Raw genomic sequence first — 115,343 nt, forward strand, 5'->3', positions numbered from 1 at the left:
CTCAGTTGGCAGCGGGATCGGCCCGGATACACCAGCACCCGAACGTTTTGCTGTTTCAACGATCTTCTCTGCGGATTGATCAAGAATTCTGTGGTCGTATGCTTTCAAGCGAATACGAATTTTTTGCTTTGCCATTTTAGTCCCTCCTTCTATCGCCCAATTTGGTATCGGACATACTCCGCGAAAATTTTCTGACCTCGCCTCCATGGCAAAGGAGCCGGGTGTGTCAGTAACCTCTCACATCATCGCAACGTCTCAGAACAACATTTATTATTATATATAATATTGGGCACTATTGCAAGTCATAAATAAAACAACGCATGATTTTTTCATACGCTGCTTTTTACTAACCTATTTGTCTTATAAACTAGCTGAAGCAGATCGAAAATACTCCGCTGATGCTGCTGTTTGAGCTGTCGTCGAACCAATTCCTTCTATAGTATGGATCAGCGATTTGATCTCTTCCTCAACCGTAACAATTTCCTGCGTACTGCTCTGCATGGAGTTCACTATATCAGAGAATAACCGGCTTGTTTCAACAGATTGGAATTTCCCGCTCTTTGTAAGCTCCTGAACCGTACGGATCTCATTTACAACCTGCGTTGTAAGTTTACCTGATTTATCAGTTAATTCACCAATAAGTACTACGGTATTCTTGGTATCTTCAGCAAGCCTGCTGACCTCTTGAGCCACAACACTGAAGCCTCTGCCATGTTCTCCTGCTCTTGCCGCTTCTATCGCAGCATTGAGTGACAGGATCTTGGTCTGATTGGCGATATCTTGCACAGCACTCACTATTTTAAGAATTTGGCTTGACGATCTGCTTAGTTCTTTCACGGACTGCTCCATCTCATTCGTGCTCTCATAAATACGGCTGATCTGCCCGCTCAGTTCGCTAAGCTGATCTCGTCCCTCTCTGGCCAAACCTTGTGACTCCAGTGCGGAGGAGGCTGTGCGCTGAAAGGTGTGATTTACCTCATTACTGCTGGCCACCAACTGCTCAACAGCAGCATTTGTGTCGATGCTCAGATCCACTAGTTCTCCGCTGAACTCCGCTATTTTTTGTTTCAGTTCATTTTTTACGATTTCGTATTGTTCTTCCTTTTCACGGATGTTTTCTTTCTCATAAGCTTCCAGGACAAGTTGTTGTTCCAAATTAAGGAGCTTCGTTACTGTCTGAACCACTCCAAGACGTTCTACGTCATTATTCGTCTCATTGTAGATCACTCTAATGAAAACATTCTGCAGGTTCTGAAAAGCTGATAAATACCATTTAGGTTCGAGTCCGACCTTCTTATGGATCCTTGCAATAACAAGCCGTTTCGCTACGTATTTCTCATCTACATTACCATCAAAAATTTCAATGAGATGATCACGAAGAGTTTTTTTCAATCTATCTATAGTACTGTGTTCAATAATTATGGCTTCCAGCTTACCAACACCAAGAACCGTATTGTAGAATTGATCAGTGATGTAGTCGATGTTGCGTTCTATCGCCGGCTTCATCTTACGCAGTAAATTTAAGTCCTCTTCGGTAAGATCAATCATTTTCATTTGCTCATTAAGCTCACTATGACCTTCTAGAGTGTGATAGGACGCATCCCCTAAACTGGAAGTACCGTTGGTGCTGAAGATATGAGCGGCGGAAGAATCCACGTTTTTTTTCTGTGGTGCTAAAGCATGCATAAAAGCAAAAGGACATTTCCCCATAATACCACTCCTTAGTAATTAAGATTTATGTTGAATAATGTAGAAATTTAATGAAGAACTTAATGATTGTCAGATGATGTCGAACCTTAGCGAATTTTTTATCTTATTTATATCATCGGTTGATTTGTCCACTCTATGTATATATAAAACCACAAATTTAAAATATTTTTAATAGGTTTGCATCAGCAAAAATACCGCTTCACTCCAAATTGGAATCAGGCGGTATTGAGAACAATGCATATCCAGTTAGACAACTCCACCATTACTTGCACCAGCCATATGCAGCAGAGATGGAAGGTCCATTATACGGACCACTCTTTTACTTACCGAGATGAGTTTCTGTTCCTCCAATTGGCTGAGCTTCCGGCTGAGCGTTTCCGCAGTAGTACCGATCATGGCGGCAATCTCTTTTTTGGAGGCTGGCAGAGTCACACCTCTCTTCGAGGGATTCTTGTCATAAAAATAGAGGAGTATCTTAGCCAGCCGCTTGTCCACTTCCAGCATGTGCAGGGCTGCCGCCCAATCTTCCGCATGGTGCAATTGTTCACTCAACGACATCAAAAAGTTATATGCCAGTGCAGCATTGCTTTCAAGCAAAGGTATAAAGTGTTTGCGGTGCAACCGGCATATCGTACCGCTCTCGATCATCTCCGCATTCACTTCATTCCGCTTATTTTGCAACAAAGCGAACTGTCCAAAATAATCCCCAGGGAATAAAAAACGTATTACATGCTCTTTCCCTTCCTGATTGCATTGTGTCAGCTTTATCAGTCCATTATTCAATACAAATAGAGAATCGCCCTTCTCTCCTTCCCTAAATACGAAATTCCCTTTAATGTACTCACTGGACTCTACAATACTCTCGATTCGGGTTATTTCTGCATCAGAGAGCCCATTGAATACAGGTACACGGCGCACACAAGAGTCTGAATGACAGCATTTGGAGCACTCCATCCCCATCCCCCTTCCTTTCAGGCTGCTTTCCTTTACCTTATCAACGATAGCTGCTTAGCCTCGTGATTGCAGTCACAGCTATTTATATTAAATTGATTTAAATCAAGGATTTCTCCTTGACGTTCTGACACAATACAGCTAAAGGTAATTAAGCAAATAGGAGGGATAAATCATATGTTGCCTTATTCGTTTGAAGATATGAAGAAAATCGAGAGGAGTGTTCTGGGTGATACGGTTCCGCTTGAATTATTCCGGACGATCCGCTTAATTGGCATGAGCCAGGGATTGCCCTTGGGCGGCAAAGGTACGACTGTTACCATTGGCCGGAAAATTGGTGCCAGCTTGCCTGCAGCGTCTGTGGAGGAACTACTTCACTTGTTTGTGGATCTGAAAATCGGCATTCCGCGTATAATCCATCAGGATGAGCAAAGAATTAATATTGCAGTGGATGATTGCTTCTGCAAAGGCCTGCCGCTTTTGGAAGATGAGAAAATGATCTGTGATCTGGAAGGGGCGATCATGGAAGGAGCGTTATGCAAAATTATGAACCGTAAAATCTCTGTGAAGGAGATTAAATGCAATGCTACAGGCCATGAGTATTGTGAATATGAAGTAAGACTGTAATCTTCCACCTAAGGAGGGAATAAGACGTTGAATGTACAATATAACGGCGCAGTCGCCATCATTGATTTGCGGGACAGGATTTCACGCGGCGAGCATCCCAGGCAGGAAATATTGCAATTCGTCAGCCAAGCCGAAACTGGAACGGTTATCGAAATCCACTTGCCCCAACGGGCCGAGCGTCTTGTAGCTGAGCTTGAGTCTATCGGAATCTCATCGGTGACAAACCCGCTTGGGGATAATCACTTCCGGCTCATGTGCGTAAGAATGTAATTCAATAACTATAATAATTAGGAGGAAACATATCATGGAAAAGAAGCATTTATATGAAGCTATTCAACACCAGGATGACCGGTTTACCAAAAAGGTGTTATTTCAAAAAGGGGAAAGTGTCGTTTTTGTTCTAAATTTTATGCCTGGACAGCAGTTGCCTGCTCATAAGCATCCCGGAACAGATGTATATATCCTGGCTCTGGAGGGAAACGGAACAATGACCGTGGATGGAGAAGATACCCCGCTGTTCAAGGGAGAAATCATCCACATCTCTGGAGAGGAATCGTTTTCTTACGACAACAGCGGAGACGCTCCGGCAAGCCTGCATGTGGTTTTGTGCAAAGTTCCAAGCCCTCTATATGCTCAGGAAGTTTAACACTATATAAAAAAACAGGAGATCTTCGTTAGAAGATCCCCTGCCCCTATGTTTCAGTATCTATCCTTGAAGGATAGACTGAAATTATTTTTGGATGGATGCTACAGTACCGGCTCCAACTGTACGGCCGCCTTCGCGAATGGAGAAACGAGTTCCTTCTTCAATAGCGATAGGGGAGATCAGTGAAACAGTTACAGTGATGTTGTCACCTGGCATAACCATTTCAGTACCTTCTGGGAGGTTGATGATGCCAGTTACGTCAGTTGTACGGAAGTAGAACTGTGGACGGTAACCAGTGAAAAATGGCTTGTGACGTCCGCCCTCTTCTTTAGTCAGAACGTAGATTTGAGCTGTGAACTCAGTGTGTGGCTTAACGGAGTTCGGCTTAGCCAATACTTGGCCACGCTCGATCATAGTACGGTCAACACCACGCAGCAATGCGCCGATGTTGTCGCCAGCTTGAGCGGAATCCAGCAATTTACGGAACATTTCAACGCCCGTAACTACAGATTTCTTAGTTTCTTCGTGAATACCTACGATTTCGATTTCTTCTCCGACTTTAACTGTTCCGCGTTCTACGCGACCAGTTGCCACAGTACCGCGGCCAGTGATGGAGAATACATCCTCGACAGGCATCAAGAAAGGTTTTGCAGTGTCGCGTTCTGGAAGCGGAATGTACTCATCAATCGTTTCGAACATCTCAACGATTTTTTGTGCATATTCGCCTTCAGGGTTTTGCAGAGCTTCACGAGCGGAACCACGGATGATTGGAGTATCGTCACCTGGGAATTCATATTCGTTCAGCAAATCGCGAACTTCCATTTCAACCAATTCCAAGAGCTCTTCGTCTTCAACCATGTCGCATTTGTTCAAGAATACGACGATGTAAGGAACACCTACTTGGCGGGACAACAGGATGTGCTCGCGAGTTTGCGGCATAGGGCCGTCAGCTGCGGATACAACCAGGATTGCTCCGTCCATTTGCGCTGCGCCGGTGATCATGTTTTTAACATAGTCGGCGTGACCAGGGCAGTCTACGTGTGCGTAGTGACGGTTAGGAGTTTCATATTCAACGTGAGCTGTGGAAATAGTGATACCGCGCTCGCGCTCTTCTGGAGCTTTATCGATTTGGTCGAATGCTACAGCAGCACCGCCGTATTTTTTGGACAATACAGTTGTGATTGCAGCAGTCAGAGTCGTTTTACCATGGTCGACGTGACCAATAGTACCGATGTTAACGTGCGGTTTGTTACGTTCAAACTTTGCCTTTGCCATTTGAACAGTTCCTCCTTAATTTGGGGTTCCTTATATTGGAGCCGTCCGTTGTATGCATAACCTAGGATGACTGAACGTTTATACCCGGACGGCAAATCAAAACAATTATTATTCTCCGCCTTTATTCTTGGCAACGATCTCATCCGAGATGGATTTAGGAACTTCTTCATAGTGGGAGAGTTCCATTGAGAATACGCCGCGTCCTTGAGTACCGGAACGGAGTGTTGTGGAGTATCCGAACATTTCGGAAAGAGGTACCTTAGCACGAATAATTTGCGCTCCACCACGGGAATCCATACCTTCGATTCTACCGCGACGGGAACTCAACATACCCATTACATCGCCCATATATTCCTCGGGTACAGTTACTTCCACTTTCATGATTGGCTCAAGCAGGACAGGCTTACACTTGTCTTTAGCTGCTTTGAGTGCCATCGAGCCGGCAATTTTGAACGCCATTTCGTTGGAGTCAACATCATGATAAGAACCATCTACGATGGTGGCTTTAACGTCAACAAGCGGGAAGCCTGCGATGACACCATTTTTCATAGATTCTTCAATACCCGCAAGTGCTGGAGCGATGTACTCTCTAGGAACCGAGCCACCGACAACTTTACTTTCGAAGATGCTGCCTGTACCTGCCTCGAGGGGCTCGAATTCAACCCATACGTGACCATACTGACCGCGTCCGCCCGATTGACGAACGAATTTACCTTCGACGCGAGCTGGAGCCTTGAACGTTTCACGATATGCAACCTGTGGTTTACCAACGTTAGTCTCAACGTGGAATTCACGACGCATACGATCAACGATAATCTCAAGGTGAAGTTCACCCATACCTGCCAAGATGGTTTGGCCAGTTTCCTCATCAGTGTGAGCACGAAGAGTTGGATCCTCTTCAGTCAACTTTCCGAGAGCAATACCCATTTTATCTTGGTCGGCTTTTGTTTTTGGTTCAACGGCAACTTCGATAACCGGATCAGGGAAGTTCATAGACTCCAGAATAACCGGATGCTTCTCATCACACAGTGTATCACCAGTACTCGTATCTTTCAAACCAACAGCTGCAGCAATGTCACCGGAGTACACAATGGAGATCTCCTGGCGGCTGTTCGCGTGCATTTGCAGGATACGACCGATTCGTTCCCGTTTGTTCTTAGTAGCGTTCAATACGTAAGATCCGGATTCCAGTATACCAGAATATACACGGAAGAACGTAAGTTTGCCTACATAAGGGTCAGTCATGATTTTGAATGCCAATGATGAGAACGGTTCTTCATCCGAAGATTGACGAATCGCTTCAGTTCCATCATCAAGGTGTCCAGTGATAGCCGGAACATCGATAGGAGCTGGCAAGTAATCGATAACTGCGTCCAGCATAAGCTGAACCCCTTTGTTTCGGTAAGAGGATCCAACAATTACAGGGAAAATCTTAACTTCAACTACGCCTTTGCGCAGTGCTGCTTTGATTTCCGCAACTGAAATTTCTTCACCTTCCAGATATTTCATCGTCAACTCTTCGTCAAGCTCTGCTACTTTCTCGATTAACTCGAGACGCAGTTCAGCAACTTGCTCCAGATAGTCAGCCGGAATATCCGTTTCTTCAACATCGCGGCCCAGATCATCTTTGAAAATGTGTGCTCTTTGTTCTACCAAGTCGATGATTCCTACGAAATCGTTCTCTGCACCGATTGGAAGTTGAATAGCTACAGCATTTGCCATAAGACGTTCACGCATAGCCTGCACAACGTTTAAGAAGTCAGCACCGATGATATCCATCTTGTTAACATATGCGATACGAGGAACGCCATAACGGTCAGCCTGTCTCCATACAGTTTCAGACTGGGGCTCAACGCCTTCTTTCGCACTGAATACGCCTACTGCTCCATCCAATACACGAAGGGAACGTTCAACTTCAACAGTGAAGTCAACGTGTCCCGGGGTATCAATGATATTGATGCGGTGGCCTTTCCACGCAGCAGTCGTAGCAGCGGAAGTAATCGTAATTCCGCGCTCCTGCTCTTGTTCCATCCAGTCCATTGTAGCTGCACCCTCGTGAACTTCACCGATTTTGTGCGTACGGCCTGTGTAGAAAAGAATCCGCTCTGTGGTTGTAGTTTTACCAGCATCAATATGCGCCATGATCCCGATGTTACGTGTATTTTTTAAGGAGAACTCTCTTGCCATGAAATGGGTCTCCTTTCAAAATATATTATTTAAATGACTATAAATCCTACCAGCGGTAGTGAGCAAACGCTTTGTTCGCTTCAGCCATTTTGTGTGTGTCTTCACGTTTCTTAACGGAAGCGCCTGTGTTGTTGGAAGCGTCGATGATCTCAGCCGCCAAACGCTCTTCCATAGTCTTCTCACCGCGGTTGCGTGAGTAGTTTACAAGCCAACGTAATCCCAAAGCAGTACGTCTTTCAGGTTTAACCTCGATTGGCACTTGGTAGTTAGCACCGCCGACACGGCGAGCCTTGACTTCCAAAACCGGCATGATGTTCTTGATGGCAGCTTCGAAAACTTCCATCGGATCTTTACCTGTGCGATCTTGAATTAACTTGAACGAATTGTACAAAATGCTTTGAGCGACACCTCTTTTACCACCCAGCATAATGCGGTTGATCAAACGAGTAACCAACTTGCTATTATACAATGGATCTGGCAATACGTCTCTCTTAGTAACTGGACCTTTGCGTGGCATGGATATCCCCCTTTCTTAAATGGTTATTATTCGTATTTGTCTTACTTCTTCACTTTAGGACGTTTCGCACCATATTTGGAGCGAGCTTGCATACGGTTAGCTACACCTGCTGTATCCAGAGCGCCACGAACGATATGGTAACGAACCCCTGCAAGGTCCTTTACTTTACCTCCGCGAAGTAATACAACACTGTGCTCTTGTAGATTATGTCCGATTCCCGGGATGTAAGCTGTTACCTCGAGACGGTTCGTCAGACGAACACGGGCATATTTACGAAGCGCTGAGTTTGGTTTACGTGGAGTCATTGTGCCTACACGAGTGCACACACCGCGTTTTTGCGGAGCGCTCAAATTTGTAGTCTCACGCTTCAGGGCGTTGTACCCTTTTTGAAGAGCGGGAGATTTAGATTTGTCGATTTTGGCTTGACGGCCTTTACGAACCAATTGATTAATAGTTGGCATGTTGTTGCCACCCCCTTCCTGAAATGATTATCTAGTTATAAACCTCATTTTTAAGTCCACAGACCCAGGTGGTTCATAAAAAGACAAATGAAAAGTCCTTGCCTCCGAAGTGAACCCCGGTACAAAAACATTTCTGTAGCTATTGTTTTAAGACGGCTGCCATTGCAGCACCCACTTCAATTCCGCAGGCTTTGCCCAAATTCAGCATCGTATCCACATAAGTGACTTTGACGCCTTGTTTGTTACAAAGCATAACAATCTTGGAAGTAAGCCGTTGATCTCCGTCCTCTGCCACATAGACTTCTGCGGCTAGGCCCAACTCCACCGCCTTAACGGTTTGCTTGGTCCCGATCTTGACTTGAGCATCCTGTAGTCCTCTATCATCAGTCATTATCAATTCCTCCAATGAACAAGGATAACATGGCTACTCACGCACCTTAGATATTTTAGCATCATCATAAGCTGATGTCAAGAAATTAAGAACAATATTTATTTCATTCACAACAGGCAGCCACGCCACGCCCTCAAATGGGACGTGACGCGGATACACTGAATGTGATTGTTACATTTATTCAGCAGGAACGGTCTCTAAAGACTCTTTCGTGCTTTCTTCATTCGGATTGCTTAGATTTACATTACGGTAACGATTCATGCCTGTACCTGCAGGAATCAACTTACCGATAATAACATTTTCTTTCAGACCAAGCAACTTATCTACTTTACCTTTGATTGCAGCGTCAGTCAAGACACGAGTTGTCTCTTGGAATGATGCGGCAGACAGGAAGGAATCCGTCTCAAGCGATGCTTTGGTAATACCGAGCAGCACTGGTTTGGCGACTGCTGGCTCTTTTCCGGATAGAATAGCTTCCTTATTAGCAGATTCATATTCATGAATATCTGCAAAAGCACCTGGCAGCAAGGTAGTATCCCCAGCATCGATGATACGAATCTTACGAAGCATTTGCTTGATCATAACTTCAATGTGCTTATCATTGATTTCAACGCCCTGGTTACGGTAAACACGCTGCACTTCTTGCAGAATGTAGTTCTGTACCCCGCGAATACCTTTGATACGCAGCATTTCTTTAGGATCGATTGAACCGTCCGTAAGCTCGTCTCCAGCCTCAATCTCCTGTCCAACGGTGACACGCAGACGTGAGCCGTAAGTGATGGAATAAGTCTTGGATTCCGCTTCGCCTTGAACCTCGATTTCACGACGGTCCTTCGTTTCACGGATTTCCTTGATTACGCCGTCAACCTCACTGATTGTCGCCTGTCCTTTCGGATTCCGGGCTTCAAACAACTCTTGAATACGCGGCAAACCTTGGGTAATATCATCTCCCGCAACACCACCGGTATGGAACGTACGCATGGTAAGCTGGGTCCCTGGTTCACCGATAGACTGAGCAGCGATAATACCAACCGCCTCGCCGATCTCAACGTGTTTACCCGTTGCAAGGTTTCGTCCATAGCACTTCTTACATACACCATGACGGGCACGGCAGCTAAGCACGGAACGAATCTGCAATTTGGTAATTCCAGCATTGATTATTTCCTCCGCTTTGTCGGAGTCGATCAGATCGTTGCGGTGTACGATAATTTTGCCAGATTCTGGGTGACGTATGGTTTCGAAACAGTAGCGTCCTTCAATCCGGTCGTAGAGATCTTCAATGATCTCTTTACCATCTTGAATACGGCTAACTGTAAAGCCTTTATCAGTTCCGCAATCTTCCTCACGAACGATAACATCCTGCGCCACGTCAACGAGACGGCGTGTCAAGTAACCGGAGTCAGCTGTACGTAGAGCTGTATCGGCAAGACCTTTACGCGCTCCGTGCGTGGAGATAAAGTACTCCAAGACGGTAAGGCCTTCACGGAAGTTCGCTTTAATTGGCAGTTCAAAGATTCGGCCTGAAGGTGTTGCCATGAGTCCCCGCATACCGCCCAGCTGAGTGATCTGCGATTTGTTACCCCGTGCTTTGGAATCAACCATGAGCATAATGGAATTGAAGCGGTCCATTGATTTCAAGAGTACATTCGTCAGATCATCCTTCGTTTTGGACCAGATCTCAATGACACGGTCGTACCGTTCCTCATTGGTGATCAGACCCCGGCGGTATTGGTTGGCAACCACATCAACCTTCTCTTCGGACTCTTTCAGGATTGTGGCTTTTTCCTCCGGCACGATAACGTCCGATACTGCAACCGTCACACCGGACCGTGTGGAGTAGGTAAAGCCGAGTTGTTTTATCTTATCCAAAATAACGGATGTTTTAGTAGTATGGTAGGTCTCAAAGCAGCGGGCGATAATCAATCCCAAATATTCCTTACCTACAGCGCTGGCTTCCGGAAGATTCATAATCAGCTCACGGATGTCTGCGCCTTTTTCATAGATAAAGTAATGGTTTGGTGTGCCATGCAGCAGGTTTGTTTTGGTTGCTTCGTTGATATACGGGAAGCTGCTCGGATAGATTTCGTTAAAGATAATCTTACCGATCGTCGTAATCAGCATTGCGCCTTGCTGCTCTTCCGTAAAGCAGGTTTTGCCGAGCGCTTTAACCGGAATAGCTACACGTGCATGCAGACCTGCAGTTCCCCGTTGATAAGCGGAAACCGCTTCGTTCACGGTACGCAGAATCATTCCTGTACCCTTTTCTCCCTTGTTATCCATGGTCAGATAGAACGTACCAAGGACCATATCCTGGGAAGGAGTAACAACCGGCTTACCATCTTTAGGGTTCAAAATGTTACCGGATGCCAGCATGAGGATACGAGCTTCTGCTTGTGCTTCTGCTGACAGAGGTACGTGCACCGCCATTTGGTCACCGTCAAAGTCGGCATTGTAAGCCGTACATACGAGCGGATGCAGACGAATAGCATGGCCTTCAACCAGAATCGGCTCAAATGCTTGAATACCGAGACGGTGAAGTGTTGGTGCGCGGTTAAGCAGTACTGGATGCTCTCTGATAACTTCCTCAAGCACATCCCATACTTCAGGACTTACACGCTCTACTTTACGTTTAGCGCTCTTTATGTTGTGGGCAAGCCCTTTGTTAACCAATTCCTTCATAACAAACGGTTTGAACAATTCCAGAGCCATCTTCTTAGGCAGTCCGCACTGGTACATCTTCAGGTACGGTCCAACCACGATAACAGAACGTCCGGAGTAGTCTACACGTTTACCGAGCAAGTTCTGACGGAAACGTCCTTGTTTACCTTTCAGCATATGGCTGAGAGATTTGAGCGGACGGTTGCCAGGACCCGTTACCGGACGGCCGCGACGGCCGTTGTCGATCAATGCGTCGACAGCTTCTTGAAGCATCCGTTTCTCATTTTGCACGATAATATCAGGAGCACCGAGGTCAAGCAGTCTTTTCAGACGGTTGTTCCGGTTAATAACACGACGGTACAAGTCGTTCAGGTCAGATGTGGCAAAACGACCGCCATCCAGCTGAACCATTGGACGAAGCTCCGGAGGAATAACCGGCAGAACATCCATGATCATCCAATCCGGCTTGTTACCGGAGTTACGGAATGCTTCAATGACTTCCAGACGTTTAATTGCCCGGTTACGGCGTTGGCCTTGGGCCGTACGCAATTCTTCTTTGAGGAATTCCAGCTCTTTCTCAATGTCGATATCCTGAAGCAGCTTCTTGACCGCTTCCGCACCCATGCCGGCCTGGAATCCGTAGCCATATTTCTCACGGTAGCTGCGGTATTCTTTCTCGGACAGCAGTTGCTTCTTCTCAAGCGGTGTTTCGCCCGGATCAGTTACAACATAAGAAGCGAAGTAGATGATCTCTTCCAGTGATCTTGGAGACATGTCCAGTGCCAGACCCATACGGCTCGGAATACCTTTGAAATACCAGATATGAGATACAGGAGCAGCCAGTTCAATGTGACCCATACGTTCACGACGCACTTTAGCGCGGGTAACTTCAACGCCGCAGCGATCGCAGACAACGCCCTTATAACGGACGCGTTTGTATTTACCGCAATGACATTCCCAGTCCTTTTGCGGTCCGAAGATGCGTTCGCAGAAAAGACCCTCTTTTTCCGGTTTCAACGTACGATAGTTAATGGTTTCCGGTTTTTTAACTTCTCCGCGGGACCAAGAACGAATTTTTTCCGGAGATGCGAGTCCGATTTTCATAAATTCAAAATTGTTAACGTCCAACAAGGAGCAACCCTCCTTAACCTAATCCTGATTTAGTACCGCTTAGCCCTCCCTTGATCCTGGGATCAAGGGAGGGCACGGTTCTTTTTAAATGCGATTTATATGTTGCGTGTATTATTCTACTCCGACTTCCGCGCCTTCCAAATTGAGGCTTAGCTTGTCGCCTGACGCCTCATCCTCATCGTCCAGTTCTTTCATCTCAATCTCCTGCTCGTCACCGCTGAGGATTTTGACATCCATACCGAGCGACTGCAGTTCCTTGATCAATACCTTGAACGATTCCGGAACACCCGGTTCTGGTACATTTTCACCTTTGACGATAGATTCGTATGTTTTCACACGGCCCACCACGTCATCGGATTTCACAGTCAGAATTTCCTGCAGGGTGTAGGCTGCACCGTAAGCCTCAAGTGCCCAAACCTCCATTTCCCCGAAGCGCTGTCCACCGAACTGCGCTTTACCACCCAGCGGCTGCTGGGTAACCAGGGAGTAAGGACCTGTAGAACGGGCATGAATTTTATCATCAACCATGTGCGCCAGCTTGATCATGTGCATGACGCCGACAGTAACTTCACGCTCAAAGCGCTCGCCTGTCCGACCATCGTAGAGCACAGTCTTACCATTACGCTGCATGCCGGCTTCTTCCATCGTGTCGAACACGTCATACTCACGTGCTCCGTCAAATACCGGTGTGGCTACATGAATACCGAGACGCATTGCCGCAAAACCGAGATGGACCTCAAGCACCTGTCCGATGTTCATCCGTGAAGGTACGCCGAGCGGGTTAAGAACAACCTGTACAGGAGTACCATCAGGCAAGAACGGCATATCTTCTTCAGGGAGAATACGGGCAACGACACCTTTGTTACCGTGCCGTCCTGCCATCTTGTCACCTTCGGAAATTTTACGCTTCTGAGCGATGTAGACACGAACCAGTTGATTAACACCCGGAGGCAGCTCATCACCGTTTTCGCGTGTGAATACTTTTACGTCGACGATGATACCGTCACTACCATGGGGAACACGCAAGGACGTATCACGAACTTCACGCGCCTTCTCACCGAAGATTGCATGCAGCAAGCGTTCTTCTGCTGTGAGTTCGGTTACGCCTTTCGGTGTAACTTTACCCACGAGAATGTCGCCGGCACTAATCTCCGCACCGATGCGGATGATACCGCGCTCGTCAAGATTACGGAGAGCCTCTTCACCTACGTTCGGAATATCACGCGTAATCTCTTCAGGTCCCAGCTTGGTGTCACGGGCCTCCGACTCGTATTCCTCGATATGAATCGAAGTGTATACATCCTCTTTGACCAGCTTCTCACTCAGCAGGATCGCATCCTCGTAGTTGTAACCTTCCCAAGTCATGAACGCCACGACAACGTTGCGGCCAAGGGCCAACTCGCCCATTTCTGTGGAAGGTCCATCCGCAAGGATATCCCCCTTCTTAACCATGTCCCCTCTTTTTGCAAGCGGACGCTGATTAATACAGGTGCCTTGGTTCGAACGCATAAATTTGTGTAATTTATATTTAACGATATCGCCTTTGACTTCCTTGCCCTCGACAGCTTCTACGCGGCGCAGCCAAATTTCGTTAGCCGATGAGCGTTCGATAATACCGTCATATTTGGAAACAATACATACACCCGAGTCTTTAGCCGACTTATGCTCCATCCCTGTGCCGACAAGCGGCGCCTTTGGAATAAGCAATGGTACTGCCTGACGCTGCATGTTTGATCCCATCAGTGCGCGGTTGGAGTCATCATTCTCAAGGAACGGAATGAGCGCTGTAGCGACCGAAACAACCTGCTTCGGTGATACGTCCATGTAATCAACCCGATTACTTGGCATCGTTGTGATGTTATCCGAGTCTTTGTTGTAACGAACGATAACCATGTCTTCCTTGAAGGAACCATCTTCCTCAAGCTGCACATTTGCCTGGGCAATTACATAGTTATCTTCCTCATCCGCGGTCAGGTAATCGATTTGCTCGGTTACTTTTCCAGTCTTCGGATCCACCCAACGGTATGGCGCTTCAATAAAGCCGTATTCGTTGATGCGGGCGAAAGTAGACAAAGAGTTGATCAGACCGATATTCGGACCTTCCGGCGTCTCAATTGGACACATGCGGCCATAGTGACTGTGATGGACGTCGCGAACTTCAAAGCCTGCGCGTTCCCGAGTCAAACCGCCGGGGCCCAGTGCAGACAGACGGCGTTTATGCGTCAATTCCGCAAGAGGGTTCGTCTGGTCCATAAACTGGGACAGCTGCGAGCTACCGAAGAACTCCTTAATGGATGCAATAACCGGACGAATGTTGATCAATGCTTGCGGAGTAATCGCGTTAGCATCCTGAATAGACATTCTCTCGCGCACTACGCGCTCCATACGGGATAAGCCGATACGGAACTGGTTCTGCAGGAGTTCACCAACGGAACGCAGACGACGGTTACCAAGATGGTCAATATCATCGGTATTTCCAACACCATGCAGCAAATTAATAAAGTAGCTGATCGAGGATATAATATCAGCCTGTGTAATATGCTTAATTGACTTATCGATGTTGCCATTGGCAATCAGCTTAAGCACACGTCCTTCTTCAATAGGCGAATGAACGTCAATTGTCTGAAGCGAAATGTCTTCACCGTCAAGAACGCCGCTTACACGGTAGTTCTTGAAGCCAACCTGCTTCTCGAAATAAGGCAACAATTCATCAAGCAAGCGGCGGTCAACCATTTGTCCGGCTTCCGCAAGGATTTCCCCTGTAGATTCATCAACCAAAGGCTGAGCCAGACGCTGATTGAACAGACGATTCTTGATGTGCAGCTTTTTATTGATCTTATAGCGGCCTACATTGGCCAGATCATAACGCTTCGGATCAAAGAAACGCGCGACAAGCAAGCTCTTGGCATTGTCTAATGTCGGCGGCTCTCCTGGACGCAGACGCTCATAGATTTCGATAAGCGCCTTCTCCGTAGAGTCGGTGTTATCCTTATCCAGCGTATTTCGAATATATTCATCATTGCCGAGCAGTTCCAGAATCTCAGCATCACTGCCGAAACCGAGTGCACGAAGCAATACAGTAACCGGAATTTTGCGAGTCCGGTCAATACGGACATACATGATGTCCTTCGCGTCGGTCTCAAGCTCCAGCCACGCTCCGCGGTTCGGGATTACTGTGGCGGTATAGGTTTTTTTGCCGTTCTTATCCACTTTCGTGCTGAAATAGACGCTTGGAGAGCGAACCAACTGGCTGACAATAACCCGTTCCGCACCATTGATAATAAAAGTGCCGGTCTCCGTCATCAGCGGGAAATCTCCCATGAACACTTCCTGCTCTTTGACCTCTCCGGTCTCTTTGTTGATGAGCCGCACCTTTACCCGAAGAGGCGCTGCATACGTAACGTCCCGCTCTTTCGCGTCGTCAACCGTATATTTCGGCTCACCCAGGCTGTAATCGATGAACTCTAGTACCAAATTACCTGTGAAATCCTGGATCGGCGAGATGTCCTGAAACATTTCCCGCAAACCTTCCTCCAAAAACCAATCATAAGATTTTTGTTGGATCTCGATCAGGTTCGGGACCTCGAGTACCTCGTTAATTCTCGCATAGCTTCGCCGAGTGCGTCGACCATACTGAACAAGATGTCCTGCCAACTTTACTCACCCCTCATGTCTACTCACTTAAAAATTGATTGCGAACCCCTGTTTGGACCATTATAATGGAACCAAGAACCAAGGATTCTTCCATAAATAAAGAAAAGCCCTTATCGAAATCTTCGAAAAAAGAGCGCATTTATCCATGGTCAAAATACCCCATATCCAGTAGATTTGCCCAAAACGTACATATTATACGTCACCAAGCAACAGTTTATGCGGCATAAAGCACTGAATTCGCAAAAACATGCCGTACGGCATGCGCTTGCCGGGCGACAATATACTACTTGACATTTCAGAAAACTAAAGAAATGGAGCCTATCTTAATACTGACATTTTATAATAATAACACTATCGATGATAGGTGTCAATAGCCCGTCACTATTTATTTTGCTTTTTTGCTTTAATAATTCGATAGCCTTTGTCTCTTCCTACTTCTTCCACACTTCCGAACAAGCTTTCCAACTTGACTGCCGCTGATGGAGCCCCTTGTTTCTTCTGAATAACAATCCACAGAGTTCCGCCTTCATTCAGGTGATCATAGGCCTGCTCAAATATCCCATGCACTACTGCCTTTCCAGCACGGATCGGAGGATTAGTCAGGATCACATCGAACTTCTTTCCATTCAATGCTCCCAGCATGTCGCTTTGCATCACCGTAACATTCCGGATTCCATTTTGAAGCGAATTTTCTCTTGCCAGTTCAACGGCCCGGTTATTAATATCAATCATCGTCACATGCCCTTTTGGTGCAAGGTGAGCCGCTGTAATTCCGATCGGACCATATCCACAACCCACATCCAGCACAGCAGAACCTTCCGGTATATCCATTGCCTCTATTAGAACCCGGCTGCCGTAATCAATATCTCCTTTGGAGAAAACCCCTGCGTCACTTGTGAAGCGAAGACTCTTTCCTCTAAGAACTGTACTAATGGTTCGTCTGTTGTGACTAGCTTCCGGCTGCTGCGAGTAATAATGCTGCGACATGCCCATCCTCCCTTTCCAAGGTTTATATCAATTTACTATCTCATAAAAACAAACCCCTTGAACAAGTTCAAGGGGTTTGTCGTAATAGAAGGGAATTACTTCACTTCTACAGCTGCGCCTGCTTCTTCCAATTTTGCTTTGGTAGCATCTGCTTCTTCTTTGCTTACTTTTTCTTTGATTGCTTTTGGTGCGTTGTCAACTACGTCTTTAGCTTCTTTCAAGCCAAGACCAGTGATTTCGCGAACGATTTTGATAACGTTAATTTTGGAAGCGCCAGCGCCTGTCAAAATTACATCAAATTCGGTTTGTTCTTCTTCAACAGCTGCTACTGCGCCGCCAGCTGCTACTGGAGCTGCTGCAGTTACGCCGAATTCTTCTTCAATTGCTTTAACCAGGTCGTTCAGTTCCAATACGCTCATGCCTTTAATTGCTTCCAAGATTGCTTCTTTACTCATGATTGAACCTCCATTTTTTATATTAAAATTTTTGGGTTTGTGTTGATTTATACTGCACAGAGCAAAGGCTTACGCGCTTTGTTCTTCTTTCTCAGCCACTGCTTTAACCGCAAGCGCGAAGTTGCGCATTGGAGCTTGCAGAACGCTAAGCAACATGGAGAGCAAACCATCGCGGGACGGAAGTTCCGCCAATGCTTTGATTTGGTCCGCGTCGATCACACGGCCTTCCACAACGCCGCCCTTCAATTTCAAAGCGTCGTTCTTTTTGGCGAAGTCATTCAAAATTCTAGCTGGTGCTGTTACGTCTTCATTACTGAATGCGATCGCAGTCGGGCCAGTCAGAACTTCATCCAGATCAGTCAACTCAGCCGCAGCAGTTGCGCGGCGAAGCAATGTGTTCTTCAGGACTTGAAAGTCAACGCCAGCTTCACGAAGCTGCTTACGCAGTTCAGTTACTTGGGCAACGTTCAATCCACGGTAGTCCGCAACAACAGTAGTAATACTGTTTTGCAGTTTGCTAACAACCACATCCACCGCATCCTGTTTAGCTTGGATTACTTTTGCATTTGCCAATGTATACACCTCCTGAAAATTTATGTCACGGCATTCTCTTCCGAAGAATTTCTGCCGTTCCTACGCAGGCATTAGAAAAGCCTCCGCAGAATCACGAAGGCTTGATAAAACGTTAGTTGCACGGGCGAACCCGGCAGCATCTTGTTTCTATCACAACACCTCGGTAGGAAATTAAGCCTTTCGGCACCTACTGTCTACGGTAAGCATATTCAACTTAAAGAATGATAACCGTTAATCTTCACAACTGTTATAGATTATCAAAGATGACCCGAAGAGTCAACCCTTAATTATCTGAAGACGGTTGTGTTTACGCGAGCGCTCGGTCCCATAGTCGAGGAAATCGAAATGCCTTTAAGGTATACACCTTTAGCAGCAGCCGGTTTCGCACGGTTAAGAGCGTCGATAAGGGATTTAAGGTTCTCGTTCAATTTATCAGCATCAAAAGACACTTTGCCGATCGGCGCGTGAATTTGACCTGCTTTGTCGAGACGGTATTCGATTTTACCGGCTTTGATTTCTTGCACAGCCTTGGAAACATCGAATGTAACTGTACCCGCTTTAGGGTTAGGCATAAGGCCTTTACCACCGAGCAAGCGACCCAGTTTACCGACTTCACTCATCATATCAGGTGTAGCTACGCAGACGTCGAAATCGAACCAGCCTTGTTGAATTTTGTTGATCATGTCTTGATCGCCTACAAAATCCGCGCCAGCAGCTTCCGCTTCTTTCGCTTTCTCACCTTTTGCAAATACAAGCACGCGTTGGGTTTTGCCTGTACCGTGAGGCAAGACAACTACACCGCGAACGGCTTGATCTTGTTTACGGGGATCTACGCCCAAACGAACTGCCGCTTCAACGGTTTCGTCGAATTTCGCAGTCGCTGCCTTTTTAACAAGCTCTACAGCTTCAGAAGGCTCGTAAGTTGCTTCACTGTTAATCAGTTTAGCCGCTTCTTGGTATTTCTTACCATGTTTAGCCATGAAAATGTTCCTCCTTTGTGGTGTTAGCGGAATGTCCTCCCACATATTACGGTCACGCATGACCGGTCATCGAAAACAAATTAGTCTTCGATTGTGATGCCCATACTGCGAGCAGTACCTTCGATCATAAGCATAGCAGCTTCTACAGATGCAGCGTTCAGATCGGGCATTTTTTGCTCAGCGATTTCACGAACCGCTGCGCGGCCGAGCTTCGCTACTTTTTTCTTGTTTGGTTCACCGGAGCCTTTTTCTACTTTCGCAGCGATGCGAAGCAAAACAGCAGCCGGAGGAGTTTTGGTGATGAAGGTAAACGAACGGTCTTCAAATACTGTAATTTCAACCGGGATGATCAGGCCAGCCTGGTCAGCAGTACGAGCATTGAATTCCTTACAGAATGCCATGATGTTGACACCCGCTTGTCCTAACGCCGGACCTACTGGAGGCGCTGGGTTCGCTTTCCCTGCAGGAATCTGCAGTTTCACCATTTTAATAACTTTTTTAGCCATGAGTGACACCTCCTTGCGTAAATAGTGGTCTTCGGTACGCTTATCGCGCCCTCCCACAAGAAACCCTTAAGCTTAGTTATATTTTCTCCACTTGAGTGAAATCCAACTCCAGCGGGGTTTCCCGTCCAAACATGTTAACGTGTACCTTGATCTTGCTCTTGTCAGCCAAAATTTCTTCCACGGAGCCCACAAAATTCGCAAAGGGACCAACCATAATGCGTACCGATTCCTTGATTTCGAAATCAATCTTAGCTTTAGGTTCAACCATACCCATATGCTTCAGAATTTGTTCTACTTCTTCTGGAAGCAGAGCCGTAGGCTTCGAACCTGAGCCTGTCGAACCAACAAATCCGGTAACGCCCGGCGTATTGCGGACAACATACCAGGAATCATCAGTCTGGACCATTTCAACCAAAACATATCCGGGGTAAACTTTACGCATGACCGTTTTTTTCTTGCCATCCTTGTTTACGATTTCTTCTTCCATAGGAACAAGAACGCGGAATATCTTGTCTTCCATGCCCATAGACTCAACGCGTTTTTCTAAATTGGCTTTGACCTTGTTCTCATACCCAGAATAAGTATGAACGACATACCATCTTTTTTCCATATCAAGCCACCTGGGACCTCTCTAAATAATCGCTTCAATCACAGCGGAAATACCGATGTCCAGAACCCAGAAGTAAACAGCGACAACTACAATTGTACCGAGAACGATCAATGTATAGTTTGTCAGTTCCTTACGGCTAGGCCAGCGAACTTTTTTGAGTTCACTCCAGCTCTCAGTGAAAAAGGAAAACAATGACTTGAAACTACGTTTCACGCCGACTACACCTCCAAAGACTATCTGGTTTCGCGATGAGGAGTTTGCTCGTTACAGAACTTGCAAAATTTCTTCATCTCCATGCGGTCGGGGTGATTTCGCTTGTTTTTGGTTGTTGCATAGTTTCTTTGTTTGCAACTTGTACAAGCCAAAGTGATAATTACCCGCATGATGTGCACCTCCCGAAGACGTCCTTCTAACGGTAAAATTAGAAGACGCAAATATTGATCCTAAAAAAAGCCGCGAATTTAGGCCTACCTAAAACACTTTAGCATAATGTCAAGGTCTGTGTCAACGAAAGAATTCCCTTGTGCACTGAGTAATTACGGCTCGGCCGTAACCTGCCGCCCCAATCTGAGCTCTAGTCTTTGTGTCAGTCTTTTCCTCTGTATTCCGCTGTCATTCTTACATTATGGACATTCCCGCTGTGAATAAACATAGGGTCAACTATATCAAACTAAAAAAAGACTCGATGTCCGAGCCTTTCCCTGTCATTATATCATTAATTGTCACGCACTTCCAGATATCTTTCCAACTTCCGCTTCACCCGCTGCAGTGCATTGTCAATCGACTTCACATGCCGCTTCAAATCCTCCGCAATTTCCTGATAAGATCGCCCGTCCAGATACAGCATCAGAACCTTTCGTTCCAAATCGCTCAGTATTTCCGCCATCTTATCTTCCAGCCCAATGAATTCCTCCTGATTAATAATCAGCTCTTCCGGGTCCAGCACCTGGGTGCCGCAAATGACATCCATAAGTGTTCGGTCGGAATCTTCATCATAAATGGGCTTGTCCAATGAAACATATGAATTAAGAGGGATGTGCTTCTGACGGGTCGCTGTCTTGATCGCGGTTATGATTTGCCGGGTAATGCATAACTCAGCAAATGCCTTGAATGAAGAAAGCTTATCCCCTTTAAAATCACGAATGGCCTTATAAAGGCCAATCATACCTTCTTGCACAATATCTTCACGGTCGGCACCAATCAAAAAGTAAGAGCGGGCTTTGGCGCGAACGAAATTGCGGTATTTGTTAATCAAGTACTCCAATGCGCCACTGTCGCCGCCACGGAAAACCTCGACAATATCTTCATCGCTTACGCAATCATACTCGGACAGCATTAATTCCTTGAGGTCGACACTCACCAAGAATCCCCCCGGCTGCAACGCAAGACACATCGTTACTTCGTGAAATATACGAACAGTATATATTATGTTACCTTACACCGTCAACCGCAGTTTGACCAAAAACAATCATCAATAGCATATTATTACAGTTGTCGATTTTCCCGGTAACTTCCATTTCGTTCATGACTGTCTGCGCCAGTCCTCCAGCTTGTTCCGCACTTCCGGCGGAAGTTTATCTTCCAGAGCATGGCGTGAGGAGCGTGCTCCGGGCGGCTTGATGACCTTCTTGACTTCCTTTTGATTCTCTTCTATTTCCAATCGCAGTTCTCTCGCAGAAAGACGCAGTGCACCTTGGGCAAAAATAACATGCTGCTCCACGGAATCACTGGTTGCCACGTAAATCTGCCTCCGGCGATGACTGAGTTCTACTACTAGCCGCTCAATGCACTCATCTGCAATTTCTTTTTCTTTGGTAAAATAGACCTGAACCTTCCCCTGAACAAAGGCTCGTCCAAGTCCCGGTACACGGTAAGCATCAAACACGGCAATTACGCGACGGCCAGAGTAGGCCTGATAATCAGCCAGCATATCCAGAAGCCGGTCCCGCGCTTCGTTCATGCTGGTATGTGATAATTCCGCCAGGTCCGGCCAACCGCCGATCATGTTGTATCCATCCACAAGCAGCACGTCGCGCCAATCGGCCATAGCTATCCCTGACGCCGGCGGCGCAGGACTTCATACATAATTACACCTGCTGCTACAGAAGCATTAAGTGAATTGATTTGTCCGGCCATCGGCAGTTTGAGCAACAGATCGCATTTTTCCCGAATCAACCGGCCCATTCCTTTGTTCTCATTTCCGATAACTACAGCCACCGGTCCTGTAAAAATATCAGATCCAAACAGATCCTGATTGGTATCCACATCTGTTCCGACTACCCAAATCCCCATTTCTTTGAGACGGTCTATTGTCTGCCCGAGGTTTGTAACCCTCGCCACAGGTACATACTCTACAGCACCCGCTGACGTTTTGGATACGGTGGCAGTAATTTGTGCGGAGCGCCGTTTGGGCACGATTACCCCATGCACACCGGTGCAATCTGCAGTACGCAGGATGGAACCCAGATTATGAGGATCCTCAATCTCATCCAACAGCATAAGAAACGGGGGCTCGCCTTTGGCAGCCGCAGCAGCCAGTATGTCCTCGATCTCGGCATATTTATACGGCGCAGCCTGTGCGACTACCCCTTGATGCTGCACCCCCGGTGCAAGCTGATCAAGTTTCCGCTTATCTACATGCTGAATAACAACACCCGCTTTTCTTGCTTCGGCAACGATTGGTGCTGTTAGATGCTTCTGCGCCGTTTCGGCGACCCATATTTTATTAAGTGTACGTCCGGCACGCAGCGCTTCAAGCACAGAATGCTTGCCGGCCAGTATCTCCTCTTCCGTCTTCAGGTCTTCTTCCATCTTTCATTCCTCCAGTTGTATATGTTCACGCCGTTAAATTACCGGCCCTTCATAAATTCAATTCCGTTATGCACAAGCTCCTTAATTCTTTCCTGCTGTCCGGTGTAATACAAATACCCAATCAAGCATTCAAAAGCAGTCGCATGGCGGTATTCCAGCACATCGGCATTTTTGGGGACGGTGCCTGATTTAGCATTCCGCCCCTGGCGTGCGACCTCCCGTTCCTCTTCGGTAAGCGAAGGGTCCAGAAATTGCAGAATCGCACATTGAGCCTTTGCGGATACAAGACCCGTAGCCGAGCGGTGCAGATGATTAGGACGCAGATTGGGAAGCGAGAGCAAGTACTGTCTCACCGCCACCTCATAAATTGCGTCGCCTATATAAGCTAGCACAATGGGTGAAATCTGTTTCACAGGTTTCGATAGTTCGTAGGGAAACCATTGCTTGGAATCTTCTTCACTCATTTGCGCCGCCACCGCATTCCTTGCGGTGTATCCTCGAGCAATATGCCCATTGCGCTGAGTTCATCCCGAATTTCATCGGACCGGCTCCAGTTCTTATTCTTACGGGCCTCCGTCCGCTCGGCAATAAGCCGTTCTACCTCTTCCCCCGCGTCTTCCTCTTTAAGCTCCTGAGTTAAACGCAGTACAGCATTCATCTCTGCAAAAGCTTCAAGTAATGCTGCCAGGTCCGCCGGAGCCGCATGTTCACCCGCAAGCAGCACATTAGCTAAGTTTACCCATTCGAACAGGGCGGTAATTGCATCCGGTGTGTTGAAATCGTCCTGCATTTTTTCATGGAAATTAAGCAGAATAACGGACAGCTTATCTTTGATCTCCCCGCTTATTGCAGCTTCAGCACTCTCTGTGTGCAAATCAAGGCGATGTTTAACATTGGCTGCTGCCATAGAAATACGCTCAACACTTTTCTCTGCGGAAAGCATGGTTTCTTCACTGAAATTCAATGGGTTACGGTAGTGTGTGGACAACATGAAATAACGGATTACCCCTGCCTTGAAGCGATCACGGATATCTTTAACGAGAAAGCCATTGCCGAGCGATTTCGACATTTTTTCATCCCCGATATTGATAAAACCGTTATGCATCCAGTAGTTCGCCAGTGGCTTGCCGGTCAGCACCTCGCTCTGTGCGCATTCGCATTCATGATGGGGGAACTGAAGATCCTGTCCGCCGCCATGGATATCGATCGTATCGCCCAAAAATTCGCGTGCCATAGCAGAGCATTCGATATGCCAGCCTGGGCGTCCATCCCCCCAAGGGCTGTGCCAATGAACCTCACCCGGCTTTGCCGCTTTCCAAAGCACAAAATCCTCCGGGTTCTCTTTACGTGAATCTACATCCACACGAATACCGAATTGCAGTTCCTCCAGATTTTGGCGGGACAGCTTTCCGTAGCCTTCAAATTTGGAGGTCCGGAAAAAGACATCCCCGCCCTTCTCATAAGCATAGCCTTTCTCCTCAAGCTCCTTAATAAACCCAATAATAAGCTCCATACTATGCGTTACCCGCGGGTTCATCGTAGCCGGTTTTACGCCAAGCCCCTCGATATCCTCATAATAAGCAGCAATAAATGTCTCGGCGACCTCCGCCACAGTGATGTTCATTTCTTCGGCTTTGCGGATCAGTTTATCATCCACATCCGTGAAATTGGTGATGTACCGCACCTCATTGCCGATTTGCTCCAAGTACGTACGGACCAAGTCAAAGACAATAATGGGTCTGGCATTCCCAATATGCATATACCCGTAAACGGTCGGACCGCATACGTACATTTTTACTTTACCCGGATCTTGAGGTTCAAACGGCTCCTTGCTTCGGGTCATTGTGTTATATATTTGTAAAGCCATGCTGTTTCCCATTCCTTTCTGTGTCCCCGGAAATCATCTGATAACGGGTATCTATATTAAATCTCATAATCTCCAATATACTGTTGACTTTCAATCCGCCGCTGCTCGGCTTTTTGCTTATCTTCCGAACCCAACTGCTCTCGAAGCTCTTCGATTTCTTTCTGCAAAAAACGGAGAGAATCGACAAGCGGATCAGGCATCTTCGCATGGTCCAGCCGGTCGGACACCCGCTCTCCATTGCGTTTCACCACACGGCCCGGGTTACCTACTACTGTACTATTATTGGGCACTTCACGCAGTACGACCGCATTGGAGCCGATATTGGAATTGTCGCCGATTCGGAAAGACCCCAGCACCTTCGCACCGGAACCGATAACCACATTGTTGCCAATCGTAGGATGGCGTTTACCCTTTTCTTTACCCGTTCCCCCGAGTGTGACTCCCTGATAAATGATAACGTCGTCCCCAATTTCACAGGTTTCCCCGATAACAATCCCCATACCATGGTCAATGAACAGCCTTCTGCCGATGACGGCACCGGGATGGATTTCAATACCGGTCATGAATCTGCTCAGCTGCGATACCATCCGCGCTAGCGTATACCATCTGTGCTTAAAAAGAAAGTGGGCAATCCGGTGGTTCCAAATCGCGTGCAGCCCGGCATAGGTGAATACAACCTCGAACCAGCTTCGGGCTGCAGGATCGTTGTCAAATACGGCCCGAATGTCCGACTTGATATTCTTTAACATCACAGTTCCCCTTCTCCCTGACTCCTTCGCCTCCTGTTTACAGGTACGCAAAGAAGGTAATCTCCAGCCCATCTTTCTTCTCATACATATGCCGCATTATAAGAAGAAACGGCTTTGCCGTCCTTAAAGGGACGGCACCCGTTTCTCGTAAAAATATAAGGAAAAAGTATGGAGTGAAACTTATACTTTCTTATATTTCGACAAAAAACGCCCCTGCAGCATATAGCTGCAGAGACGTTTAACCGCGGTTCCACTCTGCTTGGACGATTCACACCATCTGCCGCTATTACTAGCAAGCAGACAAGCTTCGCCCCACTTGGCGTCCTTTAACGGCGACGATCCCGGCGCAGTCTAACGGTCTTTCAAAAAGACCGGCTCAACCGCGCAGCTCACAGGTGCATGTTCCGCGGCGGACAAATGAATAACTCCCAGCCTGGAAAGGAAGACCCTTTCGTGGTTATTCTCTCTGGCATTTGTCTTTATGCACGTACTTTTCCTGATCATAGCTCTTATAGATATTCTTCTATCTTAGCGAAAACCCAGCGGACTGACAAGAGGGTTACGTTGCAGGATACAGAGACTTATGCCCCTTTAATCTGCGACTTCAAACGCTCAATGACCCGATTTCGGCCCAGAAGGGCAATGGTTATATTAAGATCACGCCCATGAGTTTGTCCCGTTAAAGCGACACGTATCGGCATAAACAGTGCCTTGCCCTTATGCCCTGTCTCTTTCTGTACTTCCTTGATCAGAACAGCTATGTTAGCTGCACTGAACTCCTGGCTGTCTTCAATCTTAGCAAGGAAAGCGGAAAGAACTTCGGATACCTGGCTCTCGGCCAGAATCTGAGCCCCTTCGGTCTCCAGTTCCAGGTGACTGCGGAAGAACAGCTCGGACAGCTCCACTATATCGGATGCTGCTGTCATCTGTTCTTGATACAGCGCGACTAGGCTTTCCGCCCATGCCTGTTCTTCTTCATTCAACTCCGCCGGCAATCGGCCTGCCCGCTGCAAATGCGGAATCGCCAGTGCTGCAATTCGTTTAGGATCGGCATGCTTAATATAATGGTTATTTAAATGCGCAAGCTTATTCGTATCAAACACAGCCGGACTCTTGGACAGACGGTCAGAATTAAAGATAGAGATAAGCTCTTCTTGGCTGAATATTTCTTCTTCTCCCTCCGGCGACCAACCGAGAAGCGAGATGAAATTGAACATGGCTTCCGGCAAATAACCGAGTCCGTCATATTGCTCGATAAATTGAATAACCGACTCATCACGCTTGCTCAGTTTCTTGTGATTCTCACCGACAATTAGCGTCATGTGGCCAAATAGAGGCGGTTCCCAGCCCAGTGCCTCATATATCATAAGCTGGCGCGGAGTATTGGAAATATGATCTTCTCCGCGCAGCACATGTGTAATTTCCATAAGATGATCATCCACAGCAACCGCGTAATTATAGGTTGGAATCCCATCCTTCTTCACGATAACAAAATCGCCCATTTCTTTCGTATTGAAAGAAATAGTGCCTTTTACGATATCATTGAAAGTATAAGTGCGGTCTTCCGGTACACGGAATCGGATGCTGGCCACGCGGCCTTCCTGTTCGTAAGCCAGACGCTGCTCCTCGGTCAAATCACGGTGCTTGCCTGAATAACGCGGGGTTTCTCCGCGTGCAGTCTGTTCTTCCCGTTCGGCCTCCAGCTCTTCTTCGGTACAATAACAGCGGTAGGCTAAACCGCGGTCCAGCAAATCCTGCCAATATACACGATACAGGTCAAGCCGCTCTGTCTGCCGGTAAGGCCCGTATTCCCCGCCTACATCAATACTCTCATCCCAGTTAATGCCCAGCCACTTCAGATATTTCAGCTGGCTTTCTTCACCGCCTGCGACATTGCGCTTTACGTCGGTGTCTTCGATCCGAATAATAAACTTGCCGCCCTTATTGCGGGCAAACAGATAATTAAACAGCGCCGTTCTGGCATTTCCGATATGTAAATGTCCCGTAGGGCTTGGTGCGTAGCGCACCCGGACTTCATCCGCCATTTCATTCCCTCCGCATCATGTGGTTCATATTAAAAATTCCCATAACCCATCTCAAGATGATATCACATCTTGAAGCAGACAGACAATAGACTGTGCAGCAATCCCTTCGCCGCGTCCTGCAAACCCAAGCTGCTCCGTGGTGGTCGCTTTAACGTTTACTTTGGACAGCTCCGCTCCGAGTGCCCTGGCGATAATTTCCGTCATTTCCGGAATGTAAGGCGCCATTTTGGGTCTTTGGGCGATGATGGTTGAATCAATATTCCCCAGCCGGTATCCCCGCTCCCGGGCCAATTTCCATACATACTCCAGCAGTTTCAAACTGTCTGCATCTTTAAATGCAGGATCCGTATCGGGAAAATGCCTGCCGATATCACCCAGCCCAAGTGCGCCAAGAATGGCATCACTCACTGCATGCAGCAGCACATCTGCATCGGAATGGCCGAGCAGCCCCTTTTCATAAGGAATCGTAACACCCCCAATAATACACGGACGCCCTTCTACAAGCTGATGTACGTCAAAGCCTTGTCCCACTGCAATCATTATAGTCCCTCTCCCCTGGTTCTTCCTGTAAATTCAGCAAAATCCAAATCCTCTGGCGTGGTTATTTTAATGTTACTGTAGCTTCCCTCTACCACAGACACTGTAATGCCGGCGCGTTCCGCCAAGCTGGAATCATCCGTGCCGACATAGCCGTCCCGCTCCGCCCGTTCATATGCCCCTTTTAATTCAGAAAGACGAAAAGTCTGCGGGGTCTGAATCGCCCACAGACTTCGCCGGTCCGGCGTGGACACCACAGTGCCCGCACCGTCTACCTGCTTAATAGTATCCTTCACCGGCACAGCCAGTACGGAAGCGCCGATCTGCCGGGCCCGCTGATAACAGGCTGCGATATCTTCAGGGCGTACAAACGGTCGAACCCCGTCATGAACCATCACCCATGTAGTCCTTAGCTTCTGCAGCCCTTTATACACAGAATGCTGCCTTTCCGAGCCTCCGGGTACCACAGCCGTTACTTTGTCCAGCTTATAGACAGCGATCCATTCCCGGCAGCGGTCCACATCCTCTTCACCGGTAACCAGCACAATTTCGGAGATAAGCTCATGCTGCTGAAACACTTCAAGCGTATGAACCACAATCGGCTTGTCCTGCAGCAGTAAATATTGCTTACTCTCCGCGGTTCCCATTCGTGTTCCTCTGCCTGCCGCCACAATGACGACGCCAACACTGTTTGACATGATTCAAGGCTCCTGTCTTTCACATATGACCTTATCATAACGTGTTTAGCAGGCATTTCCAACCCTTAACCCGAACGCCTTATTGGGCTTTTTCCAAAAGCTTCGGCTTGGCAAAAATCATCCGTCCCGCAGAGGTCTGCAAAACACTTGTTACCAGTACCTCCATTGTCGTTCCAATGTACTCACGCCCGCCTTCTACTACAATCATGGTTCCATCATCAAGATAAGCGACACCTTGTCCATGTTCCTTGCCGTCTTTAATCACCTGAACAATTATTTCTTCTCCAGGCAGCACAACCGGTTTTACTGCATTTGCCAGATCATTAATATTAAGCACAGACACGCCTTGAAGCTCACATACTTTGTTGAGATTAAAGTCATTGGTCACTACTTTACCGCGCAGCACTTTGGCCAGTTTCACCAGCTTGCTGTCCACCTCGGAGATTTCCTCGAAATCACCTTCATAGATCAATACTTTTACATCCAGCTCTTTCTGAATCTTGTTGAGGATATCCAAACCGCGCCGTCCACGGTTGCGCTTGAGAAGGTCCGAAGAATCGGCAATATGCTGCAGTTCCTCCAGTACAAACTCCGGAATGACAATCGTGCCTTCAATAAAGCCCGTCTTGCAGATATCGGCAATCCGCCCGTCTATAATGACACTCGTATCCAATATTTTGTGCTCTTCCAAGCCGCGTCCTTCCGGTTCTGCCGAGGATCCCCAGCGTCCGGTCGTCCACAATTGCGCCAGTTCCTCTTTTTTCTCCAATCCTACACGCAGCCCCATATAACCAAAAGCTACAGTAATCGCCACCTGAAGCAGCTGTCCGGCTTTCCCCATCCAAATCATACTAGGATAGAGAAGGAGCGACAATAACAGTCCTCCAGTAAGCCCCGCAGCTCCCGCAGCCAATTCGTTCATCGGTATACGCGAAGCAAGCAATACCGCCTCCCGGAGCTTTGTTCCTCCCCATTCCGCGCACAAAGTCCCCGCAAACAGAAAAATAATGGCACCCAGCACCGCAAACACAATGCTTCCTTCCACTGGCAGACCGGCTGACAATCGTTCCATTCCTGCAGGAAATCCCTTTTCTGCAACCTGGTATAACGAATAACCGGACCAGCCCCCACAAACAAAAGCAAAAGACAAGATTATTTTTTTCCACATTACGTACGCACCTCCTTTTATCGCAAACCAAAATGATCTACTCCTCACCAGTATGTTCCAATTTTCAGTACGATAATCGCCGATTCCTTATTTTTTCTGACATAAAGGTTCCCGGCGAAGATAAAGTCTTTCTTATGTCTCTTTGCCTGTTGAAAAGGGGAGCGGTAGTGGCATATAATGAACTCAATTATGAACCCAGGGGTGAATGGATAATGAGCGCACCAAGTTTACAGGCCTTCCAGGATCAAGTTTCTGAACTGCTGCTCCGTCACCGTAGTCTTCTGGATGTACTGTCCAAGAATGGACAAAGCAGCGCTTCTGTCAACCGTGCCGTCGTCAAAGCCGTTACGGAATGCGGTTGTATCGAACTGCATGCATCCAAGCAGGTCTTCGAGCCTGGTGTAACGATGGAAGAGGCAAAGGAAACCACAGGCACTCACGTGAAAGGCCATCTGTGCGAGAACTGCCGGGAAGTTATCGGTTCCGAGCTTGGCCGTGAGCTGTTCTATATGTCTGCCCTATGCAATCTACTTGATATCAACATGGACGAAGTTGTGGTAAAGGAATCGCAAAAATGTGCCACACTTGGATTATTCAACCTTTCCTAAGAACCAATTTGCCCATAATCTTCAACAAGCAAAAAGGCTTTGCCATCCTCACGGATAGCAAAGCCTTTTAATTTCATTTAATCCATACGGTGTTAACGGTACTAGCATTTAATACTCTGGACTTATCCGTTCTTGGAGTGGTAAACCTCTTCTTCCGAACGTCTTCTGCGGCGGTGACGGCGTCTAGCAGTCAGTCTGTCGACATTTTGCTTTAAACCATATAATGCATACAGAGCCAGCAGAACAAAAATCAGCTTAGCAATTTGCTCAGGAAAAACAACAGCAACGGCTACAGCAACTACAATGACCAAAGGTGCTCCTACGACTGCCTTCTTAGGCAGACCTATTTTCTTGAAATTCGGATATTTAACAGTGCTAACCATCAGATAAGATAAGAGCAGCGTAGCGATGATCATAAATGGGGCCGAGACATCGTTATGAAAAAGCGCCAATGTCGCCAAAACGCCACCAGCAGCCGGAATTGGCAGACCGATAAAATAGCCCGGGATCCCTGGACGAACATTAAAACGGGCCAGACGAAGTGCTCCGAACACCGGGAAAATAGCTGTTACTGACCAGGCAAGTGCTGAATTCAAATCCTGCAGGCTAGTAACATACATGATAAGAGCAGGTGCGACTCCAAAAGAAACGACATCTGAAAGAGAGTCCAATTCCTTGCCAAATTCACTTTCTACGCCAAGCGCGCGGGCGACACGTCCATCCAGCCCGTCAAGCAGCATTGCAACAATAACCATAATAGCGGCCATGCTGACCTTACCTTCAAACGCCATCATTATTCCAAACATTCCAAGCATCAGGTTACCTAAGGTAAACAGACTCGGAAGTGATTTTGTTATCATTTCGTCACCTCTATACTTTCATTGGGCCTTTAACGTCTCCAACATTACGTGATTGTATGATATTTACATTTGTCTGTCAATAAGAACTTGCTTTTGCAGCCGTTTAAGTCCGTCCTGAATATTACGGGCCCGCACTTCTCCGATTCCATCGACTTCGTCCAATTCCGAAATACTCGCACGCATCAAATTAGGAAGCATTTCGAAACGCTCCACCAGGTTGTGAATGATAACATTCGGCAGCCGTGGAATTTTATTAAGAAGACGATACCCTCGCGGTGTTACCGCTTCCTCAGAAGTAACAGCAGTAGGGGAATAGCCCAGAAGACGCGCAATATGATTGTCATCCATCAGTTCATCATCGCTTGCCCGTTTCAATCCAGAGATGATTTCGCGGATCCCGTCCTCTTCTTCTTCTCTTGCATAGTCTCTGTATAGAAGCCATGCTTCTTCCTCTGTATTTCCAACCAGTTCTTCCATTTGCATGCTGATTAGCCGGCCTTCGTTCCCCAGCTCATTGATGTAGCGCTTGATTTCCATCTTGATCCTCAGCACCATCTCCACCCGCTGGATTACACCAACTACCTCCGGTACAGTTACAGCTCCCTCATATTCAGAAGCCGACAGGTTAGTCAGCCCCTGTGTCAACACGGCCTTGTATTTTTCGAGCGTCTGGATGGCCTGATTCGCTTTGGCAAGAATGGCCCCAATTTCCTTCAGCGCGTAGCGGATGGACCCTTGGTAAAGGGTGATGATGTTCCTCCGCTGCGAAATCGAAACCACAAGCTTCCCGGTCTGCTTCGCAACACGCTCCGCTGTGCGGTGGCGGATACCCGTCTCGATCGAGGAGATCGAGGAGTCCGGTATCAGCTGTGTATTGGCGTACAGTATCCGCTTCAAATCCTCGCTAAGGATAATAGCACCGTCCATCTTGGCCAGCTCATATAAATAATTGGGAGAAAAATCGCAGTTAATGGAAAATCCGCCATCGACAACTTCCATCACCTCAGGACTATACCCGACAACAATCAACGCTCCTGTCTTTGCTCGAAGCACATTCTCCAACCCTTCACGAAAGGGTGTTCCAGGCGCTGCCAGCCTTAGCAGGTCATTCATATTATCTAATTGGTTAAATTCTTTCATTGTTTGTATGCCCCCTAATCTAACGCGATCGATAGTGCATCTGCTACAGTGCTGACACCGATAATCTGTATATCCTGAGGGTGCTTCCAGCCTTTCAAGCTTTTCTCCGGCATAATTACCCGGCGGAAGCCAAGCTTTGCAGCCTCCTTCACACGCATTTCCGCACGCGAGACCCCCCGAACCTCTCCGGTAAGCCCGACTTCTCCGAAAAAAACGTCGAATGGCTTTGTCGGAATATCTCTAAAGCTTGAAGCAATGCTAATCGCTACAGCCAGATCAATCGCAGGCTCATCAAGCTTCACTCCACCAGCTACATTAACGTATGCATCCTGGTTTTGGAGGAACATTCCCATCCTTTTCTCCAGTACAGCAATAATGAGAGCCATACGCTGATGATCCATGCCCGTACACATCCGCCGCGGGGAGGGAAAATGCGTGGAAGCTACCAATGCCTGCAGCTCAACGAGAACGGGCCGGGTACCTTCCATACTGGCAACAACCGTGGACCCGGCAACACCGAGAGGGCGTTCCGACAAAAAGAGCTCCGAGGGATTCTCCACTTCTGTCAGTCCAATCTCGCCCATTTCAAATATTCCGATCTCATTGGTGGAGCCAAAACGGTTCTTCACCGCCCGGAGCAGCCGATACGTATGATGCCGCTCTCCCTCAAAATAGAGTACACAGTCAACCATATGTTCAAGCAGCCGTGGTCCGGCAATCGCTCCCTCTTTAGTGACATGCCCGACGAGCACCGTGGCAATACCGCGAATTTTGGCGATACGCATAAATCTGGTCGTACATTCCCTCACCTGCGTCACGCTGCCCGGGGCACTCGTTACTTCCGGCATATAAACCGTCTGGATGGAATCAATAACGAGAAACTGCGGCTGAATCTGCTCAATCGCTTCCTCGATACTTTCCATATTGGTCTCACACAGAACATACAGCTCTGCTGAAAGTGAACCCAAACGATCCGCACGAAGCTTGGTTTGCCGTACCGATTCTTCCCCGGAGATATACAGGACACGCAAACCTTGCGTTGTCAGCGCATGCGAGGTCTGCAGCAGCAGTGTGGATTTTCCAATGCCGGGGTCTCCCCCCACCAGTACCAATGAGCCTGGAACAATGCCTCCTCCGAGCACACGATTCAGTTCACCGATACCCGTCAGAATGCGTGGCTCCTTGTCGCTTTCTATATTTATGATCGATTGCGCTTTTTCTTTACTATGAAATATTGGCGCACTCATACCCTGGGTTTTGACTACGGCGCTTTCTATTTCCTCCACCATGGAATTCCAGGCCTGGCAACCCGGACACTTTCCAAACCATTTCGGTGACTCGTAACCACATTCAGTGCATTGAAATTTAGTTTTTGCTTTGGCCATGGATTCTCCTTCGGTTGGAGGCGGAGTGGGTCTCCTTCCTCCAGCTCACTTCATTATTTCTCAAATTCGGCTGCTATATGTTGTTCAAGCTTTAAATTGCAGATAACTTTCTCTTCCTTAAAAGTTTACCATTTCTGCCCTTACAGCGAAAGGCTATTTGCAATTGGATTTATATCCAATGCAAAAGCCCCCGAACCTAATCGGTCGGGGGGCTTGCTAAACTGATTTATTTTATTCCTTTTCCGATTGTACTTCAGCTTCATGGGATACAGCCTCAACCTTGACCACTGTAAGTTCACCATTTACCTCATCAATGATCAGCGAGTCACCTTTTTGAATATTTCCTCTAAGCAGCTCCTCAGAGAGTCTGTCCTCAATATGCTTTTGGATTGCCCGGCGCAGCGGTCTTGCACCAAAGGCTGGATCATAACCCTCTTTAGCCAGGAAGGCCTTCGCTTGATCAGTGAGTATAAAGTCAACATCATACTCACGCAGCCGCTTGCGCAGCTCCTCAGACATCAGCGTGACGATTTCGGCAATATGCTTTTCTTCCAGTGAATGGAATACAATGATTTCGTCAATACGATTGAGGAACTCGGGACGGAAGCTCTTTTTCAGCTCTTCCATCACTTTGCCCTTCATGTTGTTGTAATCTGCACCAGCGTCTTGCACAGCTGTGAAGCCAAGCGTGGAGTTTTTCCTGATGGCCTGCGCTCCAACGTTTGAGGTCAGAATAATCAATGTATTACGGAAATCGACTACCCGTCCTTTAGAATCCGTCAGGCGTCCATCCTCCAGCACCTGCAGCAGAATGTTAAACACTTCCGGATGCGCCTTCTCGATTTCATCCAGCAGAACTACAGAGTATGGCTTACGGCGAACCTTCTCCGTTAATTGTCCACCTTCCTCATATCCTACATATCCCGGAGGCGCTCCAACCAGTCTGGATGTGGAATGCTTCTCCATATACTCCGACATATCAATACGGATAACGGCATTCTCGTCACCGAACATCCCCTCAGCGAGTGCGCGGGCCAATTCCGTCTTACCGACACCTGTCGGTCCGAGGAAAATAAATGAGCCCATTGGACGTTTTGGATCCTTCAGACCCGCACGTGCCCGGCGCAGTGCCCGGCTGACGGCTTTGACAGCTTCATCCTGGCCAATTACCCGCTGATGCAGCAGGGATTCCATATTAAGGAGGCGTTCCGTCTCCTCTTCCTTCAGCTGGCTGACCGGGATTCCGGTCCAGATGGCCACGACCTGTGCGATATCCTCCGGTGTAACTTCGGAATCCGTACGGCCTTGCTTTTCTTTCCACTGGTTTTTGGTGGAATCCAGTTCTTCACGGATTTTTTGCTCCGTATCCCGCAAGGCAGCCGCTTTCTCGAACTCCTGGCTTTGTACAGCAGAGTCCTTCTCCTTGCGGATATCATCCAGACGCATTTCCAGTTCCTTCAGATTCGGCGGTATGGTGTAAGAGTTAAGTCTTACCTTAGAGCCTGCTTCATCGATCAAGTCAATCGCTTTGTCCGGCAGGAAACGGTCCGGGATATAACGATCGGACAGCTTCACAGCTTGTTCAATAGCTTCGTCCGTAATCTTCACACGGTGATGAGCTTCATAACGGTCACGCAATCCGTAGAGAATTTGTACGGCTTCCTCTGGTGAAGGCTGCTCCACACGAATCGGCTGGAAACGACGTTCCAATGCGGCATCCTTCTCGATATATTTGCGGTATTCATCCAATGTAGTAGCGCCTATGCATTGCAATTCTCCACGGGCCAAAGCCGGTTTAAGGATATTGGAGGCGTCAATCGCACCTTCTGCGCCGCCTGCCCCGATTAAGGTGTGCAGCTCGTCGATGAAGAGTACAATGTTACCTGCCTGGCGGATTTCATCCATAATTTTTTTCAGACGGTCCTCAAATTCACCGCGGTATTTCGTACCGGCAACTACAGAGCCCATATCCAGTGTCATTACCCGTTTGTCACGCAGGGTCTCCGGAATTTCGTTATTAATAATTTTTTGGGCCAATCCTTCGGCAATAGCTGTTTTACCAACCCCCGGTTCACCAATCAGCACCGGGTTATTCTTGGTCCGGCGGCTAAGCACCTGAATGACACGCTCGATTTCCTTACTGCGGCCGATGACAGGATCCAGATTACCATCCTTGGCATAAGCCGTCAGGTCACGTGCCAGACCATCCAGTGTTGGGGTGCTGACGTTAACCGGCGAGCCGCTATGGCTGGATACCGAATCGCTGCTTCCCAGAAGCTGTAAAACCTGTTGACGAGCTTTATTCAAGCTGATACCAAGGTTGTTCAGCACACGGGCAGCTACGCCTTCTCCTTCACGGATCAGTCCGAGCAGAATATGCTCTGTCCCGACGTAGGTATGTCCCAGCTTGCGGGCTTCATCCATCGAGAGCTCGATGACTTTTTTGGCGCGTGGAGTATAGGCAATGTTCGTAGGCTGCTCCTGGCCTCTGCCGATTAATTGTTCCACTTCATCTTGAATTTTCTCAAGACCAAGACCGAGACCGATTAAAGCTTTCGCAGCAATGCCGTCTCCTTCACGAATTAAACCGAGCAAAATATGTTCTGTGCCGATATTGTTATGTCCCAAACGTACGGCTTCTTCCTGCGCCAGCGCCAGCACTTTTTGTGCGCGTTCCGTAAATCTCCCAAACATCATATCTCCTGCACCTCCATGAATAATTAATATCTATAATTAATATTTGGTTCCCAAAGTTTCCCTGAGCAGCTTCGCCCGGTACATATCCCTCTCGGTATTGCTCATCTCGTCACCGAACATCTTCTGCAGGAATCCCGGTTGTGTCTTGACGTTCAGTTCGTTCATTATAGAAACTGAAGGACCCTTCAGAATGCCGAGGTCAACCCCCAGCCGGATATCTGACAATCGTTGGGCCGATTCCTTAAGCTCCAGTACTGCTGCATATGATAAAATACCGTACGAGCGCATGACCCGATCGGTTATCCGCAGCGCGGAATCGGCAAGCAGGCGTTCACGGGCATTTCGTTCATGTTCAATGATCTGCATAACCACACTTTGAAGGTTGTCGATAATTTCCGTTTCGGTCTGACCTAGTGTGATCTGGTTGGAAATTTGAAAAATATTCCCAACCGCTTCGCTGCCCTCACCATAAATCCCTCTTACGGTTAATCCTACCTGATTCACAGCCGACAGGATACGATTAATCTGATGGCTCATTACCAATGCGGGCAAATGCATCATGACCGAGGCTCTTAGTCCTGTTCCCACATTGGTGGGACAGCTGGTCAGATAACCTCTTTTATCATCAAAGGCGTAATCCACTGAAGCTTCAAAAATATCGTCGATAGTTGTAGCACGTTCCCATGCCTCCTGAACCTGAAAGCCGGGGAACAAACATTGTATGCGAAGATGATCTTCTTCGTTAATCATGATACTGACGGACTCATCCTCATTCATCATCACAGCTCCGCCTTTTGAATCACTGACCAGACTGGGACTGATGAGATGCTTCTCAACCAATACCTTTTTGTCCAGATCCTCTAATTCATCAAGCCTAACCAGCTGGAAAGAACCGTATTCCGTCGCCTCTTCTCCTTTAAATACGGGAGTAAGCTGCTCCAGTACCTCTTCCGATTGCTCAATTGAAGCCAGCAGCGGAAAAGGAATGTGCTGCAAATTACGGGCGATCCGAACACGGCTGCTGATGACAATCTCGGAATGGCTGCCGCCACTGCGCATAAAGTCGCTTAGTGCTTGTTCGGTAAACCGGAGATTTGGCATGTCGTGTCCTCCCTATATATCAAAGACTTTACTCTTGTGCAATTTCTTTTTCAAGTCGGCGAATCTGGTCCCGCAGCTCTGCGGCCCTTTCGAACTCTTCCTGCAGAATACTTATGCCTAATTCCTGCTTCATTTCCTCAATTTGCCGTCTGTACGCTATTTGTGCCCCGGCTCGTTTTGGAATTTTCCCGACATGTAATGTACTGCCGTGAACCCTCTTAAAGAGGGGATCCAGACCACTGTTAAAATATTTATAACAGGAACTGCAGCCGAACCGTCCCAGTTTGCTGAATTGTGAGTAGGTCATGCCGCATTCCTCGCAGGTCTGCGTTTGCGCTATTTTGGCGGCAGCAGATTTTTCTTTACCCGGTCCTTCCAGATCGAGCAAGCCTGACAAAAGGCTATGAATGGAAAACCCTCCGGATGTTCCTGGAATGAGTTCACCTTTTTCCCGGGCACAGCTCTCACAAATATGAAATTCTGTCTTCTCCCCATTCACAATTTTGGTGAAGTGGAGTGTTGCCTGTTTGACACCGCATTCCTGACAGAGCATAACGGCGGAGTCCCTCCCTCAGATTGACAATTATTTGCCTAATAATGAAATTATCATCGCCTTCATAAGCTTGGCACGAATCTCATCCCGATACGGAAGCTTGATGGTCAGGCATTCCCGCGAAACGGCGGCGCGTATGAGACACGCTTCTCGCTCGCTCAGAAAACAGGCTTCTTCCAACTGATAAATCAGTCCCTCGGCAGCGCTTTGGTCAATTTCATTCCCAATAGTGTGATTAAGGTGAGCATACAGCGCTACATTCTGAGGCAACTCAAAGCGTTGAATGCGAATATAACCGCCACCGCCGCGTTTACTCTGCACCAGATAGCCTTTTTCCAATGTGAAGCGTGTACTGATAACATAATTAATCTGTGACGGTACGCAGGAGAACTGGTCCGCCAGATCATTACGCTGAATTTCCACCGTAGCTTCAGGACTTTCATGCAAAATATTCTTCAGATATTGTTCGATAATATCGGAGATATTACGCATCACTCATCCTCCAGTGTTTGAAGCTTATAGTCCAGCTGGCTAATACCGCCTGTCCCGCGACAACCTATAAAGGAAGCTTAACCAAAGAGCAAAAATCCGAATCCAGGCTGCATTAGCACAGCTTATGTACGGAGCTCTTCGATATTTGGACAATCGACCTTCTTAGTGTGACCACATCCCTGTACTTCACATACTTAGTGGTTATGAATTAGGGGATTCCGTTTCCTTTATAGTCCAGCGGCAAGCTTCGTTGACTTTGACTTTCTTTGACTTATTCATATTATAACATATTCTCAGACAATTCCAAGTGTACTCCTCTTATTTTCTAAAAGAAGTCTAATAAAGCCGTTTGTGCACGCGGAACCGCCTTTTCCAACCATGCGACGGCAGAAGGGTTCCCGGTCAGGCTACCAAAACGGTGTAACTCCTCCGGACGTTTATAGCCAAGCAGAAGTACGGTTAACGCTCCAATGTCACAAGTCAGATCCACTTGCTGTGGATCTCCCTCATTATGCACGAAAGACGCCTGACCCTCTCCATCAAGAGTCCACTCCCACAAACCTTCATTCCACGGGGCATAGTTATCCTTGACGTAAATAGTGACTTTATTCTGAACCCCCCTCGTAAAAGAAAGGCCTTCTATAAAGGCTTTGGCATTAACAATCCGTGCCATAAAATAAGGAAAGTTTTCTTGGGGGATACGCGGATCAGGCAGCAAATAGGGAAGAATATCATCGGCCGGAACCAGCTTCAGGGAGGCCTGAGTAATCATGGAATCATGATTGCAGAGGAAGCTCCACAATCCCCGGAAGGCTTGCTGGGTTAAATAGACGAACTCGTCGATGATCAGCTCTTTTTTTTCTATTTTATAAAGAACATAACCTTCGGGCGCCCCGAGCGGCGAATAAAAGACCGCATTATGTCCATCCTCATCCACAACCAATTGTTCCCACCAGTCCCGGCTCCGATCCAGTGTTCCGTTATATTTGGAAGCAAAAGCACTATATAAAGAGTTCATGAGTTCAATATCCTTCACATTGCGTTTAACGATTCCTTCCACGTCAGTTTTCTGCGGTAATTTAGCGACGGGTATAGTGTATTTCTTATATTCACAGTAGATCTCCCAGCCGAACTTGCGATAAAAAGGAATTAAAAATGGATGCAAGAAAGACAGGACTTGTCCGGATTCATTCATCTTTTCCAGCGCATGGGTCAGGAGCTTGGCCACCAGTCCTTGTCTGCGGTTTTCAGGCCATGTAGCTACACCCGCAATGCCACCCATCGGAAGGGAGCGACCTTGTATGTATACCTGCAGCGGAAGCAAAGTCAATTGGGCACTGAGTTTCCCCTCATCAAAAATACCCCATACCCGCTCAGGTTTGAACCGTTTTTGGGCCTTTTCTCGATCATTACCGGAAAGCGTGTATTGAAATGCATATTCGGACAAGCTTAAACTGGTTTCAAATTCATTGGAATGCAATTGCCTGATCTCCATAAACGTCACCCCATGAGTGTTCATTTTATTCTTATTGTAGGGATGCTTGTTTAGATTCGCAAGCTGCGCATTTAGGGTTAATAATGAAAAACTTATCAACAGCCTTGTTACGGCAGCCTCAAACCAGCCGCATTAGTGGCCTTTGACTCTAATCAACACATGCATTTTCGATGCAAGTATCCACATATACCGAACCTATTCACAGGAACCGGTGGATTACTTATTGAGTTATAGTATACGTCCCCTAAAAACCTTGCTGTATCCACAGGTTATGACGATTGATGGTGCTTTATTGACTGTACACATGTTAGTAAGTTTTCTGTACGTTTCTGCAAATTATCCACAGCATTTCCACAGGTTGAAACGCAAAAAAACCACTGTTGAATGATTATCAACAGTGGCTTTCATGTGCTTGGCAACGTCCTACTCTCCCAGGACCCTTCGGTCCAAGTACCATCGGCGCTGGAGGTCTTAACGGTCGTGTTCGGGATGGGTACGCGTGGAACCCCTCCGCTATCGCCACCAAACAGGTTTTTTCCGGTCGTATCACTCCCCGAATTTCTCCAGGAAAATAACCAACACTAGAAAAGACATGCAGCTTATAGCTACTTCAGGAATTTGACTCCCTGAAAACTGAATCCGAAACAAATCTACGCTTTTAGATATTGGATAAGCCCTCGACCGATTAGTATTGGTCAGCTCCATGCATTGCTGCACTTCCACCTCCAACCTATCTACCTCGTCGTCTTCAAGGGGTCTTACTGACTTGGGAAATCTCATCTTGAGGGGGGCTTCACGCTTAGATGCTTTCAGCGCTTATCCCGTCCGTACGTAGCTACTCAGCCATGCTCCTGGCGGAACAACTGATGCACCAGCGGTACGTCCATCCCGGTCCTCTCGTACTAAGGACAGCTCCTCTCAAATTTCCTGCGCCCACGACAGATAGGGACCGAACTGTCTCACGACGTTCTGAACCCAGCTCGCGTACCGCTTTAATGGGCGAACAGCCCAACCCTTGGGACCTACTTCAGCCCCAGGATGCGATGAGCCGACATCGAGGTGCCAAACCTCCCCGTCGATGTGGACTCTTGGGGGAGATAAGCCTGTTATCCCCAGGGTAGCTTTTATCCGTTGAGCGATGGCCCTTCCATGCGGTACCACCGGATCACTAAGTCCGACTTTCGTCCCTGCTCGACTTGTAGGTCTCGCAGTCAAGCTCCCTTATGCCTTTGCACTCTTCGAATGATTTCCAACCATTCTGAGGGAACCTTGGAACGCCTCCGTTACTCTTTAGGAGGCGACCGCCCCAGTCAAACTGCCCGCCTGACACGGTCCCCGCACCCGCTTAGGGTGCCAGGTTAGAACCTAGATACGATCAGGGTGGTATCCCAACGTCGCCTCTGCAGAAGCTTGCGCTCCTGCTTCCCTGGCTCCCACCTATCCTGTACAGATCGTACCCAAATTCAATATCAAGCTGCAGTAAAGCTCCATGGGGTCTTTCCGTCTTGTCGCGGGTAACCTGCATCTTCACAGGTATTAAAATTTCACCGGATCTCTCGTTGAGACAGCGCCCAAGTCGTTACGCCATTCGTGCGGGTCAGAATTTACCTGACAAGGAATTTCGCTACCTTAGGACCGTTATAGTTACGGCCGCCGTTTACTGGGGCTTCGGTTCACAGCTTCGGATTGCTCCTAACCGCTCCCCTTAACCTTCCAGCACCGGGCAGGCGTCAGCCCGTATACTTCGCCTTGCGGCTTCGCACAGACCTGTGTTTTTGCTAAACAGTCGCTTGGGCCTTTTCACTGCGGCCCCCTCGTGCTATTCACACTACCGGGGCACCCCTTCTCCCGAAGTTACGGGGTCATTTTGCCGAGTTCCTTAACGAGAGTTCTTCCGCGCGCCTTAGAATTCTCTTCTCGCCTACCTGTGTCGGTTTGCGGTACGGGCACCTTCTCCTGGCTAGAGGCTTTTCTTGGCAGTGTGAGATCATGACCTTCGCTACTGTAATTTTCGCTCCCCATCACAGCCCAGCCTTATCGATGTGCGGATTTGCCTGCACATCAGCCTCACTGCTTAGACGGACATCCATCAGTCCGCGTCACTACCCTCCTGCGTCACCCCATCGCTCATAGCGGATTACGGTGGTACAGTAATTTCAAACTGTTGTCCTTCGACTACGCCTTTCGGCCTCGCCTTAGGTCCCGACTTACCCTGAGCGGACGAGCCTTCCTCAGGAAACCTTGGGCTTTCGGCGGATCAGATTCTCACTGATCTTTTCGTTACTCATACCGGCATTCTCACTTGTATGCTGTCCAGCGCTCCTTACGGTACACCTTCAACCCACATACAACGCTCCCCTACCCCAGATACATACGTATCTAGCCATAGCTTCGGTGGTGTGTTTAGCCCCGTTACATTTTCGGCGCAGAGTCACTCGACCAGTGAGCTATTACGCACTCTTTCAATGGTGGCTGCTTCTAAGCCAACATCCTGGTTGTCTGTGCAACTCCACATCCTTTCCCACTTAACACACACTTGGGGACCTTAGCTGATGGTCTGGGCTGTTTCCCTTTTGACAATGGATCTTAGCACTCACTGTCTGACTCCCGGCAATAAGTAGATGGCATTCGGAGTTTGACTGATCTTGGTAACCCTTGCGGGCCCCGCAACCAATCAGTGCTCTACCTCCATTACTCTTGTGCCGAGGCTAGCCCTAAAGCTATTTCGGGGAGAACCAGCTATCTCCGAGTTCGATTGGAATTTCTCCGCTACCCCCACCTCATCCCCGCATTTTTCAACATGCGTGGGTTCGGGCCTCCAGTGCGTGTTACCGCACCTTCACCCTGGACAGGGGTAGATCACACGGTTTCGGGTCTACGTCCACATACTATGTCGCCCTATTCAGACTCGCTTTCGCTGCGGCTCCGGCTTCTCACCTTAACCTTGCATGTTAAACGTAACTCGCCGGTTCATTCTACAAAAGGCACGCCATCACCCATAGATCGGGCTCTGACTTTTTGTAAGCACACGGTTTCAGGTTCTATTTCACTCCCCTTCCGGGGTGCTTTTCACCTTTCCCTCACGGTACTGTTTCACTATCGGTCGCCAGGTAGTATTTAGCCTTAGCAGATGGTCCTGCTGGATTCATACGGGGTTTCACGTGCCCCGCACTACTCGGGATCCGTCTCGGAGAGAACATGGTTTAGGATACAGGGCTTTTACCTCTATCGCGGGCCTTTCCAGACCTCTTCACCTACCAGATTCCTTTGTAACTCCATGTGAGACGTCCCACAACCCCCAGGCGATAAATCGCCCAAGTTTAGGCTGTTCCGCGTTCGCTCGCCGCTACTGACGGAATCACTATTGTTTTCTCTTCCTCAGGGTACTTAGATGTTTCAGTTCCCCTGGTCTGCCTCTATCTCTCCTATGTGTTCAGAGAGAAGTGACTGCGAATTACCACAGCCGGGTTTCCCCATTCGGACACCCCCGGATCAAAGCTTGCTTACAGCTCCCCGAGGCAGTTTCGTTGTTCGCCACGTCCTTCGTCGGCTCCTGGCGCCTAGGCATCCTCCGTGTGCTCTTATTAGCTTAACCATCGCTCCGATTTTAGCTGATTCACTCATCTTGTTTTGAATGCTGTTCGTGAATTACTTCACTCGCAAGGCATTCAAAGCCAAAGGTCGCTTCATCATCTAAAATCTACGCTAGCAACTAATAACTTTTACTTGGTCAATTACTTGACACAAGCTTTAGCTAAAAGATGTTCTAAAACGCAAATTCGTTTCGGTATCCAGTTTTCAAGGATCAAGTTTCTGTGTGCAGACATGCTAAATAGATGTAATTTGTTGGTGGAGCCAAGCGGGATCGAACCGCTGACCTCCTGCTTGCAAGGCAGGCGCTCTCCCAGCTGAGCTATGGCCCCGCAAATTCCATCAAAACCGAACAAATGGACACGCGTTAGAGTGTATAGAAGCTTACGCTTCGTATTTGAATGTTTCCATTGCAGGAAACGATTCTCCATAGAAAGGAGGTGATCCAGCCGCACCTTCCGATACGGCTACCTTGTTACGACTTCACCCCAATCATCTACCCCACCTTCGGCGGCTGGCTCCCTTGCGGGTTACCCCACCGACTTCGGGTGTTGTAAACTCTCGTGGTGTGACGGGCGGTGTGTACAAGACCCGGGAACGTATTCACCGCGGCATGCTGATCCGCGATTACTAGCAATTCCGACTTCATACAGGCGAGTTGCAGCCTGCAATCCGAACTGAGACCGGCTTTGCTGGGATTGGCTCCACCTCGCGGCTTCGCTTCCCGTTGTACCGGCCATTGTAGTACGTGTGTAGCCCAGGTCATAAGGGGCATGATGATTTGACGTCATCCCCACCTTCCTCCGGTTTGTCACCGGCAGTCACTCTAGAGTGCCCAGCCTTACCTGCTGGCAACTAAAGTTAAGGGTTGCGCTCGTTGCGGGACTTAACCCAACATCTCACGACACGAGCTGACGACAACCATGCACCACCTGTCTTGGGTGCTCCGAAGAGGGACACTATCTCTAGTGTTTTCACCCAGATGTCAAGACCTGGTAAGGTTCTTCGCGTTGCTTCGAATTAAACCACATACTCCACTGCTTGTGCGGGTCCCCGTCAATTCCTTTGAGTTTCAGTCTTGCGACCGTACTCCCCAGGCGGAGTGCTTACTGTGTTAACTTCGGCACCAAGGGTATCGAAACCCCTAACACCTAGCACTCATCGTTTACGGCGTGGACTACCAGGGTATCTAATCCTGTTTGCTCCCCACGCTTTCGCGCCTCAGCGTCAGTTACAGCCCAGAAAGTCGCCTTCGCCACTGGTGTTCCTCCACATATCTACGCATTTCACCGCTACACGTGGAATTCCACTTTCCTCTTCTGTACTCAAGCCACCCAGTTTCCAGTGCGACCTCAGGTTGAGCCCAAGGTTTAAACACCAGACTTAAATAGCCGCCTGCGCGCGCTTTACGCCCAATAATTCCGGACAACGCTTGCCCCCTACGTATTACCGCGGCTGCTGGCACGTAGTTAGCCGGGGCTTTCTTCTCAGGTACCGTCACTCTCATAGCAGTTACTCTATGAGACGTTCTTCCCTGGCAACAGAGCTTTACGATCCGAAAACCTTCATCACTCACGCGGCATTGCTCCGTCAGGCTTTCGCCCATTGCGGAAGATTCCCTACTGCTGCCTCCCGTAGGAGTCTGGGCCGTGTCTCAGTCCCAGTGTGGCCGTTCACCCTCTCAGGTCGGCTACGCATCGTCGCCTTGGTGAGCCGTTACCTCACCAACTAGCTAATGCGCCGCAGGCCCATCCCTCAGTGACAGATTGCTCCGTCTTTCATCCTTCCTTCAGGAGAAGAAAGGAATTATCCGGTATTAGCTACCGTTTCCGGTAGTTATCCCAGGCTAAGGGGCAGGTTGCCTACGTGTTACTCACCCGTCCGCCGCTAAATCCTATTGAAAGCAAGCTCCCAATAAAACTCCGCTCGACTTGCATGTATTAGGCATGCCGCCAGCGTTCGTCCTGAGCCAGGATCAAACTCTCCAAATTGGTATTTAGAAAGAGCGATAGCTCATTTTGAAACTGACGATTCATAAATGAATCTTTTAAAAATTAACGCGTTCCATTTGTTCAGTTTTCAAAGAACTTGCTCCCGGCATTTGAATAATTTCTCTCATGCACAGGAATTATAGTGTATCATATTCTGTCGTTTGCTGTCAACTCATTTCTTCATCACGTAATGTTTCATATCCACGATGCCTCATAAGCACAAGAAATAATATACCATGCTAGTTTAATGTTTGCAACCCTTTTTTTAAAATTATAAAACAACTTACTATATATAGAAAACTGAATTACAATATGGTTACGAAAATCAACCGGAATATTGCTTATCTTTTACTACCTAGTACGGAGAGGATCTCAGATGAACAATCATTCAACATCAACCACGTCTCCCAAGGAAATAACCGACACTAAGATTCGTAATTTGCAACAGGCGACAATATATCGCATTTTACTGGCTGTCAGCTTTGTGCATCTGTTCAATGATTCCATACAGGCTGTCATACCGGCGATTTTCCCAATCCTCAAAGAAAATATGCTCCTTTCCTTTGCTCAAGTCGGCTGGATTTCCTTCGCCCTCAATATGACATCTTCAGTAATTCAACCCGTAATCGGTTATGCTGCCGACCGCAAACCGCGTCCGATTCTGCTTCCGCTGGGGATGTGCAGTACGTTCGCAGGCGTAATGCTTCTTGCCTATGCCAGCAATTATGCACTCGTCCTAATCTCCGTAATGCTTATCGGATTTGGCTCAGCAACCTTTCACCCGGAAGGCATGCGTGTGGCTCATATGGCTGCCGGACTGCGTAAAGGGCTGTCCCAGTCTATATTCCAGGTAGGAGGCAATGCAGGACAATCACTTGGACCCATGCTGACCCGATGGATATTCATTCCCTTTGGACAAATGGGAGCGCTCAGCTTCACTATAGTAGCTGCAGCGGGAGTGGCAGTTCAGACTTATGTGGCCCGCTGGTACCGGGATATGCTAAATGCAGGCTATACATTCCACAAAAAATCCTCCATTCGCAAAATTGATCCCGCACGCAGCAAAAATATTTTGTACGCAACGATCATTCTCGTCTTTCTCGTTTTCGTTCGATCCTGGTACGGCGCTTCTATCGGAAGTTACTACGCTTTCTATTTGATGGATAAATACCGTGTGACCCTCGATGATGCGCAGGTGTATATTTTTATGTACCTAGCTGCAGGAGCAGTTGGTACATTCTTCGGAGGACCGCTTGCCGACCGGTTCGGACGGCGTAACCTGATTCTTTTATCTATGGTAGGCACTGTTCCGTTTGCACTGGCACTACCTTTTGTCAACCACTTCTGGGCTGCGATTCTGCTGCTGGTTGGCGGCTTCGTGCTGCTGTCCAGCTTCTCAGTTACTGTTATTTACGCACAGATGCTGTATCCGGGCAATATCGGTACCGTATCCGGGCTTATTACCGGTCTTGCTTTTGGGCTGGGAGGCATCGGTTCTCTCGTTATCGGCAATCTCATCGACCAAATAGGGATTACGAAAGTGTTTGTGGCCTGTGGCTTTCTTCCGCTGCTGGGATTACTGGCGCTGCTGCTGCCAGGTGATGATAAGCTGGAGCAATGGGCTGCAGAGTGAATGCTTACTGATGCCTTAATGAGCATTAATTGAGGTAACGTTATTCAATGGCCTGATTCTGCGGTACAATTAGTTAAAACTTGAATAATCGCTTGCAACTCTAAAGGATGGGAAGACATCCCGTGAAAAAAGGGTTAGCGTTGATCCGTGAAGGCTACGGCAAAAAATTGGTCTCTATTCATGCTTGGAATGCATGGCTGGTACTGTTTCTGGCTCTCAGCGGTCTGCTGCTGCTCGGAGGATACTGGCGGGAAGTGCTGGGGGAAAGCCGGGTGTGGCTTAAATGGAGCCATATTGTTGTCGGACTTGTGCTGCTTATTCCTGTAATTTATTATTTACTCCTGGCGGCAAAGCATTGGAAACGGCTTAAAGGGCGTTCCACGCAAAAAGCGAATGTCATCTTCGTCCTTACTCTGCTTATAGGCTGGATAATATCCGGCATCGTACTGTGGCAATTCCGGCTTGCCGGACCGCGTGCGGCCAATACGGCGCTGTTCATCCATGACCTCCTCACCTTGATCGGGCTGCCGGTCATCATTTACCACTCCATTACACGAACCAAATGGCTTAAAGAACCGCAAAAACGATCAATCACACCAGATAGTGATGATACTGCCCAAGGTACAGAGAAGCAAGTCAATCGGGACTCCCGGACCCCTTCCCCTCCACAGCCTCTATATACGCGGCGCGGTTTCATTAAGGCCGCCGTTGGAGCAGGGATGACACTGACACTTGGTCCTACTTTTGTCCGCTGGCTGGGGCAATCCTTCAAGCTGCCAAGTGTAGATGAATATGCAGAGGACAATGCGAACACGCTCCTCCCCAATCCTGTATCCTTACCACAGTCAGCGAATCCCATCGGCGGGGGCGCAGATGGACATTTCCGCGTGTACACAGTCACAGACATCCCCTCTTTCACTAACGCTAACTGGTCCTTTACCGTGGACGGTCTGGTAGATAAGAAGCTGAGCTGGAACTGGGAGCAATTCGTTAAGCTGCAGCGGGAGGTTCGGGTCAGTGATTTCCACTGTGTTACCGGCTGGTCTGTGTACAAAAACACCTGGGAAGGCATCCCTCTGGCCCGTCTGCTTGAGTTGGCCGGCGGCCCTGTACGTCTGGTTGTTCCACAAATGTATGCATACAAATCCGTAAAATGGTTGAACCGGATTGAGCTGATTCAAGGGGACCATGTCGGTTACTGGGAAGAGCGGGGCTACGATATTGACGCTTGGCTGCCGGATGCAAAGAGAGTGTGAAATACAAGATAAATAAAAGCTCCCATCTGTGTAAAAAGCAGCGGGAGCTTATCCTTATCACTATTCGATTTCTTTAAAGGAAGCGTCATAAAGACGGAACATCGTTTTATAGCCTGAATCATCTATTTTGATGCCTACGTCCAGACGTCCGGTAATCTGCAGTGGACCGGATTTGTACCTTAGTTTAACATCGTCAGGGACAAATACGATCATTATTTTATTCCAATACGTTTCATCGCCATTGTCGAACGGGCATTCGGCACCCGGCTCAGGAATGAGCAGGAACCAGTTCTTCTCAAAGGAAAGCACCTCGCCCATGAAGCCTTTGATCGTAACCTTGCTGCCATGAAGATCCCAGAATCGTTCCGAAGGTTTGGTCTGATCCTCACCGTCAAAGAAATCCGACCATCCGATCCCTGTTATCCCCGACAAATCCGGATGCGCGCTACTTGCTGCACTTACCACTGGCTTCGGCGTTGATGTCGGTTTCGCAGTGGGAGCAGCAGCCGCTTTTTTAGGCACCGCTGCCGTCGCAGTCTTTGGTTCCATCGAAGAATGGACTACAGGCAACTTCTCTTGCTTGACTTGTGTACTTCCGGCGGTTGGAGAGTCAACCTGTTCCGCTGTTGCGGTCACCTCTGGAGCTGCGGATGATGGAAGTTCCGAAGAAACCGGGCTCGCCGCTGCTTGATCGGTAACGTTATCCTCAACGCCCGGAGCTTCGGCTGTTGCGGATTTTTGCGGCATAGCTGTTTCTATTCCAGCGCTCACCTCAGTCCCTGGGATATCATTAATCACAGCAAAGGATTCCCCTCCGCTTCCATCCTCTTTATTCTGGCCGCATCCCTGAAGAAGAGACATCAGGAGCACAGCTGCCGCTGCCATTAGAATGGGCCTTATTCCTCTTATCTTCAAAAGAGCATCCCTCCTAGGATTTAAAAAGAGCCAAAGGGCTAAGCCGATACAATCTGAATGCAGGTCCCATAGATGACAAAAGCCCGATCAATAAGGTTCCTGCCGCTATCATCCAGTAGTTGCCCGTCAAGTGAAACGGATCAATCTGAATGCCCGCCTGAGCAAATAAAGCATCCTTCAACAAATAGGCCCCCAAATGTCCCAGCAGCAGGCCCATTAAAAGTCCGGCTGCCGTAATGACCAGTCCCTCACTGGTTAAAGTCATCCATACATATCCTCTGGATTTACCCAACAGACGCAATAGACCCGCATCCCTGGTTCGTTCACCCACCGCAGCAATCAGGGACAATAAAATAGAAATGGCAGCCAATACGACACATAAGGAGGTCAAAACGCCAACAAGACGCGAACCTTGGTCCACAGCATTAACTACATCCGATACAGCCTTACTTGTATAAGCGGCTTGAACCCCATTCGATCCGTCTAAGGATCCTTTTAAATCATGGGCACCGAGCAGGCTGCCGGGCTTCACCAATACAGCAGTAATCTCTTTATCCTTTTCATCCAGTCCATGTACAGCCCAGGCATAGTCTAGTGTTGTAAAAATTGCCCGATCATCAGGTGTGTTAAGATCAGGGAGAATGCCCACAATCGTGTAATTGAAGCTTGTATGGCTATCTTCCTCTTCCTCATGCTCTTCACCGTTGACAAGTTCATCTTCGTGCTCGTCCTGCTGAACAAGACCGTGAGCTCCGCTAAATGTATCTCCAGCCTTCAGGCCTAACGTTCTCGCCACATATGAGCCAACTATAGCTTCACCCGTATTTCTATAGATCGTACCCTGCTCAAGATTACGGTCACCGTAACGGGTTAAGAAATATTCGGGATCAATTCCTACCACCGGAAAACCGCCGTAGTTATCTCCAGTTGTCATCGCATAGGCTTTTTCCACCCCGCTGTCCCGTTTGACCTGTTCCAGAACAGCCAGCGGTATATTGCCCGTGGGAGCTCCGATATGATAGAACGTATTAAGCACGAGCTGTGTTTCACTGCCTTCTGCGCCAATAACGAGATCAAACGGACCGTAGCCCTTCTCCGCCCCCTGTTCCACACTATCCTGAGCCAGTGACACCAGCACTATAAATGCAACTGTAACCGCCACTGCACAGATCGTGAGCAGGGATAAAAAACGGCGGTGAAGAACATTGCGGAGGGTAAATTTAAAAAGACTCATGCCATGTTCTCCTCCCGCTGATTTCCGACTTTAAGCATTTTGCCATTAGACTCGCGTTGGTTAATATCGTAAATATCAAGGCAAACGGGAAAACGCCGCGCCATATTCAAATCATGCGTTACAACGATAAGTGTCTGCCCCGCATTCGAACTCAAATTCAATAAAAGCCCGGATATTTCATCCGCTGTTTCCCAGTCTAAACTCCCGGTAGGCTCGTCTGCCAGCAAAAGAGGCGGATTATTAATAAGAGCGCGTATAATAGCTACGCGCTGCTGCTGTCCCCGGGACAACTGGGAGGGAAGGTGGGCGCTGCGGTCCTGCAGCCCCACCTTATCCAGCCAATCCCCAATCAGATCATTCTTTTGTTTCGCTGACAACCGCTCAGTCAGGGCAATCTCTACATTTTGCTTCACCGTAAGTGAAGGAATGAGATGGAAATCCTGCAGCACATATCCAATTTGGCGGGCTCGAAGCTTATCTCGCTCCGCCTCCTTTAGATCATGCATTGGAGTCCCATTCAAATACATTTCTCCACTGTCCGGCCGCAATATTCCGCTGATCAAATGAAGAAGGGTGCTTTTTCCGGAACCGCTGGGTCCAGTAATTGCCACTTTTTGACCTTTGGCGACACTCCATTCAGGAATATTCAGAATCGGGACGACTCGGCCGTCCACTCTAAATTGCTTCTTCAGAGCGCGTATGTTCAGCAATCCACTCACTCCTATCGCAGTACGATTCGCTCGGACAGGGCATCCCAGTTCAGCGTTTTACCCGTTAATTGACTGAAAGCCGCAAGAGGCAGATACAGCTTGCCGTTATCAATGTCCACCGTGTACGAGGCAGTTTTACCATTAAGGGCGGCTGTCTGGGCAGTCAAATTCACACTGACAGTGTTCTTTCCTACAGTAAGATTCACTACAGAGCTGTCTCCCTTGAAGGTTCCCCCCAGTGCTTTTACCAGTGCCTCTGCAGGATATAGAACTTCATTCTCACGATTGATTTTGAATTTAGGGTATAAATATTTGGATTGCAGCTCTGCAGATCTTTTATTCAGGTCAACGCCGATAATACTTGCTCCTACTGTGGCGATTTGTGTATTGTCTACCTGGCCTTTAATTTTATCGGCTATAGGTCCGAAAGCCCATACCCCGACATCAACAGCGGAGTGTCCATGGCCCGACCAGCCGACGAGAAGACGTTTGGAAATAACCGCGTTGTATGCTCCTTCACGTTTATAAGAGGAGCCGTCTCCGGCCATAATCAGTTTCACCTCTTCATCGGATAGATCGGTGATCCAGGTATTGGCGGTTACGATACTGCGGATTTCCTCCGGCGTCTTTGCCGCTTCCAGGGCAGCAGCTAAACTTTCGGAAGAGTGTTTTTGCTTATCCCAAAGATCGATGTTAAGTTCGTAAATGTTGTCCCGGGACAGGGAAAGCCCGCCCGTTTCATGGTCTGCGGTGACCACAACGGATGTATTGCCATTTTTCTTCGCAAACTCAATAGCGGTTTTAAAAGCGGCGTCGAAGTCAAGTACCTCCTTCACCAACGTTGGCAGATCGTTGGCATGTCCGGAATGGTCAATCCGTCCGCCTTCAATCATCATTACGAAGCCGTCTTTATCCGTAGACAGTATGTTCAGCGCCTTGGAGGTCATCGCTGCCAAACTCGGGATTTCCGAAGTACGGTCCGGGACATAAGCTACGTGGGAGTTGCCGAACAAGCCGAGTACTTTGGTAGTTTTGGAAGGAAGAGCGTTCAAGCTGGCAGTGTTCTCAACCAGGGTATAACCCTTGGCTTGAAAGTCTGAAAGGATGTTTTTATCGGTACGTTTGCCCTTTTCGTCTTTCGTAACAAAAAACTGCTTGCCTCCGCCCATCAGAACGTCGACGCCACTATTTAAATATTGGGAGGCGATAGCATTTTCATTATCACGGCTGCGGACATGGGAAGCATATACAGCAGGAGTCGCATGTGTGATACGGGCTGTCGTAACAAGTCCAGTGGCCTTGCCGGTATTCTCAGCCGCTTCAATAATTGAGGCATAGGGCTTCGAAACGTCCTCATTGGAGACGCTGATACCCGCGTTATATGTCTTATGGCCTGTGGCAAAAGCGGTGCCCGCAGATGCGGAATCCGTTACTATTCCTGAGACGATTTTACCGCCATCCTCACCACGATCCGCATAGGTGGTGGCTTGCCCCACATAGTAAGGGTCAATGTTAAGATGACTAATTCCCTTTGTATATTGCTGGTAATAACGTGCGGCGGAGACTTGGGCGGGACCCATACCATCGCCAATCAGTACGATAAGGTTTTTGGATTGCGCTTTGGCAGGAACTGCCGCATTTTTCTGGCTTTGCGCTGCTCCAACAATCGTAGATCCTGAGACTACGGCTACTGCCAGTCCACCGATTACCACGCTTTTCATGAATTTATTCATTTTATTCCCCTTCCTTATTATCGAGATCTAGTCAAGCTTACCTCCGTAAGGTCAACTAATTGTCAAAACAAGCTACTGTTTGTATTAAATTATCATTTATTCATATATTAAAGGCTCTAAATTAAAATCAGTGCTGGACAATGATGGTGGTTGGTGATTGCTTTATATCTGTATAGTAAATCAGAATGAATCGGGAGGTATCCTATTTCCTAGTTGAGGAAGTGAACAGCAGATTCGGCTAAATCTTCTATTTTTTACAACTTTAAATCGGGAAATAGTCCTCTGGAGGTTGGATATGACAATTGATGTTGTATTCGATACAACAATTATCGTTGTCCCTTTATATATTAAGATCGGTCAGCGTCAAGCACTCGTTTTGGTGTTGAGCCATATTAAAATACATAAAAAGTCCCGGCTCCTTTCGCGACTAAACGAAATGAAACAGGGACGCTATGTGGTGTTACGCTTTTACGCTGTTATAGTCTTGTAGTGTTCTGTTATTGAGTTATTTCGTTCCTGTTTAACTTTCCAGCAGCCGGAGCAACTCTTCCTCATCCTCGATGACTTGAATGCCTAGCTGCTGCGCTTTGGCCAGCTTGCTGCCTGCCTTCTCCCCGGCGATGACGAGATCGGTTTTTTTGGAGACACTGCCGCTCACTTTTGCACCCAGAGCTTCCAAACGTTCCGCCGCTTCCTCGCGCGTGAGCTTTTGCAATGTGCCGGTCAGCACGACTGTTTTTCCGCTGAAAAAGGAATTCGTATTCACAAGACGCGGAGCTTCCGGTGCCTTCGCCTCCACACCGAGCGCCAGCATACGCTTGATGCCTGTTACCACAAAAGGATCTTTGAAATAACTTACGATACTCTCCGCAACAATACCGCCAATGTCGGGCAGTCCGGCTAACTCCTCGGCACTCGCTTCCATAACAGCCGTAAGGTCCCTGAAATGTTCAGCCAGCATCTTGGTGGTCGCCTTACCGGTATTCGGAATACCCAGCGCATAGAGGAAGGATGCAAGATCCCGCCCTTTGCTGTCCTCCAGTGCTTTCAGCAAATTGCTTGCCTTCTTCTCACCGAAGCGTTCCAGCTTCACCAGTTGCTCAAAGGTTAGCTCATACAAATCCGCCGGTTCCCGCACATGAAGTTCTTCATGAAGCTGTGCTGCGGTCTTCTCGCTGAAGGTTTCTATATCCATGGCATCCCGTGAGGCAAAATGGGTAATACGTCCGATTATCTGCGGCTTGCAATCCAGCTTGTTGTTGCAGAACAGATGTGCACCGCGCATTTCCAGCGGGAATCCGCAGGAGGGACAATTCTCGGGAAAAATGATTTCCCCGCCGTCGTTCTCTTCTGTTACTTTTCCGAGTATTTCCGGAATAACATCATTGGAGCGACGGATAAAGACGCGAGTACCGAGTGCGTACTTCAAGTTCTTACGTTCAATATCTCCGACATTATTCAGTGTGCAATTCTGGACAGTAACTCCAGCGAGTTCCACCGCCTCTACACGCGCAAGCGGAGTAACCTTACCCGTACGGCCTACGTTCCAGCTAACAGACTCCAATAGGGTCGTTGTTTCTTCAGCCTCGAATTTATAGGCAACCGCCCAGCGCGGGAACTTATCCGTGTAACCGAGAGCTTCCCGGATACGGAAATCAGTGATCTTGATAACCGCACCATCAATGAGATAATCCAATCCGGAGCGGCTCTCCTCAATTTCGGCCAGCTGTTCGGTAACATCGTCAAAGTTTTTGTAATACGTCAGATATGGGTTCACCTTAAACCGGTTGTTCCGCAGAAAATCCATCATCTCCTGATGATCGGAAAACTGCACGCCTTCGGCATACCCAATATTGTAGAAGAATGCATTCAGGCGACGGTTTGCCGTCGTCTTGGGGTTCAGGTTGCGCAATGCGCCAGCTGCGCCGTTGCGTGCATTCTTGAGCGGCTCAGCCGCCCGGGTATTATACTCTGCCAGGACAGACAGGTTCATAATGCCCTCACCCTGCACCTCAATTACACCTTCCTTAAATGGAATTGTAAGCGGAACAGACTTAATCGTCTCCACTTGGGCAAGAATCCCTTCACCCGTTACTCCATTACCTCGTGTGGCCGCTTGGACAAGGACACCGTCCCGGTAAGTCAGGTTCAGCGTCAGCCCGTCGAACTTTAGTTCCACCGCGTAGCAGGGCTCGGGCAGCGGATTCTCCGGGTTCCGGGCGTTGTAATCATTCACCAACCGATGGACACGGGCGTTCCAGCTCCGAAGCTGTTCAATATTCTGTGCCTTGTCCAGACTCCAGAGAGGGGCCTGGTGACGGTGGGGGGTAAAGCCCTTGAGCAGTTCTCCGCCCACCCGCCGGGTCGGAGAATCCGGGAGCACAAAGCCGGTCTCTGCCTCAAGTGCCACAAGCTTGTCGTAAAGAACGTCGTATTCTTTATCGCTGATCTGCGGTGCATCCAGCGTGTAGTAGTGGTAATTGTAATGATTCAGTTCCGCCACAAGCTCTTCCATTGTGTGCATTACATCCATGCGGGAAATCCCTCCGTCAAATAAGTTTCCTACGGTTAGCGTGGTCCAAATCGCCGATCGTTAATCGCAGTCGGATTATTCGACCCTGGTAATCGGCGCAAATCCGGCTAACAGCCGTTTTACACCGACCGGTGCCGGGAAAGCAATCTGCAGCTCCGTATCGTTGCCGCTGCCTTTCACGGACACAACGGTGCCGACGCCCCATTTGCCGTGGGACACCTTGTCGCCCGCTTTAAAATCTCCGGACGCCGCAGCCCCTGCCCCCGGAGCACGCTGCGGTCCTCCGGTGGTTACAACCACGCGGTTCTTGCCTGCCGCAAGCGGCCCGGCGCCTCCACCGGAACCGGCCGCTGCTCCGCCGCCGCGCGGAGCAGTAGCTGAAGCACTCCCGCCGCCGAAATTCCCGCGGCTTCCGCCTCCAAAGCCGCGGCCTCCGTAAGCGCCGCCCACTTCTGCTCCCCCGCGCCGGAACCGGTCGGGGTTCAGGACGGTGTCTTCCTTCAATTCTTCCGGAATCTCCTCCAGGAAGCGGGACGGCTGATTAGCCGTCGTCCGTCCGAACAACGTCCTCACCCGGGCGCAGGAGAGAAACAGCTGCTTCTCGGCTCGCGTAATACCTACATAAGCAAGCCGGCGTTCCTCTTCCAACTCGTCATTGTCCTGAAAAGCACGGCTGTGGGGGAATATACCTTCCTCCATGCCAACAATAAATACAGTCGGAAACTCCAGCCCCTTGGCGCTGTGCATCGTCATGAGCACCACGGCGTCACTGCGTTCCTCTTCATTGTCGTTCACACTGTCGATGTCAGCAATGAGCGCAAGATCGGTCAGGAAGGAAACTAGAGACTTATCCTCATTATTTTTCTCGAACTCCATCGTCACGGACAGGAACTCATCGATATTTTCCAGACGTGAGCGGGATTCAAGCGTGTTCTCATTTTGCAGCTCCAGGCGGTATTGCGACAGCTCCAGTATTTTTTCCGTCAGCTCGGTAACCGACAGGAACTCTACCATCCGGTGCAGAGCCTCAATCATATCGTAAAATTCAACCAGCATGTTGCGGGTCCGTCCGGCAAAGCCCAGGTCATCCACGGTTTGAAGTACGCGAAAAATAGAGATTCCGCGCTCTCCCGCAGCTGCTGCCAGCTTACCTACCGTTGTGTCGCCCAGTCCCCGCTTGGGAACATTAATAATGCGGGTCAGACTGATATCATCATCCGGATTGGAAAGCAGACGTAAATACGCGAGTAAATCCTTAATTTCTTTGCGGTCATAGAACTTGATCCCTCCAACAATCTGGTAAGGAATATCCGATTTGATCAGAATTTCCTCTATAACCCGCGACTGGGCATTCGTTCTATACAGTATGGCATGACTTTGGTAGTCCTTGCCCTTCTTCACATTCTTGCTGATTTCACCCGTTACGAAATACCCTTCATCATGCTCGGAATCCGCACGGTACACCTTGATCTTCGGTCCTTCCTCAGAATCCGTCCACAGCTTCTTGGGCTTACGGCCAGTATTCAAAGCAATAACACCGTTAGCCGCGTTCAAAATGTTGGAGGTGGAGCGGTAATTCTGTTCCAGCAGGATGACCTTCGCTTCAGGGTAATCTTCCTCGAAGTTAAGAATGTTGGTGATATCCGCCCCCCGCCAGCGGTAAATCGATTGGTCACTGTCGCCTACCACACAAATGCGGTGATGGTTGTCCGCCAGCATTTTGCACAGCATATATTGAGCCCGGTTCGTATCCTGATACTCATCCACATGGATGTACTTGAACTTCTTCTGATAAAAGTCCAGCACCTCCGGCACTTCCTTAAACAATTCGATGGTCATCATAATAAGGTCGTCGAAATCCAGCGAGTTATTGCTCTTCAGCCGTTTCTGATACATCTTGTACACCTTGGCAATGAGTCCTTCAAAATAATCGCCGATCTTCAGCTCATACTGCGCCGGTGTAATCAGTTCGTTCTTGGAAGCGCTGATGACCGCTTGAACGGCCTTCGGCTCAAATTTCTTGGTATCGATATTCAGTTCCTTCATACAATTGCGAATGACGGACAGCTGGTCTGTAGAATCCAGAATAGAGAAATTCGAAGTAAAGCCGATACGCTCGATATCCTTCCGCAAAATACGTACACACATCGAGTGGAAAGTGGATACCCAAATGTCCCGACCCTCGGGTCCGACCAGCTTGGATACCCGGTCCTGCATTTCCCGCGCGGCTTTATTGGTAAAGGTAATCGCGAGAATCGCCCAAGGCGGCGCTTTACGGGTGGCGATCAGGGAGGCTATACGGTGAGTAAGCACCCGGGTCTTGCCGCTGCCCGCGCCAGCCATAATCAGCAGAGGATGCTCGGTGATTTCCACCGCCTGGCGCTGAGGGGGATTCAAGCGGCTGACGGCTTCTTGTATATTAACAGGTTGCATGTAGGACATGCTCCTTTCCAAATGATCTTAGCATATGATGTTCGATGATTGGCCGTAACTACGGGGAATGTTTGGACTTCCGGCCGCTGTTGTCCCCAGATTTCTTAATGATTAACCGCTTTTCGCGGATGAAATCCGGGGACAAAGGCGGTCGCTAACGCTCCTCCAGTTCCAAACTTCCCCTTCGTTACTATGTCATCTCACACCCTCTGCTTAATTCTATAGTTCAATTAATATATAAATTACGTACGTGCTCCGTCCTCTTGACAGCTCCGACCGTAAGCAGGGCCTGCTGCACATCCCGGTAAATAATATTTCCCACTACAACAGTGTCACACAAGGCCGCTGCCCGTTCAGCCTCAGCCTCACAAGTGATGCCGCCGCCGTAAAAAAGCTGGCTGTTCTCCACGGACTCACGCACAGTCTGCACGGTCTCCATATCTCCGAACCTGCCGCTGTATTCAAGGTAAACGACCGGAAGTGTCATCAGCTTATCGGCAATCTGCGCATAAGCCGCCGCCTCTTCGGCGGTTAGGTCACATTCCGCACCCGTAAGACGGGCAACAGAGGAATCACCATTGAGCACAATATAGCCTTCTGTCAGCAGCAGTTCCCACGGAATGAAATTCCCGTACCGCTCGATAGCCTGTCTATGATGGCCTACGATCCAGGCCGGATCCGGTGTATTAAGCACCATTGGAATCATATAAAGATCAAAGCCGGGCACGGCTGCTTCCAGATCGGATACTTCAAGTGCACAGGGCAGGTCAAAGCGCCGCACTCTGGATAGAAGCTCTACCGTATTCTCGTAGGTTACTCCTGTAGAGCCGCCTATCAGAATGGCATCGGTGCCTGATAAGCATACTAACTCTAAATCCTCGTCGCTGATCACCCGGTCCGGGTCAAGCTTGAATACGTGCCGCCACGGCTTAATCATTTGCTGTATTAATTTCATGCTTTTCCATCCTTATGATTCATATGGGCAGATTAAAATGGCTCTTGCTACCGCAAAAGATATAAATCTAGTCTATGCCAGCATGTCAGGCCTGTCAATTTGCAGAGACAAAAAAAACGCGAACATTTTTTCGCATTTTTTTCAGAATCTATGATTAGGCTCTAACTCATCCTCTTGGATAAAGTCACTGTAAAAGCCGTCTACCCCCCTCCGGGACAGCTTCTGTATTTGTTCCGCATCGTTCACGGTATGAGCATAAACCCGCGCACCCGTACGCTTAAGAGCTTTGACGAATTGCTGGTGGCCCGGCTGACAGGCATCGTGATGTCGACTCCGCTTTCCTTCACAAACTCAACAACCTGTTCGTCGCTGTCCTGGGATTCATAAAGGGTATAGATAACATGAGGAAATGGGTAGATCCGATTTATTTGCTCCAGCATAGAGCGGTTGTAAATCTGCGGAATAATCCGCTCCAGCAAAGCGGGATCACGGCGCTCGGCCGACTCCGTCAGGATTTGAAATTCCTTCATCATCCGACCGGAGTCAAACTCCTTCGTATCCGTCACAATATACGCATCAGGGTAGTGCTGCAGCAAATCAAGAATCTTCTCCCAGTCAAGAGGAGAGTAGATTCCTTGTATTGGAGTATCCATAAATTCATCATAACTGAGTATAGTCCCCTGCTTGCTTGCCGGTAGAGTTTTCGTCTGCCCGAGCATCTCGCTCATCTGGGTTGTCCACTCATGTCGAGCAACCAGCTTGCCATCCTCCGTCAGCAATAAGTCCGTCTCAAATATACGGGTTCCCTGTTCATAATTAGCTACAAATGCTTCAAAGGCGTTGGTGTAGGTCAGATCGTTAATAGAGCCCATGGCGTGGGCAACAATACGATAGTTCGGAAAATCCGTTCCGGAATTCTCTTCCTTATTAGTTCCAAGCCATATAATGAGCAACATCACCAGTGCTGAAACCATGATCATAGATGGGATTAGTTTTCTCTTATTCATAGGCGATGGCTTCCTTTTCTAATGCAGATTAGAAAACAATACCCCGTTCTGCCGAAGGCAAAACGGGGATCATTTTCCAACCTGAGCCATACTTACTCTAATCAATCAACTAATAAGCGTTTTTATTTATAAAACCGTTGCGGATGGTTTTTAAAATGATCCGAATATCGAACAGCAGCGACCAATTCTCGATATAGAAAATGTCATGCTTGATCCGGTCTTCGATAGAGGTGTCCCCGCGCAGCCCGTTACTCTGCGCCCAGCCTGTAATGCCGGGGCGTACATGATGCTTAACCATATATTTCGGTATTTCATCACGAAACTGCTGCACGTAGAATGGGCGTTCCGGACGGGGGCCCACTACACTCATATGTCCCATCAGTACATTGAAGAATTGAGGCAGCTCATCGAGGCTGCTTTTGCGGATAAAGGTACCAAACCGGGTTCTTCGTGGATCTTCAGGTGTACTCCAGCCGATATCCTCCTCGCCGTCCTGCTGCATTTTCATGGACCGGAATTTGTACATATTGAAATTGCGCCGATTCAGTCCAACACGTTCCTGCTTGAAAATAACCGGACCCGGTGAGGTGAAACGTACGCCCAAGGCAACGATCAACATCACAGGAGACATCATAAGAATAGCGAACAAGGAGAACACAATGTCAAATAATCGTTTGGCCATCTTATTGCTTGCCATATCCAGCGGAATATCACGCACATTAATCATGGGCATACCCGCAAAATTATCAAAGTACGGCCGTGCGGGCAGATAATCAAAGAAATCGGGGATTATAAGCGTTCGTACACCAGCCTTTTCGCAGGCGGCAATAATGGAAGGGTACTTGGAATGGGCATCCAGCGGGAGCGCCAATATCACTTCGTCCACAGGCAGCATCTCCAGCATCCCGGCCAACTGATCAATCGTTCCCAGAATGGGCTTAAAGCGCTTCTCCTCAATTACGTCCCAGACCTGATAGTCATCCAAAAAGCCAATCGCATCATATCCCAATTCCGGATACTGCTCCAGATTCTTATAGAATCTCTTTCCAAGCGAACCCGCGCCGAGAATGAGGACATATTGGCGGTTGAAGCCTTTTTCGCGAACGGATTTGAGCATCATCTTCAGCACATAACGATATAACATGATCGACAGTAGAGTAAATCCCATATAAAGGGCCAAATATGCACGGGAAATATCAATTTCTTTCACAAAGAACATCAGGCCAAGCAACATAAAGATACTCATAAGATGCACTTGAAAGATTTTTAAAAATTCATCAACAAAACGTTTCTTCCGCTTAGGCAAATAGAGTGACAGAACAATTCCAATGAGAATTGCAATACCACCATAAATAACACTCCAATAAGCGTAGGACTCTACGGGCAGCGGATTAACAAAGCTCATCCAACCGCTCTTGAATTTCAGCCACCAGGCTGCCAAAAAAGACATCTGTATGATCACAAAGTCGGCAACCATATACAGCTGTGTCAAAAACCTTTGATTACGGCGGATCATAATCTCACCTCAGTGTTTGATTCGGTGCTTGAACCGGCCTGCCCGGAAGAAGAAAGGCTCTGAGCTGGAAGAGGTACCGTTCTCGGGAAGGTTAGTGCATTGCGCAATAGAGAGAGCAGAAACTTCACACCAACCCCCGCATATACTGCTCCATTAATCATACTATTGTACTGCTTACTATAATGCTTGCGATGAAATAATATCATAGCCCGGTGGAACTCATACACGATCTTAAAAGGTCTGCGTCTGGCACTGCCACCTTTAAGATGCACGATGGAAGTCTGCGGATAATAATAAATACCCCAGCCAGCCTCTTTAATACGGTAGCACCAATCCAAATCCTCTCCGTACATGAAGAAATCCTCATCCAGTCCGCCTACCTGTTCTATCGTTTCCCGCCGCAGGAGCATGAAAGCACCGACCAGACAATCTACGGGATAATCAAGATCTGGATCCAGATAGCCCAACTGGTAGCCGTTAAACCGGGGACGGTCCGGAAATAGCCTGCTGAATCCAAAAGCGTAATAGAATGAAGCCGCCGGCGTCGGAAATCCTCTTTTGCAAGCTTTATCCAGCGAACCGTCCGGCAAAATAATCTTACACCCGGAAGCTCCCAAATCAGGCTGTCCATCCATAAAGGAAACCATCGTTTCCAGCGTATCCTTCCGCACAACCGTATCCGAATTTAGCAGCAAAACATAACGTCCGGAAGCAACCTCAATACCCTGATTATTGGCACGGGCAAACCCGGTATTTTCTTGATTAGCGATTAATTTAACATCTGGATACTCTCTACCAATCATCTCTAGCGACTCATCATGGGAGTTGTTGTCAATTAATATAATCTCATACGAATAGTTCGTCTCCGAGTCATATACCGACCTCAGACAATCCATCGTCAGGCGGCATGTGTTGTAATTGACTATTAATATGCTGACATCTACATTCACTGCGCTACTCTCCTGACAAAAATAGTAATCTATCGACAATTATTATAACACAAACTCTCCCTGAAAGGAGTGACCTTCGCAGGGAGAGTTTACCAGGGTAGATCAGCCCTACAGCTCTTCCCGCTGTGTTGCCGCTCTAGTCTGTATATATTTCCGTTTCTTCTTAAGTGCGGAGATCTGTGAGAAAAATGAACGCCACGCCATGATGAGCTTCGGTTCCTTCAGCAGCATATAGCCGTGTGCAGCAATCTCGTATGGCAGCGATACTGCCAGTGTCTTCAGCACAGTTCGGGCCCGCTCATTTTTGTAAATCATTTTATAGCGGTTAATATAAGAAATACGCCGAATGAACATGGGCTTACTGTTCCGTCCAGATGTTTTCCAGCCCCGTTCGTGATACCCGATGGCTTCTGCATCATAGTACCCCTGCCAACCCAGCAACTGCGCCCGCCAGGCCACATCCACATCTTCCTTATAGGCAAAAAAGTCGCCATCAAAAAATTCACCATCAACACTAATATCATCAATCATACGACGGGAGTAGACCGCAGCCGCTCCGGATACGCCGAATACAGGGCCAGACTCTTGCCAGTTAGCCGACGGTTCTCCAGCACCACGGTCAAAAGCACGACGAGCTCTATTCATCCACAGACCTGTGCTGTCTACAAGTTGAGGATCGGCCTTCAGTAAAAGCTTTCCCGTAGCACTCCCGATTTCAGGGTTTACCTCCATCCTCGCAACGAGCCTCGACACATAGTCCGGAGCTAATGTCAGGTCAGGGTTAAGCACAAGTACATAATCCGTATTCGTAATAGATATAGCCTGGTTATGGGCAGGAGCAAAGCCGAAATTGGCCATGTTTTCAACGAGGCTCAGGCGAGGACGGTTTGCATCGGAACTTGTATTTAATTGGCTATAAAATGCTTTTACTTTTTCTGCTGATCCATCCGCTGAAGCATTATCCACAACAACGACTTGTTCAATCGGGTAGTCCTGTGCCAGCACTGCCGCAAGGCATTCTAAAATGTCATCCGCGCTGTTATAGGTCACAATATGTATACTTACTGTTTTGTTTTTCATATCTTTATTATAACGAAAATAGAAAGAAAACTCCCGTACCGTTATAGACGGATTCGGAAGTTTCGATGTTTATTATTCCTTTAGCTCCAGCAGGAAATCTCTCAAGCCCTCACGCCAGTGGCGAATATCCTTGAAGCCGTTCGTCCGAATGGCCAAATGCTCCAACACCGAATTGCGCGGACGCGGTGCGGGTCTTGGAAACTGTTCTGTATCGCAAGGTTCTAGTTTGGCTGTAAAGTTCAACCCCAGAATATCCTGAGCCTCGGCAAAAATAGCGCCAGTAAACTCATACCATGTACAGGCTCCGCTGTTGGAGGCATGATACAGACCGTATTTTTCCGTCTGTATGAGTTCCAGCAAAAATCGCGCTAAATCCACCGTGTAGGTCGGAGAACCCTTTTGATCGTCTACGACCTGCAGCATGGGCTTCTCCTGACCGAGCTTCAGCATCGTTTTGACGAAGTTGTTCCCGTACTTGCCGTACACCCATGAGGTACGTACGATGAAGTACTTAGAGGACAGGCTTTGTGTCAATATTTCTCCAGCCCGTTTCGACTTGCCGTATATGCTCTTCGGATCGGTGTTATCGTACTCATGGTATGGCAGAGTGCCCATTCCATCAAAAACATAATCCGTACTAATGTAAACCAGCTTAGATCCAGCCTTCTCTGAAGCAAGCGCTACATTCCGCGTTCCAGTGGCATTAATCAAATAGGCTGCATCCAGGTCGCTTTCCGCTGCGTCAACTGCAGTATGGGCAGCACAATGAATGACAGTATCAGGTTTGAATCGGCCAATAACCTCTATGCACTGATCCAGATTGGTAATATCCATCTCTTGACGGTCGCAGCCCAGAACTGTATGACCTTCCTGTTGCAGAAGCAAAACAACATCCTGTCCCAGCTGTCCGGCTGCGCCTGTAACCAGCACCCTCATCGTAGTCATTACAGAGAGTCCCCCAAGCGGCTACCGTACTGCAGTTCCGCATACTTCTGGTATTCCCCGGATTGAATACGAGTCCACCATTCCCTGTTATTCAAGTACCATTGAATCGTTTCCTTAATTCCCGTCTCGAACGTATGCTTCGGCGTCCAGCCTAATTCATTCATAATCTTGGTTGGATCGATACCATAGCGGCGATCATGACCAGGGCGGTCCTGAACATACGTAATCAGAGAGTCTGGTTTACCCAGCTCCCGTAAAACAGTATTTACAATATGCACATTCGTACGCTCATTGTTGCCACCGATATTGTATACTTCACCATTCACACCTTTATGAATAACCAGATCAATCGCACTGCAATGATCCTCTACATACAGCCAGTCCCGAATATTCATTCCATCACCATACACCGGCAATGCCTGATCTGCCAGAGCGCGGGAGATCATCAGCGGAATCAGCTTTTCGGGGAATTGGTACGGACCGTAATTGTTCGAACAGCGGGTAATGTTAACCGGCAATCCAAACGTTTCATGGTATGCTCGTACGAGTAAATCCCCGCCCGCCTTGCTGGCGGAATAAGGACTGTTCGGTGTCAGTGGAGTTTCCTCCGTAAATAGGCCCGTAGCTCCCAGCGTACCATACACCTCATCCGTGGAAACCTGAACAAACTTGGTCACACTGTATTTTTTCGCCGCATCCAAGAGCACCTGTGTTCCCAGCACATTCGTCTTCACGAACACCTCAGGCTCCAAAATACTGCGGTCCACGTGTGATTCAGCCGCAAAGTTGACAACTACGTCGATGCCCTGGCTCATTAGAGAGTCTATAGCCTTAACATCGGTAATGTCTGCTTTAACGAAAGAATAGTTAGGATTACCTTCAATTGATTTCAGGTTCTCTAAATTCCCAGCATACGTAAGGGCATCCACATTAACGATTTCATAGTCGGGATGCTGCTGTAGCATATATATAACAAAGTTGCTGCCGATAAATCCGGCACCGCCGGTAACTAGCAGTTTCATGTACGAACCCACCTTTTTTATTCTATAAAATTAAATGCAGCATTATTTATTAGTGATAGCCTGATGTTTTTAATCAAAGTTTATTTCTGCATCCTTTAGTAAAGGATGGCGCTGATCCTTGTCTGACAGCACCGGACTTGAAACTGGCCAATCAATACCTAACTCTGGATCATTCCATAATATGCCGCGGTCATTCTCAGGGGAATAGTATTCGTCCACTTTATATAATACTTGTGTGTTAGGAACCAATGTACAGAAGCCGTGGGCAAAGCCCTTAGGTACTAGCAGTTGCCGCTTGTTGTGTTCGCTGATAATAACCCCAACCCACTCACCGAACGTTGGTGAACTACGCCGTATATCGACAATAACGTCATAAATGACACCGGACAGCACCCGAATGAGCTTGGTCTGTGCTTTAGGGTTCAATTGATAATGTAGACCGCGCAGCACTCCTACCTCTGCGGATAGAGACTGGTTGTCTTGGATGAAGTGGTTTTGAATTCCGAGTCCGTGCATAATTTGTTCGTTGTAGCTTTCCATAAAATAGCCACGACTATCACCATGGACAGTTGGCTCTATTATTTTCGCACCCTGTAATTTAAGAGGAGTGACTTTCATAACCTAGAGTTCCTCCCTATGCTTATAGTTTTAATTTGCCGAATGCATCTCCAAAGTTCAATTCCTGTGCTAACTCGTTAGCTCGTGCTAATGAAGAATGTGTCCCTGCATCCGTCCACCAACCTTGAAGAATATCAAATGTCAGCTCATTACGATTAATATATGCATTATTAACATCTGTGATTTCTAATTCGCCTCGATTAGATGGTTTTAGAGTTTTAACGATATCGAATACTTTATGATCAAACATATAAATACCCGTTACTGCATAATTAGACTTTGGTTGTGCTGGCTTTTCCACAATAGAAATAATACGTTCTCCTTTAAGTTCCGGTACTCCGAACCGTTTGGGATCTTGAACTTCCTGGATCAGGATTTTGGCGCCATTCTTCTGTTCTTGAAAGTTATGAACATACGGAGTGATATCATCTTCGAATACATTGTCTCCCAAGATAACTACCATTTGATCTTCACCGACAAAATGTTCCGCTAAATCAAGTGCTTGCGCAATACCTCCAGCCTCATCCTGAACTTTGTATGTAAAACAAACCCCCATATCTCGGCCACTTCCAAGCAGGTTAACTACATCTCCCATATGGTCTTTACCTGTTACTATGAGGATGTCTTTAACTCCAGCTTGCTTAAGTTTAAAGACAGAGTGAAAAACCATTGGGTATTTACCAACGGGTAAAAGATGCTTATTAGTTACTTTGGTTAAGGGATAAAGGCGTGAGCCTGTACCACCAGCAAGTATAATTCCTTTCATAACAGCCTCCAGTGAACTTTAATTATTTTGTATTTTCGAGTTAATATTGGCTTACTTGCAACTCAACAGGATTATTTAATTTTATTCAACATTTTTCTAATTTTTATTGATCCATATATAACACCCTTCACTAAAAGCCAGCCCTGAATCTTAAAATAGTTTACAGATTTTCTAGGTTCAAATTTTTTCTTATCTATTAGCTTTCGATTCTTTAATCCTTCTTTAATTCCACTCAAATACTCTTTTTCAAAACCAATTCTTTTATAAAAATAGTATTTAAATAAATGTCCAACTAGCAAGAAAGGCGCATTAAGTAGTATTTGAAACCATATCATATTTTTATACAGTAAATAAACATTATTTCTAGCAGATAATTTAACTTTTATAGAGTTATAACCATTCCCTGTAGTTGCACTTCCTATATGATAAATTATTGAATTAGAGCAATATATATTTTGATAACCTTCTATGCGAGCTCTATAACCAATGTCTACATCCTCTAAATAAGCAAAAAACCGTTCATCAAAATAACCTATTTTATCAAATACTTCCCGCCTATATATTGCAGCTCCCGCACAAGCCGTGAAAATAGGTCTATTTTTTGTGAATTCATTTTCACTTCTGCCATGTCCCTCCTGATATGCCCATCCAAAAATAGTAAAAGCATCACCCGCATTATCAATAAATTCATTATTATGGTATTGCAGCATCTTACTTGCACAAGAAAAAACTTTTTCATTGTTTTGAATACAACACACAAGATTCTGAAGCCAGTCTTTCGTTAACAATGTATCGTTATTTAACAAAACTATATATTGTCCTTCGCTTTGTAGAATCCCTTGATTAACCGCAGCACTAAATCCTTTGTTGTCTTCCAATAAAACACACTTAATCTCCGGGATTAGTTTTTGGGCGACTTCAATACTTCTATCGATCGAGGCATTGTCTACCATTATGACCTCAAAGTTTTGGTATGTTTGTTGTTTCAAAGTAGTAAGACATTCATATAAGTACTTTTCACCATTATAATTAGGGATAATGACTGATACTATCATATAGTTATCCCCTCATAAAATCGTCGCGTACGGACAATAATTTTTTTATCCCTTGATCAATATTTATTTTGTATTTAAAACCCAAGTATTCATGAGCTCTCCTTGGATCAAGCACATTTCGTTTCACATCAATATTTCTCATGTTCTTATAATCTACATGTGCTTTGACATTAGTAATCATCTCAATCTTCTTAATTATTTCCAAAATGCTTGTGCCTACTCCAGTACCCACATTGAATACAGGATTGACATTATGATCTCGATGATTATGTTTCACAGCAGACATAACCGCCTCACATACATCTGAAATCTCAATGTAATCGCGTACTGTTGACCCATCGCCCCAAACAGTAATAGTATTTCGAGTTAAGATATTATCCAGAAAAACCGATACAGCTCCTATTTTTTTCTGCGGATCTTGCCCAGGCCCATAAGGATTAGCTACTCTCAAAATAATATTTTCCATCATATAAAGCTGGTTATAAAGTAACAGTATTTTTTCAATAGTAAGCTTCATAATTCCGTAATGATTCAAAGGGTGAGAATTAAAATCTTCATTAAGAAACTCGACTTCATTAAAATCTCCATAAACAGTACCACCTGAAGACAAAAAGATTACTTTTTTAATTCCCTTCTTCTTCACTGCTTCAAGTAGATCCAATGTTTTTATAACATCATTTTTGTATGAGTCTGTTATGTTTAACATGGAAGAGTAAGGAGATACCGTACTTATTAAGTGAATGACAATATCTTGTGATTCTAGCAATTCATCGAAACGATCTTCAGTTAAAAAATCACCTTCAATTGCGTTAAATTTAACATTTGGCAAGATTTTATCACTGATACATCTATCATATACAGTTACGTTATGGTTTTCTTCAGACAATCTTTTTGTTAGGTGTGCTCCTATAAAGCCTGCTCCACCCAATATAAACACATTCATATACTAAGCAACCCTTCCTCTTTTAAAAAGTAATTTCCCCATGCGTTTGAGTAATATACTAGAACAAATCAAAGTAACTAGACGCAAACTTCTCCATAGTAAATTGTTCAAATAATAGCTTAGTGTTTTTCTTATAGTCTGCATATCGCTGCGGATCCGTGGCCATCACTCGCATTGCATCGCAAAGTTCCAGAACACTAACTTCCCCATCAACATTCAGATCCATAATAATACCTGCAAATTTCCCATATTCTTCTGAATATAACATCTGTGGTATTTCACCAATATTAGTAGATATCACAGGCTTATCATAAGCTAAATATTCAATAATAGAATTCGGTAGACTTTCCGATATGAAATAACTAGGAAGAATCGCAATATCAAATACTTTTACCCATCCGATCCATTCGGATGGTTTTTCCAAATTCATAATAAAATGAACAAAATCATAACTTTTGTATTTCTCCTTCATCCTATTAGCATACTCACCATTTCCAACTAAAATAAGATGAGCTCTTTTATCAAGTTCTTTGTTTAAGTTGATAATGGCTTTAATGCTTTCTTCCCATCCCTTTTCTTTAATTGCACGTGAAACCAAGCCAAATATTAACTCATCAATTGCAATACCAAGGTCCGACTTATTTTTAGGTGCAATATTTTGCAACTGATATCCATAATAAACCTTGTGTAATTTTTCAATATCATTGATAACAACCTTATCAAATACTTTTCTATTTTTATTGGTTGCATAAATGATGCTGTTAGCTCGATCTAGTACAGGTTTAACCAAGGATTCAAAATCCTTATCCCAATCAAGATTTTCTATTAATGCTTCATAGCAGCCGTGCATTGCCAATACCCAATTTATATTTCCGTTTCCCTGAATCGCCTGAAAAGTTATTTTGTCAGACCACCAAATATGACTGTTAATAACCTCAATGCTCAAATCATCAATATACGATCTGAGTTCATCAGAACTCCCATTACTGTGTAGTACTGTAACATTTGCAGAAATCATTTCTGTCATTACAGAATCCTTTAACCAAGGCCTAGCGTTGTATACATAAACTTGATGAAAAGCAGAGAAGAAATTAGCTAATCGGACCACAAGCATTTGTCCTCCACCCACTTCAAAATCGGGTGCAACAAATATAATTTTCTTCTTAGTTTGCAAATAATTTACTGCCCTTACTTTACCTTTTGCTCTTTCAACTAAGCTTACATACTCTTTAACAAGCAAATCATTTTTCAATATATCTCTACTATCGTATCCCTTACATCCTAATCGCTTGTATTCATTAGGAACATGCTCTAAAAATCTTTCTAAAATTGAGTTTGGAATTTCAAAATGATCTAGAATGAATTGCTTTATTGCGATCATTTCTTGAAACAATTCAATTTTTTGCTCATTTTTACTTACAATACTACTGGAATGTCTTCTATGATAATTTAAGGTCTCAGAAATATAAGATATTTTTCCAGTCTTTAATGCATACAAATAAGCCAACCAGTCCCCACCAATTTTATAACGGGATAAATGCTCTTCTATTCCCTCAAATACAGAGGCCCTGAATAAAACAGCACTGGCATTTGGTATAGTATTTTTTATGGCCAGACCCTGAACTACTTCTTCCCTGCCTTCAATACAATAGGAAGAATTCCATTTTGTCTCCGATAAATCTTTTGTATACTCAGTATAAACGTATCCAATTCTATTAGACTCTGCATCTATAATCTCAGATTGGCAATATGCCAAGTTTACTTCATCAATATTAAACGATGGCAGCAACTTTTCCAGCATATTTCCTTCACATAAATCATCAGCTTCAGCTATCCATACAATATCTCCAGTAGCCTCTTTGATTCCTCTAATCCATTGTCCAAAACAACCCACATTCACTTTATTTTTAATTATTTTATAGGGAATGCGAGATCTCTTCAGTATTTCTTCAGCCACTGACACACTATTATCGGTAGACATATCATCTAAAAATATAATTTCTTTAGGTTTAACAGTCTGGTAAATAATCGAATTCAATCTATCTTCAATGTAATCTTCGTAGTTATAATTCGGTATAATTACAGAAACCTCTTTGTGTTGCATATCCTCCACTCTCGTCAAATATAATAAATGATTAACATAATCCGAAAAATTTAATTCCTGATCAATTAATTCATGTCCTTTTTGCTGTATGTTTTGATATAACCCTTCATCGTCTAATAATCTACAAATTTCAGAAACAATTTCTTTAATGTTTAAATAAGAAGCTGGGATAACGCCCAATCTCTTGATAAATTCTCCCATTCCCCCGCTATTCTCAAAACAAACTGTGGGTGTGCCATTATCAATCGCCTCTAGGACAATGGATGGGAATGGATCCTCCCGGGATGGCAGCAAAAACAAATCTGCTCCCTGTAAAACGGGGGAGAGATTAACTTGAAAGTCAATCTGATGAATATTGGAATCAATATTCAATATCTGCGCGTCATGTTTCATCCACTTCTCAAGTATGGGCTCCACTTGTCCAACCCACACAAAATGATAGTGCTTCTTATTATCCTCTAACAAAATATCCTTAGCTATTGAAAAAAAGATGTCAAACCCTTTGCGAATATCACCATACCCCCCTCCTAGCAGAATGATAGAACTTTGTTCAATATCTAAGGTTTCACACAGTTTTCTTTTTGCAGTCTCTTTGTTTAACAAGCTTTTTCGTTTGTTATATATACCTTGAGGTCTTACATGCACTTTCCTATCCTCTATAGAGAATGCTTTGGCAAAAGAATCCCTAACAAAAAAGTTGGGGAACACAATTTTTTCTGAATATTGTGCAGCATATTTAGCAGCTTCTATGAAATTATAAGTATTTATTGATGTTGGTAATTCATGAACGAGTGAAGTAACTTTAATACCATGTTCAAACATTGTTTTAGTTAGAATATTTGAAACAATCGAGTTGGAGATACAAGTGTTTATACCCTTATTTTTAAAATCCTTAATTATTTTATTTACCTCGGATTCATTTTCCAAATAAGATAAAGAATTCTGATTCAAATTTATAATAGTGGCATATTTTGAAAAATCATTTATCAACGGTCCACCCTTTAAAAACAGAACAATAACGTCTTTATTAAAAACTTCTTTTAAAGATTTCACGATATTCAGAGATAGTATAGATGCACCTGCATTTTGAGCATCATGGGAAACAAATAAAATAGTGTTATTATATTTTAAAGAAGTTTCAGTGTTCAGAACCGCTCCGCTTACCTGAATACTATTATAGCTATCTGTGTTTTGATAGAGTTTACTTTTCGTTTTTTGAAGAGCTTCCTTTAAGCCATTTTCTTTCAACTCTTTGAAGAATTTTGCTCTTAAATGTGGTTGTTTACTTACTATTCTCTTCAACTTCCCGGAATATTGCTTCAATTTATTCACTTTGTACTCTGAATTAGAGATTTGAATCAACTCCAATTGAGATAGTCCAAAAGACACTGGGCTTACGATTTCCAAAGTGATTACTTTCACTTCAAAGACACATTTTAAGAAATATACGATAGGGTTACCATAAAATGCTCCTAAATGATATTTCTCATATTTCTGATCATTTCCTTTTACATGTAATATTACATTACCATCGTTCATAGGGCTTAAAATATTATATACTATTTTATAGTATTTTTTACCAGTCTGTAGTTTGAAGTTAATAAATACTGATTTACCCTTTTCTGGAATAAACTCTCCTTGAGGGGAAACGGATGCATTTTCAACCTCTAATGCACTTAGCAAACAAGTTTGCCTCAAAAAACTATTTTTATACTGATTTCTTTCAAGAATACCCTTTACCAGATCTGTCACTTCATTCAACTTTCATCACACCAATCCAGATTATTTAATCATTCTAGCAATTACTTTTCCGAGAGTAGTTGAATAAATTTGAGCGAGTTCTTTATTCTTTCTGTTTAGTTCTTCATTTACTAAAATCAATTCAGTTTCTTTATGCTGTCTTTTGATTAATTCTTCGTTTAATTCACTCTCAATATTTGATATCTTTTGTAGTAATACGCTTGTATCTTCACTGTTCTTATCTATGTTTTTTTGAAGTGTAAACTCTAAATCCTCAATCTTCAACTTCATGTTAGCATTAACTATAAGCTGAGCAGCAATCCCTTCTTCTGATGCTCGCATTTTATTTTCATAATCACTGTTCAGCGCTACTAGTTCTTTAGTTGTCCCCAATATCCAATCTATATTATCAAATTCATAATCAATATAACCCAAATTAATTGTGATCTTATTTAGTTCTACCTTTGGTGAATCGAAGTAAAACTGCGGATCTTCATGTAAGAATAAGAAAGTATTTCCGTTAGAGAAATCAGCATTACTTTCATAATTCTCAATGACAGATTCGTTCCCTAGTTTATCAACACAAACGATACTTTTAATTGTAATGATACAGTTTACATTCAAAGGATCAAAACGCAACTTATTAATCTCGCTGTAACCCGTCATTTCAAAATCACATATTTGATCATTTCCATTTGCTGTAATACGCAAACTTTGCTCTTCTACAAAACTATTACCACAATCAACATATAGTTGTGAGTAATAGTACTTTCCTTTAGTCACTATATTACTTCTTTTATTTAAACCTTCTTGTTGCGGTCGCAGTTCCATAACAAACTGATACAAATCACCTAAAGGTCTGTTTTTCAGGAATTTGGTGACACCCTTGGGCAATCCATCAAAAAAATTACCTAACTCAGTATCTCCAACATGTTTTATAATAGCATCTTCCCATATAACTGCTAAATTACAGGAATATACCATCTTCACCAAACTTGTATATGTAAAAAACCTTACATGAGTATCATCAAGCAAACCTGTTTTTCTATATTCGAATTTGTTGTGTAACAAATCAATAATGACGCTATTGTGGGCAATATTGGGGACTGAAATAATCACAGAACCATCCACGCCTAACAATTCCACACATTTACTCATGACATGTTGAGGATTGTAAAGATGCTCTAATACATCAGCAAAAATTATATAATCAAATTTCACATATTTAAACTGTTCAAACCATAAAAAGTCTTCAATATTACCGACTACCTTATCCTCTGCATAGATTGAGGCTTTTTCAGCAGCATCTTCATCAATTTCAACTATATATATCTTACAGTCTAGTTCTTCTTTCAAGTACCTCGTCATTCTTCCAGCAGCGGGGCCGAACTCCAGGATCGTAGATCCCGGTCTGATTTTCTTAATAATCAGAGATAAGGAATTCTTAGAAGTAAGATCCAGATTGAAATCGTATTTCACTGTCATTCACCTTCCATTTCCCATGTATGTGGTAGAATACAAATCCCTTCACCTATATACGCGGATTTCACAAAAAACTCTTTTATCTTTGCTCTATAATCAATGGGTACATGAGCATTATTTTCAAATATTGCTACATCAAAGTAATAACTTCCGCCTAACAAATTAAAACCTTCATAATTCAGATAAATTGTATTCGTTCCTTTTTTATAAATGATTTTATGTTTATCTAATAAAGTATTAATGCCACAGACATAAATATCATCTATTGTATGAATGGCTACTCCTATAACTATATCCAACTCATCAGTATTCATTTCAAAATCTATTTTCAGCCTAAAATTCGTATTATGCACGATTTCATCAAAATGGTTACCATTTTCATCAATTAATTGAAATCCTTCGATCACTCCTATCATATCATCGTTTAATTTCAATTTTTCCTTAATCTCATTATCTTTAATATTTTTCTTAGTAGAATTTTCTCCATACTTCAAATAGTCTGTATATCTGTCACATATTAGATCAGTATCGCCTTGTGCTTCAATTCTCCCAGAATTTAACCATATAGCTCTATTACAATAGCGCTTAATACTGTTAATATCATGAGATACAAACAAAATGGTTTTCCCCTTGTCACGAAACTCACTGAATTTCTCCATACATTTTATTTGAAATTTCAAATCGCCAACAGCTAATGCTTCATCTACTATCAATATATCGGGATCAACATTAATAGCTACAGAGAAAGCAAGCCTAGCGAACATTCCGCTTGAATATGTCTTTACAGATTGATTAATAAAGTCACCAATATCAGCAAATTCTAAAATACTATTTAACTTAGCATTCATTTCATCTCTACTAAATCCCATCATCATACCATTTAGATATATATTCTCTATACCTGTATATTCCAAGTTAAATCCTGCTCCAAGTTCTAATAATGCAGAAATTTTCCCATTAACAGAGATCGCCCCAGAGCTCGGTGATGCAACTCCAGTAATGATTTTTAAAATAGTAGACTTTCCCGAACCATTCTTTCCAATTATGCCAACTACTTCGCCTTTATTGATCTCTATGCTAACATCGTTAAGCGCAAAAAATGGATGGTGATATGTTTTTTTTCTTATACTCAACGACTCTTTCAGCCTGTTAATAGGCTTATCATAAAGCTTGTACACTTTACTAATATTTTCAGCTTTAATCACCATTTCTTTATTCATATGTCTCACCTTTTCCTAAAGCACATCTGCAAAATGTGGTTTCATTCTCTTCATGATCGTTATACCAACTATAAACAAAACTGCTGTAAGTAACCAAAAGTATATGGATTGATTATATCTTTCCCAAAACCATACCTTATTAATTAAAGCATCGCGATAGCCTTCAACAATATAATAAGCAGGATTCACCTTGAGTATCCAACGATAAGAGGCAGGTAACATACTAGAACTCCATAAGATTGGTGTTAACCACATGCCAAATTGTAATATCAAGCTAATTATTTGTCCTAAGTCTTTAAAGAAAACAACAAGAGCACTCGAAATAAGAGAAAGACTAAAAACAAAACAAATTGTGCAAATAGTGTAATATACAACTTGCAAGGCATGAAGGGATGGACTAATTCCATAAAGAAAAAAAATAAAGAATGTCAGCACGATAAAAAACAAATGAACAAAGAAAGCAGAGGTGATTTTCACAAGAGGAAGTAATCTAATTTGAAAAACAATCTTCTTGACCAAATAACTGTACTCCATTAAGCTACTTGTCGCACTACCCCAAGCTTCAGCAAAAAAGAACCAGGGAACAATTCCAGCTACTAACCAGAGTATAAAAGGAACACTATGAATTGAACCTGATTTAAACCCTACTTCGAAAACAAACCAATATATTAGTACAGTTATTACTGGTTGAACAAACGCCCAAATTGCCCCCAAATATGAACCTGTATATTTTGTCTTAAAATCATTTACTGATAAAAAATAGAGCATTTTTTTATTGTAATATAATTCTTGGAACAAATATCTAATGTCAGAACGTAATTTCACAAAAATCATGAATATGAAACTTGATAAAAAAGCCAACCCCACCGCCAAAATTTTATGCATAACTTGATTATCACTTATAATTTTTGTTTTTATCTCATTTGACGGAACAAATACAAAATAAGGATCCTCTCCTGAAGTTGTAACTGATAAAGAATCGGACTCGTATTCTAGACCATCTATTTGATTGCTATCTTTTAAATTTATATCTTTCATACTTATTTCATATGAGTGTAAGGTAGAGTTCAGAGACATACCATTTATGATAATCCTTCCAGGCTTTGTTCCCAAATCAATCCTTAAATTTTTCACTTCATCATCTAAAGGAAACTTCAGTTTTTCAAAGTCTCCTTTTTTGTTGTAATTAGCAACAACCGACTGTTTTTCACTTATTTCCTCTTTATTTTTTTGGAAGTACACTTGGTAGTAATCTGTTCCATCACTCTTTAACTGGATTTCAAATTGCATTTTGTCAGATGGCTGTAAAAAAAACAGGAAGAATACATAGAATAACAATACAGATATAGCACTAACAGTTCCATATTTCATAAATTTTTTCTTGTTGAGTCTCACTATATAAAGCCCCTCTACGAAATTATATAACTAATTTAAATATTCCCCTCTGCGACATCAATTAAGTACTCCCCATAATCAGTCTTTAATAGAGGTTCTGCCAAATACAATTGTTCTTTATCGATAAACCCAAACGAAAATAGATCTCTTCTATAACATGATATGTATAACCCCTGTCTATTCCGAAGGGCTTCTACATATTTGAAGCTTGCAAAAAAGAGACATGTGTTCCTGTACCAACCAAGCCATTCCTCTTCCCAACACTTCTATCTTAATAGTTTCATTCCTAACGCTGAACAATCTCCAAGTAAGTTTTCGAAAAAAGATAAGTTCCTGAGAGTAGAAATGATACCTGCAAACATCAAAACAGAGAGTGAATAATAAATCATAGGATGATCGTAAGTTGGGAGCATTTTCTTGGAAACAGATCTTGTTAAAAGATAAAATCTAGTACCTGAACCCCAGTTGCTAATATTATGCCTTAACAAGTTTAATCTCCTCATTAAATGTTAGTTATTTATTGTATTAACAATAATCTTTAGGAATATCTGTTACAGTCTACTTATCTTGTAGTAAAATACTAAATGTATTGCTTTTAATATTCTTGTAATGACAGGAAAAGGAGATTATAACGTGTCGAAACCAGTATACGGTAAAAATGCATTACAGTCGAGAAATGTAGAAAAGATACCTGGCTCAATATGGGCTTTGGTTGTTGCTTTTATTCTATTTTTGCTATGGACCCCGTTTCAAGTAGGATTGTTTAATGGACAGATGATAGACTTTGAGAGGCCTATATATGTGTCTGCATTGCTTAGCGGGCTTATGTTGCTGTTATGGGTTGGCTTGTACTATAAAAAGGTCAAGCTTCTAGAGCAGCGTGACTTAGTAGCTGTTGCCGCACTGTTGCTTCCAATTACCTATTCCTTGTCATTGTTTGTCGCTGTTTCGCATTATATGGCGATGAATATGCTCTTTATTCAGAGTATGTATACCGCAGTTTTCATTATAGCGTTATATCTCCTTAAGCAAAAGCAACTAAATGTTGTCATTCAAAATGCCTTGCTTGCAATTTCTTATTTTATCGTTGGCTTTGGTCACCTGAATTGGCTTGGGGGCGGGAAGCTCGCGGGAAGTCTGGTGGGCTGGTTATCGAATACGGTACAGAATGGTAAATACACGGACGCTGTCATGACGGATTCCAATGGCCTGCGGCTTACTTCGATCTTTCAATATGCGAATACATATGCAGCCTTTTTAATGGCTTTTCTGTTTGTAGCTGTGTTTGCGCTGATTCGTTCCCGTAAATGGTATGGAAAGCTTACACATGGTTTCATGCTCGTGCCGATTATTGTATCGCTCCTGCTGACGCTATCGCGTGGTGGACTCGTGTTACTCCCTGTTGTGTTTATCCTGCTGCTGCTGTTCTTGAAGCCTGCACAGCAAATTCTATGGATTCTGCAGCTGGCTATCGCAGGTATTGCTTCGCTGGTGATTACGAGTCCGGTGACTAACCTGGGAACACAACTGAATACAGAATTCACTTCATCAGCAGCCTTGAAGGGCTGGTCTTACCTGCTGGGAGCTTCAGCCATTGTTGCCGGGCTGTCCTGGGTTGTTCAGCATTTTGTCGCTCCTTGGCTGGAAAGGAAATTGGGAAACTGGTCATCGCGTAGATGGACAGGTTTGTGGATTCCGCTTGGATCGGTTGTATTAGTGGGCATTGTAGCATTCCTGCTCATCGGCACAAGTGCACGAAGCATTTTGCCAGCGAATATCGGGACTAGGCTGGAAAACATCAACTTCAAGCAGCATAGTGTTCTGGAACGGTTTACTTTTTATAAGGATGCCATGAAGGTGGTTAAGGATTATCCGGTTCTTGGAGCCGGAGGCGGTGGTTGGGCCTCGCTGTATGAGCATTATCAGAATAATCCTTATACAAGCCGCCAGGTACACAATTTCTTTTTACAGTATTTGATTGAGGTTGGGATTCTCGGATTTATCGTGTTTATGGGTTTCATCCTGTATATTTTTTATAAATATATTCGCGGGTATGTGAAAAGAGATAAAGATGACTTCGATAATGGTTTCTTTTATCTGATTATTGCCTTATCCATTCTTATTCACAGTCTGTTGGATTTCAATATGAGCTATGCGTTTATGGGTATACTGGTCTTCCTCGGCCTTGCCGGGATGGCAGCTGTCATGGATAGCAAGCCACTGAAATCGAATTGGAATAAAACAGGGCTGCGTCTGGGGTATCTGGCTGTGCTTACAGTCGGTACCGTGTTCCTGCTATTCCTGTCAATCGGCTATATCACCTCTAGTAATTCCGCTATGAAGGCTAAAAGTATACTAAGTGTAAGCCAATCCTATGAAGAGATTAAGGCGCCTTTGAGTAAGGCTTTGAAGAATCGTCCGAGCCATCCGGAATCTGCTTTGTATCTCTCCTCTCTGGATCAGCAGGTGTTTACCCAGAACCAAGATGAACAGTTCCTTAACGAGTCTTATAGTGTGTTAACCCGTGCACTGAAAGACGAACCTTACAACAAAAATCTATTAACCCAGTTGGTGGGTTACTACGATTTGAAAGGGCAAAGCGATCTGGCTTACGGAGTGTATCGGGACAATGCAGATAAGTTCAATTGGGATATTGAATGGTATCAGTCGCTGATCAGCCGCTCTTTTACTCTAGGTCATGGGGCATATGTTCAAAAGGATGATGCTGCGAAACAGGAATATTTTAAAACGGGGCTGGATGCCTACAACCATGTAACTGCAGGAGTCGAGCACTTGAAAACCCTCCCTCCTGAGCAGCTGCAGGGTCGCCCGTTCGAGATCACTCCTACTATCGCATTGAATGCAGGTAAAATGCAGTTTATGTCGGGACAGACCGAAGCGGCTTCTGCAACATTAAAGCTCGGCCTAAGTGAAGATTATACGGATTTGAACAATCGTGAGATTGCCCGCTGGTATTTGGCCGCGTTGAAAAAAGACGGCAGTCAGGATCAGGCCGTCTACGATTTGTTGATTGCTGCCGAGCCGACAGAGGCCAAGCAGATTGACGAAATTGTGGGGATGACATTTTAAGCATACGGATAATCAAAAAGAGTGGCTACTGCCCTGATGACGGCAGGCCACTCTTTTTATTAGGGAGGATAGGATGATTGCCTTAATTGGACGAGGTCTTTTCCGCTTCACTTTCCACAATCTCCTGCAGGTAACGCAGCAAATCCTCTTTAAGCTCACCGTGCTGGAGTGCATAATGAATGGTCGTGCGGATGAATCCCATTTTCTCGCCTACATCATGACGTTTACCTTCAAAATTATAGGCAATAATCCGCTCTACTTCGCTAAGCCGGGCAATGGCATCGGTCAGTTGAATTTCGCCGCCTACACCGATCTGCTGCTCGCCAAGCATATCAAAGATACGGGGTGTTAATATGTAGCGGCCCAGTATTGCAAGATTCGAAGGCGCTTCTTCTCTCTTCGGCTTCTCCACTAGACGATTGGCTTTGTACACACGTTCTGCCAAGGCTGTGCCGTCCACCACACCATAACGTGATACTTCCTCCCATGGCACGGGCTGAACTCCGACGATGGAGGATTTGTATTGGTCATAGATATCTATCATTTGCTTAAGACAAGGGGTGTCCGCCTCAACGATATCGTCTCCCAGCAGAACGGCAAAAGGCTCATTGCCGATGAATTTACGCGCGCACCAAATGGCGTGTCCCAGGCCTTTCGGCTCTTTTTGCCGGATATAGTGAATGTCAGCCATTTCGGAGGATCTGCGGACCGAATCCAGCAGCTCCCACTTTTGCTTCTCCGCCAGACCGAACTCCAGCTCGAAGGAAGTATCAAAATGGTCCTCAATGGCCCGTTTACCTTTCCCCGTCACAATGATGATATCCTCGATGCCTGAAGCCACTGCTTCCTCGACAATATACTGGATGGTAGGCTTGTCCACAATCGGCAGCATTTCTTTGGGCATTGCCTTGGTTGCCGGCAGGAAACGGGTACCCAGGCCTGCAGCAGGAATAATAGCTTTGCGAATTTTCATAGCATTAGCTCCTTTTTATGTACTCGATCCGGTTCCCACTTTATTTTTAGAAAAAGGGGTAATGTCTTTAATTATAGCAGTTCCAGTCTATTTTGAGCAAAAAAACCAAAGGGCAGGATAAGGATTTACTCCTTGTCCTGCCCTTTGGAGATTAATAAAGATAGGAACCTAGCGCCAGGGGCGAAATCAGTGGAACGGCAATGTTCCAAAGTTGATGCTTCAGCAATCAAGCAATTAGTTTATTTCGCGTTCACAAGCTGCCCGCGCGTAACACCGAGCTGGTTGGTTGCCTTCAGGCTTTTCCATACCTGCGTGCCGGAGATCTCACCGCGAAGCGCGCGGGTGTACAAGCTGATGACTTCCGCTACCTGCTCCGGCGTCTCCTCCAGAAACTCGACACGGTAAGAGGTTACTCCCAGTTCGCGGAAATTGTTCAGGTATTCCGCTCCCGACTGTTCAACCGCGTTGTAGACCGTATTGCGGCAGCCTTCATCCACGCGAACGGGATGGGACATGCCAATCCGGTCCTGTAGGGAAGCCCGCTGTTCCTCACATGGACGGCCGCAGTTCGTAAAGTCTGTTCCTTCACTCATGAAGGTGCAGTACACGCAGTGCTCTGTATGGAACATCGGCAAATGCTGGTGGATGACAATCTCCATGCGTGATGTATCACTATGGCCCAGCATATCCACCATCTGTTGAATGTTCAGATCATAGGAAGGTGTTACAAGGTCACAGCCTGCCTCCAGGAACAGGTCTACCGCTTTGTGATTGGCGATATTCAGTGAGAAATCGCCAATGATGCGGGGATGTACCGCATCCGGCTCCTCCATGCGGCGGCGCAGATAGTAATACAATGCGCCCGTATTGCGCACCAGCACGGCATCCGGCTGCAGGCGCAGAATATTGGCGTGGTAGCCATTCTCGCCCGGCATATGGATGCGCGGCGTTGCCAGCGCAATGCTGGCACCCGCAGCCCGTACAGCGTCCACTGCTGCCGGGAACTGCTTGATGAACTCGAAGTCGGCGTAGATGCTCGTTACGCCGGCTTCGAGCGCAGCCTGCACCTGCGGCAGGCTGCGGCACAGCGCGGTAAGCTCCGCTGTACCGCGCGCGCCTTGGCCGTCCCGCTGCGCAGCAGGGACGGCACCGCCTGCGACGCCCCCCGGGGCCGCGTCGCCGTAAACCTCGACCGCCCGTTTCACGTATACGGGCGGTTTCGGGCGCTCGCCCGCAAGCAGCTCCACCGCGCGGCGGCGGATGCTGTTAAGCTCGCGCATAGGCACAATCACGTCGCCTTCCAGGTGCGACTCCATTGCGCTCAGCTGGAAGACTGTTCCGCCCAGGCGGCCGAATTGTTCTTCCAGCAGCGCAGCATCCATCGGGCGCTTTTGCGCCGTTTCGAGCGCAAGCTCCGAGTCCACCCGGACGGTCACGTTCTTCTGAACGTCCGTCCACCAGGTCGCCAGCGGCTCGCCGGCGCGACCTTCCACCTTCACGTTAACCGGGAATACCCGGTACGGCTTCTCGGTCTCGTACGTCTGGCGCAGCGCCTTGTCCAGCGCCGGATCGTTGGTCTTCCAGATGCGGTCTCCGACATGCAGACGGCGCAGATCCACGTCGCTGCGTCCCGGCACGATGTCGATGATCCAGCCTTCCCCGGCTTCACCTTCGAGCTTCACGCCTTTGCGGCGCAGATCGTAGACGCGTCCGCCTTCTTCTTTTTTCGTCGGATCGCCCGCATCAAAAACAATACCATCCCCCCGCTTCAGCGGCGCATGAATACGGCAGACCACGCCATCGCGCAGGATTTGCTCCACGGTGCCAAGGTATACGCCCCGACTTTTCGGGAAGGTGCCGTCGACCAGCTTTTTATTGTTCGTGCCTTCCAGGAAGCCGTGCGTGAAGCCGCGGGAGAAGCTCTGCTGCAGCTCGCGCATTTCCTCCTTGGATGGCTGCGACCATTCGCCGTCAAAATAACGGTCAATGGCCTTCCGGTATTTACCCACTACGTTCGCTACATATTCCGGGCTCTTGAGACGGCCTTCGATTTTGAAAGAAGTTACACCAGCCTCGATCAGTTCCGGCATCAGATCAATCGCCGCCAAATCCTTGGGTGAGAGCAGATAGGTTACATCCCCCATCGGCTTAATCTCTCCGTCCACCATCAGATCATACGGCAAGCGGCAGGCCTGTGCGCATTCCCCGCGGTTCGCGGAGCGTCCACCCCACATTTCCGAGGTCAGGCATTGGCCTGAATAGGAAACGCATAAGGCGCCATGCACAAATACTTCCATCGGCAGGCGGGCTTGTTCGCCAATTGTGCGGATTTGCTTCAGATTATTTTCACGCCCAAGCACTACCCGCTCTAGTCCAAAAGGCTTCGTAAACTCTACCGCCTCCGGCGAAGTAATCGTCATCTGCGTGGAACCATGAATCGGAAAATCCGGCGAAATCTCGCGGATCAGCTTCACCAGACCCAAATCCTGCACAATGACCGCATCCACCCCGGCATCCACGCAGGCATCAATCAGTTCCTTGGCCTCAGCCAGCTCATTTTCGAACACCAGTATATTAAAGGTCAGGAATCCTTTTACCCCATAGCTGTGCAAAAACGCCATAATTTCAGGCAGCTCGTCCATGCGGAAGTTATTGGCTCTAGCCCGTGCATTGAACTTCTCCACGCCAAAAAAGACAGCGTCCGCCCCGTTCGCCACCGCCGCACGCATACAGTCCCAATCGCCTGCCGGAGCCAGCAGCTCCACATCTTCTCTGCGTATGTCTTGCTGTTTCATCTATATCCTCCCAAACCGCTGTAACAGCGGGTCATTTCTTTGTCTTTAACTTATTTATTGTATCAAATATCACACCTCCACGCCATCCGTTTACCAACATTTATATAGTGCTGGTTACTTATCAAAACAACCTCTCGGATAGCCCTTCTACGGGCTCATAGTAACAAGTGTATTTATTTTTGATCAACGGCCGCAGCATTCCCTTCACAACCATTTCTTGCAGCCACTTACGGGCAGTACGAAAGTTAACCTGATAGAGATTCATAATGTCTCTTGGACGGAGGGGTTTTCCCAAGTTCCAGGCTAAACGCACCAGCTCCCTCTCCATGGGAGAGACAGGACTCGCTGCGATGTTCCTGATCTGAGAAGGTCCAATGACCATTTGCAGCAGCATTCGGCAGATCTCTGGGCGTTTCTGCACATCCTCAAATGAAAAGTGAATGATCCTCCACCCCATTCCAGCCAAAAAAGTTTCCCGGTTCAACGAGTAACTGAATCTCTCCCGATCCATATCCTTGATATGACTTTGAAAACCATCGCACTCCAACCCGAAGCGCCCGTAAGGCGGGAGGAAGGCAAAATCAAGAAACTGCGACTTGCGGTTCCAATCGTACACCTCATATTCCGGATGCAAATGATCCAGGTTCCCGAATAACGGCCACCAGACATTTTGAAGCAGCAGCTTTTCGGCATATTGATGTCCTCTAACCAATCGTCCCCTCCTCTCCCCTGTTCTGGCATCTAAGTGGTGCTCTATCAACAATTGATACTCTTTTTCAAAATCCATTGTTAGCTCCTCCTTTAATTTTCCTGCACTTTGTACAGCATTTCCGCGCCTGAGGTACCTTGTGCACACGAATTCCTGCACTCTCTGCAACATTTCCGCACATGAGGTACCCTGAACACACTAATTCCTGCACTCCCTGCAACATTTCCGCGCCTGAGGTACCTTGAACGCTCAAATTCCTGCACTCTCTGCAACATTTCAGCGCCTGAGGTACCCTGAACACACTAATTCCTGCACTCTCTGCAACATTTCAGCACCTGAGAACCCTGAACACACTAATTCCTGCACTCTCTGCAACATTTCAGCACCTGAGGCCCTTGTACACACCAATTACTGCACTCTCTGCAACATTTCCGCGCCTGAGGCACCTTTAACACTCAAATTCCTGCACTCCACCACCAGCTCCTTCCACTCCTTTCTTGCAAAACGTTTGTAGCACTAACAAAAAAAGAACGCCCCCTGCCAACCGGCATCAAAGGACGTTCTTCGTCTGTCCAAAATTATACCTCTACGAGCCGTTTCCCGTAAACCGGAACGACTTCAGCGTTTGTTCCACCATGCGCTGCTGCTCGGCTGTGGCATTGGCATCATTTAACGTTACTGTAAGTGTATAGACCTTATCTTCTTTACTGAGAACAATCGCTTTGATCCGGTAAGGGATACCGCCCTTCGTCTGGTGCACCGTAATCACTGTTGCGGGTTGGTCCGCGAATGTAGTCTCCTCAACACTTTCAATGACCGGACCCTTGGGATCATTATTTTTGTTCCCGTAATATCGCTTAAGCTGGTTAACCGTATACTCCATTGAATCTTCAGGACTTAAATTAATCTGCAAACGGCCGCCGGTGAATCGATACTCTATGTTTCGCAGCTCGAAAATATCCTGATAGGGCATCCACAGAAGTGGGATGTCTATTACATAGCCGAACGTTTTGGATATTTTGGTCACTGCTTTATGTTTGAGCGACACGTAGGAATCCTCTGCCAGGCGGCCGAAATTCTCCTTAATGGTCTCAAAATCTATATCAAGGGAAGAGAGCATGGCATTAAAGTTAACTTTCTCCTCTTCCTGTCCGGGAGGTGCCACAAACTGTCCATAAAAACGGTAGCCGTTCTTCAAAAGCAGCAGCTGGTATTCCGTTGTCCAGCCATTCCCGTAGTTGTACTGCACTTCGTTGATCTGGGCCTGGACACCGGATATCGTTTTAAAAGAGCTCCCCTTAACGGAATAAGCATCCGGCACAAAGCTGTCCTCAGCCCGGGTTTTCAGCTCCTCCCCCCAGCTCGCAAGGGAAGAACCAGCGGGTGCCGAACTTACTTTTAACCGTAAATAACTGCCTTTCTTGCTCTCATAGTAGAGATGCTGGTCATCTTTGCTCCAATCGGCGGGAACCTGCAGAGAAATACCGTAATCGTCATTATAGGCTGCGCGGAAGCCATTTTTCACCGTAGACAGATCCCTGATCGTCTGGTCCTTGTCATTAAAGGACGGTTGGAACGAATTCAATAGTCCGGCATACTTGGCAAAATCCTTGTAATTCACGGCATTGTCATCCGTTAAATACAGCTCATATAAACGCCCGTCCCCATAGTATTGGCGCCCTTCCCACAAGGCTCCGCTGGAATCCTTACTCACCACCCGCGCATAAGGAACCTTTGCCTGCGGAAAGATCTCGCGGTCAAGAACGGTTTCTCCGCCATCCTCCGCGCTCCGGACCAACTGATCGAGCATTTCATCCGCGTCTGGCTGAACTTCCTGTATCGTGGCATGAATCTCCAGATAATAGAGGTTCTCCGCACTCATGAAGGTTGCGACACTTTCTTCTCCCCCGTTGTCACCAACCATAAGACCGGACGGATAGTTCATACTCCACTGGTAATAGCTGTTGCCGATCTTGGTTTTGCCCACATCACTGTCAATACCGCCCCTATCTTCGGGTGACCCCTTTTCGTCTTGGGGAGCTGTGAGACTTACTAGAATATCTCCATTATTGCCTGAAGAAATCCCCGCGCCAATTACTCCGGCCACAAAACGCAGCGGAACCATCAATACACCGGCAACCATACGCGGCGGCGACACAAGCTTCACCTTTACCCCATCCTTCCAGGCGGTTGCGCTGCCAATCCTCATTGTACCTGTATGCGTTCCGTACATAACCCTCACGATATCATCCTGTTCAAGAGAAACTGTGCTGCCGAACGTCTTTTTAAAAACACCAAGCGGCACCATCACCGCACCTTTTTCGACAAAAGGTTTCACGATCGTAATCTTCTTTCCATTCACGGAAGCGGTGGTACTCCCCACCTTTAGGATGAGATCAAGCCTACTTTTTTCTGCCGCATGCACCATTTGTGCCGGTAAAAAGGTCATCAAAAGCAGCAATGCCAGCATGGCATACAGTCCGCGTATTATGGTTACTCTCCTCATCCTTCGTTTCCCCCTGTTTCAGATCATCGTTACTCTTCCGGCAGTCCATTCTCTTCCGTTTCATTGCCTTCTCCGCCGACCACAGGATCACCCTGGCCCAGCACCAGCTTGCGGACAACGATATCTCCATCACTTTGCATAACCAGCCGCACCACCCTCCCCGGAGTATATTCCTTGAACAGCTCATTGATATCCACCGTTGAGGTGACCCGGTGACCGTCAATACTGTATAAAACATCGCCCTCGGAAATGCCGGCCTTGCGGGCTCCGGCAGATGTCACCTTGGTTACGGTTAACGGCTCATCCGTTGGAAGACCCACCAGACTGGACCAGCTTCCCTCCAGCTCCAGCCCCAGGCTCGGACGCCGGACCTCACCATATTTGAACAGCTGGTTCATGATGTACTGAACCGTCTCTGCGGGGATGGCAAAGCCCATATTTTCTACTCCGACCGCTGAATATTTCAAGCTGTTAATGCCCAGCACTTCACCTTTCATATTGATAAGCGGTCCCCCGCTGTTGCCGGGATTGATCGCTGTATCACTCTGAATCAGGCGGTAAGATGCATCGACGGTTCGGCCAAGTCCGCTAATTACACCTGTTGTTGCAGAATTCCGCAGCGCAAAGGAAATGGGCGTTCCAATAGCAATGACTTTCTCGCCTACACGGGCATAGGTAGCAGACTTCGCGAGCTTAGCGGGCTGAAGTTTTGACGCATTGATTTTGATCAGCGCCAGATCACTGAACTCATCCAGATACGTATCTGTAATGCTGTAAGACTTGCCATCGGAGGTTACAACAATCGTATTTTGCAGATCCTCGACTACATGGGCATTGGTGATAATCCAGCCGTTGCTCTTCACGATCACGCCGGAGCCATGTGTCAGATTGTAGCGGTCATCCAGTCCTTTCTGGCGTTCCCCGGAGGTTTTACCGATTATGCCGACTACGGAAGGAGAGACCTCCTTGATAATCTGCGGGACAGGATCTTCTACGGATGAAGCACTTTTCTTTTTTCCGGCGGCGGCAGATGTGCTTGCCACTTCACGAATCATCGCCCGGGCTGCGTTCTGATCCGTCACTGCCCCTCCCTTAGCTTGAGCGTTATCCGCCGATACACTTCCCGTCCATAATGCGCAGAACAGCAATCCGCATAACAACAGGCCGGAGGCCTTCTTCCCCATCATTCCGCCCCTTTTCATCCGCCTTCACCGGACCCTCTCTTTATCCTATTTACAAAAAAGACGCCTTCATTCGCCCGCAGCGGTAAAGGTGTCTTTTGGATGTACAGCTTTAAAGTTGTCGCCCTTGTGCAGCTCCTTCAGCTATTGCTGAATTAACTTAACCAGTTCATAACCATCGCATAGTCGGAAATAAGAAAGACAAGCAGGCTCACTACGCCAAAGCCGATGGCAAATTTATTTTTCTGTGGGGCCTTAAGCAGTCTGATCACTCCGATAAAGATAAGAATGGTAAAGAGAATCATGAATACATCAAAAGTATGAAACAACTTGGGCGCTTCTTGTGCAACGGCTTCTGCAAGCAGCATGGCGTTACCTCCTCAAAAAGTTTGTCAGGCAAGCTCGCTTTATCTCTTTCATGGTTCTCATGTTTCCTCACCTTATATGTTAGCGTCACCATTTCAGTCGCGCAATAGAAAACTCTCAAAAATTATGTATTTGTCGCAAAAAATATTTATGAACACCAAAAAATCGTTGTTTATCATGATATAAATCATTGAGCTAAGGAGTATATTGAATTATCAAGGAGCGATCAGGAGACGATTTGGTTCTCTTTGAATCTTACGACGGACATGCTCCACTTATGCCTTTTTCGCCACTTTCCTTCATACCTGCTGGGTCGGGCCCATTTTGCCCTGGCGACACTGTTTGCTGTACAATCAGATTTGAATTATATTTCCAGAATGTTTAAGGAGCTGAAAGGTATGCACATCGTTCGAGTCGGCCTGATCGGATACGGGTTTTCCGCATCTACATTCCATGCCCCCCTGCTGGGTGCTATAAACGGCTTCCGTATTTCGGCAGTATCCTCCTCCAAGCCTGAATTGGTCACAAGGGATTTGCCGGATGCTGTAGTGGAAATCGAGCCCTCTGCTCTCATCCAGCGCAAGGATGTAGATCTTGTTATTATCACTGCCCCCAACGAAGCTCACTTCCCGCTGGCCAAGGAGGCTTTGGAAGCGGGTAAACACGTTGTGGTAGAGAAACCCTTTGTCCTGACTTACAAGGAGGGGGAGCAGCTGATTCAGCTCGCCCGCAGTAAAGGCGTTCTGCTTAGCGTGTATCATAACCGCCGCTGGGATAATGATTTTCTTACGCTGCAGGATATCATCAGCTCTGGCAGACTAGGCCGAATCTTCACATATGAGGCACATTATGACCGCTATCGCCGCGAGGTGCGTGACCGCTGGAGAGAACGGGGGATTCCGGGTGCGGGTCTGCTGTATGATCTGGGCGCACATCTGATCGATCAGGCGCTTGTCCTGTTCGGCAAACCACAATCGGTCACAGGTGATATACTGTCTCAGCGTGAGGGAGCCCAGGCTGATGATTATTTTCACATCACTCTGAAATATGAGCGGCTTCGCGTCATTCTGCACTCCGGCATGCTGGTGAAGGAGCCAGGGCCGCATTTTCTAGTTCATGGCGATAAAGGCAGCTTCAGCAAGTACGGCATCGATTCGCAGGAGGAGACATTAAAAGGCGGAGGAGGGCCAGGCAGCCCCTACTATGGGGAAGACCGTGAGGAGAATTTTGGAACTCTCGTCTGGGAGAACAAAAACGGACTGACTCTTAAAGAGACCATTCACACGGTTCCGGGCCGTTACCACTCCTACTATGAAGGCATATATAATTCAATTGTCTCCGGTGCTCCCTCCCCGGTCAGCGCCGAAGACGCTCTGAATGTCATCGCCGTTATTGAATGCGCCCGGCTTAGCAGCGACGAGCAGCGCAGCGTCCCTTTTCACCTGTAACACGATAAGGTGCCTGAATACTTACTTGCGAAGCCTAATAGGATAGGCGTACTTACCCCTAAAAACCAAAAGAGCCAGGGCAAGTGCCATGGCTCTTTTGTGTTATTTATAGATATCCGCAAGTTTAAGCTTCTTACTTACAAGGTCTGGAGCTCAAGCGCCTCGGTACGCTCCGTATCACGGGTCAGCACCGGCTTCAGGTACCTGCCTGTATAAGATGCCTCCACCTTCACCAGCTGTTCCGGTGTGCCTGTGGCAAGAACAGTTCCCCCACCGCTGCCGCCTTCCGGTCCCATATCGATAATGTAATCCGCTGTCTTAATCACATCCAGATTATGCTCTATAACGAGTACGGATTCTCCCGAATCAACCAAGCGGTGAAGCACTTCCAGCAAGCGGCCGATATCATCCACATGCAGACCGGTTGTCGGTTCATCCAGAATATAGAGCGTTTTGCCTGTGCTGCGGCGATACAGTTCTGAAGCAAGCTTCACCCGCTGCGCCTCGCCCCCGGATAACGTTGTTCCCGGCTGGCCCAGCTTTATGTAGCCGAGGCCAACATCGAGCAGCGTCTGCATCTTGCGGTGGATGCGCGGTATGTTCTTGAAGAACTCCGTTGCATCCTCCACTGTCATCTCCAGAACATCGGAAATGTTTTTTCCTTTATATTTCACTTCAAGCGTTTCACGGTTATAACGCTTGCTCTTACATACCTCGCATGGAACATAAACGTCCGGCAGGAAGTGCATTTCAATCTTGATAATCCCGTCTCCGCGGCAGGCCTCGCAGCGTCCGCCCTTCACGTTGAAGCTGAAGCGTCCCTTCTGGAAGCCGCGGACCTTCGCTTCATTCGTCTTGGAGAATAAGTCCCGTACATCGTCGAACACACCGGTGTAGGTTGCCGGATTGGAACGGGGGGTACGGCCAATCGGGGATTGGTCGATATCAATAACCTTGTCCAAATGCTCCAGTCCGCGAATTTCCTTATGGAGACCGGGACGGACCTTGACTGCCTTATTCAATTGACGGGCGAGACTCTTGTACAAAATCTCATTCACGAGAGAGGATTTACCGGAACCGGATACTCCCGTCACTGCGGTAAAGACGCCCATTGGAATCTTGACATTCACGTTCTTGAGGTTATTCTCCTTCGCGCCGCGAATTTCCAGCCACCGGTCATCGGTTGCCCGCCGCTTGGAGGTTACCGGGATAAACTTGCGTCCGCTTAAATACTCGCCGGTCAACGAGTTCGGATCCTTCATGATCTCTTCCGGTGTTCCCTGTGCAATCACCTGTCCACCGTGGATCCCCGCACCCGGACCGATATCAATAATATAATCGGCAGCCATCATCGTATCCTCATCATGCTCCACTACAATCAGCGTGTTGCCCAAATCCCTCATATGTGCCAGGGTGGAAATAAGGCGGTCGTTATCCCGCTGGTGCAGACCGATACTTGGCTCATCCAAAATATACAGCACACCCATCAGACTGGAACCAATCTGGGTCGCCAATCGGATCCGCTGCGCTTCACCGCCGGACAATGTGCCTGCTGCACGGCTCAGTGTTAAATAATCCAGTCCTACATTCACCAGGAAGCCAAGACGGCTGCAAATCTCTTTAAGGATAAGGTTGGCAATTGCCGTTTCCTTTTCACTCAATTCGAGACTCTCAAAGAACCGCTGGCAATCCCCAATCGAAAGATCCGTAACGTCAGCAATATGCTGTTTGTTAATCGTCACGGCCAGAATCTCTTTCTTCAGGCGTTTGCCTTTACATACATGGCACGGCTTAGCGCTCATGAAGCCTTCGATAAATTCACGGATACCCTCAGAAGCGGTCTCACGGTACCGGCGCTCCAGATTCGGAATAATCCCTTCAAAGGCTACCATCGCATCCTTCTTCTGGCCAAAATCATTCTCGTAGCGGAAGCGTATCTTCTCGCTGCCTGTGCCATGCAGCAGCTTGTTCATCTGCTCCGGTGTTAACGCGCTTACCGGGACATCCTGTGGAATCTTGAAGTGTTCACAGACCGATTTCAGAAACTGCGGATAGTAGTTCGATGTGCTGCCGGTCCAGGCCAGAAAAGCACCATCCGAAATGGATTTCTCGGCGTCTGGAATTAGCAAGTCAGGATCGACCACCATTTTCACTCCGAGTCCGTCACATTCCGGGCAGGCACCAAACGGGCTGTTAAAAGAGAACATGCGCGGTGCAAGCTCTTCTATACTGAATCCGCATACCGGACAAGCAAAGCTTGCACTGAACAAAAGCTCTTCCTGGCCTATGATATCAACGATAATTTGTCCGCCGGACAGCTTGAGCGCTGTCTCCAGTGAATCGGTCAGCCGGGTCTCCACATCATCCTTAATGACAATACGGTCCACAACTACCTCAATCGTGTGTTTTTTGTTTTTTTCAAGCTCAATCTCTTCCGATAAATCCCGCTGCTCGCCGTCTACGCGTACACGAACAAAACCTTGCTTGGAGATATCAGAGAAAAGCCCCTTATGCTCCCCTTTGCGTCCCGAAATAATGGGTGCAAGAATTTGCAGCCGGGTCTTCTCGGGGTACTGCATAATACGGTCGACCATTTGCTCCACGGTCTGGGAGGTGATTTCAATCCCATGCTCCGGACAGTGCGGATGACCCACCCGGGCAAAAAGCAACCGCAAATAGTCATAGATCTCGGTAACCGTCCCGACTGTAGAGCGCGGGTTGCGGCTCGTTGTCTTCTGATCGATAGATATCGCCGGTGACAAGCCCTCTATAGAATCGACATCCGGCTTCTCCATTTGTCCCAAAAACTGGCGCGCATAAGCCGATAGTGATTCTACATAACGCCGCTGCCCTTCCGCATAAATGGTGTCGAACGCGAGCGAGGACTTGCCCGAACCGCTCAGTCCCGTCAGCACGACGAAGCGGTCACGGGGTATCGTCACGTCAATGTTTTTTAGATTGTGCGCCCTCGCGCCTTTAATTACTATGTTTTCGATCGCCAACGGTAACATCTCCTTCTTTTCGATCCCTCCCAAACCCTCCCTTAGCCAAGGGAGGGCCCCAAGGGTTGCACCCTCTGGACACCCGCAAATGAAGTGACTAAGGAGACGGGGGGGGGGACGGTATTTAGATACTTAAGTGCCGGGAGCGCTTGTCCCTTACGGGACCGCTTGAACTTTGGGCGCTGCCTACGGAGCGTTGTTGTGCTGCTGCGTTCGCAGAAGCGCTCTCCCTGCGGGATACGCTAACTTTTAAAGAATTAGTGCGGTGATGTGCGGTTATTTGATACTTCGTGCGCAGAAGCGCTCTCCCTGCGGGAATCGCTAACTTTTAAACACTAATTCGGCGTTTATGTGGCTACTGCGTGCCTAGAAGCGCTCTCCCTGCGGGAATCGCTAACGGCTTGCTTACTCGGCCCGCAACTCCAGCAGAGCATCACGCAGCTCGGCGGCGCGTTCGAACTGCAGATTCTTGGCGGCGTCTTTCATTTCGGCTTCCAGACGCTGCATCAGGCTCTGACGGTCTTTCTTATTCAACTTGCCGCCGACGCCTGTAAGGTAATCGGCTTTGGATTCCGCGACTTTCGTCGCTTCGATGATTTCGCGCACTTTTTTATTAATTGTTGTCGGTGTTATTCCATGCTTCTCATTATACGCGATCTGCAGCTCACGGCGGCGGCGGGTTTCACTCATCGCCTTCTCCATGGAGTCCGTGATCTTGTCGCCGTACAGCAGCACTCGGCCCTCAGAGTTACGGGCAGCACGGCCAATCGTCTGAATTAATGACCGCTCCGAGCGGAGGAAGCCTTCCTTATCAGCATCGAGAATAGCTACCAGGGATACTTCCGGTAAATCCAGTCCTTCTCTCAGCAAGTTAATGCCGATGAGCACGTGGAAGGTCCCCAGTCGCAGATCACGCAGGATCGCCATTCGTTCCAGTGTCTTGATGTCAGAATGTAAATAACGCACCTTGATACCGATTTCCTTAAGGTAATCGGTCAGGTCCTCGGACATTTTCTTCGTCAGGGTTGTAACCAGTACACGCTCATCCCGATCAATCCGGGCACGAATCTCGCCGATCAGATCATCGATCTGACCTTCGGTCGGACGAACCTCGATAATAGGGTCCAAGAGACCAGTTGGACGGATGATTTGCTGGACCATAGTGTCGCAATGCTCCATTTCGTACGGTCCCGGCGTAGCCGATACATAGACGATCTGCTTTACTTTTTCTTCGAACTCTTCAAATTGCAGCGGCCGATTATCAAGCGCGGATGGGAGGCGGAAGCCATGCTCAACCAGAACCGTTTTGCGCGCCCGGTCACCATTGTACATCGCACGTATTTGCGGCAGTGTTACATGGGATTCATCAATAACGATAAGCATATCATCCGGAAAATAGTCCATAAGTGTATATGGGGTTGCTCCCGGCTCACGGAACGTAAGCGGTCCGGAATAGTTCTCGATCCCTGAACAGAAGCCGACTTCCTTCATCATCTCGATATCATAACGTGTCCGCTGCTCCAGACGCTGCGCCTCCAAAAGCTTGCCTGCATCACGAAGCACAGCCAGCCGCTCTTCCAGTTCACGTTCAATGTTGACAAGCGCCACACGCATCGTCTCTTCTTTGGTGACAAAGTGCGACGCCGGAAAAATAGCGACATGATCGCGTTCCCCGATCAATTCACCGGTCAGAACATCAATCTCTGTAATCCGCTCAATCTCATCGCCGAACAATTCTACACGAATCGCATGCTCCCCTTGGGATGCCGGGAAAATCTCTACCACATCCCCGCGCACACGAAAAGTACCGCGCACAAAGTTAATATCGTTGCGCTGATACTGGATATCGACAAGCCGGCTTAGAATCTGGCTGCGAGGCTTCTCCATTCCTACACGCAGCGACAGCAGTAAACTGCCGTACTCTTGCGGTGATCCCAGGCCGTAGATACAGGATACGCTTGCTACAATAATAATATCGCGCCGTTCAAACAATGAACTGGTCGCAGAGTGACGCAGCTTGTCAATCTCTTCATTGATACTGGAATCCTTCTCGATATAGGTATCGGAGGACGGAATATACGCCTCCGGCTGATAGTAGTCATAGTAGCTGACAAAATAGTCTACCGAATTATTAGGAAAAAAGTCCTTGAACTCACTCGCCAGCTGCGCGGCCAAGGTTTTGTTATGCGCAATAACGAGCGTCGGACGGTTAAGCTTGGAAATCATCTGCGCGATGGTAAAGGTCTTGCCCGTACCTGTCGCTCCCAGCAGCGTCTGGTGCTTCTTGCCCTCCCGGATGCCTTGTAATAATTCCTCTATGGCATGAGGCTGATCGCCCTGGGGTGTATATTCGGACTGCAGATCAAAAGTCTGCTTACTGATGACAAGATCACTCATTTGCCCGTCTCCCCTCAATACTCTAAAATAGTTTAATATATTAATATAGAGCCTTTATTCAATTGTTGTCTTATTTCACACTCTCCATACGATAGTGAAAAATATACAATATAAGAATACTTGTTCCCGTTCATTATACATTGTTGCCCGGAACGATGCAAACCATAATATAGTTCAGAATAGGAGCACGAAATATGGATATTACCTCAATAATCGGCATACTGGCCGGACTGGCCGCCATAATCGGAGGCTTCTTCTGGGAAGGAGGAAGCCTTACGGGCTTACTGCAGCTCAACGCCGCTTTAATTGTTTTTGGCGGTACATTTGCCGCGGTTTTGATCAGTTTCCCTGCAGCCAAGCTGCGTACCATCCCCGCCGCACTTCGGATGGCCTTTGGGCGAAGCACGGAGAATATGGAAGAAAAGGCGGAAGAGATTATTGCCATGGCGGCCATCACGCGCCGCGCTGGTGTTCTTGCATTGGAGCAGAAAGCGGAAGAGCATCCCCACCATTTTACCCGTGAGGGACTGCAGTTGATTGTTGACGGCACCGATCCAGACCAGGTCCGGCAGATTCTTGAGCTCGAAATGGATGCTGTGGAGTTGAAATATGAAGGTTATACCAAGATCTTTGAAGCCGCCGGAGGGTATGCGCCCACCATGGGCATTATCGGTACGGTAATGGGCCTTATCCGTGTTTTGGGCAATCTTACGGACCCATCTCAGCTAGGTCCTTCTATCGCTGTTGCTTTTACCGCTACACTATATGGCGTTGCCAGTGCTAATCTTATTTTTTTACCCATTGCCTCCAAAATCAAATCGCGCAGCCAGAGCCGTATACAGTCCTTGGAAATGCTGCTTGTCGGCATCCTTGCCCTGCAGAACGGGGAGCATCCCCTGCTGGTTCGCAAAAAGCTGGCCTCCTTTGTCACCGACTCCCACTCCGAAGACATGGCAGATAACAAAAGAGGTCTCTCATGAGACAGCGGGGCCGAAGAAAAACACGAATCACCGGACAGGAAATCCGTGATCGCTGGATGATTACCTATGCGGACCTAATTACATTATTGTTGATTTTTTTCGTCATCTTGTATGCAATGAGCAGTCTGGATGGAGCCAAATATGGGATTGTCACCGATTCATTGTCGCAGTCTTTCCACTCCGGAAATTCTGTGCTGGACGGTGGAAATGGTGTTCTCGACTCCAGTCAAGGGAAAACTCCGACAGCAGAATCAGGAGCCTCGGGGCAGTCTGCGGGTAACGGTACAGGTGCTAGAAGTGGAGAGGGTTCGAACGGGTCAGCAGAGCCTTCAGCACGCGAACTGGCTTTCAAGGAACAGGAGGCGCGGCTTGGCGAGCTAATGGGAGTCATCAAGAAATATGTGCAGGATAACAATCTGGGAGATCAGATATTTGTAGAAGACAAGCCGCAGGGCATTGCCATTACCTTGAGTGACCGTTTTCTGTTCGACGTGGGGGATGCTGCTCTAAAAGCCCCTTCTCTTCCTGCTCTCCGCAAGCTGTCCGGTTTATTTGGCGGGATCGGCGCTGTGATCAGCATTGAAGGCCATACCGACAATACACCGGTATTGTCTTCTGCTTATAAGGACAACTGGGAGCTGTCCGGTGCACGTGCGCTGTCTGTACTGCGCTTTTTTCTGGAAAAGCAGGGTCTGAACCCAAAAGAGTTCCAATATGCAGGATATGCCGATACCCGGCCCGCCGCTGATAATTCAACGGAAACCGGACGGCAGAAAAACCGCCGGGTTGAGATTATTGTGCTGCGTCAGCTGCAGGAGGAATAGTAGAGTATAAACCTAAGTTAGTCGAGAGTCCTAGCTCGCGCGATGTACGACATGCAGGATTTCAACCCTCTTCAAGCGTTTATTCGCTGAATTGTTGCACAACGTGCAGGATTTCGAACCAATTCAGGATTTGAGCTCGCTCAGTGGTATTGAAGAATATGGCCAGTATCAGTCAATAGTATTATTCAGTATTTTTCTATACACTTTTTCGCTATATTCCTTTAAATGCTACTTTTTTCTACAATTTATCATGGGGTAATAACGAAAAAACAGGACTTGCAGAGGATTATCCTCCTATAAGTCCTGTCGATATGCATTACTTATGTGTCGTAATAGTTAGTTATTCTCCAACCAGTTCACGATAAGCAGCAGCATCAAGCAGCCCTGCCGCAGCGTCGGCAAGCTCGCCTTCGATTTCTACTTCAAAAATCCATCCCCCGCCGTAAGGCTGGTCGTTAATAAGCTCCGGACTGGCCTCGAGTGCATCGTTAATCTTGGTCACCGTTCCCGAAACCGGGGAATATAATTCAGATACCGTCTTCACGGATTCTATGCTGCCTACGCTGTCTCCGGCGGTTATTGCCGTACCAAGTTCAGGAAACTCCACGAACACGATATCACCGAGCAAATGCTGGGCATGATCTGTAATCCCTATACGTACAACCCGTCCTTCTGCCTGCTGTGCCCATTCGTGTTCCTCGCTGTATAGCAGGTTGTCTAACACCTCACTCATCCCATGCCGCCTCTTTTCCAAATTTGGAGTTGTAAAATTAGTTATAGACTAAGTTATCGCCCCTCATCGTGTCAATATAACTGACAGGAAAATTAAATTTGTCATCTTTTTGACGTTTTTTGGTTGACAGTGAGACTACATACCCGTTTTAATGGATACATAGAAAATAATACGTTTTGCGAATGATGGCATAGGGAGAGACTGTCTCACTGGAAGACGGCGCCGAAGGAGTAAGCTCTGCGAAGGGTGAATCTCTCAGGCAAAAGGACCTTTGCCGGACGCATCTCTGGAGAGCATCAGGCGTTACTTAGGCGCCCGGTCACCAACGGGGAAACCTGCCAGTCTTGTCAGGCAGGGTAACTCTCAGGTACAAAGGACAGAGCGGAAGATCAAGTTATGCGATGATGCATATCTGTCTTCCGTCTGTCCTTTTTCGTATGGAATCAGACCAAGGGGAGTGACGACATGGATGCTTTGAAAAGAACACCTTTTTATGACCTCTACTCCGCTTTTCCGGAGTCCAGATGCATTGATTTCGGCGGCTGGGAGCTGCCGGTGCAGTTTACAGGTATCGTGAAGGAACATGAGGCGGTGCGGCAAAGCGCCGGTCTCTTCGATGTATCGCATATGGGCGAGTTCATGGTAACAGGGGCAGGAGCGGAAGCTTTTATCCAAAAGATGACGACTAACGATGTCACCCGTCTCACGGACGGCGGAGCTCAATACACGCTGATGTGTTACCCGGACGGCGGTGTCGTGGATGATCTTCTCGTATACCGCCTCGGTGAAGGCCGATATATGCTCGTTGTGAATGCCTCCAACATCGACAAGGATTTTCAGTGGCTGCAGGAGCACCTTCCGTCAGGTGAGGATGTATCCCTTACTAATGTTTCTGACGAGACCTTACTGCTGGCGCTGCAAGGCCCTTTGGCCGAGACGATTCTTGCCACAGTTACCACTGCGCCTCTCGCGGAGCTGAAGCCTTTCCACTTCATCGAACGAGCCACAGTCTGCGGCGCTGAGGTTCTCCTCTCCCGCACCGGATATACCGGCGAGGACGGCTTTGAAATCTACGCACCGCTGAATACTGCGGAGACGCTGTGGAACGGACTGCTGGCGGCTGGTGTTCCGCACGGGCTGACGCCTGCTGGACTTGGCGCACGCGATACGCTGCGTTTTGAAGCCAAGCTGCCATTATACGGCCAAGAATTGTCAGCAGATATTACACCTCTTGAAGCAGGCATGCAGTTCTTCGTGAAGCTGGACAAAGAAGATTTCATCGGCCGGGGTGCGCTCCTGCAGCAGAAAGCGGCCGGTCTCCCCCGCCGACTCGTGGGACTGGAAATGATTGACCGGGGCATTCCGCGCTCCCATTATCCAGTGTATGCAAATGGAGTCACGATCGGGGAGGTCACAACCGGAACCCAATCCCCGACGCTGAAGCGCAATCTCGGATTGGCGCTGCTGGATGCCGCCTATAGTGAAATAGGTACAGAGGTTTATGTGGAGATTCGCGGCAAGCAGTTGAAATCTGTCGTGGTCAAAGCCCCTTTTTACAAAAAAATCCAAGGAGTGAAGCCGCAATGAAGCACCGTTATCTGCCGATGACAGAACAGGACCGCATAGAGATGATGGAAACGGTTGGTATTCAGTCCATAGATGAGCTGTTCTCCGATATTCCCCAAGCTGTGCGTTATCAAGGAACGATGCCCATGTCTGAGGCACTTGATGAATACGCATTGCTGCGACATATGAAACAACTGGCTGACAAAAACGCCGACTTCGATACGCATGCGAGCTTCCTCGGCGCCGGATTGTATGATCATCACATCCCGGTGGTCATTAACCATGTGATTTCCCGCTCTGAATTCTATACCGCATATACACCTTACCAGCCGGAGATCAGCCAGGGTGAGCTGCAGGCCATCTTCGAATTCCAATCCTACATCTGTGAACTGACCGGTATGAAGGTAGCGAATGCCAGCATGTACGATGGCGCCACAGCTTTCTCTGAAGCAGCGGTTCTCGCAGCCGGTGCCACGAAACGCAAAAAACTGATCGTCTCCCGCACGGTCCATCCGGAAGCTCGGCAGGTGCTCCGCACTTCAGCCAATGCCTGGGGACTGGATGTCGTGGAAATTGACTGTAAAGACGGAGTTACTGATCTGACAAAGCTTGCTGCAGCAATTGATGGTGATACAGCTGCAGTGTTGGTACAGTCGCCTAACTTTTTTGGCTGCATCGAGGATGTTGGCGCAATTGAGCCGTTAATTCATGCCGTTAAAGGATTACTTGTCGTCAGCGCCAACCCGATTGCTCTCGGCGTACTGGAAGCCCCGGGCAAGCTCGGTGCCGATATTGTTGTCGGCGATGCCCAGCCGCTCGGCATTCCGGCTTCCCTCGGCGGTCCAACCTGCGGCTTCTTCGCGGTAGCCGAGCCTCTGATGCGCCGCATGCCGGGCCGTATCGTCGGCCAGACGGTGGATCGGAGCGGCAAACGAGGCTTCGTGCTAACCCTTCAAGCCCGGGAACAGCATATCCGCCGCGAAAAGGCCACGTCCAACATTTGCTCCAACCAGGCGCTGCTGGCGCTTTGCGCTTCCGTCTACTTGTCTGTTATGGGCAAGGAAGGCATGCGTGAAGTCGGGGAGCTCAATATCCGCAAGAGCCATTATGCTGCCGCGAAGCTTGGGGAGTTAAGCGGTGCAGAACATACCTTCTCCGCCCCGTTCTTTAATGAATTCGTCATCAAGCTCCCGGAAGGAAGCAGCGTGAGTGCCGTAAATTCCAGGCTGCTTAAGGAAGGTTATCTCGGCGGCTACGATCTGGGCCGGGATTATCCCGAGCTTGCCGGACATATGCTCATTGCCGTAACCGAAAAAAGAAGCAAGTCAGAGATCGATCAATTCGCAAGCGCACTGGAGGGCTGTGTATGAAACCGGAACAAAGTCTGATTTTTGAACTGAGCCGCCCCGGACGCTCGGCCTATTCCCTGCCTCAGTGCGATGTGCCGCAGGATGAGAGCATAGAGTCGCTGATCCCGGAAGGACTGCTGCGCAGCCAGCCTGTGGTTTTGCCGGAAGTATCCGAGGTAGATGTCATCCGCCACTACACCTCCCTTTCCCGCCGCAACTTCGGTGTAGACAATGGCTTTTATCCACTCGGTTCCTGTACGATGAAATATAACCCGAAGATCAATGAGGATGTGGCCCGCTTCCCCGGCCTGGCCAAGATTCACCCGTACCAACCGGAGGAGAGCATCCAGGGAGCACTTGAACTGATGTACACGCTGCAAAAAGATCTGGCTGCCTTAACCGGCATGGATGCCGTCTCCCTCCAGCCTGCCGCAGGTGCTCACGGCGAATGGACCGGCCTGATGATGATCCGCGCATACCATGAGAGCCGCGGCGAGACCCGGACCAAAGTCATCGTGCCGGATTCCTCGCACGGAACCAATCCGGCCAGTGCCGCTGCCGCCGGACTGGACACCGTAACGATCCCATCCAACGATAAAGGGATGGTTGATCTCGCGGCGTTAAAAGCAGCCGTCGGCGGTGATACAGCTGCTCTGATGCTGACCAACCCCAGCACATTAGGATTGTTCGAGACGCAAATCGTGGAGATTGCCGCTATCGTGCACGAAGCAGGCGGTTTGCTCTATTACGATGGAGCGAACTCCAACGCCATCATGGGGATTACCCGCCCCGGCGATATGGGCTTTGACGTTGTGCATTTGAACCTGCATAAGACGATGAGCACCCCGCACGGCGGCGGTGGCCCCGGATCCGGGCCTGTCGGCGTAAAAGCCAGACTCATTCCTTTCCTGCCCCAGCCTACCGTAGCCAAGAACGAGGACGGCAGCTTCTCACTCGACTCCGGCGGCCCGGAATCGATCGGGCGCGTCAAAGCTTTTTACGGCAACTTCGGCATTCTCGTCCGCGCCTACGCCTATATCCGCACCTACGGACCGGATGGATTGCGTGAAGTCTCGGAGAACGCCGTATTAAACGCCAACTATATGATGCATCGCCTGGCGCCGTATTTTGAAATTCCCTATCCGGGCGTATGCAAGCATGAATTCGTAATGTCCGGCAAAAATCTCAAGCCATATGGTGTCCGCACGCTGGATGTAGCCAAACGGCTGCTCGACTTCGGCTACCACCCACCAACTGTGTACTTCCCGCTCACGGTAGAGGAATGCATGATGATTGAGCCTACGGAGACGGAAAGCAAGGAGACGCTGGACGGCTTCATCGAGACGATGATCCAGATTGTGAAAGAAGCCAAGGAAACGCCGGAGGTTGTAATCAATGCACCACATACGACGGAGATCAGCCGTCTGGATGAGACACAGGCTGCACGCAGGCCGGTGCTTAATTGTTCTTGCGGGTGAACCCAGTAGATAAATAGGTAAAATTAAAAGCGGCTAATCCAGAAGTCTTTAATTAGACTTTTGGGATTAGCTGCTTCTTTTTCAATAAAATTGAAGTGCTATACCATACCATTCGGAAAATGAATTACAGCAAGGGATGTTTTTTTCTTAGTTCATTCGTATAAAATATATTGGACACTTTATCTATGAGCCACCGAATACGAAAGGAGTATCACATGATCATTCGACTCGGAAATTTGACTTTATTACTAGGCATTCTTATGGCTTTAACATCTTTAATGCTATTTGATGTTAACTTCGCATTCTTCATTATAATGACTTACTCCGTCTTGATTTTTGCGGGGTGCCGATTTATAAAAACAAATGTGAATATCATTCCTTTGCTTACTATCAGTATATCATTTCACTTATACAACCTACTATACATAATACTAAATAAGGCAGACGTTATAGATTTGTACTCGGTGGACTGGAGATTAGAAGTGCAGCTAGTTTTCCCCATGCTTTTTGGTTTCTTGATTAAAGTTATAGTAAAGCAATATCAAAGACACAAAGCTTGATGCACTGCGAAAGCAGTCAAAGGAAATCAGTAAGCTTTCTTTAAAAACTTTCCTATCCCTGGAATCGCTCATGTCGTGGTCCACAAAACAACAAAAAAAGATGTCATTATAGCTGATACAGGCAAAGGGTTTATTTGCTCATTTGTTTGGATTACTCATTCCTGAGAGAAGAATTTGGGAGGTGAATACATGATTAAAAATGAGGATTTGGATAAACTGGCTTCTAAGATGGGGCCGTTATTTATTATACTTCTTTTGCTCGTAACAGTTCATGTCATTACCTATATTATTCAAGGAGCAACACGTCTTGTTCAGCAAACCTATCAGTTGGGTTATGGCTTTGGATCTTTAATAGAAAAACTATTCTAAAGACAGTCATAATTGTTATATTGCTCCTGATCACTGCGGTGATTATCCGTGTATCCATTAATATAGCTGGCAACTCCGCTGCGTTAAGGCATTACCTATCTTACTTCATTCTCATGACTTACTCCGTGATTTTTGTTAGTTAGTCTTGAATCTTCTTTAGAAGAGGTCATGCTTTTCTATTAAAAGGAGCGATTATTCGAATGAAAATTAATGTTGAAGCTTTTCACAAAAGATACTTAAGAACCCTTCCATTCTTGCTTTTATTTTCGCTATTTCTGCTAACTTTCTCAAACAGAATCTTTTCAATAATATCTTTCTTAATAATTGTAGGAAACGCTTTGTATATTATTTTGAAAATTCTAACTTATAAGATGAAAAGGAGGGGTAGGGAGTAACAATGAATACAATAAAAATAATACTTGCAATAAATTTTGCAATGGCTTTTTGTCTCTTTTTTTAAAACCCGAAAGCACCTTCACAGTTGTAGATTTTTGTCGTAAATTTAATGTTTTCGTAGACTGTTTTTCCATGAAAAGAAGGATAATCTTTCCTCTCATTATTGCATATTTTATATGGTTACTAATAGGTATTTTGAGTGAATTAACTGATTTGCCAATAACAAAAATGATGGATAAACATGAACCACTCACTACAATAATAGTATCATCCGGTATTCTTGGTTTGGAGTATCACCGGTATAAAAGTTGGATCAGTGGGAAATGGTGATGTTGTCACCCATATCAATCCTTGCATTAATTCTCTCCATAAACCATTCAGTTATGCCTAAAATGCTTGAGAATACAATCTTCTTTTTATTCATCCTATTTCACCCTTCATTATATAATAAGCAATGATCTGTTCTGTATGAACAAATAAAGAGCGGTTAGTCCCAAGTCTGCTAAAATTTAGGGACTAACCGCATCTTTTATAAGATAAGCTATTTCGAGAGTTTTTTAGTAAATTGTCCCCGGTCATTCACATTCATCTTGGAATAAATGCTCCTAACCATATTTCGTATCGTTCCTTCGCTGATTCCTAACGCATTGGAAATGTACAGCGCACTTCTTTCCAGTAACCACAAACAAGCGACCTCTTTCTCTCTTGCAGTCAGCTTATAATGTTGAAGGTTGGCTTCCAGTCTGTATTGCTGCAGATCTGAGTTCCGACCCATCCACTTGTCCGTAACATTCTCCGCCAGCTGCTGTACAAAAGGGATGGCAAATTCGATTTGCTGCCCCCTGTTGAAAGAGATATCCACATAGCCCCGTACTGCGCCGTCAAGATGCAGGGGAGCACATACACAGTTCCAGTTTTTAAAGACAGAATCCGAATGCTCCTCCCCCCTCACGACTCCGATACAGTTCATCTCCATTGCAAGCGATACGGCGTTCAAGCCGGAATACAGTTTGGACAAACATACTCCATGACTCAGACCAGCCTTATTCATATCCTCTTGCATATCAGGCGAGGAGCATACCAAGTCAAGAATGTTGCCTTCTTCATCCGTTAAAAAAACGACAAAGGAGATGGAAATAAATCTGCTGATTTTGACCATTTCCCTGCGTATAGACGCAATCATTGCCTTATGATAGAGGGCCTTCTTCTCATCGCCAGCAAAAATAAGCGTTTGCAGAGGATAATTATGTATTGCAATGTTGTCTGCGATAGTGGGTTGAAAGGAATTCCTCTGCTCTTCTTCCAAATCGTCCGGTGAACACCATGTTCTTGTCTTTGTAGAGGTAATCAGCACAATGAGAAAGCCCTCCCCGGTTACCATGAATTTCTAAATTATATCATCCCTGTATATAGCCTTCAATATTTATTGAGCGGAATAAGCACATAATCTCTTAACTGTAAATACCCAGTGCTGTATATATAAACTGCCCTCTTATTGAATTAAGATCAGGAATATTACATTAAAAAAGGAGATCAGCCTACGATGAAATTTATTCCCGGTTTTTTAGCAACCCTTATTTTATCCAGCACGATTGGCTTAACTGCATTTGCGGCAGAACAACCTATTACCGTCCTGATTGATCAGCAGAAGCTTGACCTTTCCAGCAGTGCACCCGTAAATGATAATGGAACGATCCTCCTTCCCCTGCGAACAGTTTTTGTGAAACTTGGATTGCAGGTGAACTATGATGCTAAAACAGGCTCCATTACAGGTACTAAGGAAGGCCTCATCATCAAACAGCAAATTGGCAGCAAGAAAGCCAGCGTAAATGGCATTATTAAGCAGCTGACATCCGCTCCAAAAGTGATTAACCAGGTCACTTACGTTCCCCTTCGATTTGTAGGCGAATCGACGAATAGTAACGTCAACTGGGATGCAAAACGTAATACCGTTACTATCACTACTAAACAACAAACCGTCGACCCTAAGGAAATTTCCGCATTCTTTGACAGTTATGTCGCCTATTCCAATAAAGAAGACTACGACGGATTTATGAGTCTTATTGATCCCAAGTCTCCGCTTGCACAGATTGGCCCTCAATTAAAAGATCAAATAGAGAAATTCGATCTCGCCACATCGATTGAGCAATTAGACATTATCAGCTTGCAGCCGAATGAAGCAACGGTTCATACCATTGAAACGACTCATAAAATCAAGGGTTCCTTCAAGCTGGACGATAAAGCGGAGTATATCTATACACTTACCAAAAAAGAAGGCGAGCAAAATTGGAAAATCAGTAATCTGCAAATCACCGCAGTCCAATATATCCTCCCTGAGGAAATGTTGAAAGCTTCGGTTACCGTTCCGAAAGCTGAAGAAGAAGGCATTTCTGCCGTTCTTCAAGCTCACATTAAAAATTCCAATGAAGAAAATCTGGATGGCGTGTTAGCCACACTTGACGCGACTTCTCCCCAATTCGAACAGAACAAACAGATCTTTAGTCAAATCTTTAAAGCGTATGATTTATTATTCACAGTTGAATCCTCCAAAATAATCAATTACACCGAGAATGAAGCTGCAGTCTATATGATCCAAACGACAAAGAAATTAAAAGGCCCAGATTTTCAGGATAACCGGGCTTCAAGCGTCACGACGTTGAAGAAATCAAAAGAAGGTAAATGGGTGATCGCAGAAACCTATCTCATCAAAAGCGACAAACTAACTCCATAAACTAAAGTAAAATATATTCGAAAACAGGCCCTCCCTTTCGTCATCTGATATGACCAAGGGAGGGCCTGTTTTTCTTAAACTGCCAACATCAAGGGTTTACACTCCTTGCGCTTCCACCTTAACCGCCTTCTGATCTTTGGCCGCTCTGCGCTCCTTGGCCGATCTGCGGAAATAGAACAGCTCGTATATGGCAGGGACTACAATCAGCGTCAGCAGTGTCGCGGCGGTTAATCCGCCGATCACTACAATCGCCAGACTTTGCGAGACTATACTGCCCTGCTCGGGATCCCCGAACAGCAGCGGGATCATCGCGAAGATGGTGGCAATGGCCGTCATCAGAATCGGACGCATCCGCGTTCCGGCGGCTTCGAGAATAGCTTCGCGGATACTCATATGCTCCTCGTTCTGCTTGATGCGGTCAATTAATACAATCGCATTCGTGACGACAATACCAATCAGCATCAGCGCACCGAACAAGGCCGTGAAATCAGGAGTCACGCCGGACACGAGAAGTCCGATGATCGCACCGATGGCAGCGAGCGGCAGGGAGAACATAATTGCCAGTGGAGCACGAAGGGTTTTGAAGGTCAGCACCATGATCAGGTAGACTAATCCGATGGATATCAGCGCCGTCATCCCGAGGTCGCTGAAATCGCCAGCCTGATCAACCGATGCCCCGCCTGCAAATAAAGTCACGCCCTCCGGAAGGGTGATGCTGTCTGTTTCTTTTGTGATGGCCGCACCAATCTCGGAAACCTTCTTCGGATCAACCTCCGCAGTAATGCGCACGTAAGGCTTACCGTCCTTATGGTACAGCATGGCCGGCTCATCGCGGACTTCAAGTGATGCCAATTGAGAGAGCGGCTGTGGACCTCCGGCGGTCATCAAGGTAATTCCTTTTAAATCCTGCTGCGTTTTGGGCTGGAGTACAGGCTCCAATATAACTCCGGCCGGAGAGCCGTCCAGTTCCATCTGGCCCAGCGGGATCGGATTCATCATGGCTCCCAGCTGCATGGAGATTTCCTGGGCGTTGGTCTGTGTCGGGTCCACCTTGAAGGCAAATACCGGCTTTGTATCTTCCATGTTGCTGCTGACCTTTTGAACACCGTCCACGGTCTTCACTTTTGCTGTAACTTCTTTGGCAACCGCAGTAATCGCAGCAAGGTCATCGCCAACGATATCGATGTATTCGCTGGTAGAGGCCGAACCCATCATGCTGGCTTCATTTGCCGTCAGTGTCGCACCTGTATAGGAAGCCCCGGCATTGCGCACATGGTCAATAAATGCCTGGGCGTCCGCACCTTTTTTCATAACCACAGTATAGTCAACCTGGGTTAAAGCGAACACACTACCCCATTTCGCCGAATCGGCACTGTTGCCGGATTGCATCAGAACCGTCTGGGCCTGAGACTGCTTCATCAGTTCCTGCTCCAACTGTTTTCCTTTGTCCAGTACCTCTGCTACAGGAACATCATTCGGATATTTCAATTGAACCGATACATAGCTGGCATCTGAAGAGTCAAGCGCACCCTTAGGCATGGTGATATAGGCAGCGATTGAACCGATGAGAAGAATCAGACCCAGAGACAAAGTTAACCACTTGTGATGTAGATTCCAATTCAGGAACCGGGTAAACCGCTTGGACGGCTCATGTTCTTTCATGGAAGAGCTACGCAGCAGCCATGAGCTTAGGAGAGGAACCACGGTTAACGCCACGGCCAGTGAGGTAAGCAAGGAGTAGGTTACCGTCAAGGCAAACGGCAGCAGGAACGCTTGCAACCCGCCGCGAAGCAGCCCCATGGGCAAGAACACCGCTACCGTTGCAATGGTTGAGGAAGTAATCGCTCTTGCCACTTCCCTGGTGGCGCTGATGATCATTTCACGTGATAAAGGTTCCTTCTGCAATCTGCGGTGAATATTCTCAATGACCACGATGCTGTCATCTACCAGACGTCCGACCGCAACCGCAACGCCTCCGAGTGTAATAATGTTCAAAGTGATGCCTGATACATTCAGCAGGTATAAGGTGACGGCCAGAGAAAGCGGGATGGATACCGCCGTAATGAGCGTTGCCCGCAAGTTACGCAGGAATAGCAGGATAACGATGGTCGCGAATAAAGCTCCGAGCAATACCTCACGCATCATACTGTTAACCGAGGTAACCACCATCTCTGATGTACTGAACACCACCGCTGTCTCTGCGTTCTTGACCGTTGTATTAATCTTGTCTACGGTCTCCTGTACTTTATTGCCGACATCCACCGCGTTCGCGTTGGCTTCCTTGGTGACTACTGCGAACAGTACATCTTTTCCGTTCGAGCGGCTGAGGCTTTCCTGATCCTGCTTTAATTGGACGGATGCGATATCCCCTAGCGTTACGCCAGACGATACGGGCAGTTTTTTCAAGGTATCGATACTGTCTATTGTAGAAATCAGATTAATGTTGCCTGTCTGGCCGCCGATGGTCTGCTCCCCGAGAGAAGCCGATACGTTGCGCCCCTGAAGTAGACCCAGCACCTGCGGAGTGGATACTCCCTTGTCGGCCATTAATTGCGGATCTAGCTTAACATTGACCTGCGGGGCCATTTTTCCGTATAAAGCGACATTCGATACCCCTTCAATCTTTTGGAACTCGGGGATGATCGTATCTTCCGCAAGCTTAAGGTTTTCCTTGGTCAATCCTTCGTCGAACGAAAGGGTGATCTGGGAAACCGGAATCATCGAGGTATTCAACTGAAGAACAAAGGGGTCCATAACCCCTTCAGGAAACTGCAGGGAGTCAACAGCCTTTTGAACCTCCTGCGCGGCATCCTTCATATTCGTTTTGGAGTCAAAATAAATATCCACCTTCGCATATCCGTCTCCGGAGGTGGACAGCATCTCCTTCTTGCCCTTTACAAAAGAGGCTGCCGCTTCGACCGGCTTCGTAACCTTTGTCTCCATCGAATGCGCATCCTGGCCGGGACCCAGCACAGTAACCGTCACCTGAGGATTATCCGCCTCCGGCATAAATTCCATCGGTAATGAGGTATAGCTCATAATCCCCACTACAATCGCCATGATGACCAGAAGCCCCACAGCGGCCTTGTTACTGAACGACCATTTCGTTAACCATGTCATTTCTTTTTTCCCCTTCCACTCCATTAATTTTTCTTATACCTTTGTACGACTGTTGTCTTATGTATCGTTTGCTTTCTCCATGATTTAGTTTAGGAGTTTTTGGAAGAAGTCAAAACCGTCCGGCGGCGGGTTTAGTACTCAGACTTAAGGCGGGGTTTCCCCCCTTCCGGAGACAGAGAAACAGCCGTCCCTGAAGAGGAACGGCTGTTTCTGTATAGGAGAAAAGTGAGTCGATGCCAGCTAGTTCAGCCTTTTTCCACCCGATCCGGCTCGCGGAACATGTATTTCAGCAATGGCGGCGTTACGAGTGTCGTTACAATGACTACAATAATTACGGAGGTAAAATACTCCGGAAGCAGCAGGCCGCTTTGCAGGCCCGTTGCAGCGATGATCAGAGCGACCTCACCCCGGGAGATCATCCCTGAACCTATAATCGCCGACGAACGGTTATTAAAGCCTGTGAGCCGCGCACCCAGTCCGCCCCCCAGCATCTTGGTCAGAATGGCAACGAGAGTCAGCGCGGCAACGAACCCGATCTGTCCTCCCACACCTGTAAAGGAAACACTGAGGCCAATACTTACAAAAAAGACCGGCACAAATATCGAATAGGCAATCGGCTCCAGCTTCTCTTCCACGGTATGCTTGAACGAGGTCTGGGAAATGGCAATCCCGGCCGCAAAAGCACCGATAATCCCCGCCATCCCCATCAACTCGGCGAAATAGGCAAAGCCAAAGCAAATGACTAAAGCGGCTGTTATCGTTGCTTCCGTTACCCTGAGCGGAGCCAGCCATTTCATAACCCAAGGAACAAGGAACCAGCCGGCGATAATGGCAACAACGAAGAACAGCACTTTTTTTCCGATTAGAAGCCCTAGAGACACTTCCCCCCCTGTTCCGAAAAAGCTCATGAGCACCGCCAGCAGAATGACTACCAATATATCATCCACAACGGCCGCCCCAAGTATGGTAGAACCTTCCCGCGAATTCAGCTTGTTCATATCCTTCAGCACCTGAACCGAAATACTTACGGAAGTAGCGCTCAAAATAACCCCCATAAACAAGGCGTTATAGTATGCAAAGCCAAACAGTTCCCCAATGGCAAGCCCGCCCAAAAAAGGTAAAATAATACCCCCGACGGCTACCGCAAAGGCGGCCTTCCAGTTTTTGCGCAGCTGGTCCAGATCCGTTTCCAAACCGGCGATGAACATGAGCAAAAGTACACCGATCTCTGACATGTAATGAATAAATTCACCGTCCTGAATAAAGCCGAGCACCGCAGGCCCGAGAACGATTCCCACGATCAGCTTACCCAGCACTGCAGGCTGTCCCAGCCGCACGGACAGATCACCAGTGAGCTTCGTAAATAGCAAGATCAGCATAAGATACAAAATAAATTGCATAGTTCTTTCACTCCTTCTTCTGTAAGCATCTGTAACCTGATATCACTCTAAACTCCAAAAAAAGACAAAGAGGAGCCCTTGTTGACAGGCTCCTCCAAAAAACAAAAAAATATTCAATTTAAACAACGTTATCTTAATTATACGAATAATTAAAATTATTGCAATTAAGGCGTTTAATATTAAAGTCAAAAGAGCCCTCTACCATCTTCGAGGTGATGGCATTCCAGCGGTTGCAGGCTTCGCTCTTGGCAATATAGGCAAAAGCGGCTTCCTTATCCTCACATTCAAAGCAGTAAAAAAATTGGTTGCCATTCTGAAAGATCGAATAATTCGTTATGCCGGCTTTACTGTGCTCCTCCAGTATTTCGGGCCAAGGGTTTAAGTGCATCGACACATACTCTGCCAGACACTCTTCCTTCACCCGCCAAATCCAAGCCAATTTATTGCTGCCCATTTTTCGCATCCTCCCGGCAAACATCCTTCCGCTCCGATCAAATTGATTATATCATTAATCTCTCATAATGTGGCATGCGGGAGTAAACGGATTCGAGCCATTGGGCGGACTGCATAGCCCTTGATATGAACGAAACTGTCAAGCGCCGCTGTAGCAACTCCGTTTTTGGCGCACTTAAACAAACCTATCAATAGACGTCTTTTAAAGAGAGCCCCCTTTTTCCAAAGGGGTTGACTCTGAGTGTGACTTCTTTCCTTACACATTAGGGAGGGAGCATGTCCTTAGCTTGGAGGCAAAAATCATTCGCTGGTCGGCATCCTGATATTCGTGGGTTTACACATGGTATTAATCCATCTGAAGAGCCTGCCGCTAACTATTTTCGTCCATCGTTCGCAAGCAAACGGGCACAAAGGGCTTCCGCGGCGTTTCTCTTCACCTTGCTCGATTTTGCCTCCAAGGTAAGTCATGCTCCGGCTTCCTGGCATTCATCTCCTTTCCTTTAGGGAGTGATTTTTCAGTGGTATACAGCGTCACATTGCAGTAGACGGACGGAGAGGGTTACCCGGCAAGCTTGGACTCCGGGACGGGGTTTCGGTCGTCCATCTCCAAAGCTCGGGCAATCGCCCATACAAATCCGGCAAGCTCCCGGGCAATGGCGGCTACGATCTTCGATTTGTGCTTCCCTTTTCCCAGCATGTTCATATATTTGCGGTGCAACCGGTTCTGTGCCTCCCAGGCCATCCGCTGCACCTCCGGCGGCAGTCCGGTGATCCGCTCGCGCAGTTTGCGGCGCACTCCCGGCGAGTGCCGGTAATGGTGGGCAGCTTCGACCAGCACCCGTCGCAAATGCGCATTACCGGCCTTGGTCAGCTTCCCCTGACTGCGGCTCACGCCGCTGGAGTGCTCGCTGGGCACCAGACCACAGTAACTCATGAATGAGGGGGCGCTGGCAAACCGCGTCACGCTGACCATCTCCGACACCAGCGTCGTGGCGGTGAGTGTAGCCACCCCTCGCAGCGCCTGAAGCGCTTCAATAAGCGGCGCCTGCGCATGGGTGTGGGAGAGAAGCTCGATCTCTTTTTCGTAACGCCGGAGTCGTTCTGCCGTTTCTCGAATGCTCTCCCGGTATTCCTGAAACACCATACGGTGGCAGGGACTCTCGAAGCGGAGGGTGTCCAGCCACTCTTCGTAGGCGAAGGTCCATGCCTTGACCTTGCTTGGGGGAGCGAGCTGCAAGCGTAGCAGAAACTTGCCCATGCGCTGCTTGTGGCGGTTCATATCTTCTTTTGCGTCCTCCCGGGCTCGAACGAGATCCCGGAGAGCTTCCTCCTCAGGGGATGGGATGTAAACACCGGTCAGCTCGCCGGCACGAAACAGCTGAGCCAAACGCAGCGCATCCCGCTTGTCGGTCTTGATTCGGTCGCCGGCCCGCTGAGGGATGAGGGAGGGAGCGACAACCGTACAGGAAATGCCGGATTCCAGCAGCCAGCGGTGAAGCATGTACCCGGTGGGCCCGGCTTCGTAGCAGACTTCCAGTTCCGCTCTGGATTCTCCGGAACCTTGCAACTGCTGCAAAAGCCTTAGAACACGTTCCCTGGTATGTTCGATAATCCCCCAGAAGCGGGGTTCGCTTCGGCCCTCGTCCGCGATGGCTACAGCAATTTTGGCTTTGGATACGTCTAATCCAATATACTTTTTGGCGATACTCATTAGTAAACCGACTCCTTTTTGTTTGTTAGCTCTGAATTGGAATCTTTGAGCCATTCACTCTTAGGATTTCCATTTCAACCTACGAGATAAACAAATTGCGATGTCGGTTTCGTTCATGATAACTATTATCGTGCTGATGTACTAAAAGTGAACAGAAATGGACTGAGGTGACGCTAATTGTGGATTCAACGCTTCTTTAGCCCGCTTTCAGCTAAATAAGGCTTCTCTGTCCGCCTACTACGAGATCGGGGGTATTTCAAGTCGGGTAGCGTCTCCTGTGTCCGCCTAACGCTGTCAAACTCCAGATTTCCTGATTTGTACCCTAGCCTCAACGTTAAGCCCCCACCCCCGCCTGACTCGGGCGAAGAATCGTGGAACCAATGGTGAGCAGCACAGCAGCCATAAGTCCGAGGATGGCGAAGGGCAGCCACAGCTCGTTCCAGCCCCCGCCGGTGGATGCGATATCAACAGCCTGAATCGCCCATTTTTGCGGTACAAAGTTGGCAGCTTTCTGCATGTAGTCCGGCATGATCGACAGGGGCCAGAAGCAACCCCCCAGCATACAGGTAGGTGTCAGAATGAGCGCATTCAACATCCCTGCATTGTTTGGATTGCGGATCAATCCGGCTACAGTACTGGCGATACCCATAGACACCAGCATAAACGCGGAGAGAATCAGGAAATAGGTAAACATCGGCAGCCCATAGTCGTATCTAAGAATCCAGCGGCCAAGCATAAGCATGACAATGATCTGAATGACTCCGACTGTAAGGCTGCCCAGGAAATTGCCGATGGCAATTTCGAAGGAACGGACCGGAGCGCTGAACATGCGCAGCATCGTGCGCTGTCTCCGGTCATCCATGATGATCGATACAGAGCTGGTCACGAGTCCCATCAGGAACATGAGTGTAAATCCGGTTACAGTGGTGAGCCCCACCTTAGGATAGAGTTTATAATCGGTCCGCACACTGCCTACATTATGCTTCTCTACCTTTTGCAGCACTGCGGCCCATTGAACTTCACGATCTGCCGCGGCTCCACCGGAGGATGACACCATAGCTGCTGTCTCTTTCAGCCGGTCGCCCAAATCAGTCATTTTCATTTTTAGCATGATAGAGGCTTCTGTGGCCTTAAGCTCATATAAACCGAGCTGGGGTCCTTCTCCAGCCACCAACCCGGTGCTGTAATTTACGGGAATCAAAATACCCGCTATTCCGTCTTGTTCAATCACAGCCGCCTTGAGCGCCGCTTCATCAGCTTTTTGCACCAGCTTGTAATCCCCGGTTCTTGCCAGCTCTGAAAGCACATGCTCCCCGGCCCTCCCCTGATCAAGATTGGTATACAAAAGTACGGACTGATTATCTGCCGAGCCCCCAGTCAGTGCAACAAGCCCGGCCACAATAACAGAGGGCAGAACAATATAAGTAACCAACCCTCGGCCAGAGCCTATGGTTCGCTTTACCATATTCCAGGCAATCGTAAAGATGTTATTCATGGTAACCCACCTTTCGGTACGAAATAAATGCGGCAAGGAACAGAACGAAACAGATCAATGACAGCATAATCACATTAGGCATGATCTCTGATAGCTCCGAATGCAGGATCATTCTCAGGATCGCTTGCAGCGCCCAGTGATTAATGGTGAAGGCCCCTACAGAATTAACCCAGGACTCCGGCAACGGGAACATTCCCCCGCTCATGAATGTCATCGTCACCGCCACAGTAGCAATTGCACTTCTTGCGCTCGCCGCCGTTTTGAAGAACAGGGCCACAATAATCGATAACGTCATAGCCGATATAATCATCAGCATACATGTCAGTATCAGCAGACCCGGACGGTCACCCCAATCCACT

At 47.2% G+C, this 115,343-nt stretch carries 89 protein-coding genes, 1 tRNA gene, 3 rRNA genes, 1 pseudogene, 1 riboswitch and 1 other annotated feature (2 of these 96 cut by a window edge); of the genes and pseudogenes, 15 read left to right on the forward strand and 79 right to left on the reverse strand.

Going from position 1 to position 115,343, the window contains the following annotated elements; all coding sequences use genetic code 11:
- The 3 genes from rpsJ to PaeBR_RS21520 form a co-directional block, all read right to left on the reverse strand.
- On the reverse strand, window positions 1-135 hold the 5' end (the start) of the coding sequence (rpsJ, locus tag PaeBR_RS21510) for a 30S ribosomal protein S10 (protein WP_005544556.1). The gene continues 174 nt to the left of window position 1, outside the view; 135 of the gene's 309 nt are visible here — the first part of the coding sequence; its start codon is at window positions 133-135; its stop codon lies beyond the left edge, outside the window.
- Between the two features lie 225 nt (window positions 136-360).
- Window positions 361-1,710: a protoglobin domain-containing protein gene (locus tag PaeBR_RS21515; RefSeq protein WP_410512488.1), complete on the reverse strand. Its 1,350-nt coding sequence runs from the start codon at window positions 1,708-1,710 to the stop codon at window positions 361-363.
- Window positions 1,711-1,956: 246 nt separating this feature from the next.
- Entirely contained in the window at window positions 1,957-2,628 is a 672-nt protein-coding gene (locus tag PaeBR_RS21520) for a Crp/Fnr family transcriptional regulator (protein WP_410512489.1), read from the reverse strand.
- A gap of 210 nt (window positions 2,629-2,838) precedes the next feature.
- On the opposite strand from PaeBR_RS21520, the gene PaeBR_RS21525 reads away from it, so the two are divergent.
- The 3 genes from PaeBR_RS21525 to PaeBR_RS21535 are packed head-to-tail and all read left to right on the forward strand — an operon-like array spanning window position 2,839 to window position 3,934.
- Window positions 2,839-3,288, forward strand: coding sequence for a V4R domain-containing protein (locus PaeBR_RS21525; RefSeq protein WP_410512490.1), 450 nt, complete (start codon window positions 2,839-2,841; stop codon window positions 3,286-3,288).
- A gap of 27 nt (window positions 3,289-3,315) precedes the next feature.
- Window positions 3,316-3,558, forward strand: coding sequence for an amino acid decarboxylase (locus PaeBR_RS21530; protein WP_410512491.1), 243 nt, complete (start codon window positions 3,316-3,318; stop codon window positions 3,556-3,558).
- 34 nt (window positions 3,559-3,592) lie between these two features.
- Window positions 3,593-3,934 carry a cupin domain-containing protein gene (locus tag PaeBR_RS21535; RefSeq protein ID WP_410512492.1) on the forward strand — a complete coding sequence of 114 codons (342 nt, stop codon included), beginning with the start codon at window positions 3,593-3,595 and terminating at the stop codon, window positions 3,932-3,934.
- A gap of 84 nt (window positions 3,935-4,018) precedes the next feature.
- Here PaeBR_RS21535 and tuf read toward each other — a convergent pair whose 3' ends face one another.
- From tuf to PaeBR_RS21660, 25 genes are all read right to left on the reverse strand, one after another.
- A complete protein-coding gene (gene tuf / locus PaeBR_RS21540) occupies window positions 4,019-5,209 on the reverse strand; it encodes an elongation factor Tu (protein ID WP_410512493.1) in 1,191 nt (396 codons plus the stop codon).
- A 108-nt stretch (window positions 5,210-5,317) separates the two neighbouring features.
- A complete protein-coding gene (fusA, locus tag PaeBR_RS21545; RefSeq protein WP_410512494.1) occupies window positions 5,318-7,396 on the reverse strand; it encodes an elongation factor G in 2,079 nt (692 codons plus the stop codon).
- Window positions 7,397-7,442: 46 nt separating this feature from the next.
- Complete coding sequence (gene rpsG / locus PaeBR_RS21550) at window positions 7,443-7,913, reverse strand: 30S ribosomal protein S7 (protein WP_410512495.1); 471 nt, start codon at window positions 7,911-7,913, stop codon at window positions 7,443-7,445.
- Window positions 7,914-7,954: 41 nt separating this feature from the next.
- On the reverse strand, window positions 7,955-8,374 hold the full coding sequence (rpsL, locus tag PaeBR_RS21555) for a 30S ribosomal protein S12 (protein WP_066367672.1): 420 nt from the start codon (window positions 8,372-8,374) through the stop codon (window positions 7,955-7,957).
- 139 nt (window positions 8,375-8,513) lie between these two features.
- Entirely contained in the window at window positions 8,514-8,765 is a 252-nt protein-coding gene (locus tag PaeBR_RS21560; protein WP_410512496.1) for a ribosomal L7Ae/L30e/S12e/Gadd45 family protein, read from the reverse strand.
- Between the two features lie 177 nt (window positions 8,766-8,942).
- On the reverse strand, window positions 8,943-12,554 hold the full coding sequence (gene rpoC, locus PaeBR_RS21565) for a DNA-directed RNA polymerase subunit beta' (protein WP_410512497.1): 3,612 nt from the start codon (window positions 12,552-12,554) through the stop codon (window positions 8,943-8,945).
- Window positions 12,555-12,665: 111 nt separating this feature from the next.
- Window positions 12,666-16,208 carry a DNA-directed RNA polymerase subunit beta gene (rpoB, locus tag PaeBR_RS21570; RefSeq protein ID WP_410512498.1) on the reverse strand — a complete coding sequence of 1,181 codons (3,543 nt, stop codon included), beginning with the start codon at window positions 16,206-16,208 and terminating at the stop codon, window positions 12,666-12,668.
- Between the two features lie 381 nt (window positions 16,209-16,589).
- On the reverse strand, window positions 16,590-17,195 hold the full coding sequence (locus PaeBR_RS21575; RefSeq protein ID WP_410512499.1) for a class I SAM-dependent methyltransferase: 606 nt from the start codon (window positions 17,193-17,195) through the stop codon (window positions 16,590-16,592).
- Between the two features lie 95 nt (window positions 17,196-17,290).
- Window positions 17,291-17,650, reverse strand: a complete 360-nt coding sequence (gene rplL, locus PaeBR_RS21580; protein WP_410512500.1) for a 50S ribosomal protein L7/L12 — start codon at window positions 17,648-17,650, stop codon at window positions 17,291-17,293.
- Window positions 17,651-17,719: 69 nt separating this feature from the next.
- Complete coding sequence (rplJ, locus tag PaeBR_RS21585; RefSeq protein ID WP_410512501.1) at window positions 17,720-18,223, reverse strand: 50S ribosomal protein L10; 504 nt, start codon at window positions 18,221-18,223, stop codon at window positions 17,720-17,722.
- Window positions 18,224-18,287: 64 nt separating this feature from the next.
- Window positions 18,288-18,441, reverse strand: a sequence feature (ribosomal protein L10 leader region).
- Window positions 18,442-18,510: 69 nt separating this feature from the next.
- Entirely contained in the window at window positions 18,511-19,203 is a 693-nt protein-coding gene (gene rplA, locus PaeBR_RS21590) for a 50S ribosomal protein L1 (RefSeq protein ID WP_410512502.1), read from the reverse strand.
- Between the two features lie 80 nt (window positions 19,204-19,283).
- Window positions 19,284-19,709: a 50S ribosomal protein L11 gene (rplK, locus tag PaeBR_RS21595; RefSeq protein WP_379136817.1), complete on the reverse strand. Its 426-nt coding sequence runs from the start codon at window positions 19,707-19,709 to the stop codon at window positions 19,284-19,286.
- A gap of 76 nt (window positions 19,710-19,785) precedes the next feature.
- A complete protein-coding gene (nusG, locus tag PaeBR_RS21600) occupies window positions 19,786-20,319 on the reverse strand; it encodes a transcription termination/antitermination protein NusG (RefSeq protein WP_036680499.1) in 534 nt (177 codons plus the stop codon).
- Window positions 20,320-20,340: 21 nt separating this feature from the next.
- Window positions 20,341-20,532, reverse strand: coding sequence for a preprotein translocase subunit SecE (gene secE, locus PaeBR_RS21605; RefSeq protein WP_410512503.1), 192 nt, complete (start codon window positions 20,530-20,532; stop codon window positions 20,341-20,343).
- Between the two features lie 20 nt (window positions 20,533-20,552).
- A complete protein-coding gene (gene rpmG, locus PaeBR_RS21610; RefSeq protein ID WP_379136807.1) occupies window positions 20,553-20,702 on the reverse strand; it encodes a 50S ribosomal protein L33 in 150 nt (49 codons plus the stop codon).
- A gap of 332 nt (window positions 20,703-21,034) precedes the next feature.
- The gene (sigH, locus tag PaeBR_RS21615; protein ID WP_410512504.1) at window positions 21,035-21,679 is read right to left on the reverse strand and encodes an RNA polymerase sporulation sigma factor SigH; all 645 of its coding nucleotides are present in this window, start codon (window positions 21,677-21,679) and stop codon (window positions 21,035-21,037) included.
- Window positions 21,680-21,841: 162 nt separating this feature from the next.
- Window positions 21,842-22,366, reverse strand: coding sequence for an NYN domain-containing protein (locus tag PaeBR_RS21620; protein WP_410512505.1), 525 nt, complete (start codon window positions 22,364-22,366; stop codon window positions 21,842-21,844).
- Between the two features lie 2 nt (window positions 22,367-22,368).
- On the reverse strand, window positions 22,369-23,130 hold the full coding sequence (gene rlmB / locus PaeBR_RS21625) for a 23S rRNA (guanosine(2251)-2'-O)-methyltransferase RlmB (protein WP_410512506.1): 762 nt from the start codon (window positions 23,128-23,130) through the stop codon (window positions 22,369-22,371).
- A gap of 38 nt (window positions 23,131-23,168) precedes the next feature.
- Complete coding sequence (locus PaeBR_RS21630; protein WP_410512507.1) at window positions 23,169-23,594, reverse strand: Mini-ribonuclease 3; 426 nt, start codon at window positions 23,592-23,594, stop codon at window positions 23,169-23,171.
- A complete protein-coding gene (gene cysS / locus PaeBR_RS21635) occupies window positions 23,591-24,997 on the reverse strand; it encodes a cysteine--tRNA ligase (RefSeq protein WP_410512508.1) in 1,407 nt (468 codons plus the stop codon). The genes PaeBR_RS21630 and cysS overlap by 4 nt, the downstream gene beginning before the upstream one ends.
- Window positions 24,998-25,053: 56 nt before the next feature.
- A complete protein-coding gene (gene cysE, locus PaeBR_RS21640) occupies window positions 25,054-25,746 on the reverse strand; it encodes a serine O-acetyltransferase (protein WP_410512509.1) in 693 nt (230 codons plus the stop codon).
- A gap of 581 nt (window positions 25,747-26,327) precedes the next feature.
- Window positions 26,328-27,791: a glutamate--tRNA ligase gene (gltX, locus tag PaeBR_RS21645; protein ID WP_410512510.1), complete on the reverse strand. Its 1,464-nt coding sequence runs from the start codon at window positions 27,789-27,791 to the stop codon at window positions 26,328-26,330.
- A 51-nt stretch (window positions 27,792-27,842) separates the two neighbouring features.
- A complete protein-coding gene (ispF, locus tag PaeBR_RS21650; RefSeq protein WP_410512511.1) occupies window positions 27,843-28,331 on the reverse strand; it encodes a 2-C-methyl-D-erythritol 2,4-cyclodiphosphate synthase in 489 nt (162 codons plus the stop codon).
- Window positions 28,331-29,026 carry a 2-C-methyl-D-erythritol 4-phosphate cytidylyltransferase gene (gene ispD, locus PaeBR_RS21655; protein ID WP_410512512.1) on the reverse strand — a complete coding sequence of 232 codons (696 nt, stop codon included), beginning with the start codon at window positions 29,024-29,026 and terminating at the stop codon, window positions 28,331-28,333. Before ispD ends, ispF begins: the two co-directional genes overlap by 1 nt.
- Before the next feature lie 79 nt (window positions 29,027-29,105).
- Window positions 29,106-30,194 carry a PIN/TRAM domain-containing protein gene (locus tag PaeBR_RS21660; RefSeq protein ID WP_410512513.1) on the reverse strand — a complete coding sequence of 363 codons (1,089 nt, stop codon included), beginning with the start codon at window positions 30,192-30,194 and terminating at the stop codon, window positions 29,106-29,108.
- Between the two features lie 212 nt (window positions 30,195-30,406).
- Between PaeBR_RS21660 and PaeBR_RS21665 the strand changes: the two genes are divergently transcribed.
- The gene (locus tag PaeBR_RS21665) at window positions 30,407-30,802 is read left to right on the forward strand and encodes a DUF1573 domain-containing protein (RefSeq protein ID WP_410512514.1); all 396 of its coding nucleotides are present in this window, start codon (window positions 30,407-30,409) and stop codon (window positions 30,800-30,802) included.
- Between the two features lie 122 nt (window positions 30,803-30,924).
- Here PaeBR_RS21665 and pssA read toward each other — a convergent pair whose 3' ends face one another.
- The 12 genes from pssA to PaeBR_RS21725 all read right to left on the reverse strand — a co-directional run bounded on the left by pssA (window position 30,925) and on the right by PaeBR_RS21725 (window position 46,107).
- A complete protein-coding gene (gene pssA, locus PaeBR_RS21670; RefSeq protein WP_410512515.1) occupies window positions 30,925-31,662 on the reverse strand; it encodes a CDP-diacylglycerol--serine O-phosphatidyltransferase in 738 nt (245 codons plus the stop codon).
- A 63-nt stretch (window positions 31,663-31,725) separates the two neighbouring features.
- Entirely contained in the window at window positions 31,726-32,802 is a 1,077-nt protein-coding gene (gene disA / locus PaeBR_RS21675; RefSeq protein WP_410512516.1) for a DNA integrity scanning diadenylate cyclase DisA, read from the reverse strand.
- 14 nt (window positions 32,803-32,816) lie between these two features.
- Window positions 32,817-34,187, reverse strand: a complete 1,371-nt coding sequence (gene radA / locus PaeBR_RS21680) for a DNA repair protein RadA (RefSeq protein WP_410512517.1) — start codon at window positions 34,185-34,187, stop codon at window positions 32,817-32,819.
- Window positions 34,188-34,418: 231 nt separating this feature from the next.
- Window positions 34,419-36,884, reverse strand: a complete 2,466-nt coding sequence (clpC, locus tag PaeBR_RS21685; RefSeq protein WP_410512518.1) for an ATP-dependent protease ATP-binding subunit ClpC — start codon at window positions 36,882-36,884, stop codon at window positions 34,419-34,421.
- Window positions 36,885-36,920: 36 nt separating this feature from the next.
- Window positions 36,921-37,985, reverse strand: coding sequence for a protein arginine kinase (locus PaeBR_RS21690; RefSeq protein ID WP_410512519.1), 1,065 nt, complete (start codon window positions 37,983-37,985; stop codon window positions 36,921-36,923).
- A gap of 28 nt (window positions 37,986-38,013) precedes the next feature.
- Window positions 38,014-38,538 carry a UvrB/UvrC motif-containing protein gene (locus tag PaeBR_RS21695; RefSeq protein WP_410512520.1) on the reverse strand — a complete coding sequence of 175 codons (525 nt, stop codon included), beginning with the start codon at window positions 38,536-38,538 and terminating at the stop codon, window positions 38,014-38,016.
- Window positions 38,539-38,568: 30 nt separating this feature from the next.
- Window positions 38,569-39,030 (reverse strand): CtsR family transcriptional regulator, encoded by a 462-nt coding sequence (locus PaeBR_RS21700; protein WP_410512521.1) that lies wholly within the window; start codon window positions 39,028-39,030, stop codon window positions 38,569-38,571.
- Between the two features lie 325 nt (window positions 39,031-39,355).
- The gene (eis, locus tag PaeBR_RS21705; RefSeq protein WP_410512522.1) at window positions 39,356-40,525 is read right to left on the reverse strand and encodes an enhanced intracellular survival protein Eis; all 1,170 of its coding nucleotides are present in this window, start codon (window positions 40,523-40,525) and stop codon (window positions 39,356-39,358) included.
- 410 nt (window positions 40,526-40,935) lie between these two features.
- Window positions 40,936-41,052, reverse strand: a 5S ribosomal RNA gene (gene rrf, locus PaeBR_RS21710).
- Window positions 41,053-41,190: 138 nt separating this feature from the next.
- Window positions 41,191-44,120, reverse strand: a 23S ribosomal RNA gene (locus tag PaeBR_RS21715).
- A gap of 252 nt (window positions 44,121-44,372) precedes the next feature.
- Window positions 44,373-44,448: transfer RNA gene (locus PaeBR_RS21720), tRNA-Ala, on the reverse strand.
- A gap of 101 nt (window positions 44,449-44,549) precedes the next feature.
- Window positions 44,550-46,107: ribosomal RNA gene (locus tag PaeBR_RS21725) — 16S ribosomal RNA — on the reverse strand.
- Together the 16S, 23S and 5S rRNA genes with 1 tRNA gene alongside form the textbook arrangement of a ribosomal RNA operon.
- Window positions 46,108-46,483: 376 nt before the next feature.
- Here PaeBR_RS21725 and PaeBR_RS21730 point away from each other — a divergent pair.
- Both PaeBR_RS21730 and PaeBR_RS21735 read left to right on the forward strand, forming a co-directional pair.
- Window positions 46,484-47,740, forward strand: coding sequence for an MFS transporter (locus tag PaeBR_RS21730; protein ID WP_410512523.1), 1,257 nt, complete (start codon window positions 46,484-46,486; stop codon window positions 47,738-47,740).
- Window positions 47,741-47,862: 122 nt separating this feature from the next.
- On the forward strand, window positions 47,863-48,996 hold the full coding sequence (locus tag PaeBR_RS21735; RefSeq protein ID WP_410512524.1) for a molybdopterin-dependent oxidoreductase: 1,134 nt from the start codon (window positions 47,863-47,865) through the stop codon (window positions 48,994-48,996).
- A gap of 60 nt (window positions 48,997-49,056) precedes the next feature.
- Here the strand turns inward: PaeBR_RS21735 and PaeBR_RS21740 are convergent, their stop codons facing one another.
- The 23 genes and pseudogenes from PaeBR_RS21740 to PaeBR_RS21850 form a co-directional block, all read right to left on the reverse strand.
- Complete coding sequence (locus PaeBR_RS21740; protein WP_410512525.1) at window positions 49,057-49,911, reverse strand: hypothetical protein; 855 nt, start codon at window positions 49,909-49,911, stop codon at window positions 49,057-49,059.
- Window positions 49,912-49,924: 13 nt separating this feature from the next.
- Window positions 49,925-51,145 (reverse strand): ABC transporter permease, encoded by a 1,221-nt coding sequence (locus PaeBR_RS21745; protein WP_410512526.1) that lies wholly within the window; start codon window positions 51,143-51,145, stop codon window positions 49,925-49,927.
- Window positions 51,142-51,855: an ABC transporter ATP-binding protein gene (locus tag PaeBR_RS21750; protein WP_410512527.1), complete on the reverse strand. Its 714-nt coding sequence runs from the start codon at window positions 51,853-51,855 to the stop codon at window positions 51,142-51,144. The genes PaeBR_RS21745 and PaeBR_RS21750 overlap by 4 nt, the downstream gene beginning before the upstream one ends.
- Before the next feature lie 11 nt (window positions 51,856-51,866).
- On the reverse strand, window positions 51,867-53,588 hold the full coding sequence (locus tag PaeBR_RS21755) for an alkaline phosphatase (protein WP_410512528.1): 1,722 nt from the start codon (window positions 53,586-53,588) through the stop codon (window positions 51,867-51,869).
- A gap of 520 nt (window positions 53,589-54,108) precedes the next feature.
- Window positions 54,109-56,121 (reverse strand): NAD-dependent DNA ligase LigA, encoded by a 2,013-nt coding sequence (gene ligA, locus PaeBR_RS21760; protein ID WP_410512529.1) that lies wholly within the window; start codon window positions 56,119-56,121, stop codon window positions 54,109-54,111.
- A 75-nt stretch (window positions 56,122-56,196) separates the two neighbouring features.
- Window positions 56,197-58,554, reverse strand: coding sequence for a DNA helicase PcrA (gene pcrA / locus PaeBR_RS21765; RefSeq protein ID WP_410512530.1), 2,358 nt, complete (start codon window positions 58,552-58,554; stop codon window positions 56,197-56,199).
- Between the two features lie 226 nt (window positions 58,555-58,780).
- Window positions 58,781-59,509, reverse strand: coding sequence for a heptaprenylglyceryl phosphate synthase (locus tag PaeBR_RS21770; protein WP_410512531.1), 729 nt, complete (start codon window positions 59,507-59,509; stop codon window positions 58,781-58,783).
- Window positions 59,510-59,650: 141 nt separating this feature from the next.
- Window positions 59,651-59,776: pseudogene (locus PaeBR_RS21775) on the reverse strand (glycerophosphodiester phosphodiesterase); the annotation flags it as partial.
- On the reverse strand, window positions 59,752-60,516 hold the full coding sequence (locus PaeBR_RS21780; protein WP_410512532.1) for a phosphatidylinositol-specific phospholipase C/glycerophosphodiester phosphodiesterase family protein: 765 nt from the start codon (window positions 60,514-60,516) through the stop codon (window positions 59,752-59,754). The gene PaeBR_RS21780 and the pseudogene PaeBR_RS21775, both read right to left, overlap by 25 nt.
- A gap of 109 nt (window positions 60,517-60,625) precedes the next feature.
- A complete protein-coding gene (locus PaeBR_RS21785; RefSeq protein ID WP_410512533.1) occupies window positions 60,626-62,032 on the reverse strand; it encodes an undecaprenyl-phosphate glucose phosphotransferase in 1,407 nt (468 codons plus the stop codon).
- Window positions 62,029-62,928: a glycosyltransferase family 2 protein gene (locus PaeBR_RS21790; RefSeq protein WP_410515267.1), complete on the reverse strand. Its 900-nt coding sequence runs from the start codon at window positions 62,926-62,928 to the stop codon at window positions 62,029-62,031. Before PaeBR_RS21790 ends, PaeBR_RS21785 begins: the two co-directional genes overlap by 4 nt.
- A 162-nt stretch (window positions 62,929-63,090) precedes the next feature.
- Entirely contained in the window at window positions 63,091-64,062 is a 972-nt protein-coding gene (locus PaeBR_RS21795; protein WP_410512534.1) for a glycosyltransferase family 2 protein, read from the reverse strand.
- 72 nt (window positions 64,063-64,134) lie between these two features.
- The gene (rfbD, locus tag PaeBR_RS21800) at window positions 64,135-64,998 is read right to left on the reverse strand and encodes a dTDP-4-dehydrorhamnose reductase (RefSeq protein ID WP_410515268.1); all 864 of its coding nucleotides are present in this window, start codon (window positions 64,996-64,998) and stop codon (window positions 64,135-64,137) included.
- An 8-nt stretch (window positions 64,999-65,006) separates the two neighbouring features.
- Window positions 65,007-66,029, reverse strand: a complete 1,023-nt coding sequence (rfbB, locus tag PaeBR_RS21805) for a dTDP-glucose 4,6-dehydratase (RefSeq protein WP_410512535.1) — start codon at window positions 66,027-66,029, stop codon at window positions 65,007-65,009.
- Window positions 66,030-66,098: 69 nt separating this feature from the next.
- Window positions 66,099-66,647 carry a dTDP-4-dehydrorhamnose 3,5-epimerase gene (gene rfbC, locus PaeBR_RS21810; RefSeq protein WP_410512536.1) on the reverse strand — a complete coding sequence of 183 codons (549 nt, stop codon included), beginning with the start codon at window positions 66,645-66,647 and terminating at the stop codon, window positions 66,099-66,101.
- Between the two features lie 22 nt (window positions 66,648-66,669).
- Complete coding sequence (locus PaeBR_RS21815) at window positions 66,670-67,413, reverse strand: sugar phosphate nucleotidyltransferase (RefSeq protein WP_410512537.1); 744 nt, start codon at window positions 67,411-67,413, stop codon at window positions 66,670-66,672.
- 71 nt (window positions 67,414-67,484) lie between these two features.
- Entirely contained in the window at window positions 67,485-68,468 is a 984-nt protein-coding gene (locus tag PaeBR_RS21820; RefSeq protein WP_410512538.1) for a glycosyltransferase family 2 protein, read from the reverse strand.
- Window positions 68,469-68,472: 4 nt separating this feature from the next.
- The gene (locus PaeBR_RS21825; protein WP_410512539.1) at window positions 68,473-69,411 is read right to left on the reverse strand and encodes an NAD-dependent epimerase/dehydratase family protein; all 939 of its coding nucleotides are present in this window, start codon (window positions 69,409-69,411) and stop codon (window positions 68,473-68,475) included.
- A 58-nt stretch (window positions 69,412-69,469) separates the two neighbouring features.
- Entirely contained in the window at window positions 69,470-73,267 is a 3,798-nt protein-coding gene (locus tag PaeBR_RS21830; RefSeq protein WP_410515269.1) for a glycosyltransferase, read from the reverse strand.
- A gap of 30 nt (window positions 73,268-73,297) precedes the next feature.
- On the reverse strand, window positions 73,298-74,740 hold the full coding sequence (locus PaeBR_RS21835; RefSeq protein WP_410512540.1) for a class I SAM-dependent methyltransferase: 1,443 nt from the start codon (window positions 74,738-74,740) through the stop codon (window positions 73,298-73,300).
- Window positions 74,737-75,957 carry an ABC transporter ATP-binding protein gene (locus tag PaeBR_RS21840; RefSeq protein ID WP_410512541.1) on the reverse strand — a complete coding sequence of 407 codons (1,221 nt, stop codon included), beginning with the start codon at window positions 75,955-75,957 and terminating at the stop codon, window positions 74,737-74,739. Before PaeBR_RS21840 ends, PaeBR_RS21835 begins: the two co-directional genes overlap by 4 nt.
- A 15-nt stretch (window positions 75,958-75,972) precedes the next feature.
- Entirely contained in the window at window positions 75,973-77,328 is a 1,356-nt protein-coding gene (locus PaeBR_RS21845) for an ABC transporter permease (RefSeq protein WP_410512542.1), read from the reverse strand.
- A 290-nt stretch (window positions 77,329-77,618) separates the two neighbouring features.
- Entirely contained in the window at window positions 77,619-77,855 is a 237-nt protein-coding gene (locus PaeBR_RS21850; protein WP_410512543.1) for a sugar phosphate nucleotidyltransferase, read from the reverse strand.
- A gap of 130 nt (window positions 77,856-77,985) precedes the next feature.
- Here PaeBR_RS21850 and PaeBR_RS21855 point away from each other — a divergent pair, with 130 nt between their 5' ends.
- Window positions 77,986-80,442, forward strand: a complete 2,457-nt coding sequence (locus PaeBR_RS21855; RefSeq protein WP_410512544.1) for an O-antigen ligase family protein — start codon at window positions 77,986-77,988, stop codon at window positions 80,440-80,442.
- 82 nt (window positions 80,443-80,524) lie between these two features.
- Here PaeBR_RS21855 and galU read toward each other — a convergent pair whose 3' ends face one another.
- The 6 genes from galU to PaeBR_RS21885 form a co-directional block, all read right to left on the reverse strand.
- On the reverse strand, window positions 80,525-81,415 hold the full coding sequence (gene galU / locus PaeBR_RS21860) for a UTP--glucose-1-phosphate uridylyltransferase GalU (protein ID WP_410512545.1): 891 nt from the start codon (window positions 81,413-81,415) through the stop codon (window positions 80,525-80,527).
- A 239-nt stretch (window positions 81,416-81,654) separates the two neighbouring features.
- Window positions 81,655-84,210, reverse strand: a complete 2,556-nt coding sequence (locus PaeBR_RS21865) for a DUF3656 domain-containing U32 family peptidase (RefSeq protein WP_410512546.1) — start codon at window positions 84,208-84,210, stop codon at window positions 81,655-81,657.
- A 121-nt stretch (window positions 84,211-84,331) separates the two neighbouring features.
- Window positions 84,332-84,997, reverse strand: a complete 666-nt coding sequence (locus tag PaeBR_RS21870; protein ID WP_410512547.1) for a hypothetical protein — start codon at window positions 84,995-84,997, stop codon at window positions 84,332-84,334.
- A gap of 508 nt (window positions 84,998-85,505) precedes the next feature.
- The gene (locus PaeBR_RS21875; RefSeq protein ID WP_410512548.1) at window positions 85,506-87,425 is read right to left on the reverse strand and encodes a stalk domain-containing protein; all 1,920 of its coding nucleotides are present in this window, start codon (window positions 87,423-87,425) and stop codon (window positions 85,506-85,508) included.
- A 29-nt stretch (window positions 87,426-87,454) separates the two neighbouring features.
- Window positions 87,455-88,612 carry a S1C family serine protease gene (locus tag PaeBR_RS21880; RefSeq protein ID WP_410512549.1) on the reverse strand — a complete coding sequence of 386 codons (1,158 nt, stop codon included), beginning with the start codon at window positions 88,610-88,612 and terminating at the stop codon, window positions 87,455-87,457.
- A gap of 149 nt (window positions 88,613-88,761) precedes the next feature.
- Window positions 88,762-88,974 (reverse strand): DUF2759 family protein, encoded by a 213-nt coding sequence (locus tag PaeBR_RS21885; protein ID WP_410512550.1) that lies wholly within the window; start codon window positions 88,972-88,974, stop codon window positions 88,762-88,764.
- A gap of 396 nt (window positions 88,975-89,370) precedes the next feature.
- On the opposite strand from PaeBR_RS21885, the gene PaeBR_RS21890 reads away from it, so the two are divergent.
- Entirely contained in the window at window positions 89,371-90,420 is a 1,050-nt protein-coding gene (locus tag PaeBR_RS21890; protein ID WP_410512551.1) for an oxidoreductase, read from the forward strand.
- A 137-nt stretch (window positions 90,421-90,557) separates the two neighbouring features.
- Here the strand turns inward: PaeBR_RS21890 and uvrA are convergent, their stop codons facing one another.
- Window positions 90,558-93,422: an excinuclease ABC subunit UvrA gene (gene uvrA / locus PaeBR_RS21895; RefSeq protein WP_410512552.1), complete on the reverse strand. Its 2,865-nt coding sequence runs from the start codon at window positions 93,420-93,422 to the stop codon at window positions 90,558-90,560.
- Between the two features lie 405 nt (window positions 93,423-93,827).
- A complete protein-coding gene (uvrB, locus tag PaeBR_RS21900) occupies window positions 93,828-95,819 on the reverse strand; it encodes an excinuclease ABC subunit UvrB (protein WP_410512553.1) in 1,992 nt (663 codons plus the stop codon).
- 194 nt (window positions 95,820-96,013) lie between these two features.
- On the opposite strand from uvrB, the gene PaeBR_RS21905 reads away from it, so the two are divergent.
- Both PaeBR_RS21905 and PaeBR_RS21910 read left to right on the forward strand, forming a co-directional pair.
- Window positions 96,014-96,799, forward strand: coding sequence for a flagellar motor protein (locus tag PaeBR_RS21905; RefSeq protein WP_410512554.1), 786 nt, complete (start codon window positions 96,014-96,016; stop codon window positions 96,797-96,799).
- Window positions 96,796-97,623: a flagellar motor protein MotB gene (locus tag PaeBR_RS21910; RefSeq protein WP_410512555.1), complete on the forward strand. Its 828-nt coding sequence runs from the start codon at window positions 96,796-96,798 to the stop codon at window positions 97,621-97,623. The genes PaeBR_RS21905 and PaeBR_RS21910 overlap by 4 nt, the downstream gene beginning before the upstream one ends.
- Window positions 97,624-97,963: 340 nt before the next feature.
- Here PaeBR_RS21910 and gcvH read toward each other — a convergent pair whose 3' ends face one another.
- Window positions 97,964-98,356 (reverse strand): glycine cleavage system protein GcvH, encoded by a 393-nt coding sequence (gene gcvH / locus PaeBR_RS21915; protein ID WP_410512556.1) that lies wholly within the window; start codon window positions 98,354-98,356, stop codon window positions 97,964-97,966.
- Between the two features lie 182 nt (window positions 98,357-98,538).
- Window positions 98,539-98,637, forward strand: a riboswitch (glycine riboswitch).
- 184 nt (window positions 98,638-98,821) lie between these two features.
- On the opposite strand from gcvH, the gene gcvT reads away from it, so the two are divergent.
- The 4 genes from gcvT to PaeBR_RS21935 all read left to right on the forward strand — a co-directional run bounded on the left by gcvT (window position 98,822) and on the right by PaeBR_RS21935 (window position 103,678).
- Window positions 98,822-99,943, forward strand: coding sequence for a glycine cleavage system aminomethyltransferase GcvT (gcvT, locus tag PaeBR_RS21920; RefSeq protein WP_410512557.1), 1,122 nt, complete (start codon window positions 98,822-98,824; stop codon window positions 99,941-99,943).
- Window positions 99,940-101,292: an aminomethyl-transferring glycine dehydrogenase subunit GcvPA gene (gene gcvPA / locus PaeBR_RS21925; RefSeq protein WP_410512558.1), complete on the forward strand. Its 1,353-nt coding sequence runs from the start codon at window positions 99,940-99,942 to the stop codon at window positions 101,290-101,292. Before gcvT ends, gcvPA begins: the two co-directional genes overlap by 4 nt.
- Window positions 101,289-102,749 (forward strand): aminomethyl-transferring glycine dehydrogenase subunit GcvPB, encoded by a 1,461-nt coding sequence (gene gcvPB / locus PaeBR_RS21930; protein ID WP_410512559.1) that lies wholly within the window; start codon window positions 101,289-101,291, stop codon window positions 102,747-102,749. The genes gcvPA and gcvPB overlap by 4 nt, the downstream gene beginning before the upstream one ends.
- A gap of 749 nt (window positions 102,750-103,498) precedes the next feature.
- The gene (locus tag PaeBR_RS21935; protein ID WP_410512560.1) at window positions 103,499-103,678 is read left to right on the forward strand and encodes a hypothetical protein; all 180 of its coding nucleotides are present in this window, start codon (window positions 103,499-103,501) and stop codon (window positions 103,676-103,678) included.
- Window positions 103,679-104,615: 937 nt separating this feature from the next.
- On the opposite strand, the gene PaeBR_RS21940 is transcribed toward PaeBR_RS21935, so the two are convergent.
- Entirely contained in the window at window positions 104,616-105,428 is an 813-nt protein-coding gene (locus PaeBR_RS21940; protein WP_410512561.1) for a LuxR C-terminal-related transcriptional regulator, read from the reverse strand.
- Between the two features lie 189 nt (window positions 105,429-105,617).
- Between PaeBR_RS21940 and PaeBR_RS21945 the strand changes: the two genes are divergently transcribed.
- Window positions 105,618-106,805 carry a copper amine oxidase N-terminal domain-containing protein gene (locus tag PaeBR_RS21945; protein WP_410512562.1) on the forward strand — a complete coding sequence of 396 codons (1,188 nt, stop codon included), beginning with the start codon at window positions 105,618-105,620 and terminating at the stop codon, window positions 106,803-106,805.
- Window positions 106,806-106,901: 96 nt separating this feature from the next.
- Here PaeBR_RS21945 and PaeBR_RS21950 read toward each other — a convergent pair whose 3' ends face one another.
- From PaeBR_RS21950 to PaeBR_RS21975, 6 genes are all read right to left on the reverse strand, one after another.
- A complete protein-coding gene (locus tag PaeBR_RS21950) occupies window positions 106,902-109,925 on the reverse strand; it encodes an efflux RND transporter permease subunit (RefSeq protein ID WP_410512563.1) in 3,024 nt (1,007 codons plus the stop codon).
- Window positions 109,926-110,170: 245 nt separating this feature from the next.
- The gene (locus PaeBR_RS21955) at window positions 110,171-111,325 is read right to left on the reverse strand and encodes a cation:proton antiporter (RefSeq protein ID WP_410512564.1); all 1,155 of its coding nucleotides are present in this window, start codon (window positions 111,323-111,325) and stop codon (window positions 110,171-110,173) included.
- A gap of 133 nt (window positions 111,326-111,458) precedes the next feature.
- On the reverse strand, window positions 111,459-111,779 hold the full coding sequence (locus PaeBR_RS21960) for an L-rhamnose mutarotase (RefSeq protein WP_410512565.1): 321 nt from the start codon (window positions 111,777-111,779) through the stop codon (window positions 111,459-111,461).
- Window positions 111,780-112,337: 558 nt separating this feature from the next.
- On the reverse strand, window positions 112,338-113,489 hold the full coding sequence (locus PaeBR_RS21965) for an IS110 family transposase (protein ID WP_410512566.1): 1,152 nt from the start codon (window positions 113,487-113,489) through the stop codon (window positions 112,338-112,340).
- A gap of 334 nt (window positions 113,490-113,823) precedes the next feature.
- On the reverse strand, window positions 113,824-114,984 hold the full coding sequence (locus tag PaeBR_RS21970) for an ABC transporter permease (RefSeq protein ID WP_410512567.1): 1,161 nt from the start codon (window positions 114,982-114,984) through the stop codon (window positions 113,824-113,826).
- Window positions 114,977-115,343: the 3' portion of an ABC transporter permease gene (locus PaeBR_RS21975; RefSeq protein WP_410512568.1), read on the reverse strand. It continues 803 nt past the right edge of the window; the window shows 367 of its 1,170 coding nt (coding positions 804-1,170); its start codon lies beyond the right edge, outside the window; its stop codon occupies window positions 114,977-114,979. Before PaeBR_RS21975 ends, PaeBR_RS21970 begins: the two co-directional genes overlap by 8 nt.

Source organism: Paenibacillus sp. BR2-3, from assembly GCF_046529485.1.
Lineage (GTDB): Bacteria > Bacillota > Bacilli > Paenibacillales > Paenibacillaceae > Paenibacillus_AQ.

Coding starts and splice junctions, on each gene's coding strand:
- PaeBR_RS21515 (WP_410512488.1), bottom strand. CDS start 1,710: ATGGGGAAATGTCCTTTTGCTTTTATGCATGCTTTAGCACCACAGAAA.
- PaeBR_RS21525 (WP_410512490.1), top strand. CDS start 2,839: ATGTTGCCTTATTCGTTTGAAGATATGAAGAAAATCGAGAGGAGTGTT.
- PaeBR_RS21535 (WP_410512492.1), top strand. CDS start 3,593: ATGGAAAAGAAGCATTTATATGAAGCTATTCAACACCAGGATGACCGG.
- tuf (WP_410512493.1), bottom strand. CDS start 5,209: ATGGCAAAGGCAAAGTTTGAACGTAACAAACCGCACGTTAACATCGGT.
- fusA (WP_410512494.1), bottom strand. CDS start 7,396: ATGGCAAGAGAGTTCTCCTTAAAAAATACACGTAACATCGGGATCATG.
- rpsG (WP_410512495.1), bottom strand. CDS start 7,913: ATGCCACGCAAAGGTCCAGTTACTAAGAGAGACGTATTGCCAGATCCA.
- rpsL (WP_066367672.1), bottom strand. CDS start 8,374: ATGCCAACTATTAATCAATTGGTTCGTAAAGGCCGTCAAGCCAAAATC.
- PaeBR_RS21560 (WP_410512496.1), bottom strand. CDS start 8,765: ATGACTGATGATAGAGGACTACAGGATGCTCAAGTCAAGATCGGGACC.
- PaeBR_RS21575 (WP_410512499.1), bottom strand. CDS start 17,195: ATGTCGCAGCATTATTACTCGCAGCAGCCGGAAGCTAGTCACAACAGA.
- rplL (WP_410512500.1), bottom strand. CDS start 17,650: ATGAGTAAAGAAGCAATCTTGGAAGCAATTAAAGGCATGAGCGTATTG.
- rplA (WP_410512502.1), bottom strand. CDS start 19,203: ATGGCTAAACATGGTAAGAAATACCAAGAAGCGGCTAAACTGATTAAC.
- rplK (WP_379136817.1), bottom strand. CDS start 19,709: ATGGCTAAAAAAGTTATTAAAATGGTGAAACTGCAGATTCCTGCAGGG.
- nusG (WP_036680499.1), bottom strand. CDS start 20,319: ATGGAAAAAAGATGGTATGTCGTTCATACTTATTCTGGGTATGAGAAC.
- rpmG (WP_379136807.1), bottom strand. CDS start 20,702: ATGCGGGTAATTATCACTTTGGCTTGTACAAGTTGCAAACAAAGAAAC.
- PaeBR_RS21620 (WP_410512505.1), bottom strand. CDS start 22,366: ATGGCCGATTGGCGCGACGTGCTGCTTGTGGATGGATACAACATGATC.
- rlmB (WP_410512506.1), bottom strand. CDS start 23,130: ATGGAAGAAGACCTGAAGACGGAAGAGGAGATACTGGCCGGCAAGCAT.
- PaeBR_RS21630 (WP_410512507.1), bottom strand. CDS start 23,594: ATGAGTGAAGAAGATTCCAAGCAATGGTTTCCCTACGAACTATCGAAA.
- cysS (WP_410512508.1), bottom strand. CDS start 24,997: ATGGCTTTACAAATATATAACACAATGACCCGAAGCAAGGAGCCGTTT.
- cysE (WP_410512509.1), bottom strand. CDS start 25,746: ATGTTAAAGAATATCAAGTCGGACATTCGGGCCGTATTTGACAACGAT.
- gltX (WP_410512510.1), bottom strand. CDS start 27,791: ATGGCGGATGAAGTCCGGGTGCGCTACGCACCAAGCCCTACGGGACAT.
- ispF (WP_410512511.1), bottom strand. CDS start 28,331: ATGATTGCAGTGGGACAAGGCTTTGACGTACATCAGCTTGTAGAAGGG.
- ispD (WP_410512512.1), bottom strand. CDS start 29,026: ATGTCAAACAGTGTTGGCGTCGTCATTGTGGCGGCAGGCAGAGGAACA.
- PaeBR_RS21660 (WP_410512513.1), bottom strand. CDS start 30,194: ATGTGGAAAAAAATAATCTTGTCTTTTGCTTTTGTTTGTGGGGGCTGG.
- PaeBR_RS21665 (WP_410512514.1), top strand. CDS start 30,407: ATGAGCGCACCAAGTTTACAGGCCTTCCAGGATCAAGTTTCTGAACTG.
- pssA (WP_410512515.1), bottom strand. CDS start 31,662: ATGATAACAAAATCACTTCCGAGTCTGTTTACCTTAGGTAACCTGATG.
- disA (WP_410512516.1), bottom strand. CDS start 32,802: ATGAAAGAATTTAACCAATTAGATAATATGAATGACCTGCTAAGGCTG.
- radA (WP_410512517.1), bottom strand. CDS start 34,187: ATGGCCAAAGCAAAAACTAAATTTCAATGCACTGAATGTGGTTACGAG.
- clpC (WP_410512518.1), bottom strand. CDS start 36,884: ATGATGTTTGGGAGATTTACGGAACGCGCACAAAAAGTGCTGGCGCTG.
- PaeBR_RS21690 (WP_410512519.1), bottom strand. CDS start 37,985: ATGCCAAATCTCCGGTTTACCGAACAAGCACTAAGCGACTTTATGCGC.
- PaeBR_RS21695 (WP_410512520.1), bottom strand. CDS start 38,538: ATGCTCTGTCAGGAATGCGGTGTCAAACAGGCAACACTCCACTTCACC.
- PaeBR_RS21700 (WP_410512521.1), bottom strand. CDS start 39,030: ATGCGTAATATCTCCGATATTATCGAACAATATCTGAAGAATATTTTG.
- eis (WP_410512522.1), bottom strand. CDS start 40,525: ATGGAGATCAGGCAATTGCATTCCAATGAATTTGAAACCAGTTTAAGC.
- PaeBR_RS21730 (WP_410512523.1), top strand. CDS start 46,484: ATGAACAATCATTCAACATCAACCACGTCTCCCAAGGAAATAACCGAC.
- PaeBR_RS21745 (WP_410512526.1), bottom strand. CDS start 51,145: ATGAGTCTTTTTAAATTTACCCTCCGCAATGTTCTTCACCGCCGTTTT.
- PaeBR_RS21755 (WP_410512528.1), bottom strand. CDS start 53,588: ATGAATAAATTCATGAAAAGCGTGGTAATCGGTGGACTGGCAGTAGCC.
- ligA (WP_410512529.1), bottom strand. CDS start 56,121: ATGGATGTAATGCACACAATGGAAGAGCTTGTGGCGGAACTGAATCAT.
- pcrA (WP_410512530.1), bottom strand. CDS start 58,554: ATGCAACCTGTTAATATACAAGAAGCCGTCAGCCGCTTGAATCCCCCT.
- PaeBR_RS21770 (WP_410512531.1), bottom strand. CDS start 59,509: ATGAAATTAATACAGCAAATGATTAAGCCGTGGCGGCACGTATTCAAG.
- PaeBR_RS21780 (WP_410512532.1), bottom strand. CDS start 60,516: ATGAATAAGAGAAAACTAATCCCATCTATGATCATGGTTTCAGCACTG.
- PaeBR_RS21785 (WP_410512533.1), bottom strand. CDS start 62,032: ATGATCCGCCGTAATCAAAGGTTTTTGACACAGCTGTATATGGTTGCC.
- PaeBR_RS21790 (WP_410515267.1), bottom strand. CDS start 62,928: ATGGATTGTCTGAGGTCGGTATATGACTCGGAGACGAACTATTCGTAT.
- PaeBR_RS21795 (WP_410512534.1), bottom strand. CDS start 64,062: ATGAAAAACAAAACAGTAAGTATACATATTGTGACCTATAACAGCGCG.
- rfbD (WP_410515268.1), bottom strand. CDS start 64,998: ATGAGGGTGCTGGTTACAGGCGCAGCCGGACAGCTGGGACAGGATGTT.
- rfbB (WP_410512535.1), bottom strand. CDS start 66,029: ATGAAACTGCTAGTTACCGGCGGTGCCGGATTTATCGGCAGCAACTTT.
- rfbC (WP_410512536.1), bottom strand. CDS start 66,647: ATGAAAGTCACTCCTCTTAAATTACAGGGTGCGAAAATAATAGAGCCA.
- PaeBR_RS21815 (WP_410512537.1), bottom strand. CDS start 67,413: ATGAAAGGAATTATACTTGCTGGTGGTACAGGCTCACGCCTTTATCCC.
- PaeBR_RS21820 (WP_410512538.1), bottom strand. CDS start 68,468: ATGATAGTATCAGTCATTATCCCTAATTATAATGGTGAAAAGTACTTA.
- PaeBR_RS21825 (WP_410512539.1), bottom strand. CDS start 69,411: ATGAATGTGTTTATATTGGGTGGAGCAGGCTTTATAGGAGCACACCTA.
- PaeBR_RS21835 (WP_410512540.1), bottom strand. CDS start 74,740: ATGACAGTGAAATACGATTTCAATCTGGATCTTACTTCTAAGAATTCC.
- PaeBR_RS21840 (WP_410512541.1), bottom strand. CDS start 75,957: ATGAATAAAGAAATGGTGATTAAAGCTGAAAATATTAGTAAAGTGTAC.
- PaeBR_RS21845 (WP_410512542.1), bottom strand. CDS start 77,328: ATGAAATATGGAACTGTTAGTGCTATATCTGTATTGTTATTCTATGTA.
- PaeBR_RS21850 (WP_410512543.1), bottom strand. CDS start 77,855: ATGAGGAGATTAAACTTGTTAAGGCATAATATTAGCAACTGGGGTTCA.
- galU (WP_410512545.1), bottom strand. CDS start 81,415: ATGAAAATTCGCAAAGCTATTATTCCTGCTGCAGGCCTGGGTACCCGT.
- PaeBR_RS21865 (WP_410512546.1), bottom strand. CDS start 84,210: ATGAAACAGCAAGACATACGCAGAGAAGATGTGGAGCTGCTGGCTCCG.
- PaeBR_RS21870 (WP_410512547.1), bottom strand. CDS start 84,997: ATGGATTTTGAAAAAGAGTATCAATTGTTGATAGAGCACCACTTAGAT.
- PaeBR_RS21875 (WP_410512548.1), bottom strand. CDS start 87,425: ATGAGGAGAGTAACCATAATACGCGGACTGTATGCCATGCTGGCATTG.
- PaeBR_RS21880 (WP_410512549.1), bottom strand. CDS start 88,612: ATGATGGGGAAGAAGGCCTCCGGCCTGTTGTTATGCGGATTGCTGTTC.
- PaeBR_RS21885 (WP_410512550.1), bottom strand. CDS start 88,974: ATGCTGCTTGCAGAAGCCGTTGCACAAGAAGCGCCCAAGTTGTTTCAT.
- PaeBR_RS21890 (WP_410512551.1), top strand. CDS start 89,371: ATGCACATCGTTCGAGTCGGCCTGATCGGATACGGGTTTTCCGCATCT.
- uvrB (WP_410512553.1), bottom strand. CDS start 95,819: ATGAGTGATCTTGTCATCAGTAAGCAGACTTTTGATCTGCAGTCCGAA.
- PaeBR_RS21905 (WP_410512554.1), top strand. CDS start 96,014: ATGGATATTACCTCAATAATCGGCATACTGGCCGGACTGGCCGCCATA.
- PaeBR_RS21910 (WP_410512555.1), top strand. CDS start 96,796: ATGAGACAGCGGGGCCGAAGAAAAACACGAATCACCGGACAGGAAATC.
- gcvH (WP_410512556.1), bottom strand. CDS start 98,356: ATGAGTGAGGTGTTAGACAACCTGCTATACAGCGAGGAACACGAATGG.
- gcvT (WP_410512557.1), top strand. CDS start 98,822: ATGGATGCTTTGAAAAGAACACCTTTTTATGACCTCTACTCCGCTTTT.
- gcvPA (WP_410512558.1), top strand. CDS start 99,940: ATGAAGCACCGTTATCTGCCGATGACAGAACAGGACCGCATAGAGATG.
- gcvPB (WP_410512559.1), top strand. CDS start 101,289: ATGAAACCGGAACAAAGTCTGATTTTTGAACTGAGCCGCCCCGGACGC.
- PaeBR_RS21935 (WP_410512560.1), top strand. CDS start 103,499: ATGATTAAAAATGAGGATTTGGATAAACTGGCTTCTAAGATGGGGCCG.
- PaeBR_RS21945 (WP_410512562.1), top strand. CDS start 105,618: ATGAAATTTATTCCCGGTTTTTTAGCAACCCTTATTTTATCCAGCACG.
- PaeBR_RS21950 (WP_410512563.1), bottom strand. CDS start 109,925: ATGACATGGTTAACGAAATGGTCGTTCAGTAACAAGGCCGCTGTGGGG.
- PaeBR_RS21955 (WP_410512564.1), bottom strand. CDS start 111,325: ATGCAATTTATTTTGTATCTTATGCTGATCTTGCTATTTACGAAGCTC.
- PaeBR_RS21960 (WP_410512565.1), bottom strand. CDS start 111,779: ATGGGCAGCAATAAATTGGCTTGGATTTGGCGGGTGAAGGAAGAGTGT.
- PaeBR_RS21965 (WP_410512566.1), bottom strand. CDS start 113,489: ATGAGTATCGCCAAAAAGTATATTGGATTAGACGTATCCAAAGCCAAA.
- PaeBR_RS21970 (WP_410512567.1), bottom strand. CDS start 114,984: ATGAATAACATCTTTACGATTGCCTGGAATATGGTAAAGCGAACCATA.